The sequence below is a fragment of the Pseudomonas botevensis genome (assembly GCF_019145475.1).
Taxonomy (GTDB): Bacteria; Pseudomonadota; Gammaproteobacteria; order Pseudomonadales; family Pseudomonadaceae; genus Aquipseudomonas; species Aquipseudomonas botevensis.
In genome coordinates this window covers 54,464-168,507 of the sequence record NZ_JAHTKI010000001.1, presented here as the reverse complement: position 1 = coordinate 168,507, position 114,044 = coordinate 54,464, and the positions used below count along the sequence as shown (strand labels likewise).

Genomic DNA, 114,044 nt, shown 5'->3' with positions numbered 1-114,044 from the left:
CGCCGCGCGCGCCGTGGCGTTGATTTCATGGGCACTGGCGCTGGCCTGATCCTGAACAAGGCTCGCCTGAAGTTGTGCCTGATTATTCGCTTCGGCGGCGGCACCGCGCTCGCGGGAAATCAATGCCTGCGCGCCGATCTGCGCCGCTTGAACGCTGTGATAGGCATTCGCCGCGCCGGCCGGCGGATGAATCGCTTCGACCACGGTGGCAAGGATTTCCACGCCGCTGTCGAGCTTTTGCAGATCGCCTTGCACCGCGCGACCGATTTCTTCGGCCAGCCCTTCCCTGTCTTCGCCGAGCAAACCGTCGAGGGTCCGCGAGGCGAAGTCGTGTACGAGAATGCGGCTGGCGGTGCTGCGAATCAGCGTCGGCACATCGGCGCTGTTGTAAGTGGCGGCGAGCGCCGCTTGATCGCTGAGGCCGATGCGGTAGACAAAGCGCACGTCCATGTTGACGATCTGCAAGCCCTGCTGATCGCCACGGCGGCTGGCGATGACCTGGGATTTATCGTTGACGTGACTGGCGTCCCACAAGCGGTTGGCGGTCAGCGGCGCCGGGCCTTCCGCCGGGTCCGGCTGCGGCGGCGCGGGATTTTCTCCAATGCTGGTCGCCAGCTCGTGCACCACACCGTTTTCGACGCTCAGCACCCGCCCCAGCGGCCAGGGCAGACCGGCATGCAGACCCGGACCGAACACCTGCACCGGTTTGCCGAAACGCTCGTAGATGCCACGGCTTTGTAGGGGTATTTCATGGATGCCGGTGAGCAACCAGCCCACCGCCGCAACCAGCGCCAGCACCGGCCAGAACGCGCGGCGCATGTAACTGAAGGCCCAGATCTGGCGCAGATCGATGCCGAAACGGTTGTGTAATTCGTGCTGCAACGCAAGCAGCGGCTGGGGCGGCCAGCGCAGCAGGTCGGCGACAAAACTGCGGGCCAGCAACGTCGGTTCGAGCTGTTCGCGGCGCGGGCTGAACAGCGACAGCAAGGCACGCAGCAGCAACTCGACAGCGACCAGCCCCGGCAAAAGACCGATCAGCACCGCCAGGCGCACAGGCCAGACCGCATTTTCACTGGCAAACAACAGACACAATGCGCCCAGCACCAGCGTGATGATCGTCACCCGCGTCAGTTGTGCCAATGCGCCGGCTTCGGGCCATTGCGCCGGGTTTTCCTGGGCCAGTTGCCGCTCCAGCACCAGCAAACCGAACGCCAGCAGCAGCGCCACGGCCGCACCGACGGTGGCGGACAAACCGGTAGCCGCCGACGGCAAGGTGAGGTTCCACGTCTGCTCGATGCCGAGCAACACCAACAGCGCCCAACCACCCAGCCACAATGTAGCGGCGCCGATCTGCGCAAGCAGATGCAGGCTGCGCTGGCTCAAGCGATCGAGCAGGCGTTCGTACCAACCGTCCGGGGCAGGCTGATCGTCCGGCGCGGCAGCGACCGTCAACGGCGGATGGATCACCCGCTCCCGCCAGCGCGTCACCCACCCCGCCGATTGCAGCCCGGCCGCGAGTACCAGCAACGCCGCGCTCTGGTTGACCAGCAACGCCGGCCACAAGGATTGGGCCGCAAACAGGCCAACGAAGAACGCCAGCACCCAACCGACTGCCGCCAGCCCGCCAAGGCCAATCGCCAACCGGCGCAAGCGCCGCCCCTGCGCCGCCGCTTGCTGAAAGCGCGGCAATCCGGTCACTTGCGTGCCATCAACCTCCAGATCGACTTGCATATCCCCCCGAACTCACACTTGGCTCACTGCACATATCGTTACGATATAACGAAAGCTGTGAAATATTTGTACTCATTTTCCCAACCTGAACGCCATGCAACCTGTCGCTTGCCTGAAGCCTTGACCGAAATCGCTGGAAACGCTCATATTACGCTCATAATTTTTACTCCGAACTACTGTTATCGATCCGCATCCTTCAGTCAGGAGCAAGAGCATGAGCAACTATGACGTGGTGATTCTGGGCGGTGGCCCGGGCGGTTATAACGCGGCGATCCGCGCCGGTCAGCTGGGCCTCAAGGCCGCTTGCGTGGAAGGTCGCGCAACCCTCGGCGGCACCTGCCTGAACGTTGGCTGCATGCCGTCCAAGGCCTTGCTGCATGCCTCGGAGCTGTACGAAGCGGCCACGGGTACAGAGTTCGCCAACCTCGGTATCGAGGTCCAGCCGACCCTCAACCTCGCGCAAATGATGAAACAGAAAGACGAAAGCGTGGCGGGACTGACCAAGGGCATCGAATTTCTGTTTCGCAAGAACAAGGTCGACTGGATCAAGGGCTGGGGCCACATCGACGGCCCGGGCAAGGTCAGTGTGACCGGCGATCAGGGCAGCCGGATCGAGCTGACGGCCAAGGACATTGTCATCGCCACCGGCTCCGAGCCCACCCCCCTGCCCGGCGTGGACATCGACAACCAACGCATCCTCGACTCCACCGGCGCCCTGTCGCTGAACGAGGTGCCCCGGCATCTGGTGGTGATCGGCGCCGGGGTCATCGGCCTCGAACTCGGTTCGGTCTGGCGGCGCCTGGGAGCACAGGTCACGGTGGTCGAATACCTCGACCGCATCTGCCCAGGCGTCGATGGCGAGGCCGGCAAAACCCTGCAACGCTCTCTGAGCAAACAAGGCATCGCCTTCAAATTGAGTTCGAAAGTCACCAGCGCCACCTCGACCGCCAGCGGCGTGCAACTGAGCGTCGAACCTGCCGCCGGTGGCGCCGCCGAGCGGCTGGAAGCCGATTACGTGCTGGTGGCGATCGGTCGCCGGCCTTACACAAAGGGCCTGGGGCTGGAGAATGTCGGCCTGAGCACCGACAAACGCGGCATGCTCGCCAACAAACAGCATCGCACCGAAGCGCCCGGCGTGTGGGTCATCGGCGATGTCACGTCCGGGCCGATGCTCGCGCACAAGGCGGAAGACGAAGCCATGGCCTGCATCGAGCAGATCGTCGGCAAGGCCGGGGAAGTCAATTACGAGCTGATCCCCAACGTGATCTACACCCGACCGGAACTGGCCAGCGTCGGCAAGACCGAAGAGCAGCTCAAGGCCGAAGGCCGGGCCTACAAGGTCGGCAAATTCCCGTTCACCGCCAACAGCCGGGCGAAGATCAACCACGAGACCGAAGGTTTTGCCAAAGTCATCGCCGACGAACGCACCGATGAAGTCCTCGGCGTGCATCTGGTCGGGCCGAGCGTCAGTGAAATGATCGGCGAGTTCTGCGTGGCCATGGAGTTCAGCGCCTCGGCCGAGGACATCGCCCTCACCTGCCACCCGCACCCGACGCGCTCCGAGGCATTGCGCCAGGCAGCAATGAACGTGGAGGGGATGGCGACGCAGATGTAAGGCTTTGCGCGTCAGTGACCGGCCGATCCCCTTCGCGGGCTTGCCCGCGAAGGGGAACAACCCGGTCTACTGCGGAAGATGCCCCAACGGCAACGCCCCCGGCGTCTTCACCGTATGGATCGCGAAGTTGCTGCGGATATCGCTCACCCCCGGCAACTTCAGCAGGCAACCGGTGAGAAAACGGTCATAGGCACGCAGGTCCGGCACCACCACTTGCAGCAGGAAATCCGACTCGCCGGACACCAGAAACGCCGAAAGCACCTCGGGCAACGCCGTCACCGCCCGGTGAAACGCCTCGGCCTGCTCGTCGTTATGGCGTTCGACCTTCACCCCGACAAACACCGTCAGCCCCAATCCCACCTCGTCGCGATCGAGGTTCGCCTGATAACCGCGAATCACCCCCGCCTCTTCGAGCATCCGCACCCGGCGCAGACAAGGCGAAGCGGACAGACCGATCTCGTCCGCCAGTTGCACATTGCTCAGGCGCCCGTCCCGTTGCAGCGCGGCGAGAATCTTGCGATCGAAGGCGTCGAGTTTCATGATTGGCAGATCCTGATGGTTTCACGGCAAAAAGAAAGCAGGTTATGCCAATCCTGAATGACTTTGAAGCGAACTACGCAAGCACCTGCCCTGCCCCCCGGCCATAGACTGATGTCACCGAATCGACAACGAAAGGGGTGGCAACGTGGCAAGTCTCTGGCTGTTTTTCCTGGCATTGGCGGTGGTCTATCTGTTGCCCGGACCCGACATGATCCTGTTGTTACAGACCGGCGCCCGCCAAGGGCGCGGCGCAGCGCTCGCCACGGCAGTGGGTTTGGCAGTCGCACGGGGTTGTCATGTGGCTTTGGCGGCGTTGGGGCTGGCGGCTCTGTTCAAGGCGGCACCGTGGACATTCGACGTGGTGCGCCTGGCCGGGGCGGCTTATCTGTTGTGGATCGGCATTCAATGTCTGCGCAGCACCTTGTTGCCGGACCTGCGCGCCAGCAGCGTGCCCGACGCCCGTGCACAGTGGCGCGAGGCGATCCGCCGGGGCCTGCTGACCAACCTGCTCAACCCCAAGGCGTTGTTGTTCTGCTCGGTGCTGCTGCCGCAGTTCATCGTCGCCGACGGCGCGCCGGTGCTGAGCCAGTTCGCCGTGCTGGGCGTGATCCTGGTGGGCGTCGGTCTGCTGTTCGACAGTGCCTATGCCCTGACGGGCGCCGCGCTGGGCCGCTGGCTGCAACACAGTCCAACGGCCCAGCGAGTCCAGCAATGGTTGTTCGGCAGCCTGTTGATCGGTTTTGCGGTGCGCCTGACGTTTATCCAGCAGGCTTAGCTTTTGCGGGCCTTGCGCTGGCGGCGGATCATCAGCAACGCAGCGGCGACGAACACCACAAGCGCCCCGATCTGCACCGGCCATTTGTACGGCCGCAATGCCGAACGCACGGAATCGGTCACCTGCGTGACGTAGCGCTTGTCGGCATTCTCGAAGTCTGGATACGGGCACTGGTGACCGAAGTCCACGGCCCACGGCACGTACGGGCCTTCATTCACATAGCGCTGATACAGCGCACTCTGCTCCTCCAGGCTGCTGTTCCAGCCCGCCGCCGAGCACAACACGGCGGCAAACGCCTGGCTGGTGTGCGGCAGATTGTCGGCGGCACGACCGGCCAGCGCCGTGGCGACGAACCGGTAGTGATAGCGCTGATCCGGCTGCGCCTCACTGGCTTTCTGGCGCTGCACCTCAGCCTCGGCCACCAGCGGCCCGACCTTCAGCTCAGTGTTTTCCAGGCTGTAGTTGCCGCCGAACGTGGCGTAATCCGGGGCCATCTCGTAACCGAGGATGTCCATGCCCCACTCCCGCGCCGTCCACGCCGCGTTGTACAACGCACTGGCGCGCCGGGTCGGCCACCAGGCGGCGTCGGCCTTCATTCGTTGTTCGCCGTAGAGTCGGGCCTTGTGCTTCAAATCGTCGCTGTCGAAATAGCCGACCGCCTGTTCATAGTGCCCTTCACGCAACAATCGACGCCCAAGCAGATTGCGCAGGCTCGCGGCCACCGGCAGCGGCACGTAGTTGTCGCGATCCTGCTGGCTCAGCGCAGCCGGCGCCGGCACGTTGGTATCGACGTATTGCTTGAGCTCCTCGACCGTCAGCACCCGCTCGGCCACCGTCGCCGCGTCGTACCAATAAATGCGTTGGCTGCGATACAACTGATCGAAAGCCTGCACGTACTCGCCACGTTGCAGCGCCAGAATCGCGCTCTCACCCTCGACCCGGCACTTGGGCTGCAACGTCTCATAATTCCAGTCCGGCGTACGCCGCTCACCCCAGGACTCGCCCTGCGGGAAGGCCTGTGCCGCTTTGGCATAGGCCGCAGCGGCAGCGTTCTTATCACCATCGCGCACCGCCAGTTTGGCCCGCAGCCACCAGGCCAGGCCGCTGTCGCCAGCGTGTTCGAGGAACGCCTTGGCGCTGGCGTAGTCGCCCTGTTGGTAATTCATCGCGGCCAGACGATCGGCGTTGTCGAGGCTGCCGCGGGTGCTGTCCTGCAACAGCTTGATCAGTTTTTTCTCGTTCGGCGGCTCGTCGCCAAAAGACCAGCCAAGTCGACTGATAAGGGATGCCGTGACCAATTGCTGCACCGCTGTGCCGCGCAGCAACTTCACCAACTGATCTTCAGGCTGCTCGGCGAGGTCGTTCATCAGCAACTTCAGCGAGGTGTAGCCGACATTCGAACCGTGCAGATTTTGCGTCGCGTAGAGTTCGATGGCGCTGTTCCAGTCGCCCGCCTTGCGCAGCACTCGCGCCTCTTCACCAAGGCTGGCAACGCCCAGCTCCAGTGGATCACTGAAACCGTCGATGCTCAGTTGCCGCGCCTGGCGAAACGCATCGCGGGCGTCTTCCAGTCGGGTGAGTGCATCGCCCGCCTCTTCGGTCATGGCAAACAATGCACGGCCCAGCGAGTACGCGGCCCAGGTGCTGCGCAGCGGACGCTGGTCCGCCGGCAGCGCCAGCACCTGGCGGAAATAGTCGGCGGCCAGTTGATGATCGCCAGCACCGAACGCCACGGCGCCCGCCACATACAGGCGCAGCTCCGGCGCCAGGCTCGCGCCTTGCAACTCGACCTGACGGGCATCGGTCAGGCTGCGCAATTGCTTGACCTGCGCCTGCTGTTCCGCGCTCAGCCCCACCTGCTCGGCCTTGTCCCGCGCTGCGTTGGGCTCACTCGAATCGGCGGAATAATCATCCGGGTTGTAGGTGACCGCCGTGACATTCTTCAGCCCGGCAATGGTTTTGCCGAGGCGATTGATCTCGAAGTTGAAGTTGCCCTCAGGCATCTCCGCCAACGATTGCCCGCGATCGTCGAGCAGGCGCATCGGGAAGTCCGGGCCGCAGGCCAACGCCGAACCCAGCGGCAGGCTGAGGCTCAGGCAGAGCAGGTGGCGGGGCCAGTTACGGGTCAACATGCGAACCTCCTTGATCAATATTTGCGCAACGCGCCCAACCGATGGCGCGCTGCCCGCCCGCCGGCAATCGACCGTCGCGCAGGCGGGTGAAGGTAAGCAGATCCGGACTTTGTTGCAACGAATAACCGGCGAGCGCGTCGGCACCGTCACAGCTTCGCGCCTTGAGCGTCACGCGCGCCGGCCAGGGTTGATCGAGGTTGCCGGGATTTTCCAGGCGAATGTCGTGCAAACCCTCGTGCTCGCTGAACGCCACGGTCAACGGGCCGCTCAGCGCATCGCCGCGCGCCACCGCGCGTAATGTGGTCAGGCTCCAGGCCCGGCGGTCGTTGGCCAGCGGCAAGCGGAACCAGATCAGCCCGGCCAGGTGCGCTGGGCGATCGTCGCGCAGCTCTTGGGCGAGGCGGCTCAGTTGCTGCGGATCGGCCAACAGTTCCCGTCGCTGCCCGCCGCGCTCCAGCGTGACTTCACTTTCCACCAGCGGCGCCCCGCCCGCGTCGGGCAACAGCGCCACACCGTAGGCCGGCAGCGCCAGGTAGAACGGTTTTTCGCTGATCCGGCCCCAGGCCTTGGCCCAGCGTTGCGCCTGCTGCGGATCGAACAAACCACGACGCGGATCGCTGACCGCATGCACCTGCAACACGCTGCTGTCGACCGTCGCCAGCAACGCCGGCAGTTGCGGGCTGTCGAGCCATGCCGGGAGCGCGGTGATGCTCAGCGGCAACGTCGCCGGCAAGGCCGAGCGCAAATGCGTGAGGAATGCGGCGTAATCCGGCAGACGCGCGTTGCCGGCATCGTGGTCGATCTCGACCCCGGCCAGCGTCAGGCCCCGTCCTTGCCAGTCGGCGATCAACTGAAGGATCTGCCCGCTGACCTGATCCTGATCCTGATCCAGCGTCTTGAGCTGACCGTCGAGGCGTATCACCGCAATCAGCGGCCGGCCGTCGCTCTTGAGCAATGGCGGATCGATCCGCGCCCGACTCCAGCCTGCCTGCGGAAACGCTTGCAGCGCCAGCACCCGCAGGGTCGAGAAATCGGCGCGGCTGTCCCTGAGCGCCGGCTCATGGGCCGGCGTCCACTGGCGTTGCCAGACGTAGAGTTGTTGATCCAGACGAGGGGCCTCCTGCTGCTCGCAGGCGGACAGCCACAGCAAAGAAGCCAGCAACACCGGCAGACCCACGATAAACCGCATACCTTTCGCGCATCCCTGACAACACAAGGCTGCAAGGGTACACAAAACCCGTGGGAGTGACCTCGCCCACGAAGGCTTGCGGCGGGGCTACGGTTTGCGCGCGATGATCACCTGACTTTTCGCCACGACGCCGTCCAGGGCTTCTTTGATCTGCGCGCCGCGTGGCGAGTCGAGCACGGCTTGCCAGGTGCTGGCCCAGTGATGGAGCAGCGGATGATCGGGATTGCTGAAATCGACCTTGGCTTCCCAGAACAGCAGCATCCACATCGACCAGTAAAAGCCGTACTGGCTATGGCTGATGATCTCCAGGCCGGCCTCGCTGACCATCGCCTTGAACTGCTCTTCACTGATGATGCGAATGTGATTCGGCTTCTCGAAATAGTCCGGGGACGCGATGCCCTTTTGCAGATCTTCGGAGCTCGGGTGCGGCACGCTCAGCAGATACAGCGCCCCCGACTGGCCGACACGCACCAGTTCAGAGAGGAACTGCGCCGGGTCCTCGACGTGCTCGATGACTTCCGTGGACACCACGCGAGTCGCGGTGCCGTCGGCGATCGGCAGTGGATTGCAGTCGGTGACATGGCATTCGACGCTGCGCGCCGGGGTATCGGCCAGGCGCTGGCGGGTGGCCTCGACCTTGGCTTCGTCGATGTCGGCGATGATGATCCGCGCCCCGCGATTGCCGCAGAACTGCACGTTGCCGCCATCGCCGCAGCCGACATCGATCAGGATGTCATCCGCCGTCACCGGGAAGCCTGTGAACAGCTCACCGGTTTCCTTGTTGAACCAGCCGCTGAGCGTCGCGTCGTACAGGCCGAGCATGTACGGATCTACCTTGTCGGCGACCGGCGCGGCAGGTTGCTCGGGGACTGGCGCAGGCGTCGCCGCCGTGAGTTTCTTCAAAAGGCTCAGCATGAGGTGGCTCCAGAGGATGGGACGGCGGTACGCGACGTTCCGAGGCGTTTGACCAAGGCAGCGCCACGGTTGCGCATCGGCATTTCGATCAGGCGGTAATTGAGTTCGCTGAGCAGCACGATCAACCCGCCCGCGATCAGCAGGGTGACGACCGGATGTCCGGCGGGACTGGGCAGACCGGCAGTCTGCAAACGAAAGATCAGTTCACGCACCAGTTGATAGGCCGGGATATGAATCAGGTAGATGCCGTAGGAGCGGCTGCCGATCCACGCCATCAGCCGCTGCACGGCACCGGCCGGCAACAGGTAATCGCGGTTGTAGGAGGCGATCCACACCAGCATCGCGCCAAGCACGGCGATGGCGCCAATGCGGTAACTGCTGAAGGTGAACCGGTCAGTCGCCATGAAGCTCAACAGCAGACCGATGCCGATCAGTGCGGACAACCCGGCCCACGGGCGACGCAGAAAGGTCGGCTCCCAGCGCTTGTAAGATGGCTGGGCGCTCCACATCGCCAGCAGGATGCCAAGGGCCAGCGCGTCGGTGCGAACCACCATCAGGAGCGGCGTGCGCAGGGTGAACAGCTGCACCGCAACGAGCGCCAGCAGCGCCCACACCAGATGCTTGCGGCACACCAGAATCAGCAACGGGAACAGCAGGTAGAACTGCTCCTCCAGCGACAGACTCCAGTACACGAAACTGCTGCCGTACTCGTAATGGAAGAAGCTGTCGGCAAAGCGGAAATTGGCGTACTGCAACACACCCGCCAGGGTCGCCTGGATATTCGCCGACAGCGTACCGAACGCCCCGGAACGGTTGAGAAACACACACGCCAGCAGCATCAGCGCCAGCCACAACCACGCCGACGGCAACAGCCGGAACACCCGCCGCAGCCAGAAATTGCGCGTCTGCTCCCAGTATTCCCGGCGCGTGCTGCAGCCGTGCAATGCCGGGATCAGGCTGCGGGCGATCACGAATCCCGAGATCGCAAAAAACAGATCGACGCCCCACCATGGCTGCGCCCAGGCATGGATGTTTTCCAGCAGCGGCACCGGATCGGTGAACAGACTGCCCTGCAAGTGATGAAACAGAACCCCGAGTACCGCGATTGCGCGCAGCACCTCGATGTCCATGATCCGTTTGCCGCTCATGAGGCGTTCCCTGCATCGAGAGGCTTGCGGGCAATGATCACCTGGCTCTTGGGCATGAAGCGGTCGAGCACCTGCTTGATTGCCAGACCGTCAGGGTGCGCGAGCAGGTCTTGCCAGGTGCGCGCCCAACTCTCCATCAGCGGCGGATACGGCGGCTGGATCCGGTCGCGCACCGCGCCTTCCAGATCACGCCCGGCGGCACGTTCGCTGGCCCAGAAAAAGATCATGCCCATCACCCAGAAAAAGCCCGTGGCCTGACGATGCTCGATCACCAGACCGGCCTCCTCGACCAGCGCGGCAAAACGCTCCGGGGTAAAAATCTGCACATGATTGGGCGACCGGTAGTAGCTGGCCGGCGCGATGCCCTGCTGCAAATGCTCGCCCACCGGGGCCGGGACGCTCAGCAGGTATTGCGCGCCGGGACGACCCATGCGCACCAGCTCGGCCATGAACGGCTCAGGCTCGTCGATGTGTTCGAGGACCTCCATGCACACCACTTTGCTGGCGCAGCCATCGGCCAGCGGCAACGGCAGGCTGTTGCTGACCAGGCCCAGATTCGCCCGTCGCGATTGCGCCTCGACCTGGCGGGCGAGGTCACGCACCTTGTCGTGTTCGCTGTCGGTAAAGATCACCGCTGCACCCTGGCGCACCGCGAACAGCGTCGCCACGCCTTCGCCGCAGCCGACATCGAGAACGGTATCGTCGACACCGATGGCAAAGCCCTTGAGCATCTCGCCGGTGTCACCACTGAACCAGCCATCGAGGACGGCATCGCACAGGCCGACATCCCGAGGCGAAACCCTCGGCACGTCCGGCGCCGGAGTGGCAACCGCCGGCGCTGGCGCGGCGGGCAGAAAACGTCGGATCAATGCGCGGATCATGGGCCGGGGGCTTCCTCGGCCAACATCGCGCGGTGCTCGAACAGTTGCGCAAGAAAGCTCTGCAAGCGCTGCTCGGCCACGGCCTGACTGCAAAACCCTTGCAGGCTCAGGACCGCTTGCGCCGACATTTGCGCGTAACGCAGCGGCTGGCGGGTCGCGACCTCATAACTGGCGCGATAGGCCTCGCACAACGACGCCCAATTGGTCACGTAACGCAGGGTGCGGAACGCCTTGCGCGGATCGTGGGGCCAGGCGGTGAGTTCATCGGTGGACTCGATCACGAACGCATTCCCGGCGTCGAGGTAATCGATCATCGCCGTGGTGCGCGGCGCCACCGCTGGTTTGCCACAGGACATGAACTCCATCAGCGGCAGGCACTGGCCTTCGCCGTAGGACGTGTTCACCACATAACGAGTGGCCTGCACCAGACGTTCGTAGTCCGCGTCCGCAAGATAGCCGTAAATCAGCACGATGCGGCAGCGATAAGGCTGGTTTTTGTACAAATGATGAAGAATGTCGCCGAGCGCTTCTTCGGCATCGTGATGGGTCAGCTTGAGCACCAGGGTCGCGTCTTCGACCTCGCGGAAACTCACGCAGAACGCGCTGAGCATGTCCTCCCAGTTCTTGCGCCCGTCACCGGGATTGAACACCGAGGTGTAGACCACGCCGTCCAGCAGCAAGGTCTGCTCGCTGACCGGAGCGGTGAAATCGATGCCCTGTCCACGGCGCAGATGCTTCGGGCCGAAGGCGTCGAGATTGAGTTGGCGACTGTCGGCCACCAGCCCCTTGATCTTCAGCATCAACGGTTCCGTCGGCGCGGGTTGGCCCTGCAACTGCGCGCCGCGCGCGGCAAAGCGATCCCACACCGGCGCCGGCACCGCGACGATCGGGTAATCGGCGCCCATGGCTTCGCGCACCGCGTTGACCGTGTAGCTGGAGTGGGTGATCGCCGCTCCGCAGGCCCGCAACACCGTGCGCCAGTCATTGCGCGGCTCGCCGTCGAACGGCTCGTCGGGAATGGTGCTGAACTCCCAGGCGAACACCGGCAGCGTCGGGCAGGCCAAGTGGATCGGCGTGCGATGGGGCGGCGAAAACGACAGGAACACGCAGGGTTCGCCACGGGCCAGACAATCCAGGTACAGCGCATCGACCTCACGCGCCGGGTCGGTGACTTCGATCACTCGCCCGAGACGTTCGAGCACCGGCCGGTATTCCTTGAGCACGAAGTAATAGCTGTACTCCGAGCGGCCCAGGTTCTGCGCGATGGTGTGCTGGTTGGTTTCCGAATGAATGATGATCAGCATGAGGCGTTATCCGTCACAGGCGTGGCATCGGTGGCCCGAGGTGTCAGCGCGAAGAAATCCGCCATGCGCTGCTGCACCGGGGCGAACGCGCAGTAGGCGTGCATGCGCTCGACGGCGGCGGCGGACATGCGCCGGTAGTCCTGCGGCTGCGTCCTGGCCATCCGGTAACTGTTTTCGTAGGCGCTCTTGAGCGAGCCCCAGTCCGGTCGGTAGCGCAGGGTCCGATAGATGATGCGGGTGTCCTGGGGCCAGATCGTCAGCTCTTCGCTGGCCTTGACGACGAAAGCCACCGAGTCGTCGATGTAGTCTTCCATGGCCGTGTGATCCGGAGCGATCACCGGTTTGCCGCTGGACATGAACTCCATCAGCGGCAGGCACAGGCCTTCGCAACGCGAGGCATTGACGTAAAAACTCGCGGCCTCGTAGAGCCGGGCATATTGCGCGTCGTCCAGGTAACCGTGCATCACCAGCACCCGGCAGGCGAACGGCGACAACTGCGCGAGCAGGGTCATCAGCTCGCTGTAATAGGACGCCAGATCGCTTTGGGTGATCTTCAACACCAGGGTCGCGTCCGGCGTTTCGCGAAACGCCCAGCAGAACGCGGTGATCAATTGATGCCAGTTCTTGCGGCCGTCTTTCGGGTTGAACACAGTGACGTAAACCACGCCATCGACGCTGGTTTCAACCACACCGGAGGTGTCCGGCAGTTCCAGCGGTGGCGGCTCGGCCACGGGCACCGCATGCGGCGCGGCGATGCTCGGCAGGCGGCGTTCGAGCCAGGCGTGGGCCTTGTCCGAGAACAGATCGCGCAGCCCTTCCCAGTACCAGTGGTGCAGGAACATGACCCGTGGCTCGCCGTCCTGACCGGCCGCGTTCCGGCGCCACAAATGCAGGTAATGACGAGCGATGACCAAGCGTCGCTTGAGGGTCAGTGGCGGTGGCCGCAGCGCTTCGATTTCCGCCAGTTGCTCGGCGGTCAGCGGCTTGGGCAGCAGGTCATCGGCACAAAGATTCAGCGTGCGGCTGTCGAAAATGCAGCCCTTGATCGCCAGGGTCGCGCCGGGATTGATCGGCGCACTGTCATGCTGCTCGCGGATGGCCGCGAAGTTTTCCCACAGCGGCGTCGGCAGCACCAGCACCGGAAAGTCTTCACCCATGGCCCGGCGAATCGCTCGCGCGGTATGGCTCGACAGCGTAATCACCCGCCCTTGGCGAGCGAGCATCTGCGTCCAGTCCTGGCGCGGGTCGTTGTCCCAGGTTTCGTCGGGGATCGAATCGAACTCCCAGGCGACCACGCAGAGGGTCGGGCACTCAAGACCGGTCGGGGTATTCTGCGGCGGGGTGAACGACAGGAACACACTGGCTTCACCGCCAGCGAGCAGTTGCCGATAGAGCGGATCGACCTCGTCGACAGAGGTCACCACATGCACCCGCCCGAGGCTTTCGAGCACCGGGCGATAGGCCTTGAGCACGAAGTAGTAACTGTATTCGGGACGCCCGAGACTCTGGCTGATGGAGCTGTCGTTGACGTCCGAGTAGAGAATGAAATTCATGGCATTCCACGGCGAGACCGCCATCCCGGCAATCTCACGTCATGACGGCGGGCGTCGGATCGGATCGGCAGCGCCGCTTCTCGTCCTGCGTCCTCACGCACGTCTTCGTTCTTGTTTTAGTGGTCGGTTTCACCCTGTCGCGCGGTCATCCGGACAAGCCTGAGAGGATCGCGACGAGGGGCATTCTAAACACATCCATCGCGGATTCGTGAACCGCCCGGCGAGAATAAATCAGGCTAGGATGACGAGAACTGACCGGTCACGATTTGCCCGGTTGAAATTGCCGCGCAATTGGCACAGATTGGCAACCAAATAACTACAAACGATGACTTCGCCTGTTCCGACGCCGGTTCTGCCACCGGTCTGACAGACATACCCATAGAGCCTGTGGGAAATGGCGCAAGTTCAAGACCAAGGGGCCGCTGTTTGAAAAAGCGTCTGTTCATCACGGGTCTTACCGGATTCGTGGGACAACATATCCAGTCGCGTCTGGTATCAGCCGACTCGTCGTGGGAGCTGCTGCCTGCCGCTGCGCCCTATGACCTGACAAACCCGGACAGCCTGGGCGAACTGTGGCCGCAATTGCCGGACGCAGTGATTCATCTGGCCGGCCAGACGTTCGTTCCCGAAGCCTTTCGCGATCCCGCGCGCACCCTCGACATCAATCTGCTCGGCACCCTCAACCTGTTGCAGGCCCTCAAGGCCCGTGGCTTCAAGGGCACGTTCCTGTACGTCAGCTCCGGCGACGTCTACGGCCAGGTCGCCGAGGCCGCCCTGCCAATCACCGAACAACAACCGCCATGCCCGCGCAATCCTTATGCGGTGAGCAAACTGTCGGCGGAATTCCTCAGCCTGCAATGGGGCTTGAGCGAAGGCTGGCCGGTGCTGGTGGCGCGTCCGTTCAATCACATCGGCCCCGGACAGAAAGACAGCTTCGTCATCGCCAGTGCCGCACGGCAGATCATGCGCATCCGCCAGGGCCTGCAAGCGCCGCAACTGGAGGTCGGCGACATCGATGTCACGAGGGACTTCCTCGATGTCGACGACGTCATTTCGGCGTACTTCGCGCTGCTGGAAAAAGGTACGCCGGGTCAGGTCTACAACGTCTGCTCCGGGCAGGAACAGAGTATTCGCAGCCTGATCGCGCAAATGGGCGACCTGGCTGAAATCGACATGCAACTGGTTCAGGATCCGGCGCGGCTGCGGCGCGCCGATCAGCGTCGCGTTTGCGGCAGCCACCAACGGCTGACCCGGACCACAGGATGGACGCCTGAAATCTCTATACAACAATCCCTGCGGGCGATCCTGTCCGACTGGGAGAAGCGAGTACGACAAGAATGACAAAAAGTGCATTGATCACAGGGATTACCGGCCAGGACGGCGCTTATCTGGCCAGACTGCTGCTGGACAAGGGCTACAAGGTTCATGGACTGGTGGCACGGCGCAGCAGCGACTCACGCTGGCGCCTGCGCGAGATGGGCGTCGAAGCCGATATCGTTTACCTCGACGGCGACATGGCCGATGCCTGCTCGGTGCAGCGTGCCGTCATCCAGTCGGCCCCGGACGAGGTCTACAACCTCGCGGCGCAAAGTTTTGTCGCGGCGTCATGGAATCAACCGGTGACCACCGGCATCGTCGATGGCCTGGGCGTGACCCACCTGCTCGAAGCGATCCGCCAGTTCAGCCCGCACACGCGTTTCTATCAGGCGTCGACCAGCGAAATGTTCGGCCTGATCCAGGCCGAGCAGCAGGACGAGAACACCCCGTTCTACCCGCGCAGCCCTTACGGCGTGGCGAAACTGTACGGCCACTGGATCACCGTCAACTACCGCGAAAGTTTCAACCTGCACGCCAGCAGCGGCATCCTGTTCAACCATGAGTCCCCGCTGCGCGGCATCGAGTTCGTCACCCGCAAGGTCACCGACGCCGCCGCCCGCATCAAGCAGGGCAAACAGCAGGAACTGGCCCTGGGCAACATCGACGCCAAGCGTGACTGGGGTTTTGCCGGCGACTACGTCGAAGCGATGTGGCTGATGCTGCAACAGGACAAGCCCGATGATTTCGTGGTCGCCACCGGCGTCACCACCACCGTGCGCGAGATGTGCCGCATCGCGTTCGATCACGTCGGCCTGAACTACCGCGACTACGTGAAGATCGACCCGGCCTTCTTCCGCCCGGCGGAAGTCGAAGTGCTGCTCGGCAATCCGGCCAAGGCTCAGCGCGTGCTGGGCTGGAAGCCGAAAACCGACCTGGATACCTTGATCCGCATGATGATGGATGCGGACATGAAACGCGTTGCCAAGGAGTAGGCCATGCTGATCCCCGTGATTCTCTCCGGCGGTGCCGGGACCCGTTTGTGGCCGGTGTCGCGCGAAGGCCACCCCAAACCGTTCATGACCCTGCCCGACGGCCAGTCGCTGCTGGGCAAGACGTATCGGCGCGCGGCCGGGCTGCTGGACGGCTGGGGCGATATCGTCACGGTGACCAATCGCGAATACTACTTCCAGAGCAAGGATCACTATCAGGCCGCGCGGGTGTCCCGCCATCGCGGGCACTTCCTGCTGGAGCCGAGCGGACGCAACACCGCCCCGGCCATTGCGGCGGCGGCCCTGGCGCTGCAAGCCCTGCACGGCGATGAAGCGATCATGGTGGTGATGCCCGCCGACCATTTGATCGTCAACGAAGACGCGCTCAAAAGCGCGGTCGAACACGCGGTGAATCTGGCGAAGGACGGTTACCTGGTGACCTTCGGCGTCGTGCCGAGCGCTCCGGAAACCGGCTTCGGCTACATCGAGACCGGCGCGCCGCTGGACGCCAGAGGCGCCGCGAAAGTGCAGCGCTTCGTGGAAAAGCCCGACCTGCAGACCGCCACCCATTACCTGGAAAGCGGCAATTTCCTGTGGAACTCGGGCATGTTCTGCTTCTCCATCGCGACGCTGCTCGGCGAACTGCAACTGCACGCCCCGGAATTGCTGGAACAGACCCGCGCCTGCATGGCCGCCAGCGAACCGCTGGAAACCACCGGCTACCTGCAACAGGAACTCTCGCCGGCGCTGTTCGCCGAAATCACCGACATTTCCATCGACTACGCCTTGATGGAGCGCTCGGACAAAGTCGTCGTGGTGCCCGCCGGTTTCGACTGGAGTGACATCGGTTCATGGGGCGCAGTCGCGGCGCTGGTGCCGGCCGACGCCGACCATAACCGCGCCAGCGGTGAAGCGATCTTCATCGACAGCAAGAACAACTTCGTCCAGAGCGAAGGCCGGCTGGTGGCGGCGGTGGGTGTGGAAGACCTGATCGTGATCGACACCGCCGATGCCGTGCTCGTGGCCCACGCCGACCGTGCGCAGGACGTGCGGCGGGTGGCCAAGCAGCTCAAGGACAAATCTCACGAAGCCTATCGCCTGCATCGCACGGTCAGCCGTCCGTGGGGCACCTACACCGTGCTCGAGGAAGGCCCGCGCTTCAAGATCAAGCGCATCGTGGTCAAGCCCGGTGGCAAGCTGTCCCTGCAAATGCACCATCACCGCAACGAACACTGGGTGGTGGTCGAAGGCATGGCCAAGGTCACCAACAATGGCACCGGCACGACGCTGGTGGCGAAGAACGAATCGACGTTCATTGCCGCCGGGCACAAGCATCGCCTGGAAAACCCCGGCGTGATCGATCTGGTGATCATCGAGGTGCAAAGCGGCGAATACCTGGGAGAGGACGATATCGTCCGCTTCGAAGATCAATACGGCAGGACGGTTTGAATGCTGCTTTCCCTGTACCGCTCGCTGCGCAGCTACCGTGGCTTCATCCTCGGTAGCGTCAAGCGAGAGTTTCAAGCGCGGTATCGCAATTCGCTGTTCGGCGCGCTGTGGACGGTACTCAATCCGCTGTCGATGATCGTCGTGTACACGGTGATCTTTTCCCACATCATGCGTGCCCGTTTACCCGGAGTGGACGACGGCATGGCCTACAGCGTCTACCTGTGCGCGGGCCTGCTGACCTGGGGCCTGTTCTCGGAAATCACCCTGCGCAGCCAGAACATGTTTCTGGAAAACGCCAACCTGCTGAAGAAAATCAGCTTCCCGCGTATCTGCCTGCCGGTGATCGTGCTGCTCAATGCCGGGATCAACTTCGCGATCATCATCGGCCTGTTTCTCGGCTTTCTGCTGATTACCGGGCGCTGGCCGGGCATGGCGTTGCTGGCGATGCTGCCGCTGCTGGCGTTGCAGGTGCTGTTCTGTGCGGGACTGGGAATGATCCTCGGTGTGCTCAATGTGTTTTTCCGCGATGTCGGGCAGTTTTTCGCCATCTGCCTGCAATTCTGGTTCTGGCTGACGCCGATCGTTTACCCGTTGAGCATCCTGCCCGAGTGGGTGCAGCGCCTGCTGCAACTCAATCCGCTGACCAACCTGATCGGCAGCTACCAGAACCTGTTTCTCTACGGCCAGTGGCCGGTGTGGAATTCGCTGTTGCCGACCCTGGTGATCGGCGTGCTGTTCTGCGTGATCGGCCTGCGCGTGTTCCGTCGACGGGTCGGCGAAATGGTGGATGAACTCTGATGGGCCACATACGTGTCACTGACCTGGGCAAGGCCTACAAGCAATACCCCACCCGCTGGAGTCGCCTGGCCGAATGGCTGATTCCGTTTTCACCGATGCGCCATCGCCAGCATTGGGTCTTGCAGGACGTGAACTTCGAAATCGCCCCGGGTGAAGCGGTGGGCATCGTCGGCGTCAACGGCGCCGGCAAGAGCACCCTGCTGAAGATGATCACCGGCACCACCCAGCCGACCTGCGGGCGGATTCAACTGGAAGGCCGGGTCGCCGCGCTGCTGGAGCTGGGCATGGGCTTTCACCCGGATTTCACCGGCCGGCAGAACGCAGTGATGGCCGGGCAACTGCTGGGCATGCAGGTCGAAGAGATCGAAGCGCTGATGCCTGACATCGAACGTTTCGCGGAAATCGGCGAGGCCATCGATCATCCGGTGCGTACCTACTCCAGCGGCATGCAGATGCGCCTGGCGTTCAGCGTCGCCACCGCGCGCCGCCCGGACATCCTGATCGTCGACGAAGCCCTGTCGGTGGGCGACGCCTACTTCCAGCACAAGAGCTTCGATCGCATCCGCAGCTTCCGCAAGGCCGGCACCACCCTGCTGATCGTTTCCCATGATCGCTCGGCAATTCAGTCGATCTGCGATTCGGCGATCCTCCTTGAGGGTGGCCGCATGGCCATGCACGACAAGCCCGAAGCGGTCATGGATTACTACAACGCCCTGCTCGCCGAACGCGAAGGCCAGACCGTACGCCAGGAAACCCTCGCCGGCGGCCAGGTGCAAACCGTATCCGGCACCGGCGAGGCGGGCATTCTCAGTGTGCGTCTGCTGGATGAACGCGAGCGCTCCATCGAGGCGGCCGAGGTCGGTCAGCCAGTGGTGCTGGAAGTGCAGGTCGAAATCCGCCAGGACATCGAACGGCTGGTGCTCGGTTTCATGATCAAGGACCGCCTCGGCCAGGCCATGTACGGCATCAACACGCACCGGCAGAACCAGGCCCTGGAAGACCTGCATGCAGGCGAACGCATCACGTACCGTTTCGCGTTCATCATGGGGCTGGGCAAGGGCAATTACTCCGTGGCGCTGAGCCTGTCGCGGCTGGACTCGCACCTGGACCGCAACTTCGAATGGCGCGATTACGGGCTGGTGTTCCACATCATCAACAACCGCCAGGAAGATTTCGTCGGGTACTCGTGGCTGGGGGCAAAAACATCGATCACCCGTCACGCGGAAAACCTCGTGGAGCGCGCGCCATGACCCGCCTCCTGGTCGAATGCACCCACGTGTTCAAGCACCCGAAGGTCAACTCGGGGATCCAGCGCGTGGTGCGCAACGTCATCAACCAATTGCCGCCGAGCGCCGAAGGGGTCGAATGCCTGCCGGTGGTCCTGCTCAAGGGCACGCTGTACCGCGTGACGCGCCTGGCACCGCTGGATTCGCCGCTGTTCAACGCCGTCGTCACATTCGGCGAGCGCCTGGAACGCCTGGCCCATCGCTTCTGGCAAGGGTATCAGCGCCGCGACAGCCGCCTGAAAAGCAAAACCGCGCGACGTCTGTTGTACGTCGGCTATCGCCTGACGTCCTTCGGCGTATTCGGGGTGCCGCTGCGCCTGATCGAGCGGATCAACCGCCATCAACTGCCCAAGCGCTGCGCACCGCTGCAACACCAGAGCGGCGATCAACTGGTACTGCTGGATTCGTCCTGGCACTCGGACTTTTTCGTGCAGGCCGAACGCCTCAAACGCGACGGCGTAGGCATCGTCGCAGTGATCTACGACCTGATTCCGCTGTCCCACCCGCAGTTTTACGACACACGGCTGGTGCAGGTTTTCAGCGAATGGTTCGACTGGCTCAGCCGCACCGCCGATGGTTTCATGGCGATTTCCGCCACGGTACGCGATCAGTTGCGCGAAGAATTGCAGCGGCGAATCGGCCTGGCGCAGGTCGAGCAACGCTGGTTCGATTACTTCCACCTCGGCTCGGAGCTGGATCTGCACAACGCCGAGGCGGCGGTCGAGCCAGCGCTTGAGCGCCTGTTCGGCACGCCGGAACCGGTGTTCCTGATGGTCAGCACCATCGAGCCGCGCAAGAATCATGCGTACCTGCTGGACGCTTTTGAACGCGCCTGGGCCAACGGCTCCAGGGCACGGCTGTGCATCGCCGGCCGCATCGGCTGGAAGTGCGACGCCCTGCTCGACCGGGTGCGCAACCATCCCGAACTGAACCGCCGCCTGTTCATGTTCAACGACCTCAGCGACACCAGTCTCGAACATGCCTACGCCCACGCCAGTGCGCTGGTGTTTCCGTCGTTCGTCGAAGGTTTCGGCCTGCCGCTGGTGGAAGCCATGCAGCGCGGCCTGCCGGCGATGGGCAGCGACATCGCCGTGTTCCGCGAGATCGGCGGCGAATTCATGGCCTACTTCGATTTGCAGGACCCGCAAAGCCTCGCCGATCTGCTGCACGCCTTCGAACGCAGCGGCCAGTTCCCCGCCGCCCGCGACGTGGCCGACTGGCGCTGGATCGGCTGGCGCGAAGCCAGTGCGCAACTGGCCGAACGAACCGCGCGCAATGTGCTGGAGGCGCCGACGGCGCAAACGAGGCCGCATGCGCATTGCCCTTAACGCACGGATCCTCCAGGCACCGCGCACCGGCATCGGCCAGTATGTCGCCGAACTGGTGACCGCCCTGCGCGCCGAAACCGACATCGACCTGGCGCTGTTCCACGGCTGGGGCTGGAGTTCGGCGTTGCCGGACGCCGCGATGCCCGGTTATTCGCGCCTGACCCCGCTGTTGCGACAGATCCCCGGCGCCTATCAGGCCCGGCGCTGGCTGGAACAGAAACGCTTCGATCAGGGCCGCGCGCAACACATCGATCTGTACCACGAGCCGAGCCTGTGGCCGCTGGCCTTCGACGGCCCGACCGTGATCACCCTGCACGACCTGACGCACCTGCACTTCCCGCAGACCCAGCCAGCGGCGCGACTGCGGGAAATCGAGCGGCGACTGGCTGCCGGCGTACAGCAAGCGCGACTGATTCTTACCGACTCGCAAGCCATCGCTGACGAGGCGCGGGATTATTTCGGACTGCCCGCCGAGCGTTTTGTGGTCGCGCCACTGGGCGTGGCCGAGCGCTTTCATCCACGGCCACCGGAAGCCATCGATGCGGTGCTCAAGGCTCACGCTGTGAGCTTTCGGGAATACTTTCTGTGTGTCGGCACCCTCGAACCGCGCAAGAACCTGAACCTCGCCCTGCGCGCCCACGCCTTGTTGCCGGACGTCGTGCGCCAGCGCTTCCCGCTGCTGATCGTCGGCATGGCGGGCTGGCAACGCGAGCAGTTCAATGATGAGTTGCGTCAGGCGCTGGCTTCCGGCCACGTCTGCCTGCTCGGCTACTTGCCCGATGAACAGGTGGCGCAACTGCTGGCCGGTGCCCGGGCGCTGATTTTTCCGTCGTTGTATGAAGGTTTCGGCCTGCCGGTCCTGGAAGCCATGGCCAGCGGCACGCCGGTCGCACTCACCCGTTCTTCGGCGATGCCGGAGGTGGCGGGCGCCGCCGGCAACTATATTGAAGCTGACGATGCAGACGGCTTGCGCACAGTGATGAGCCGGCTGATCGACGATCAAGCGCATTGGCAGGCATGCCGCGAAGCCGGATTGCAGCAGGCACGGCTTTTTTCCTGGAAGCGTTGCGCACGGGCCACGGCCCAGGCCTACCGCCAGGCCATGGGAGGTTGAATGCGAGTTCTACATTTCTTCAAGACGTACCTGCCTGACTCGGTCGGCGGCATCGAACAAGTGATCTTCCAGTTGTGCGAAAGCGGCGCCCGACACGGTATCGACGGCCAGGTGCTGACCCTCAGCGCCAATCCGGAACCGGCGGTGGTGCAACTCGGGCAGCACCAAGTGCATCGGGCCAAACTGGATATCCAGTTCGCCTCCACCGGTTTTTCCTGGAGCGTGTTCAAACAGTTTCGCGAAATGGCCGCCGAGGCCGATGTGGTCAACTACCACTTTCCTTGGCCGTTCATGGATCTGGTTCACTTCGCCAGCGCGACCGACAAACCCAGCGTGGTGACCTACCACTCGGACATCATTCGCCAGAAGCATTTACTCAAACTCTATCGGCCGCTGATGAACCGCTTTCTTGCCAGCGCCGACCGGATCGTCGCGGCGTCCCCCAACTACCTGCACACCAGCGATGTGCTGCAGCAGTTCCAGGACAAGACTCGGGTCATCCCTTACGGTCTGAACAAGGCAGGTTATCCACAGCCCGATGCCGAGCGCATGAACCGCTGGCGCCAGCAGCTTGGGGATAAGTTCTTCCTGTTTGTCGGCGTGATGCGTTACTACAAGGGCCTGCACATCCTGCTCGAAGCGCTGAAGGATGTGGATTACCCGGTGGTCATCGTCGGCGCCGGCCCGCTGGAGCAGGAACTGCACGCCCAGGCCGCTACGCTGGGCCTGCGCAATATCCACTTCCTCGGGCGCCTGGGCGACGAAGACAAAGTGGCGCTGCTGCAATTGAGCTACGCCATCGTGTTCCCCTCGCACCTGCGCTCCGAGGCGTTCGGCATCTCGCTGCTCGAAGGCGCGATGTACGGCAAACCGATGATCTCCAGCGAAATCGGCACCGGCACCAGCTACATCAATATCCACAATGAAACGGGGCTGGTGGTGCCGCCAAGTCATCCACAGGCGTTTCGCGAGGCGATGCGTACCTTGTGGGAAAACCCGACTCGGGCTGCGGAAATGGGCGTGAAGGCAGAGGCGCGTTATCGGCAGTTATTCACAGCCGATGAAATGGGCCGCAAGTGGACGGAGCTGTATCAGGATCTGCTGGAGGAGAAGGCGTTGTCCTACGCCTGAGCAAAAATTCAACACAAATCCTGAATGTGGGAGCAGGCCTGCCTGCTCCCACAAGGGTTACGCGTTTTAAAGATCCAGCACCAGCGGCTGCGCACTTTGGGCTGGCACCGCGCAACAAATCAGCACCTGGCCTTCTTCCGGCACCTCTGCGGGCGGCTGTGGATAATTCACGGCGCCGCTGATCAGCCGCGTCTTGCAGGTGCCGCAGGACCCGCCACGACAGCTGAATTCCGGACGCAAGCCACGGCTCTCCGCCAGTTCCAGCAGACTGCCGCCCTGCGGCTGCCAGCGTGCCTCCTTGGCCGAACGCTCGAACACTACCGGCACCGAAGTGGTCGCCGCCGGTGGTTGTTCGATGACGATCGCGTCCGCATCGGCCCGACGCTTGAGGGTCGAAGGACCGAAGGTTTCGGCGTGGATCTGCGCATCACGCACATCCAGTTCCCGCAGGCTGTCGTACAAACCCTGGGTAAAAGCGCCGGGGCCGCAGAGGACGAAATCGACCTGATCGTAATCCTCGACCGCCAGCAGATTTCTCAGCAACGCAGCGTCGATCCGCCCGTGCAGGTCGAAATCCTCGCGCTCCACCAGACCGCTCTCCGGCTGGCTGAGCAAGCGCAGAACCCGCACCGACTCCCCGGCGCCTTCCAGCAACTGGTCCAGCTCCTGGCGAAACGGTTGATCCGCAAGACTGCGTGAACTCTGGATCAACCACGTAGGACGAATCCCACGGGTGCGCAGACCCTGATACACCACCTCCCGGAGCATAGACAGCAACGGCGTGATGCCGACACCGGCGGCCAGCAACACCAACGGCCGGCGCTCCAGCGGTGCAACGGTGAAGTGACCTTTCGGTGCGCGTGCTTCCAGCACATCGCCGACGCGGATCCGCTCATGCAAGTGGCTCGACACCAGCCCCTCGCGCTTGACGCTGATGCGGAAGAAACTGTCCGACGGCGCACTCGACAGACTGTAAGTGCGGATATGCACCTCGCCGTCGAGGGTGAACCGCAACGGCAGATGCTGCCCGGCGAGAAACACCGGCAGACCGGCGCCGTCATCCGGCTCCAGATAGATCGAGCGGATGTTGCGGCTTTCCATTTCGATCTTTGTCACCCGCAGCGGCCGCCATTGATCGCCCAGCGCCTGGGCCTGCAAACGCGCCTCGGCCTGAGCCCAGGTGCCGGTCAACAGGCTGGTGGGCGACATGCCGTCGAAGCGCCAGCGCAGGGCCAGGGCTGCCGGACGCCGCACCAGATGTTCCACCTCGAAGGTCCACAAGCGTTCCGCGCCTTGAAAGGCTTCGATCTGCGGCCCGTCGAGAATGACCTCGGTACGGCCGCTGAGCTGTAACAGATCGCCTGTGGAAAAGTCGATGAACAGCAGGCCGGCCCGAGGGTTGAGCAGGAAGTTGCCAAGGGTGTTGAAGTGCAGGTTGCCGGCAAAATCCGGGATGGTCAGACGATTGCCTTCGACCCGTACGAAACCGGGCTGGCCGCCGCGATGGGAAACGTCCACCGCACGCTGCCCGTCGACATCGACGTAACTGGCGACGAACAGGGTGTCGGCAGTTTCGATCAGCGCGACGGCGGCGGCATCGAGCCCATCGAGGTGCTCGGCGGCCCGGGTCGCCGGGTCCGTCAGCGGCACACGCTGGAACTGGCGCAGTTGAATGTACTGCGGGCAGTTGCCGAAGGATTGATCCACGGTGAGTTCGAAACCGGCCTCGCCCAGGCTGCCGATATGCCCGTTGAGACGATTGCGGCGGCGGGTATGCAACTCGATGCCGAGCAGACCGATCGCCGCCCCCGCCTGCAATTGCGCCGGATCATCGGTGGCGGGCAGGCTGGTGAACTGCAAATGGGTCGGGTCCGGGGACTCGGCAAATCCGGGTTCACCTTCAAGCACGCTGGCCCAGGGTCGACCCTCGCCATCTACCGCGCCGTACAGCATGAACGGCAATTGCTGATAGAACTGGCGGTGCTGATCCGGCATCCAGCTGCGAATCACCTTACGCCCGAATGCCTCCATGCGTTCGGCAACACCTACATGGGCCTGCAATTGCTGCTCGCCGGCGTGCCAGGGTGAACGTTCCATCACGACCTCTCCCCGCGCCACGGGCGCAGTGTGGATGGCCCGCAGAAACCGGGCCGGGAACCTCAGGCGGTCTTCTGCAAACCGACAACCGTGCGCGGCATGCCGACAAAGCCGGGCAAGGCCTCGACGCGGGCCAGCCAGGCGCGCACGTTGGCGTAGTCATCCAGCGACACGTTGCCTTCCGGCGCATGGGCGATGTAGCTGTAGCCCGAGATATCGGCAATGGTCGGCTCGTCTCCGGCCAGGTACGGGGTCTTGCCCAGTTCCAGATCCATCACCTTGAGCAGGTTGTGGGCGCGGGTGATCAATTCATCAGCGTTCAGTTGCGCGCCAAACACGGTAATCAGGCGTGCGGCTGCCGGACCAAAGGCAATCGGCCCTGCCGCAATCGACAACCAGCGCTGCACTCGCGCGGCACCGACCGGATCGCTCGGTAGCCAACGGCCGTTGCCGTATTTTTGCGCGAGATAAACGAGGATCGCGTTGGAGTCGGCCAACACCACGCCGCCGTCATCGATCACCGGCACCTGGCCGAAGCTGTTGATGGCCAGGAATGCCGGCTGCTTGTGCTCCCCCTTCGCCAGATCGACGAAGATGGTTTCGGTCGGCAATTTCAGCAGCGACAGCATCAGTTCCACCCGATGGGCATGGCCGGAACGCGGGAAGTTGTAGAACTTGATCGGTTGCATGGTCGACTCCGCTGGATGAGGGCGCCGTACTGGAGGGATGGCGCCGGTGGAGGCCATCTTCCACCCATCATCAAAACAAAAGAATCACCAGAAAACGCAATCGATTATTTCACCTGACGAAATAACGCCGCGTCTTTCAGCGCCGGATGCTCTCGCAAGGCCTTTACCGCATAGTCGACAAAACTGCGCACCCGTGCCGGGGCTTTGCGCCCACCCTGATACACCACATGGATCGGCAAGGGCGGCAACTCGTATTCGGCGAGGACGATTTCCAGCGCCCCGCAAGCCACCTTGCTGGCGACCTGATAGGACAACACCCGCGTCAGCCCGAGGCCAAGACAGGCTGCGGAAATCGCGGCCTGATTGGCCGTCACCACCAAACGCGGTTCCGGTCGCACGCTCAGCGGCTCCCCCGCTTCAAGGAACGGCCAGTTGCGTACCTGACCAATGGCCGAAGTCGCCACCACCGGTGCCCCGGCCAGATCCTGCGGATGCGTTGGCCGACCGTGAGCAGCAAAAAACCCGGGCGATCCACACACCACCCGCCGCACCTCGCCAACCCGGATCGCGTGCTGATTGCTGTCCGGCAACTCACCGATGCGCACCGCCACATCGACGCCCTCCTCGACCATGCTGACAACACGATCCAGCAACAAGGCGTTGATCGACACCTCCGGATACTCGGCCAGATACCCCGCCATCACCGGCGTGACAAACAACTCGCCGAACAACACCGGCGCCGTCACCGTCAATTGCCCACGGGGCTGGGCGTGACTGCCGGCAGCAGAATCCTCCGCTTCCTGCACCTCGGCGAGAATCCTCCGACAATCCTCAAGGTATCGCAGGCCGGCCTCGCTCAAATGCACGCTGCGGGTGGTGCGAATCAACAGCTGCGTGCCAATCCGCAACTCCAGCCCCGCCACCGCTCGGGTGACACTGGCCGCCGACAAACCCAACCGCCGCGCCGCCGCCGAGAAGCCCTGCTCCTGGGCGACGGCGGCGAAGATTTGCATTTCCTGGAAGCGATCCATGAAGGTCCTCGGGTCAAATACAAAAATCGCAGCCGGAGCTGCGATTTTTGGTTTTGTCAGTTGTGGATAACTTATTCCACCGTCACCGACTTCGCCAGATTACGCGGCTGATCCACGTCGGTGCCCTTGAGCACGGCGACGTAGTACGACAGCAGTTGCAGCGGGATGGTGTAGAGGATCGGCGAAAGGATGTCGTGGATGTGCGGCATCTGCACCACGTGGGTGCCTTCGCCATTGGTCATGCCGGCTTTTTCGTCGGCGAACACGATCAGTTCGCCGCCACGGGCGCGGACTTCCTGCAGGTTGGACTTGAGCTTCTCCAGCAGTTCGTTGTTCGGCGCCACGGTGACCACCGGCATATCGTTATCCACAAGCGCCAGCGGCCCGTGTTTCAGTTCGCCGGCCGGGTAGGCTTCGGCGTGGATGTAGGAGATCTCCTTGAGCTTCAAGGCCCCTTCCATCGCCACCGGGAATTGCGCGCCACGTCCAAGGAACAGGGTGTGGTTCTTTTCGGCGAACAGCTCGGCGATTTTTTCCACGGTGCTGTCCATCGCCAGGGCTTCGCCCAGCCGGGTTGGCAGACGACGCAGTTCTTCCACCAGGGTGGCTTCGACGCCTTCGCCCAGGGTGCCGCGCACCTGGCCCAGGGACAAGGTCAGCAGCAACAGACCGACCAGTTGCGTGGTGAACGCCTTGGTCGAAGCAACACCGATTTCGCGGCCGGCCTGGGTCAGCAGCGTCAGGTCGGATTCGCGCACCAGCGAGCTGATACCAACGTTGCAGATCGCCAGGCTACCGAGAAAACCCAACTCCTTGGCGTTGCGCAGCGCGGCCAGGGTGTCGGCGGTTTCGCCGGACTGGGAAATGCTGACGAACAGGGTGTCCGGCTGCACCACGACCTTGCGGTAGCGGAACTCACTGGCGACTTCGACCTGGCACGGGATGCCGGCCAGTTCTTCGAGCCAGTAACGGGCGACCATGCCGGCGTGATAACTGGTGCCGCAAGCGACGATCTGCACGTTGCGCACCTTGGCGAACAGCTCGGCCGCTTGTGGACCGAACGCTTGCACCAGCACTTGATTCTGGCTGAGGCGACCTTCCAGGGTGCGCTGCACCACGGTTGGCTGCTCGTGGATTTCCTTGAGCATGTAATGACGGAACTCACCCTTGTCAGCCGCTTCGGCGCCATCGCTGTACTGCACGATCTGGCGCTCGACCGCCTGGCCGCTCACATCCCAGATCTGCACGTTGTCACGGCGGATTTCAGCGATATCGCCTTCTTCCAGGTACATGAAACGGTCAGTCACCTGACGCAGGGCCAACTGGTCGGAAGCAAGGAAGTTTTCGCCCAGACCCAGGCCGATAACCAGTGGGCTGCCGCTGCGGGCGGCGACCAGACGATCCGGCTGCTGCGCGTTGATGACCGCCAGACCATAAGCACCGTGCAGCTCCTTGACGGTCGCCTTGAGAGCGATGGTCAGGTCAGGCTGAGCCTTGAGTTTCTCGGTCAGCAGATGGGCGATGACTTCGGTGTCAGTGTCGGAGGTGAACACATAACCCTTGGCTTTGAGCCGCTCGCGCAGGACTTCATGGTTCTCGATGATGCCGTTGTGCACCACGGCGATATCGCCGGAGAAATGCGGGTGCGCGTTGCGCTCGTTCGGCGCGCCATGAGTCGCCCAGCGGGTATGGGCGATGCCGAGACGGCCGACCAGCGGCTGTGCAGCCAGGGCCGCTTCCAGCTCGCTGACCTTACCCACGCGGCGCATGCGCTCCAGGGTTTTGTCATTGGTGTACACCGCAACACCGGCACTGTCGTAGCCCCGGTATTCAAGGCGCTTGAGGCCTTCGACCAGGATGGCGGTGATATTACGTTCAGCAACTGCGCCGACAATTCCACACATGCTTATTTCTCCTGACTGACAGCCGCGCAAATCACGGTGATACCGCGGGCCTGAATCTGATCCCGTGCCTCATGGGGCAGGCGATCATCGGTAATGAGGGTATGGACGCTGCTCCATGGCAGCTCCAGGTTTGGAATCTTGCGGCCGATCTTGTCGGCCTCGACCATCACGATTACTTCCCGCGCCACTTCGGCCATCACCCGGCTCAGGCCGAGCAACTCGTTGAACGTGGTGGTTCCGCGCACCAGATCGATGCCATCAGCCCCGATAAACAACTGATCGAAGTCGTAAGAGCGTAGTACCTGCTCGGCCACCTGGCCCTGGAAGGACTCCGAATGCGGGTCCCAGGTGCCGCCGGTCATCAACAGCACCGGCTCGTGCTCGAGTTCGCTCAAGGCGTTGGCGACATGCAGGGAGTTGGTCATCACCACCAGACCCGGCTGCTGGCCAAGTTCGGGAATCATCGCGGCGGTGGTGCTGCCGCTGTCGATGATGATGCGCGCGTGTTCGCGGATGCGATTCACGGCGGCACGGGCAATCGCCTGCTTGTATTTGGAAACGCTCTGGCTGGTTTCCGCCACCAGCTCCTGAGGCATGGTGATCGCCCCGCCGTAGCGACGCAGCAACAAGCCATGGCTTTCCAGCGCGGCCAGATCCTTGCGAATCGTAACTTCCGAGGTTTCGAAACGCTTGGCGAGTTCGTCGACACTGACTTCGCCCTGCTCGTTGAGCAAGGCGAGGATGTTGTGACGGCGCTGAGGTGTATTGCGTTTCGACATGACTGATTAAGTTTCGATTCGAAAGATAACGGAAGCAATCAAAACCTATCAGCTGCCAATCGTCAAGCCGGCGCCCATAAAAAAGATCGCAGCCTGAAACAATGCCTACCGGGAAAGAGGTAGGTATTGCCGCAGTGCTGCGATCTCTCTGATCTTGAAGCGCTGTGGATAACTCAGTTCTTCTTGATCTTCTCCGGGCGTTTCCAGCCTTCGATGTTCCGCTGCCGCGCCCGACCGACCGCCAGTTGTGAGCTATCCACATTCTGGGTGATGGTCGAACCGGCGGCGGTGGTCGCACCCGAAGAGATATCCACAGGCGCCACCAGCGAGTTGTTCGAGCCGATGAACACATCCTCGCCCAACACGGTTTTCCACTTGTTGGCGCCATCGTAGTTGCAGGTGATGGTGCCGGCACCAATGTTGGTGCGCGCGCCGATTTCGGCGTCACCCAGATAGGTCAGGTGTCCGGCCTTGGCGCCCTCGCCCATGTGGGCGTTTTTCAGTTCGACGAAGTTACCCACATGGGCGCGAGCCTCCAGCACCGTGCCCGGACGCAGACGGGCAAACGGACCGGCGTCGCTGTACTCGCCCAGCACCGCGCCTTCGATGTGGCTGTTGGCCTTGACCACCGCGCCTTTGCGTAGCGTGCTGTCCTTGATCACGCAGTTCGGACCGATCTCCACGTCGTCTTCAATGACCACCTTGCCTTCGAGGATGACATTGATGTCGATCAGCACATCGCGACCGACGGTCACGTCGCCACGTACATCGAAACGCGCCGGATCGCGCAGGGTGACGCCTTGGGCCATCAAGCGCCGACCGGCACGCAATTGATAATGACGCTCCAGTTCGGACAGTTGCTTGCGGTCGTTGGCGCCCTGCACTTCCATGGGATCGTGGGGCTGTTCGGTGGCCACCACCAGGCCATCGCTGACCGCCATTTCGATCACGTCGGTCAGGTAGTACTCGCCTTGGGCGTTGTTGTTCGACAGGCGGCTCATCCAGTCAGCCAGGCGCTTGGCCGGCACCGCGAGAATGCCGGTGTTGCCTTCAGTGATCGCGCGCTGCGCTTCGCTGGCGTCCTTGTGTTCGACGATAGCGGCGACCTTGCCCGCCGCGTCGCGAACGATGCGGCCATAGCCGGTCGGATCATCCAGCTCGACAGTCAGTAGGCCGATCTGCTCGGGGCCGACATGCGCAAGCAGACGTTGCAGGGTTTCGACTTCGATCAGCGGCACGTCGCCGTAAAGGATCAGCACGGTATCGGCGCTGATGAAGGGCACGGCCTGCGCCGTGGCGTGGCCGGTGCCCAGTTGCTTGTCCTGCAGGACGAAATTCAGATCGTCAGCCGCCAGACGCTCGCGCACCACATCGGCGCCATGGCCGATCACCACATGAATGCGTTGTGGATCAAGTTGCCGGGCACTGTGGATAACATGGCCAAGCATGGAGTTGCCAGCGATCGGGTGCAGGACCTTCGGCAGTGCCGAACGCATGCGGGTGCCTTGACCGGCCGCGAGGATAACGATTTCGAGAGACATGACTGGCTACCAATCCTGGGTGGTCAGCAACTGCGACCGGGGGTTTGAAAATCGGAAAAGAAAAAAGGGTAGCCGAGGCTACCCTTTTTTATCAATCACACAACAAGTGGCTGACGGATCAACCGCCAAACTTCTTGCGGATCTGCTGGACGGTGCGCAGCTGGGCTGCGGCCTCGGCCAGACGTGCGGATGCAGCTCCGTAATCGAAATCTGCACCTTTGTCATGCAGCGCTCGCTCGGCAGCCTTGACGGCTTCCTGAGCAGAGGCTTCATCCAGGTCGGCAGCACGTTGCACGGTGTCGGCGAGAACCTTGACCATGTTCGGCTGAACCTCGAGGAAACCACCAGAGATGTAGAACACCTCGGCTTCGCCACCTTGCTTGATCAGGCGGATCGGACCCGGCTTGAGATTGGTGATCAGCGGCGCGTGACCCAGAGCGATACCAAGATCACCCAGTGCACCGTGCGCAATCACCATCTCGACCAGGCCGGAAAAGATTTCCCCTTCCGCGCTGACGATGTCGCAATGGACTGTCATAGCCATCTGATTGCCTCAACCTAAATTAGCGCCCGTTTCCGGGCGCCTGGATTACAGTTTCTTGGCTTTCTCGATCGCTTCTTCGATGCCGCCAACCATGTAGAACGCTTGTTCTGGCAGGTGGTCGTAGTCACCGTTGAGGATGCCTTTGAAGCCAGCAATGGTGTCTTTCAGGGAAACGTATTTACCCGAAGCACCGGTGAAGACTTCAGCCACGAAGAACGGCTGCGACAAGAAGCGCTGGATCTTACGAGCACGGTTTACCAACTGCTTGTCGGCTTCCGACAGCTCGTCCATACCCAGGATCGCGATGATGTCCTTCAGCTCTTTGTAACGCTGCAGCACGTACTGAACACCGCGAGCGGTTTCGTAGTGATCGTTGCCGATCACGTTCGGGTCCAGCTGACGCGAAGTCGAGTCCAGTGGGTCTACCGCCGGGTAGATACCCAGGGAAGCGATGTCACGGGACAGAACGACGGTGGCGTCCAGGTGAGCAAACGTGGTCGCTGGCGACGGGTCAGTCAAGTCGTCCGCTGGTACGTATACGGCCTGGATCGAAGTAATCGAACCTTGCTTGGTCGAAGTGATGCGCTCTTGCAGCACGCCCATCTCTTCAGCCAGGGTCGGCTGATAACCTACTGCCGAAGGCATACGGCCCAGCAGTGCGGATACTTCGGTACCGGCCAGGGTGTAACGATAGATGTTGTCGACGAACAGCAGAACGTCGTTACCTTCGTCACGGAACTTCTCGGCCATGGTCAGGCCGGTCAGGGCTACGCGCAGACGGTTTCCCGGCGGCTCGTTCATCTGACCGTAAACCAGTGCCACTTTGTCCAGAACGTTGGAGTCCTTCATCTCGTGGTAGAAGTCGTTACCCTCACGAGTACGCTCACCCACACCGGCGAACACGGAATAACCGCTGTGCTCGATGGCGATGTTACGGATCAGTTCCATCATGTTTACGGTTTTGCCTACACCGGCACCACCGAACAGACCAACCTTACCACCCTTGGCGAACGGGCAAACCAGGTCGATAACCTTGATGCCGGTTTCCAGCAGGTCGTTGCCGCCTGCCTGCTCTGCGAACGACGGCGCAGCGCGGTGGATACCCCAACGCTCTTCGGTGTCGATCGGGCCAGCTTCGTCGATCGGGTTGCCCAGTACGTCCATGATCCGGCCCAGGGTCGCTTTACCGACCGGTACGGAGATGGCTGCGCCAGTGTTGTTGACGTCCAGACCGCGCTTCAGACCCTCGGTGGAGCCCATCGCAATGGTACGAACCACGCCGTCGCCCAGCTGCTGCTGAACTTCCAGAGTGGTTTCGGCGCCTTGAACCTTCAAGGCGTCGTAGATGCTCGGTACGCTGTCGCGTGGGAATTCCACGTCGATAACGGCGCCGATGATTTGAACGATACGTCCGCTACTCATAGCTGGATCCTCTGAATATTTGAACCGTTAAACCGCGGCAGCGCCGCCGACGATTTCCGAGATCTCTTGGGTGATCGCAGCCTGACGCGCCTTGTTGTAGACCAGCTGCAATTCGCTGATCAAATCACCGGCGTTGTCGGTAGCGTTCTTCATCGCGATCATCCGCGCAGCTTGTTCAGCCGCGTTGTTCTCGACCACCGCCTGGTACACCTGCGACTCCACGTAGCGGACCATCAAGCCGTCAAGCAGCTCTTTGGCGTCCGGTTCGTACAGATAATCCCAGTGGTGCTTGAGTTCCTGATCCGGGGTTGCCACCAGTGGAATCAACTGCTCCACGGTTGGCGTTTGCGTCATGGTGTTGATGAACTTGTTGGACACCACGGACAGGCGATCGATACGGCCGTCCAGATAAGCATCCAGCATCACCTTGACGCTGCCGATCAGGTCATTGATCGACGGCTCTTCACCCAGGTGGCTGATAGCTGCAACGACGTTACCGCCGAAGTTGCGGAAGAAAGCCGCACCCTTGCTACCAACGACACACAGGTCGATCTCGACACCGTTTTCGCGGTTTACCGCCATGTCCTTGACCAGAGCCTTGAACAGGTTGGTGTTCAAGCCACCACACAGACCACGGTCACTGCTCACCACGACATAACCAGCGCGTTTTACTTCACGCTCGATCATGAACGGGTGGCGATATTCCGGGTTGGCGTTGGCCAGATGACCAATAACCTGGCGGATGCGCTCCGCATAAGGACGGCTAGCAGCCATGCGCATTTGTGCCTTGCGCATTTTGCTGACCGCCACTTTTTCCATGGCGCTGGTAATTTTTTGCGTGCTTTTGATGCTCGCAATCTTACTGCGAATCTCTTTTGCGCCTGCCATGTAACACCTATCAGGTTAGCAAGCGGGAGCCTTGCGGCCCCCGCTGCGGCTTACCAGGTTTGGGTGGCCTTGAACTTCTCGATACCGGCTTTGAGGCCAGCGTCGATTTCGTCATTGAAATCACCCTTCACGTTGATCTTCGCCATCAAATCGGCGTGATCGCGGTTGAAGTAAGCAATCAGCGCTTGCTCGAAGCTGCCGACTTTGGCGTTTTCAACGTCAGTCAGGAACCCACGCTCAGCGGCATACAGCGACAGCGACATGTCGGCGATCGACATTGGCGCGTATTGCTTCTGCTTCATCAGCTCGGTAACGCGCTGACCATGCTCAAGTTGCTTGCGGGTCGCTTCGTCCAGGTCAGAAGCGAACTGGGCGAATGCCGCCAGTTCACGGTACTGAGCCAGAGCGGTACGGATACCACCGGACAGCTTCTTGATGATCTTGGTCTGAGCGGCACCACCCACACGGGATACCGAAACACCGGCGTTCACTGCAGGGCGGATGCCCGAGTTGAACATGGCCGATTCCAGGAAGATCTGACCGTCGGTGATGGAAATCACGTTGGTCGGAACGAACGCGGAAACGTCGCCAGCCTGGGTTTCGATGATCGGCAGTGCGGTCAGGGAACCGGTTTTGCCGGTCACTGCGCCGTTGGTGAACTTCTCTACGTACTCTTCCGAAACGCGGGATGCGCGCTCCAGCAGACGGGAGTGGAGATAGAACACGTCGCCTGGGTAAGCTTCACGGCCTGGTGGACGGCGCAGCAGCAGGGAAATCTGGCGGTAAGCCACTGCTTGCTTGGACAGATCGTCATAAACGATCAGCGCGTCTTCACCGCGGTCGCGGAAGTATTCGCCCATGGTGCAACCGGAGTACGGTGCCAGGTATTGCAGCGCAGGAGATTCCGAAGCGCTGGCAGCCACGATGATCGTGTTGGCCAGGGCGCCGTTTTCTTCCAGCTTGCGAACCACGTTGGCGATGGTCGATTGTTTCTGACCGATTGCAACGTAGACGCAGAAAATGCCGCTGTCTTTCTGGTTGATGATCGCGTCGATCGCCAGAGCGGTTTTACCGATCTGACGGTCACCGATGATCAGCTCACGCTGGCCACGGCCGACAGGGATCATGGCATCGACAGCCTTGTAGCCAGTCTGTACAGGCTGGTCTACCGACTTACGCCAGATCACGCCTGGAGCAACTTTCTCGACCGCGTCGGTCTCGGTGTTGTTCAGCGGACCTTTGCCGTCAACTGGGTTACCCAGTGCGTCGACTACGCGACCCAGCAGTTCCTTACCAACCGGAACCTGCAGGATGCGGCCAGTGCACTTGGCGCTCATGCCTTCAGCCAGACTGGTGTATGCGCCCAGTACAACGGCACCTACGGAGTCTTGCTCCAGGTTGAGAGCCATACCGTAGACGCCGCCCGGAAACTCGATCATCTCGCCGTACATGACGTCGGCCAGACCGTGAATCCGCACGATGCCGTCAGATACGCTGACGACAGTGCCTTCGTTACGGGCTTGGGAGGTCACATCGAGCTTGTCGATGCGGCCCTTGATAATTTCACTTATTTCGGAAGGATTGAGTTGCTGCATTGCTCTGCTGCCCCTTCAAACTCAAGATTTCAATGCTTCGGCAAGTTTCGCGATTTTGCCGCGAATCGAGCCATCGATAACCAGGTCGCCGGCGCGGATGACAACACCCCCAATGAGGGATGCATCTTCCTCGACTTGCAGGCGCACTTCCCGGTTGAGTCGTGCACTGAGAACCTTGGCGAGTTTGTCTTGCTGTTCTTGGTTCAATGCGAAAGCACTGGTTACTTCCACGTCTACCGACTTCTCTTGCTCGGCCTTGTACAGGTCGAAAAGAGCGGCGATCTCCGGCAGAAGCGGGAGACGGTCGTTTTCGGCAACGACGTGAATGAAATTCTGTGCCTTGGCATCGAACTTGTCGCCGCACACGTCGATGAACGTGGCGGCCTTTTCTGCGCTCGTCAGTCGCGGGGCCTTGAGCACGCGCTGCATGGTGTCGTCTTGCGACACCGCTGCTGCCAGGCCGAGCATGGCTGACCAATTGGCCAGTTGCTGGTGGGCCTGAGCGTGCTCGAAGGCCGCCTTAGCGTAAGGTCGGGCCAACGTGGTCAGTTCTGCCATGATCGCCCTCGCTTAGATTTCAGCAGCCAGTTGGTTAACCAGCTCTGCGTGCGCGTTTTGATCGATTGCTTTGCCCAGGATCTTCGAAGCACCGCCAACGGCCAGGCTACCCACTTGGGCGCGCAGCGCGTCTTTGACGCTGTTCAGTTCCTGTTCGATCTCGGCCTGAGCCTGAGCCTTCACACGGTCAGCTTCGACGCGAGCCTGTTCACGGGCTTCGTCGACAATCTGGGTACCGCGTTTCTTGGCTTGCTCGATGATTTCAGCTGCCTGAGCCTTCGCTTCGCGCAGTTGCTGACCCGCTTTCTCTTGGGCCAACTCCAGGTCGCGAGCTGCACGGCTGGCAGCGTCCAGACCATCAGCGATCTTCTTTTGACGTTCGTGCAGAGCAGTGATGACCGGAGGCCATACATACTTCATGCAGAACAGTACAAAAATCAGGAACGCAACGGACTGGCCAATCAGGGTCGCATTAATGTTCACGCCAACACCTCGCAGTTACGTTGTCCATCACACCAAATTACTCGGGGAAACCGAGTAATCAGCCAGCGATTTGACCAACGAACGGGTTCGCAAAGGTGAAGAACAGAGCGATACCAACACCGATCATGGTTACGGCGTCGAGCAGACCGGCAACGATGAACATTTTAACTTGCAGCATTGGAACCATTTCTGGCTGACGCGCTGCGCCTTCCAGGAACTTGCCGCCCAGCAGGCCGAAACCAATTGCGGTACCCAGTGCGCCCAGGCCGATCAACAGTGCAACAGCGATAGCGGTTAGACCAACTACAGTTTCCATCTTTCCTCCCGACTTTTACGTCGTATGGTTTAGGTTTTTTTAATTTAAAGCGGTAAAACAAATCGTTTCAGAGGCCCCGTCAGGAGCCCCCTCCCGTTTGACCGGGAGGGACATCAGACTAGTCGAAACTGGCCTTAATGGTTTTCTTCGTGCGCCATCGACAGATAAACGATGGTCAGCATCATGAAGATGAACGCCTGCAGAGTGATGATCAGGATGTGGAACACAGCCCACGCCCACTGCAGAACAACGCCCAGGCCGCTCAGCCAGAGCAGGCCGCTGCCGAACATCACAGCGATCAGAATGAACACCAGCTCGCCGGCATACATGTTGCCGAACAGACGCAGAGCCAGGGAGATCGGCTTGGCGATCAGGGTCACGAATTCCAGCAGGAAGTTCACCGGGATCAGCAGGGCCTGAACGAAGATGTTCTTGCTGCCGAACGGGTGCAGGGTCAGTTCGCCGATGAAGCCGCCGATGCCCTTGACCTTGATGCTGTAGAAGATGATCAGTGCGAAAACCGAGAACGCCATGCCCAGGGTCGCGTTCGGGTCGGTGGTCGACACGGCACGGAACGGGATGTGGTGGTCGCCGGAGATCAGGATGGCCAGCTGAGGAATCCAGTCGACCGGAACCAGGTCGACGGCGTTCATCAGGAACACCCAGACGAAGATGGTCAGTGCCAGCGGTGCGATCACCGGGCTACGGCCATGGAAGCTGTCTTTCACGCTGCCGTCGACGAATTCGACCAGGACTTCAACGAAGTTCTGCAGTGCGCCTGGCTGACCGGAAGTCGCCTTTTTTGCCGCCATGCGGAAAAGAAGTACGAAGATCAGACCCAGTGCGACCGACCAGCCGAGGGTATCGACGTGGAAAGCCCAAAAGCCCATTTCCTTGGCTTCTGCTGCGGAGTGGGCAAAGCCCCAGCCGCCGTTGGGTAGCTGACCGAAGGTCAGGTTCTGCAAGTGGTGCTGGATATAGCCCGAAGCGGTTGTTTCTGCCATGGTTGCCTCAAACGCCCTAAGGTCTCGAAAGTCTTGTTCTCATTAGCAGGGGAGCGAACCAGCTGACCGACTGAGTCAGCACGAACGCGCCGAATACTGCGATCGGCGCCAGTGGCTTCACACCTGCAAACACCAGTGCAAACAGCACTGCCGTCAAAATCAGTTTGCCTGCCTCGCCGGCATAGAAAGACCGGACGATGGACTGGGCTGCTCGGGCGCCGGAAAACCGAAATGCCTTGTGAGCGAAATAAACATTGGGCAGCAAGGCTATCAGGCCTCCGCAAAGTCCCGAGTATCCGGCAACGACTCCGCGCCATTGCCAAAGCGCCAAAGCGGCAATCAGCAGAATGACAAACTGAGCCATCAACACCGGAAAAACCGCCAGGCGATGGAACGGCAGGCGGTTTGGCTTGCGGGTTTCCATCACGTTTGCTCTCCAATGGTCGGCTGCCAGAATTCAATAACTTGGCATAATTTGTGCCGACAAAATGCGCGCAGAGTATAGGGGCGGTTCTGCCCCTATTCAACTGTCAGGTAGTGATTTCCGACTGCGCGCTACATGAGGAAATGTTTCAGCGGATGTGTGCGAGCACACCTTGAAGCTCATCGAGGGAGTTGTAACCGATCACCAACTGGCCTTTGCCCTTCTTGCCATGGCGAATCTGCACCGCAGAGCCTAGGCGCTCGGCCAGACGCTGTTCGAGACGGGCGATATCCGGGTCGGGTTTGGCAGGCTCGACCGGCTCCGGTTTGCCACTCAACCACTGACGAACCAGTGCCTCGGTTTGGCGCACGGTCAGGCCGCGTGCGACAACATGTCGCGCCCCCTCGACCTGCTGATTGTCCGGCAGACCGAGCAAAGCACGGGCATGACCCATTTCCAGGTCACCGTGGGACAGCATGGTCTTGATGACTTCCGGCAGGGCAATAAGCCGTAACAGGTTAGCCACCGTCACCCGGGACTTACCCACAGCCTCGGCCACCTGTTGCTGGGTCAGCTGGAATTCCTGCTGCAGGCGCTGCAGGGCAATCGCCTCTTCGATCGGATTCAGGTCTTCACGCTGGATGTTCTCGATCAGCGCAATGGCGATCGCGGTTTCATCCGGAACGTCGCGCACCATCGCCGGAATGGTTTCCTGCCCGGCCTGTTGGCTCGCGCGCCAGCGACGCTCACCGGCGATGATTTCAAAGCGACCGCTGCCGATCGGGCGAACCACGATCGGCTGCATCACGCCCTGTGCCTTGATCGACTGCGCCAGCTCTTCCAGCGCCTGGGGATCCATGTCCCGGCGTGGTTGATATTTGCCACGCTGGAGCAGATCCAGCGGCAAGTGCTGCAGCTCGCGGTGATCGGCCTGGGCGGCTTGTTCTTCCAGCGCGCTGACGGTCGGACCACTCAGCAATGCGTCCAGTCCACGTCCGAGACCTCGTTTCTTGACGGCCATGGGAATTCCTTAAGTTGGCTGGGCAGCGGCGATGCGTGAATTTTTGCGTTGACGGCGAACCATCTCGCCCGCCAGCGCCAGGTAGGCCAGCGCGCCACGCGATTGCTTGTCGTAGGCCAGCGCCGGCATGCCGTAGCTCGGTGCTTCGGCGAGCCTTACGTTACGCGGGATCACCGTGTCGTAGAGCTGGTCGCCGAAATGCTCCTTGAGCTGCGTGGAAACGTCGTTCATCAGGCTCAGGCGCGGGTCGTACATGGTACGCAGCAGGCCTTCGACCTTCAGGTTCGGGTTGAGCAGTTCGGAAATGCGCTTGATGTTATCCACAAGGTCGCTCAGACCTTCGAGCGCAAAGTATTCGCACTGCATGGGGATAATCACCCCGTCAGCGGCGACCAGTGCGTTCAACGTGAGCATCGACAGCGACGGCGGGCAGTCGATCAGGATGTAATCGTAGTTTTCGCGGATCGGCGCCAGCGCACTGCGCAGGCGGCTCTCCTTCATCTGCATTTCCAGCAGAACCACTTCGGCCGCGGTCAGGTCGCGGTTGGCCGGCAGCAGTTGATAACCGCCGTGCTCAGAGAAGTGCATGGCCTGGGCCAGATCGCATTCACCGATCAGCAGGTCGTAGACCGAGTTTTCCAGGCCATGTTTATCCACACCGCTACCCATGGTGGCGTTGCCCTGTGGATCGAGATCGATCAACAGCACCCGGCGCTTGGTCGCGACCAGGGATGCTGCGAGGTTGATGCAGGTGGTGGTCTTGCCCACACCACCCTTCTGGTTCGCTATCGCGAATACCTTAGCCATTCTTGCTTGTGTTCCCAATCATGCCGTGCGGCGCAGTATCAGCAGATGGCGTTGGCCTTGGCAACCGGGTACGGCCAGGGCGTGTTCGCTATCGAGTTTGAAGTCTGCCGGCAATGCTACCAGCTCATCGGCCGGATGAACGCCCTTCATTGCCAGCCAGCGTGTATCGGCGTCGCCGAGGTGGCGAGTCCAGTTAGTGAAGTTCTCCATGCTGCTGAACGCCCGGGAGATGATCCCGTTGAACGGCTGGGCAGGCTGGAACTCTTCGACACGACTGTGGATAACTTGCAGGTTATCCAGTTTGAGCTCGAGTTTGACCTGGGTGAGGAAGCGGGTTTTCTTGCCGTTGCTGTCCAGGCACGTCACTGCCGAGTCGGGAAACAGGATCGCCAAGGGGATTCCCGGCATGCCGCCGCCGCTGCCGACATCCAGCCAGCGGCCGTTTTCGATGAACGACATCACGCTGAGGCTATCGAGCAAGTGACGCGAAACCATTTCGTCCGGATCGCGCACGGCGGTCAGGTTGTAGGCCTGGTTCCATTTGATCAACAGGGCCAGATAACCCAGCAGTTTTTCATGCTGGATTTCCGTGAGATTGACACCGAGCGCGCGGGCTCCTGTGGATAACTCTTCGGCGTGTTGCGAAGTGACCTTAGAACTCAAGCGCTTTGCTCCAACTGACGGCCCGCGCCGCGTTTTTTCAAATGAATCATCAACAGCGAAATCGCTGCCGGGGTCACGCCCGGGATCCGCGAAGCCTGCCCGAGTGTCTCTGGACGCGTCGCGCCAAGCTTGCTCTGGATCTCCTTGGAGAGCCCGGAAATGCTGGTGTAATCGATATCCACAGGCAGTTTCGTGTCTTCACTGGCACGCAGACGAGCGATTTCGTCCTGTTGACGGTCGATGTAACCGGCGTATTTGGTCTTGATCTCGACCTGTTCGGCGACCTGTGGATCTTCGGCGCCCTGCCCGGTCACTTCGACCAGACCAGCGTAGTCGATTTCCGGACGGCTCAAGAGATTGAGCAGGTTGTATTCGTGGGTCAGCGGCGTGCCGAATTTTTCTGCGATGGCATCGCCCTGCGGCGTGCCCGGACGTACCCAGGTGCTTTTCAGACGCTGTTCTTCGAGCGCGATGTTTTCGCGTTTCTCGCAGAACGCCGCCCAACGCGCGTCATCGACCAGACCCAGTTCGCGGCCTTTTTCGGTCAGACGCAGATCGGCGTTGTCTTCGCGCAGGATCAGACGATATTCGGCGCGGGACGTGAACATCCGGTACGGCTCTTGGGTGCCGAGGGTGATCAGGTCGTCGACCAATACCCCGATGTACGCTTCATCACGACGCGGGCACCAGGCTTCTTTGCCCTTCGCACGCAACGCGGCGTTGGCGCCAGCCAGCAAACCCTGGGCGCCGGCCTCTTCGTAACCGGTGGTGCCGTTGATCTGACCGGCAAAGAACAGGCCGCCGATGACTTTGGTTTCCAGGCTGTACTTCAGGTCGCGTGGATCGAAGTAGTCGTACTCGATCGCGTAACCCGGACGCACGATGTGCGCGTTTTCCATGCCGCGAATCGATTGCACGATCTGCAATTGCACGTCGAACGGCAAGCTTGTGGATATCCCGTTCGGATACAGCTCATGGGTGGTCAGGCCTTCCGGCTCGATGAACACCTGATGGCTTTCCTTGTCGGCAAAGCGGTGAATCTTGTCTTCGATCGACGGGCAGTAACGCGGGCCAATGCCTTCGATCTCGCCGGCAGCGGAATACATCGGCGAACGGTCGAGGTTCGCGGCAATGATTTCGTGGGTACGGGCGTTGGTGTGGGTAATCCAGCAACTGACCTGCCGTGGATGCTGTTCCTTGTTGCCCATGAACGACATCACCGGGATCGGCGTATCGCCCGGCTGCTCGGTCATCACCGAGAAATCCACAGAGCGGCCATCGATACGCGGCGGAGTGCCGGTTTTCAAACGGCCAACCCGCAGCGGCAGTTCACGCAGACGGCGCGCCAGGGCAATCGACGGTGGATCACCGGCGCGACCGCCGGAGAAATTCTGCAAACCGATGTGGATAAGTCCGCCGAGAAACGTGCCGGTGGTCAATACCACGGAATCGGCGAAGAAACGCAGACCCATTTGGGTGACGACACCGCGTACTTGTTCCTGCTCGACGATCAGGTCATCGGCGGCTTGTTGAAATATCCACAGGTTCGGCTGGTTTTCGAGGATTTCGCGGACAGCGGCCTTGTAGAGAATACGGTCGGCCTGCGCACGGGTCGCCCGTACCGCCGGGCCTTTGCGGCTGTTCAATACGCGGAACTGGATGCCGCCCTTGTCGGTGGCCATGGCCATCGCGCCGCCGAGGGCATCGATTTCCTTGACCAGATGGCTCTTGCCGATGCCACCGATAGCCGGGTTGCAACTCATGGCACCGAGGGTTTCCACGTTATGCGTCAGCAACAGGGTTTTTGCCCCCATACGTGCTGAGGCCAGTGCTGCCTCGGTACCGGCATGACCGCCGCCGATGACGATCACTTCAAAACGGGAAGGGAAATCCACCACGCACCTCGTGCCTGCTTAAGTAGGTATTCAGGAAAAATTCGATCTCAGGTTTTCGAACCTGGTCGGCAAGTATAGGGACTTCGCCTTTCCTAAAGAACCCTCTGCACAAAATTTAACCAGCTGTGGAGAACTCGCGGTTAAAAAAATAAAAAAGAGAGAAATTTATAAAGTCCTTGTTTTTATGTTTATTCTTAGCGCACCACCATTCTGTGGATAGATCTATACAGCCCTTTATTTTCAATGTGTACAGAGTTTTAAAACCCTGTGGCCATGTACGAATGAGGCCCTTGGATAACCGCTTTAAGCCTGTGGATGAATGAGCTGGTTATCCACAGAGGCGGTTATATTCAGTTTTGAAGCCCAGTTATCAACTGCCCTCAGCGGCACTTATTCACAGGGCTTAATCCACAGAAAATCGACGAATGAACGAATTTCAGGCACGACAAACCCGCTGCTGACTTCCCGGCAAAGAGCGGTGATGTGGAAAAAACGACGATCGAAGGATTTGTGAGGGCTATTGTGAGAGGACGTAACAGAGGCTAATAATAGCCATTATCATTAACTCTCACGTCCTGCCCATGTCCCTACCCGCCCATACCGCAGCGATCGAGCAAATCTACGAGCAGCACCATTCGTGGCTACATGGCTGGCTCAAGGGCAAATTGAATGACGCCTGCGATGCCGCCGATGTGGCACATGACACCTTTGTGCGAATCCTCGCAGCGCGCAATGCCGCGCAAATCCGGGAACCACGGGATTACCTGGCAACCGTGGCACGTGGGCTGGTCATTGACCGTTATCGAAGACGTGCGATCGAAGCTGCTTACCTGCAAACCCTGGCCGCGCGCCCGGAAGCCACCGAGATCAGCGAAGAAGACAAGGCGTTGATCATCGAAACCCTGGTTGCTGTGGACAAAGCGCTGGCGGGACTGGGGGCAAGAACCCAGCGGATTTTCATGCTGTCGCAGATCGATGGCCTGACTTATCAACAGATCGCCGTGCAATTGCAGGTTTCGTTGACCACTGTGAAGAAACACATGATCCGCGCACTGACCGAATGCGCGCTGATAATGGCGCAGCCCTGATGACGATCGCCCCGAATCGCAAGGCTTTCGAGGCAGCGGCGAGCTGGTTCGTTCAGTTCCAGGTGGAACCGCCGACGCTCACCGAACAACGGGCCTGGCAGCTGTGGATAGATAGCGATCCTGCGCACCTGGCCGCGTGGAATCAGATGGAACAATTGCAGCGCCATCTCGGCACGCTACCGCCGGAGCTGAAACGCCGCGCCTTGAATGCGGGGCAACAACGGCGTCAGGTACTGAAATTGATGCTGCTGTTGGCCGGAACCGGGTTCGTCGGATGGAACGTTCAGCAACACACTTCATTGGGCAACGCCTGGGCCGACTATAAAACCCGGGTCGGGCAACGTCGTTCCCTTTCGCTGGCCGACGGCAGCCAGATTCAACTCAATACTGACACCGCCATTGACGTGTCTTTCAACAGCGCACAACGCCTGATCCGTTTGCGTGCCGGCGAAATCCTGATCCAGACCGGAAAGCTCGGCGATCAACGACCGTTTTTCGTTGAAACCCGTGATGGTCGTATTCAGGCCCTCGGTACTCGGTTTTCCATACGGCAGTTGTCGGACTCCACGAGAGTTGGGGTGCTGGAAGATCGGGTCAGCGTTCAACCCACGGACTCATCCAGCGGTGCACAAATACTGAAGGCCGGTGAAGGTGCGGATTTCGACAGCCGCCATATCGGCGTGATCCACCCCTTCAAGTCTTCCGAAGTGGCATGGACCAACGGCCAGTTGATCGTACTGGACGCTCGTTTGGGTGATGTGGTCCGGGAATTGGGTCGTTATCGCAACGGGATATTGCAGTGTGACGAACGGGCTCGGGACTTGCGGGTTTCCGGCACGTTTCGCCTGGACTCCACCGACGCAGTACTGGCCAACCTGCAGGCTTCACTGCCGATCCACGTCCGCTATTTCACTCGTTACTGGGTCTCGATCAGCCATAACGGCTGATCCCTTCACGACGAGGGGAAAAATAAACTTGAAGCAGGGTTATCTTTTTTCGCCCTGACCCGGCCCTACAGGTAATCGCGATAAACGCGGCTCTTCGCCACCTCCAGGGCTTATCCACACATGCGTCTTCCCACGTTCCGCCAGCGCTTTTCCCACCACTGCATCGCCTACAGCTTACTGATGACCGGAACCGTTTCCGGCCTGGTCATCAGCCATAGCGCTTATGCCGCGACCGCCACCCAGCGTTACGCCATTGCCGCCGGCCCGCTGGACAATGCCTTGAGCCAGTTCGCGGCGGCCGCCAATGTGATTCTGTCGTTCTCGCCCCAGCAGACCGGCAGCTTGCGCAGCCCAGGCTTGAGCGGCGACTTCACCGTGGAGCAGGGCTTTGCCCGGTTGCTCCAAGGCTCGGGTTTGCAAGCTACCCCACAGGCACCAGGCAGTTACATTTTGCAGTCGCAGCCCAACGGCGACTCACTGGAACTGGCACCGACCAACATCAACGGCCGGCAAGCCGATGGGATGACACTCGATTACTCCGCTGACGTTGGTTACAAGGCGCAGAACAGCCGGATCGGTACGAAAACCAGCACACCGCTGTCGGAAACGCCGCGTTCGGTATCGGTTGTCACCGCCCAGCGCATGAAAGATCAGAAATCTCAGACACTCACCGAGGTACTCGGCTACGTCCCGGGGATCTTCGCTCCGCCTTTCGCCGCCGGCGACAGTCTGGCGGGCGACCTGTTCTTCATTCGCGGCTTCAACGCCACCGACTATGGCTACGGGCTGCTGCGCGACGGACTACGGGTGCAAGGCAATCGGTATGACACCAGCACCGAGCCTTACGGCCTGGAGCGTGTCGAGATTTTCCGTGGCCCGTCCTCGCTGCTTTACGGTGAGAACGCCCCTGGAGGCTTGGTCAATCTGGTGAGCAAACGTCCGACGGCCTCTCCCCAGGGGGAAGTGCAACTGGGTTATGGCTCGAACAATCGGCGGCAGATTGGCGTCGATGTCTCCGGACCGCTGACCGACAGTGGCAACATTCTCGGCCGGGTGGTGATGCTGGGTCGCAAGTCGGATACCCAGACCGACCATGTGCCGGATGATCGTCTTTATATCGCCCCGTCCCTGACCCTGAATTTCGACGACTTCAACACCTTGACCCTGTTGGCCAACTACCAGAAGGACCACACCAACATGGAACTCGGCCTACCGGCGGCCGGGACTTTGCTGACCAACCCCAATGGCAAGTTGTCCAAAGGCACCATGCTGGGTGACCCGGACTGGAACACTTTCGAACGGGAAACCTGGAGCACTGGCTACGAGTTCAGCCATTCGTTCAACGATGACTGGCAGTTCCGCCAGAACTCTCGCTACATGCAGTCGCGCATCACCCGCCATGAAACCTGGCCAGGCAATCTGAACAACGCCGGGTTCGGCACGCGGTTGAACATGACGGCGTATGACCGCTTCAACAAATCCATGGTGTATTCGCTGGATAACCAACTGGAAGGCAAATTCCAGGCGGGTGGTCTGGAGAACACCGTGTTGTTCGGCGCCAGCTACGACCGCACATCGTTCAATCAGGACTGGAATGCCGGTCTGGTCGGGCCGATCGATATCTACAACCCGGTTTATCTGCGCGACCCGACAACACCGATCGCCGTGCAAAACACTCTGCTCGAGCAGCAGATGAAAGGGGTTTATGCACAGATCCAGAGCAAGTACGACCATTGGCTGTTCCTGCTGGGCGGCCGTCAGGACTGGGTCGACAGCGATTTCCGCGACAAGGTGGCGAAGGGCAGCAACATCAGCTCCGAGGACAGGAAATTCACTTATCAGGGCGGCGTGATGTACCAGTTCGACAACGGCATGACGCCGTATGTCAGCTATTCCACCTCGTTTGTGCCAGTACAACAGATCTCCAATGCCGGCACGCCACTGGACCCGATCACCAGCAGTCAGTACGAAGTTGGCTTGAAATATGAGCCGATCGGCTGGGATACAGCGTTCACGGCCTCGGTTTATGACCTGCGCAAGAAAGACGACACCTATTTCGACTCCACGACATCGACCTATCGCCAGGTCGGTGAAAGCCGATCCAAAGGCGTGGAACTGGAGCTCAACAGCAATTTGACACAGAACCTGAACGTGACGGCGGCGTACACCTACACCGATGCGCGGATTACCAAGGATGCCGCGACCTCACTGGTCAAAGGCCATCAAATGACCGGTGTACCGCGTAATCAGGCATCGGTCTGGGCGAAGTACCGTTTCCTCGATGGCGATCTGAAGGGGCTGTATGTCGGCGGTGGCGTGCGCTACTTCGACAGTGCCTTCGCCTACACCGCGCCAACCCTCTACGGAAAACTCGATGCCGGCGACGTGACGCTGGTGGATGCAGCCATCGGCTATCAGATCGACAAGAACTGGAGCGTGGATCTGAACGCGAAAAACCTGTTCGACAAGGAATATGTGTCGGGATGCAACGACGCAGGACGCTGCTACTGGGGCGAAGACCGCACCGTGCTCGGTACAGTGTCCTACAACTGGTAAGCGAAAAAAGGGCTGTGGATAAATTACCCACAGCCCTTTTTCTTATTTGCCTATACAGAAACTGGAAAAAATCCGTCCCAGCAAATCATCGGAGCTGAATGCGCCGGTGATTTCCCCCAGGGAATGCTGGGCCTGGCGCAAATCTTCGGCCAGCAACTCGCCGGCTCCGGCCAGTGTCAGTTGCGAGCGACCGTGTTCCAGAGCGGCGCTGGCATGGCGCAACGCTTCCAGGTGCCGGCGACGTGCACTGAAACTGCTTTCCGAGGTTTGCTCGTAACCCATGCACGCCTTCAGGTGATCGCGCAGCAGGTCCAGGCCTTCGCCGGCAGACTTGGCGCTCAGGCTGATCGTCACGTGGCCATCGTCACTGACTTCCAGGGCAATGGCTTCTGCGGTGAGGTCGGCCTTGTTGCGAATCAGCGTGACTTTCGCCGGATCCGGCCGGGTTTCGAGGAATTCCGGCCACAGGGCAAACGGATCTGCGGCTTCCGGTGCGGTGGCGTCGACCACCAGCAATACGCGATCCGCTTCCCCGATCGCTTTCAACGCGCGCTCGACGCCGATCTTTTCCACATGATCATCGGTGTCGCGCAGGCCGGCGGTATCCAAAACATGCAGCGGCATGCCATCAATGTGGATATGTTCGCGCAGAATGTCCCGGGTGGTGCCGGCGATTTCAGTGACAATCGCCGCCTCGCGACCAGCCAGTGCATTGAGCAGGCTGGACTTGCCGGCATTCGGACGACCGGCAATCACCACGGTCATGCCATCGCGCAGCAATGCCCCCTGCCCGGCTTCGCGCAGGACTGTGGATAATTCGTCACGAACCTTGTCGAGCATGCTCAGCACATGGCCATCGGCGAGGAAGTCGATTTCCTCTTCCGGAAAATCGATGGCCGCTTCGACGTATATCCGCAAGCCGATCAGCTGTTCGGTGAGGTTATGCACACGCTGGGAAAACGCGCCTTGTAACGAACGCAGGGCATTGCGCGCGGCTTGTGCAGAACTCGCTTCGATCAGGTCGGCAATCGCCTCGGCCTGAGCCAGGTCGAGTTTGTCGTTGAGAAACGCGCGCTCGCTGAATTCACCCGGCCGGGCCAGACGGCAACCCAGTTCCAGGCAACGCTTGAGTAATATGTCCAGAACGATAGGGCCGCCGTGGCCTTGCAGTTCCAGTACGTCTTCACCGGTGAATGAATTCGGTCCCGGGAAGTACAACGCCAGGCCCTCATCCAGTACTTGCTGGTCGTCGCTGAAGAACGGGCCGTAGTGGGCGAACCGGGGTTTCAGCTCGCGGCCGCTGATAGCCTTGGCCGCAGCGCTGGCCAGCGGCCCGGAAATTCGAACGATGCCCACGCCACCACGCCCCTGGGCGGTGGCGACGGCTGCGATGGTTTCACGAGGTGCGCTCATAAACCGGTATCCAGACAAAAATGGCAGATAGCAAAACGCCCCACTAGGGGGCGTTTTGAGTGGTTATCCACAGAGTAAGTTACGCCTCGGCTTTTTTCGTCGCCGCTTCGATCTTACGCGTGATGTACCACTGTTGGGCAATCGACAGGCAGTTGTTCACAACCCAGTACAGCACCAGACCGGCCGGGAACCACAGGAAGAAGAAGGTGAAGATGATCGGCATCATTTTCATCACCTTGGCCTGCATCGGATCCGGAGGCGTCGGGTTCAGACGCTGCTGGATGAACATGGTCGCGCCCATGATGATCGGCAGGATGAAGAACGGATCCTTGATCGACAGGTCGGTGATCCACAGCATGAATGGCGCCTGGCGCATTTCCACGCTTTCCAGCAGAACCCAGTACAGCGAAAGGAAAACCGGCATCTGCACCAGGATCGGCAAGCAGCCACCCAGCGGATTGATCTTCTCTTTCTTGTACAGCTCCATCATGGCTTGCGACATTTTCTGCCGGTCATCGCCATGTTGCTCTTTCAGTGCAGCCAGTTTCGGGGCCACGGCGCGCATGCGGGCCATGGATTTGTAGCTGGCGGCCGACAGCGGGAAGAAGATCCCTTTGATCAGCATGGTCAGGAAGATGATCGACCAGCCCCAGTTGCCGACGATGCTGTGGATATGTTGCAGCAGCCAGAAAATCGGCTGGGCAATGAACCACAGAATGCCGTAGTCGACGGTCAGTTCCAGACCTGGGGACAACTCTTTCAGCACAGCCTGGCTTTTCGGACCGGCATACAGCACGGCGCTGGTTTCGACTTTTGCACCAGGTGCAGCGGTCAAGGCCGGGCCGGTGTAACCGATGATGTAGTTGCCTTTGCTGTCTTTACGCGTCTGGACGATGTTGTTTTCGCCTTTCGGCGCAACCCATGCAGTCACGAAGTAGTGTTGCAGCCACGCCACCCAGCCACCGGTGACGGTTTCCTTGAGCTGAGCCTTGTCCATGTCCTTCATGGACACTTTCTTGTACGGCTCGGAACTTGTCCACAGGGCGGCGCCCAGGTAAGTCGCGGTGCCGGTCGCCGTGGTCGACGAAGGATCTGCGCTGGCGTCGCGTTTCAACTGCGCAAACATCGAACCGGACCAAGGCTGAGCGCTCTGGTTATCGATCAGATAGGTCACAGTCACGTCATACAGGCCACGTTTCAGAGTGAAACGCTTGATGTAGTTGACGCCGTCCTTGCTGAACTTCAGGTCGACGACCAGTTGGTCCTGACCGTCAGCCAGTTGATAAGTCTTCTTCTCCGAGGCGTAGATCGGGCGACCGGCCGGGCTTGCGTCCGGGCCATTGGGGCCGATCAGACCGCTTTGAGCCAGATAAACACGTTCGTTGCCGTTATCGAACAGCTGGAACGGAACGTCCGGACGATCCTGACGACGTGGATACAGCGGCAAGGTCAGTTGAGCAACATCGCCACCCTGTGGATCGATCGCCAGATCGAGCACGTCGGTTTTGATCTGGATCAGATCCTTGCTGACAGCGACCGGCGTTTCGGCGGGTGCGCTGGTATCGCTTGCGGCGCGCGGAATATCGTCGCTGGCGGAAGCGCTGGTGCCAGTGGCGGTGTCCGGCAAACCGGATGTAGTCGTACTGGAAGCAACATTCTGAGTCGGCAGGGCAGCCTGGCCATAATCCTGGTTCCATTTAAGAACCATGACATAAGCCACGATTGCCAGGGCGACGATCAGGATCGTGCGTTTGATATCCATGATTACTCGGCCATCGAAGAAGAACGGGAGGTAGGGATAGGTGGAACCGGGTCATAACCACCGGGATTCCACGGATGACAGCGACCTAAACGACGAAAGGTCAGCCAGCCACCGCGCAGAAGGCCATGAGTTTCGATGGCTTCTAACGCGTAGCAAGAACAACTGGGGTAGAAACGACAGTGATCGGCCATCAGGGGACTAATGGCGTAGCGATAAAACTGGATCGGAACGAGTGCCAGTTTACGCATCTGGACTGTCTACCCCTACAGTTTCGGTTTTGACTGCCGGTGCCGGCTTGTTGCGCGCCAGACGTTTCCAGAGTTTGCCGAAATGCTGAATCAATTCGGGGTTTTCTACATCACCCAAACCTTTGCGCGCGACGATAACGATGTCCCAGCCGACCAGTGAATCCTGGTTCAGGCGAAACGATTCGCGCATCAGACGTTTGAGGCGATTGCGCTCGACGGAGAGCTTTACGCTCTTTTTCCCGATAACCAGCCCTAGCCGGGGGTGATCGAGATCGTTGTTGCGCGCAAGGAGCAGGAGATTTTTCCCCGGAACCTTGCCGGTAGGGGAGTCAAAGACTGCCTTGAAGTGCCGGGGAGTAAGCAGACGCTTTTCCCGACTGAAGTCCTGACTCACCTCCAGTGCCGGATTATCAAACTGCCAGACGTGCGCGGCCTTTGGCGCGACGACGCGACAGTACGGCACGACCGTTCTTGGTAGCCATGCGAGCACGGAAACCGTGGGTACGAGCGCGTTTGATAGTGCTTGGTTGGAAAGTACGTTTCATGTCGTGTTACCTGGTTCGTCCACAACGGGCCGGAATGGCCCCCGTTTTAAGAGACCGGGGATTCTAGAGAAAGCAAGTCCATAGGTCAATTTCCAACCAGCGTTTCCCTCTAAATAGATATCCGCGTCTTCTGAGCACCAGGCCCTGTTCGCCAGACATAAAAAATAAAGAAGGGAATTATTTAAAGCTTTTCTGTAAAGCTTGTAAAAGCTAGTCCCGCCACCTTCTGTGGATAACTCAATCGAGGCCTTGTCTGCCGTGATGTACAGAGAATGACAACTACGCGGGAAAACCGTGTTCAGCCTGTGCTCCGGGAGCGGATAACCTGTGCGTGGAAAGGTCTGTTATCCACAGGCAGGTTATCCACCGAGTTTCGCCCCCAGTTGTCCAGTGTCCTCAGTGGCGGTTATCCACAGAGCTTATGCACATACCGTTGGTCGCCTTTTTGCCATTTAACGTATTGATAAATCATGGTCGCCGGGCAACCTGCATGTGGATAAGTGGGCGGCTCGCCGCTACAATGGCCGCTTGTTTTTGCCTCACCGGCTTTCAACTTAGGGGATTTCCGTGTCAGTGGAACTTTGGCAGCAGTGCGTGGAGCTTTTGCGCGAAGAGCTGCCTGCCCAACAATTCAACACCTGGATCCGTCCACTACAGGTCGAAGCCGAAGGCGACGAGTTGCGTGTCTACGCACCGAACCGTTTTGTTCTGGACTGGGTCAACGAGAAGTACCTCGGGCGTGTCCTTGAACTGCTGGATGAGCATGGCAACGGCCTGGCGCCGGCGCTTTCCTTATTAATAGGCAGCAAGCGCAGTTCGGCTCCCCGTGCCGCACCGAATGCGCCGCTGGCCGCTGCCGCCGTGGCACAGGCTCAGCAGGCCGCTGTTGCGCCGGTCACTGCTGCGCCAGTGGCACCTGCCGCCCCGGTCGCCAAGCGCGCCACGCAGAAAGCCGAAGAAGTCAGTGAAGAGCCGTCCCGCGACAGTTTCGACCCGATGGCTGGCGCCGCCTCGCAACAGGCTCCGGTTCGCGCCGAACAGCGCACCGTGCAGGTCGAAGGTGCGCTCAAGCACACCAGTTACCTGAACCGCACCTTCACCTTTGAAAACTTCGTCGAGGGTAAATCCAACCAGCTCGCCCGCGCGGCGGCCTGGCAAGTGGCGGACAACCCCAAGCACGGCTACAACCCGCTGTTCCTTTATGGCGGCGTCGGTCTCGGTAAGACCCACTTGATGCATGCGGTGGGCAACCACCTGTTAAAGAAGAATCCGAATGCCAAGGTCGTGTACCTGCATTCCGAGCGTTTCGTGGCCGACATGGTCAAGGCGCTGCAACTGAACGCGATCAACGAGTTCAAGCGTTTCTACCGTTCGGTGGATGCCTTGCTGATCGACGACATTCAGTTCTTCGCCCGCAAGGAACGTTCCCAGGAAGAGTTTTTCCACACCTTCAACGCCCTGCTTGAAGGTGGCCAGCAGGTCATTCTCACCAGTGACCGCTACCCGAAGGAAATCGAAGGCCTGGAAGAGCGCCTCAAATCCCGCTTCGGCTGGGGCCTGACGGTTGCCGTCGAGCCGCCGGAACTGGAAACCCGCGTTGCGATTCTGATGAAGAAGGCCGACCAGGCCAAAGTCGAGTTGCCTCACGACGCAGCGTTCTTCATCGCCCAGCGCATTCGCTCCAACGTCCGTGAGCTGGAAGGCGCGCTGAAACGCGTGATCGCCCACTCGCACTTCATGGGCCGCGACATCACCATCGAGTTGATTCGCGAATCCCTGAAGGACCTGTTGGCGTTGCAGGACAAACTGGTCTCTGTGGATAACATTCAGCGCACCGTCGCCGAGTACTACAAGATCAAGATATCCGACCTGCTGTCCAAGCGCCGTTCGCGCTCGGTGGCTCGTCCGCGTCAGGTGGCCATGGCCTTGTCCAAGGAACTGACCAACCACAGCCTGCCGGAAATCGGCGATGTGTTTGGCGGTCGCGACCACACGACGGTGTTGCACGCCTGCCGCAAGATCAACGAACTTAAGGAATCCGACGCGGACATCCGCGAGGACTACAAGAACCTGCTGCGTACACTGACCACTTGATGAACACCAGCGCAGCTTATTAAGGCAAGGGACTAGACCATGCATTTCACCATTCAACGCGAAGCCCTGTTGAAACCCCTGCAACTGGTCGCAGGTGTCGTCGAGCGCCGACAGACCTTGCCGGTGCTGTCCAACGTGCTGCTGGTTGTCGATGGCCAGCAACTGTCGCTGACCGGTACTGATCTGGAAGTCGAGCTGGTCGGTCGCGTGCAACTCGAAGAGCCGGCGCAAACCGGTTCCATCACCGTGCCGGCGCGCAAGCTGATGGACATCTGCAAGAGCCTGCCGAACGACGCCCTGATCGACATCAAGGTCGACGAGCAGAAGCTGGTGGTGAAGGCCGGCCGTAGCCGCTTCACCCTGTCGACCCTGCCGGCCAACGATTTCCCGACCGTCGAAGAAGGCCCGGGATCGTTGACCACCAGCCTGGAGCAAAGCAAGCTGCGTCGTCTGATCGAGCGCACCAGCTTCGCCATGGCTCAGCAGGACGTGCGCTACTACCTCAACGGCATGTTGCTGGAAGTGGCGACCGGTGTGATCCGCGCTGTTGCCACTGACGGTCACCGTCTGGCGATGTGCTCGATGCAGGCCGACATCGGTCAGCAGGAGCGCCATCAGGTGATCGTGCCACGCAAGGGTATCCTCGAACTGGCGCGTCTGCTCACCGAGCCGGATGGCAACGTCAGCATCGTGCTGGGCCAGCACCATATCCGTGCGACCACTGGCGAATTCACCTTCACCTCGAAACTGGTGGATGGCAAGTTCCCGGACTACGAGCGCGTACTGCCGAAGGGCGGCGACAAGCTGGTATTGGGCGATCGTCAGGCGCTGCGCGAAGCGTTCAGCCGCACGGCGATCCTGTCCAACGAGAAGTACCGCGGTATCCGCCTGCAACTGGCCAGTGGTCAGCTGAAAATCCAGGCCAACAACCCGGAGCAGGAGGAAGCGGAAGAAGAAGTGGGCGTCGAGTACAACGGCAGCTCCCTGGAAATCGGCTTCAACGTCAGCTATCTGCTCGATGTGCTGGGCGTGATGACCACCGAGCAGGTTCGCCTGATCCTGTCCGACTCCAACAGCAGTGCGCTGGTGCAAGAGTCCGACAATGACGATTCGGCTTACGTTGTCATGCCGATGCGTCTGTAATCAGCAGAAACTAGATGTCGTTAAGTCGCGTCTCGGTCACCGCGGTGCGCAATCTGCACCCGGTGACCTTCTCCCCTTCTCCCCGCATCAACATTCTTTACGGCGCCAACGGCAGCGGCAAAACCAGTGTTCTGGAGGCCATCCACCTGCTGGGGCTTGCCCGTTCGTTTCGCAGTACAAGACTGTTGCCGGTCATCCAGTACGAGCAACTCGCCTGTACGGTATTCGGCCAGGTCGAACTCGCTGAAGGTGGCCACAGTGCATTGGGCATTTCGCGTGACCGTCAGGGTGAGTTCCAGATTCGCATCGACGGGCAGAACGCGCGTAGCGCTGCGCAACTGGCGGAGATCCTGCCGCTGCAACTGATCAACCCGGACAGCTTCCGCTTGCTGGAGGGGGCGCCGAAGATTCGCCGGCAGTTTCTCGACTGGGGCGTGTTCCACGTCGAACCGCGTTTCATGGCCACCTGGCAGCGTTTGCAGAAGGCCTTGCGCCAGAGAAACTCCTGGCTGCGACATGGTACACTTGACGCCGTTTCGCAAGCGGTTTGGGACAGGGAACTGTGCCAGGCCAGCGCTGAAATCGATGAATACCGCCGCGCTTACATCAAAGCCTTGAAACCAGTCTTTGAACAAACCTTGAGCGAACTGGTTGAGCTCGAAGGTTTGACGCTCAGCTATTACCGAGGCTGGGACAAGGACCGGGAATTGAGTGCCGTACTTGCTGGATCCCTGCAGCGGGATCAGCAGATGGGTCATACCCAGGCCGGACCGCAACGCGCTGATTTGCGTCTTCGATTGGGCGCACACAACGCCGCGGACATCTTGTCCCGGGGTCAGCAGAAGTTGGTGGTGTGTGCCTTGCGGATTGCCCAGGGGCATCTGGTGAGCCAGGCCCGACGCGGCCAGTGTATTTATCTGGTGGATGACTTGCCGTCCGAGCTGGACGAGAGCCACCGTCGCGCGCTGTGCCGCTTGCTGGAAGACTTACGCTGCCAGGTCTTTATCACCTGTGTAGATCACGAATTATTGAGGGAAGGCTGGCAGACGGAAACGCCAGTCGCTCTGTTCCACGTGGAACAGGGCCGTATCACCCAGACCCACGACCATCGGGAGTGAAGGCATTGAGCGAAGAAAATACGTACGACTCATCGAGCATTAAAGTGCTGAAAGGCCTGGATGCCGTGCGCAAACGTCCCGGTATGTACATTGGTGACACCGACGATGGCAGCGGTCTGCACCACATGGTGTTCGAGGTGGTCGACAACTCGATCGACGAAGCCCTCGCCGGCCACTGCGACGACATCAGCATCATCATTCACCCGGATGAATCCATCACCGTTCGTGACAACGGTCGTGGCATCCCGGTGGATGTGCATAAAGAGGAAGGCGTTTCCGCCGCCGAGGTCATCATGACCGTCCTCCACGCTGGCGGTAAATTCGACGACAACTCCTACAAGGTATCCGGCGGTCTGCACGGTGTAGGTGTTTCGGTTGTGAACGCCCTGTCCGAAGAGCTGGTCCTGACCGTTCGCCGCAGCGGCAAGATCTGGGAACAGACCTACGTCCACGGCGTACCTCAGGCACCGATGGCGATCGTTGGCGACAGCGAAACCACCGGTACTCAGATTCACTTCAAGGCTTCCAAGGAAACCTTCAAGAACATTCACTTCAGCTGGGACATCCTGGCCAAGCGTATCCGTGAACTGTCCTTCCTCAACTCCGGCGTCGGCATCGTCCTCAAGGACGAGCGCAGCGGCAAGGAAGAGCTGTTCAAGTACGAAGGTGGCCTGCGTGCGTTCGTTGAATACCTGAACACCAACAAGACTGCGGTCAACCAGGTGTTCCACTTCAACATCCAGCGTGAAGACGGCATTGGCGTGGAAATCGCCCTGCAGTGGAACGACAGCTTCAACGAGAACCTGTTGTGCTTCACCAACAACATCCCGCAGCGCGACGGCGGTACGCACCTGGTCGGCTTCCGCTCCGCGCTGACGCGTAACCTGAACAACTACATCGAGCAGGAAGGTCTGGCGAAGAAGCACAAGGTCGCCACCACCGGTGACGATGCCCGTGAAGGCCTGACCGCGATCATCTCGGTGAAGGTGCCGGATCCGAAGTTCAGCTCCCAGACCAAAGACAAGCTGGTTTCTTCCGAAGTGAAGACCGCTGTCGAACAGGAAATGGGCAAGTACTTCTCCGACTTCCTGCTGGAAAACCCGAACGAAGCCAAACTGGTCGTCGGCAAGATGATCGACGCGGCCCGTGCCCGTGAAGCGGCGCGCAAGGCCCGTGAGATGACCCGCCGCAAAGGCGCGCTGGACATCGCCGGCCTGCCGGGCAAACTGGCCGACTGCCAGGAAAAAGATCCTGCGCTGTCCGAACTGTACCTGGTGGAAGGTGACTCCGCGGGCGGCTCTGCCAAGCAGGGGCGCAACCGCAAGACCCAGGCCATCCTGCCGCTCAAGGGCAAGATCCTGAACGTCGAGAAGGCGCGTTTCGACAAGATGATCTCTTCCCAGGAAGTGGGCACCTTGATCACCGCCCTGGGCTGCGGCATCGGTCGCGAAGAGTACAACATCGACAAACTGCGCTATCACAACATCATCATCATGACCGATGCTGACGTCGACGGTTCGCACATCCGTACCCTGCTGCTGACGTTCTTCTTCCGCCAGCTGCCTGAGCTGATCGAGCGCGGCTACATCTACATCGCCCAGCCGCCGCTGTACAAGGTCAAGAAAGGCAAGCAAGAGCAATACATCAAAGACGACGACGCCATGGAAGAGTACATGACGCAGTCGGCCCTGGAAGACGCGAGCCTGCACCTGAACGAAGACGCCCCGGGCATTTCCGGCGCAGCGCTGGAGCGTCTGGTGAACGACTTCCGTATGGTGATGAAGACCCTCAAGCGTCTGTCGCGCCTGTACCCGCAGGAACTGACCGAGCACTTCATCTACCTGCCTGCCGTGAGTCTGGAAAAGCTCGGCAATCACGCCGAGATGCAAGACTGGCTGGCCCAGTACGAAGCACGTCTGCGGACCATCGAGAAGTCCGGCCTGGTCTACAAGGCCAGCCTGCGTGAAGATCGTGAACGTGGCGTGTGGCTGCCGGAAGTCGAACTGACCTCCCACGGCCTGTCGAGCTACGTCACCTTCAACCGCGACTTCTTCGGCAGCAACGACTACAAGACCGTCGTTTCCCTGGGCGCTGAACTGAGCACCCTGCTCGGCGAAGGTGCATACATCCAGCGTGGCGAGCGCAAGAAAGTGGTCACCGAGTTCAAGGAAGCCCTGGAATGGCTGATGGCTGAAAGCACCAAGCGCCACACCATCCAGCGATACAAAGGTCTGGGCGAAATGAACCCGGATCAGCTGTGGGAAACCACCATGGACCCGACCGTGCGCCGCATGCTGAAAGTGACCATCGAAGACGCCATCGCCGCGGACCAGATCTTCAACACCCTGATGGGTGATGCGGTCGAACCTCGTCGTGACTTCATCGAAAGCAACGCACTGGCGGTTTCCAACCTGGATTTCTGATCCAGCTCGGCGCCAACAAAAAAGGCCAACGCATCCGCGTTGGCCTTTTTTTTCATTCGTTCGAGCCCCCCACGCTCTCCAACCGATACCCATACCCATAAATCGTCAACAACTGCCAACCCCGATCCGCCGTCAGCCCGAGTTTGTTGCGCAATCGGTAGATATGCGTATCCAGCGGCCTCGATGACGCCATCTCTTCATGGGGCCAGAATCGTTCATACAGATATTCCCGTGACAACGGCCGGCCAAGGTTGCTGAACAGGCAACGAGCGAGGCGGTATTCGCGTTCGGTCATGACGATCGGTTTGCCCTCGCGCGTGGCCGTCAATTCGGCATCGTTGAAGGTCAGGTCGTTGAAACTTTGTACTTCGCCTACCGATGTACGTTGCACGCTGTGCCGGCGCAGGACGGCGGCGACCCTGGCCTTGAGTTCGTTGGGACGGAACGGCTTGCTGACGTAATCGTCGGCGCCGGCATTCAGGGCCTGGACGATATCGTTCTCGCCATCGCGGCTGGTGAGCATGATGGCGGCCGGTGGCGCCTCCATGTGTTCGCGGGTCCAGCGTAGCAAGGCCAGGCCGGTGAGGTCGGGCAGCTGCCAGTCGAGGATCAGCAGGTCGAAGGTTTCCCGGCGCAGTTGCCGCAGCAGGTCTTCACCGCGTTCGAAGCTGTGCAGCGACCAGGGTTGTTCCCCGGCTTCGGCCATCTGCTGGAGGGTCTGCTCGACCCGGCGCAGTTCGGCGGGTTCATCGTCCAGTATCGCAACGCGCATACGCGGTGATTCCTTGTTGCCTGGGCAATTGACGGCCGACAATCGCGGCTTGGTCAACGCGGTAAAAGTAAGCGGCCCACCATTGGTCGAGCTCCGCTATGATTCTTTGGGTCCAGTCCTCAGACCTTTGACCCATGAAACGATTCAACCCACCCTGCCCCGCGTGCCATGAATAACCGTCGCCATGAAAGCCGTGTGCCTAGCCAGGTCCAGCGCCTGTTTCGCCGTCTGGTGCGCGAGTGGGTGTGGATAAGTCTAGTGCTGTTGCCGCTGACTGCGCTGTTGTCTTATCGCGCGCAAATCAACTTGCATGATTCCTCGCCGGGCTGGAGTGCGGCAATTTCGGTGGTGCTGGTGTTCTGCGTGCTGGGGCTGCTGCTCTGGCGACCGCGCCTGGCGATCTGGATCACACTGGGCGCCATGGCTTGCGTGTTGCTGACCAGTGCGGGCATGGCAGAGATCCGGCGCTGGTGGTCACCGACCCCGGCTGCCTTGGGAATCTTGTTCGGTTATCTGATCTGGAACTGGCGACGCCTGAGTGGCGTACTCACCTATTTTGGCTGGGAGCTGTCGCGGCTGGACAGCGAGCCGAAGGTTTTCCCCGAGCGGCGTCGAACGCAATTCACCGGTGCCGACCGCTTGCAGGGTCAGATCATGGCCCTCGAACAGGCGATGAGCCGCACCCGCGATACCCGACGCTTCATTGCCGATGGTCTGGAATACCTGCCAGTCGCGACCCTGATCAGTGATCCACAAGGACGAATCCTGTTGGGTAACCGCAAGGCCCGGGAGCTGTTTGGTCAGGCGCTGGTGGGGGACGATGTGCTCGACCAATTGGCGCGTCTCGGTTACCCGGAATTATCCACAGAACCGCGCCCACCGTTGTCGGCGCTGCCGCTGCTGGAGTTTCGTGATTACAAGGAACGCAGCCTGCGCCTGGAGCGCGCCGCCTTATTGCCGGTGGACGGTGACACGCCGATTGGCTGGCTGCTGAGCCTCACCGACCTGAGCGCCGAACGCGCCGCCGAGGAACAACGCGGGGTTCTGCTGCGCTTTCTTTCCCACGATCTGCGCGCGCCCCATTCGGCAATCCTCGCCCTGCTCGATGTGCATCGTCATCAGGCCGGGGTGGATTCACCCTTGTTCGAACAGATTGAACGCCAGGTGCGCCGGGCGCTGGATCTCACCGATGGCTTCGTGTTGCTGGCGCGAGCCGAATCGGCGGCCTATCAGTTCCAGCCGAGCCTGTTTGCGATGCTGGTGCTGGACGTACTGGATCAAGCGCTGCCCATCGCCCAGCAGAAGCAGATCGAGTTGCTGCATGACATGGACGAGCAATCCCAGGAGCGACTGGTTTCTGCCGACCAGGGCTTGCTGACCCGTGCCTTGTTCAACCTGTTGGAAAACGCCATCAAGTACAGCGACCCCGGATCTACCGTCGCGCTGCGGATCAGTTGTCACGGTGACTGGCTGCGTTGTGAACTTACCGATCAAGGCAAAGGCATTGCCCCGCAGGAGTTACCCGAGTTGTTCCGCCAGTACCGGCGGTTTTCGTCAGCGCAAGGCATCGATGGCGTGGGCTTGGGGCTGTCGATGGTCAAAGCCGTGGTGGACCATCACGGCGGACGGATCGAATGCGAGAGCGTGGTCGATCATGGCACCACGTTCCGCCTCGATCTGCCGCTGATCCTTGAGTGAAGCAGACATAAAAAAACCGGCTATATCAGCCGGTTTCCTTACATCCGAAAAAAACTTATGCACCTTTTACGGTGTTTTATCAGCTTCAGAAATATATAGATAAATCAGTAAGTTAATTAACATTTTCGGAATTTATAAAGAAAACCGTACACAGGTTATCCACAAAATTCAGACAGCTACCTGATCGTTTGCAGTCGGTGCCTGTGGCGCAGGCGGTAGCGAACCCATTTCCCTTTGCGTCTGTTCGTTCCAGGCTTGGACCCGGTCGTTCAGGTCGGCGATGGCGCGCGGGCCGTAACCCTCGGCGTACATCGGCGCACCGATGACCACGGTGATCACGCCGGGCTTTTTACCCCAGCCGATTTTTGGCCAGAATTTGCCGGCATTGTGTGCAATCGGCAGCACTGGAAGCGCGGCATTCACCGCCAACGCGCTGCCACTGCGGGAAAACTTGCCGACAGTGCCGTAAGGAACGCGTGTGCCTTCCGGGAAGATCAGCACCCAAACGTTGTCCTTGAGCAGTTCATCACCTTTGGACGCCACTTGTTTGAGCGCGGCTTTCGGGTTGTCTCGATCAATCGCGATCGGCCGCAGCATGGCCATCGCCCAGCCGAAGAACGGCACGTACAGCAATTCGCGTTTGAGCACCTGGCTCAAAGGCGAGAAATAAGCGGAGAGAAAGAACGTCTCCCAGGTGCTCTGGTGGTTCGACTGAATCACGCAGGGCCGATCCGGCACGTTTTCCGCGCCTTTGATCTCGTAGTGGATGCCCAGAAACACCTTGCTCAACCACAAGGCGCAGCGGCACCAGTACACGTTGATAAAGCGATAGCGCGCCTTGAACGGCAGAAAGGGCGCGATAAAAAAGCTCAGGCTGCACCACAGCAGGGAGGTGGTGCCCAGCAGCAGGTAAAAGAGGAAGATTCTGATGGCCTGCAGTATCGACATGGCGACGGTTACCGTTACGGGCAATGCCCGACTGTTCAAGCGCACTCCCGATCAATCCCTGGTCAGGAACTTCAGAAGCACTCTAGTTGTGGATAAGTTCTGCGGCAATCGCCGCCAGATCGTCAAAAATCAGGGTGCCAACCGGAAGGGTTTTGCCCAGCGTCTTTTCGCCTTTCCCGGTCTTTACCAAAACGGGCTGTGAATCGACGGCTTTGGCAGCCTCCAGGTCACCAAGGCTGTCGCCGACGAACCAGACATTCGTCAGTGCGACATCGTAATGCTGCGCAATGGTTTTCAGCATGCCGGGTTTCGGCTTGCGGCAATCGCAACCCTCGTCCGGCCCATGCGGGCAGTACACGATCAGCCCGACTTCACCGCCCTGCTCCGCCACCAGTTCACGCAGGCGCGCGTGCATGGCGTCGAGGGTGGCGAGGTCGTAATAGCCGCGAGCAATGCCCGACTGGTTGGTGGCGACCGCCACCGTCCAGCCGGCCTTGCTCAACTGCGCAATCGCTGCGATCGAGCCGGGCAGCGGAATCCACTCCTCCACCGACTTGATGTAAGCGTCGGAGTCGTAATTGATCACTCCGTCCCGATCGAGAATCAGCAGTTTCAACAGCAATCCCTCAACCCAGCAGCGAAATGTCGGCAACGCCGAGGAACAGACCACGCAGACGCGCCAGCAGCGCGTAACGGTTGGCCCGCACGTTGGCGTCATCGGCATTGACCATCACCGCATCGAAGAACGCATCCACCGGCTCACGCAGAGCCGCCAGGCGTGCCAGCGATTCGTTGTACTGACGCGCCGCCGCCATCGGCTGCACAGCCTGATCGGCCTGCTGGATCGCCGAGTACAGCGAGAACTCGTTGGCGTTGTCGAAGTACTTGGCCTGGACTTCGGTCGGCACCGAACCTTCGATCTTGCTCAGCAGGTTCGACACACGCTTGTTCACCGCCGCCAGCGCTGCCGCTTCCGGCAGTTGACGGAAGGCCTGCACCGCTTGCACGCGCTGGTCGAAGTCCAGTGCCGAGCCCGGCTTCAGGGCACGTACCGACAGGTAAGTGGCAACATCCACACCTTCGTCTTCATAACGCGCACGCAGACGGTCGAAGATGAACTCCAGCACGGTGTCGTTCAGGCCGGCAGCCTTGACCTTGGCACCGAACGCATTCACGGCGAAGGCCACGGCGTCGTTCAGATCCAGGTCCAGTTGCTTCTCGATCAGGATGCGCAGCACGCCCAGCGCGGCACGGCGCAGGGCATACGGGTCCTTGCTGCCGGTGGGCAGCATGCCGATGCCGAAGATGCCGACCAGCGTGTCGAGCTTGTCGGCGATGGCTACGGCCGCACCGGTCAGGGTGGCTGGCAGTTCAGCGCCGGCACCGCGCGGCATGTACTGCTCGTTCAGGGCCAGGGCGACGTCTTGCGGCTCGCCGTCATTGAGGGCGTAGTAGTAACCGGCGACACCTTGCATCTCCGGGAACTCGCCGACCATTTCGGTCGCCAAGTCGCACTTCGACAACAGGCCGGCACGGGCCGCCCACGAAGCGTTGCCACCGATGCGCGCAGCGATGTAAGCCGCGAGTTTGGAAACGCGCTCGGCCTTGTCGTAGACGCTGCCGAGTTTTTCCTGGAACACCACGTTCTGCAGGCGCAGGTTGAAGTCTTCGAGCTTCTGCTTCTTGTCCTGCTTGAAGAAGAACTCGGCGTCGGTCAGACGTGGGCGAACCACTTTCTCGTTACCGGCGATGATCTGCTGCGGATCCTTGCTTTCGATGTTGGCCACGGTGATGAAACGCGGCAGCAGCTTGCCGTCGGCATCCAGCAGACAGAAATACTTCTGGTTGTCCTGCATGGTGGTGATCAGCGCTTCCTGCGGCACGTCGAGGAAGCGTTCCTCGAACGAGCACACCAGCGGCACTGGCCATTCGACCAGGGCCGTCACTTCATCCAGCAGCGCCGGCGGCACGATCGCGGTGCCTTCCTGACGGGTTGCCAGTTCTTCGGTGCGCTTGCTGATGATTTCGCGACGCTCGTTGGCGTCGGCCAGCACGTAGGCGGCACGCAGGTCGGCCAGGTAGCTGGACGGCGAACCGATGCGCACGCTTTCCGGGTGGTGGAAGCGGTGGCCACGGGAGTCACGGCCGGCCTTCTGGGCGAGGATGGTGCAGTCGATGACCTGGTCACCGAGCAGCATGACCAGCCACTGGGTCGGACGCACGAACTCTTCCTTGCGTGCACCCCAACGCATGCGTTTCGGGATCGGCAGGTCGTTCAGCGAATCTTCGACGATGGTCGGCAGCAGGCTGGCGGTCGGCTTGCCGGCGATGTTCTGGCTGTAGCGCAGTTTCGGACCGCTCTGGTCGATTTCGCTCAGCTCGACGCCGCATTTCTTGGCGAAGCCCAGGGCGGCCTGGGTCGGATTGCCTTCGGCATCGAACGCCGCCTGACGTGGCGGGCCGTCGAGGTTGATGCTGCGGTCCGGCTGCTGGGTGGCCAGCGCGGTGATCAGCACGGCCAGACGACGCGGCGCGGCGTAGACGGTTTTGCTCTCGTAGTTCAGGCCGGCGGCCTGCAGACCCTTGTCGATACCGGCCAGGAACGCTTCGGCCAGGGTATTCAGGGCTTTGGGTGGCAGTTCTTCGGTGCCCAGTTCAACCAGAAAATCTTGAGCACTCATTGTGCAGCCTCCAGCTTGGCCAGTACTTCGTCACGCAGATCCGGGGTCGCCATCGGGAAGCCCAGCTTGGCGCGGGCCAGCAGGTAGGCTTGGGCGACGGAGCGCGCCAGGGTGCGTACACGCAGAATGTATTGCTGACGCGCGGTCACCGAGATCGCCCGGCGCGCATCCAGCAGGTTGAAGGTGTGCGAAGCCTTCAACACCATTTCGTAGCTCGGCAACGGCAGCGGCTCATCGAGTTCGATCAGGCGCTTGGCTTCGCTTTCATAGAAATCGAACAGTTCGAACAGCTTGTCGACGTTGGCGTGTTCGAAGTTGTAAGTGGACTGCTCCACTTCGTTCTGGTGGAACACGTCGCCGTAGGTCACCTTGCCGAACGGACCGTCGGCCCAGACCAGGTCGTAGACCGAATCCACACCTTGCAGGTACATCGCCAGACGCTCGAGACCGTAGGTGATCTCGCCGGTCACCGGGTAGCACTCGATGCCGCCGGCCTGCTGGAAGTAAGTGAACTGGGTCACTTCCATGCCGTTGAGCCAGACTTCCCAGCCCAGACCCCAGGCGCCGAGGGTCGGCGATTCCCAGTTGTCTTCGACGAAACGGATGTCGTGTACCAGCGGGTCGAGGCCCACATGCTTGAGGGAGCCCAGGTAGAGTTCCTGGAAGTTGTCCGGGTTCGGCTTCAGGACTACCTGGAACTGGTAGTAGTGCTGCAGACGGTTCGGGTTTTCGCCGTAACGGCCGTCAGTCGGACGGCGGCTTGGCTGCACATAAGCGGCGTTCCAGGTTTCCGGGCCGATGGCGCGCAGGAAGGTCGCGGTGTGGAAAGTGCCGGCGCCTACTTCCATATCGTAGGGCTGAAGTACCACACAACCTTGCTCGGCCCAGTACTGCTGGAGCGCGAGGATCAAGTCTTGGAAGGTACGCACGGCTGGCGTAGGCTGGCTCACGAAATTCACCTGTTTCTTGGGCTGCGATTTAAAGAGCGGGAGTATACCCGATTCAGTCGCACCTCCACCCCCTGGAGCCTTATGCCACGCTGCTTTTGGTGTACCGAAGATCCGCTGTACATGGCTTATCACGATCAGGAGTGGGGCACGCCGCTACGCGATGCGCAGGGTTTGTTCGAGTTGCTTTTGCTCGAAGGGTTCCAGGCCGGGCTTTCCTGGATCACCGTGCTGCGCAAGCGCGAGCGTTATCGCGAGGTTCTGTTCGGCTTTGACGTACAGCGCGTGGCGCAGATGAGCGACGCGGAAATCGAGGAATTGATGCTCGATCCGGGGATCATCCGCAATCGTCTCAAACTCAAGGCCGCCCGGCGCAATGCCCAGGCCTGGCTGGCGCTGGAGGATCCGGTGGCGTTTCTCTGGTCGTTTGTGGATAACCGGCCGGTGATCAACCATTTCAAGGATCGCAGCGAAGTCCCTGCCATCACCCCGCAAGCGGTGGCAATGAGCAAAGGCCTGAAAAAGGCCGGTTTCACCTTTGTCGGCCCGACCATTTGCTACGCGCTGATGCAGGCCTCGGGCATGGTCATGGATCACACCCGCGATTGCGACCGCTACGCGCAGCTGGTCAACGCCGGTTAGAATGGCCGCCTCGCGCACAGCACAAGATCAGGAGTGACCTGTGGAAAAGTTTAAAGGCGCCTTGCTGGTAGGCGCTCTGCGGCTGTTTGCCCTGCTGCCATGGCGGGCGGTGCAGGCCGTGGGTTCGGCGATCGGCTGGATCATGTGGAAAACCCCCAACCGCTCCCGCGACGTGGTGCGGATCAATCTGGCGAAATGTTTTCCACAGATGAATCCGGCCGAGCGTGAGCGTCTGGTCGGGCAGAGCCTGAAAGACATCGGCAAGTCCCTGACCGAAAGCGCCTGCGCCTGGATCTGGCCGGCCCAGCGTTCGATCGATCTGGTGCGCGAAGTCGAAGGCCTCGACATTCTCAAGGACGCGCTGGCCTCGGGCAAAGGTGTGGTCGGCATCACCAGCCACCTGGGCAACTGGGAAGTGCTCAACCACTTCTATTGCAGCCAGTGCAAACCGATCATTTTCTACCGCCCGCCGAAGCTCAAGGCGGTGGACGAATTGCTGCGCAAACAGCGCGTGCAACTGGGCAACAAAGTCGCCGCGTCGACCAAGGAAGGCATCCTCAGCGTCATCAAGGAAGTGCGCAAGGGTGGTGCGGTGGGCATTCCCGCCGACCCGGAACCGGCCGAATCCGCCGGGATCTTCGTGCCGTTCTTCGCCACCCAGGCCCTGACCAGCAAATTCGTGCCGAACATGCTCGCCGGCGGCAAAGCCGTTGGCGTGTTCCTGCATGCCCTGCGCCTGCCGGACGGCTCCGGTTACAAGGTGATCCTCGAAGCGGCGCCGGAAGCCATGTACAGCACCGACACCGAGACGTCCTGCGCGGCGATGAGCCAGGTGGTCGAGCGCTATGTGGCGGCCTATCCAAGCCAGTACATGTGGAGCATGAAGCGCTTCAAGAAGCGTCCGCCGGGAGAGGCGCGCTGGTATTGAGTGGGTGATGTGATTGGCATGATCTGTGGATAACCTCACTATCGAGGTTATCCACAACCGTTCATTCAAGGGCGCAGCAGATGTCCGAACAACGCAAATCGTTTCGTATCAAGATCACCCACGACAGCTTCGGCGAATGCCTGGGGCAGACGCGCAATCTGTCCACCACCGGGGTCTACGTCCAGCACCCGCGCCTGGCCTCGCTGCCCAAGGGGGCGGTGGTCTACGGTCAGGTCCAGGACTTGCCCACAGGCGCGCCGCGAGTGCGGATGGAGGTGGTGATGGTCGACGCCGACGGCATCGGCCTGCGGTATCTATAACAGGCGGATCACTGCGCCTGACGATCCAGCTTCTTCAGAAACACGGTCATTTCCTTCTCGGCCTGCTTGTCGCCATGGGCGCGGGCGGCTTCCAGGCCCTGCTCCCAGGCCTGTCGCGCGGCGGCCTTCGCGCCCAGCGCCAGCTGTGCCTTGCCCAACAGTTTCCACGCCGCCGAATACTTCGGATCGAAGTCCACGCAACGCAGGAAGTGCTCGACAGCCTTGGCATTTTCCCCAAGATCCAGATAACCCTTGCCCAGGCCGAAGCGCAGCAAGGCGTTATCCACACCCTTGGCGAGCATTTTTTCCAGGGATTCGAGCATTTTTGTACCTTCTTCGGGTTTGATCAGGGTGGGGATCAGAAGAAGCTCAGGCCCACATGGAACAGCTTCTCCACATCGCGAATATGCTTTTTATCCACAAGGAACAGAATCACATGGTCGCCCGCCTCGATCACCGTGTCGTCGTGGGCGATGATCACTTCTTCGTCGCGGATGATCGCACCGATGGTGGTTCCGGGCGGCAGGGCGATGTTTTCGATGGCCTTGCCGATCACCTTGCTTGATTTCGAATCACCGTGGGCCACCGCTTCGATGGCCTCCGCCGCGCCCCGGCGCAACGAATGCACGCTGACGATATCGCCCCGGCGCACGTGGGCCAGCAAGGTGCCGATGGTCGCCAGCTGCGGGCTGACAGCAATGTCGATATCGCCGCCCTGAACCAGATCGACGTAGGCCGGGTTGTTGATGATCGTCATGACTTTCTTCGCGCCCAGGCGCTTGGCCAGCAGCGACGACATGATGTTGGCCTCGTCGTCGTTGGTCAGGGCGAGGAAGATGTCGGCGTCGGCGATGTTTTCTTCCAGCAGCAGGTCGCGATCCGATGCGCTGCCCTGCAACACCACGGTGCTGTCGAGGGTGTCGGAGAGATAACGGCAACGCGCCGGGTTCATCTCGATGATCTTCACCTGGTAGCGGCTTTCGATGGCTTCGGCCAGACGCTCACCGATCTGCCCGCCACCAGCAATGACGATGCGTTTGTAGGTTTCGTCGAGACGGCGCATTTCACTCATCACCGCGCGAATGTTCGCACGGGCGGCGATGAAGAAGACTTCGTCGTCGGCCTCGATCACCGTGTTGCCCTGCGGCAGGATCGGCCGGTCACGGCGGAAAATCGCTGCGACCCGGGTTTCCACATTCGGCATGTGCTCGCGCAGCTGACGCAGTTGCTGCCCCACCAGCGGCCCGCCGTAGTACGCGCGCACCGCCACCAGTTGCGCCTGGCCTTCGGCGAAGTCGATCACCTGCAAGGCGCCGGGGTGCTGGATCAGGCGCTTGATGTAGTTGGTGACCACTTGCTCCGGGCTGATCAGCACATCCACCGGAATTGCTTCGTTGTGGAACAGCTGCTCTTCGCGGGTCAGGTACGACGCTTCGCGCACCCGGGCGATTTTGGTCGGGGTATGGAACAGCGTGTGGGCGACCTGGCAGGCGACCATGTTGGTTTCGTCGCTGTTGGTCACCGCCACCAGCATGTCGGCGTCGTCCGCGCCGGCCTGGCGCAGCACCGTCGGCAGCGAGCCACGGCCCTGCACGGTACGGATATCGAGACGGTCACCCAGGTCACGCAGACGGTCGCCATCGGTGTCGACCACCGTGATGTCGTTGGCTTCACTGGCCAGGTGTTCGGCCAATGAACCACCGACCTGCCCCGCACCGAGGATGATGATTTTCATCCGTTCACTCCGTTGAATTCCGTTTAGCCGCGCGCGGCAGCGATCTTGATCAGCTTGGCGTAGTAGAACCCGTCATGCCCGCCCTGCCGGGCCAGCAATTGGCGACCATGGGGCTGCTTGATCCCGGCGGCGGTGGCCAGGTCCAGTTCGCGGGCGCCGGGCGTACGCTCGAGGAACGCGGCGATGACTTCGGTGTTCTCGGTCGGCAGCGTCGAGCAGGTGGCGTAGAGCAGGATGCCGCCCACTTCGAGGGTTTTCCACATGGCGTCGAGCAGTTCGCCTTGCAGTTGCGCGAGGGCGACGATGTCGTCGGCCTGGCGGGTCAGCTTGATGTCCGGATGGCGCCGGATCACTCCGGTGGCCGAGCACGGCGCGTCGAGCAGGATGCGCTGGAACGGCTTGCCGTCCCACCAGGTGGCTGTGTCGCGACCGTCGGCAGCGATCAGTTCGGCATCCAGGCCCAGCCGTTCGAGGTTTTCTTTGACCCGCACCAGACGCTTGGCTTCAAGATCCACCGCCACCACGCCGGCCAGCGCCGGTTCGGCTTCGAGGATGTGGCAGGTCTTGCCGCCGGGGGCGCAGCAGGCGTCGAGCACGCGCTGGCCCGGGGCGAGATCGAGCAGGTCGGCGGCCAGTTGCGCGGCCTCGTCCTGCACGCTGATCCAGCCCTCGGCGAAGCCCGGCAGGCTGCGCACGTCGGTCGCCGCCTCAAGGACGATACCGTCGCGGCTGAACGTGCAGGGCTGCGCGGCGATGCCGGCGTCATTCAGCAGCGCGAGGTAGGCATCGCGACTGTGATGGCGGCGGTTGACTCGCAGGATCATCGGCGGATGCGCGTTGTTGGCCGCGCAGATCGCTTCCCATTGTTCGGGCCAGAAGGCTTTCAGGGATTTTTGCAGCCAGCGCGGGTGGGCGGTGCGCACCACCGGATCGCGCTCCAGCTCGGCGAAGATCGTTTCACTTTCACGCTGGGCATTGCGCAGCACCGCGTTCAGCAGACCTTTGGCCCAGGGCTTTTTCAGCTTGTCGGCGCAACCGACGGTCTCGCCGATGGCGGCGTGGGCCGGCACCCGGGTGTAGAGCAATTGATAGAGACCGACCAACAGCAGCGCCTCGACATCGGCGTCGGCAGCCTTGAACGGCTTCTGCAACAGCTTTTCCGCCAGCGCCGACAACCGTGGCTGCCAGCGGGCGGTGCCGAACGCCAGATCCTGGGTGAAGCCGCGATCGCGGTCCTCGACCTTTTCCAGTTGTGTCGGCAGGGAGCTGTTGAGCGAGGCTTTTCCGCTCAGGACAGCGGCAAGTGCCTTGGCGGCGGCCAGACGCGGGTTCATTGGCTGTCCGCCGTTTCGCCGAGCAGCGTGCCGATGGCGAATTTCTCACGGCGGCTGTTGAACAGGTCGCTGAAGTTCAACGCTTTGCCGCCGGGCAATTGCAGACGGGTCAGGCACAGCGCCTGCTCGCCGCAGGCGACAATCAGGCCGTCCTTGCTGGCGCCGAGGATTTGCCCCGGTGTGCCCTGGCCTTCGGCGAGTGTCGCCGCCAGCACCTTCAGGGCTTCGCCGTTGAGCGTGCTATGGGTGATCGGCCACGGATTGAAGGCTCGAACCAGACGCTCCAGCTCGATGGCCGGGCGGTTCCAGTCGATGCGCGCTTCGTCCTTGTTCAGTTTGTGTGCGTAGGTGGCGAGGTCGTCGTTCTGCACTTCGCCGTCCAGCGTCCCGGCGGCCAGACCGGCAATCGCCTGGACCACCGCCGGTGGACCCATTTCGGCGAGGCGGTCGTGGAGGCTGCCGCCCGTGTCTTCGGTGCTGATCGGGGTGACGACTTTGAGCAGCATCGGGCCGGTGTCCAGGCCGGCTTCCATGCGCATCACGGTCACGCCGCTTTCCGCGTCGCCCGCTTCCACGGCGCGCTGGATCGGCGCCGCACCGCGCCAGCGCGGCAGCAACGAGGCGTGGCTGTTGATGCAACCCAGGCGCGGGATGTCCAGCACCACTTGCGGCAGGATCAGGCCGTAGGCGACCACCACCATCAAATCCGGCTTGAGTGCGGCCAGTTCGGCCTGAGCATCGGCGTTGCGCAGGGTCGGCGGCTGCAACACCGGGATATTGTTCTCCAGCGCCAGTTGCTTGACCGGGCTCGGCATCAGTTTCTGCCCGCGACCGGCCGGACGATCCGGTTGGGTGTAGACCGCGACGATCTCGTAAGGGCTGCTCAGCAGGGCCTTGAGGTGTTCGGCGGCGAATTCCGGGGTGCCGGCAAAGACAATGCGCAGTGGCTCGGTCATGGAGGGCTCTCTATTGCAAAGCTTCTTGAAAAGAAAAAGGCTTGCCGCAGCAAGCCTTTGAAGGAGGGCATCAAGCGTTCTGGCGGTGGATCTTTTCCAGCTTCTTCTTGATGCGGTCGCGTTTGAGCGTAGACAGGTAGTCGACGAACAGTTTGCCGTTGAGGTGGTCGCATTCGTGCTGGATGCACACGGCGAGCAGGCCTTCGGCGATCAGTTCGTAAGGCTGGCCATCGCGGTCCAGCGCCTTGATCTTGACCTTTTGCGGGCGGTCGACGTTTTCGTAGAAACCCGGCACCGACAGGCAGCCTTCCTGGTACTGGTCCATCTCCTCGGTCAGCGATTCGAACTCGGGGTTGATGAACACCCGGGGTTCGCTGCGGTCTTCGGAAAGGTCCATCACGACGATACGTTTGTGCACGTTGACCTGGGTCGCGGCGAGGCCGATGCCCGGCGCTTCATACATTGTTTCAAACATGTCATCGACCAATTGACGCACTTCGTCGTCCACTACGGCCACTGGCTTGGCGATAGTGCGCAGACGCGGGTCCGGAAATTCGAGGATGTTCAAAATGGCCATAAGCTTGATTGCTGCACGTGTGAAGTAAAGTCGGGCGATGGCCTGGCAGGTCCGAAGATGCAGGCTACCGTTGTGAAACGAAGCTCTTCTGCTTTCAGAGTAGCCAGGGAGCGAGCCACGGGGGCTCTGGCGTTTCACGCGAACGCACATGATAAAGGGATTCACCGCATGAGGAAATCACTACTCGCCCTGCTGTTCCTGGCCTCGGCCGGCGCCGCGCACGGGCAAGTGCAACTCAAGGAAGGTTTTCCACAGCAGTACACGGTGGTTTCGGGGGACACCCTCTGGGACATTTCCGGCAAATACCTGCGCGAACCCTGGCAGTGGCCACAGCTGTGGCGGGCCAATCCGCAGATCGAAAACCCCAACCTGATCTACCCCGGCGACACCCTGACGCTGAGTTACGTCAACGGTCAGCCGCAGTTGACCGTCAATCGCGGCGCATCACGGGGCACCATCAAACTGTCGCCACGGATTCGCACCAGCCCGGTGGCCGAGGCGATTCCGAGCATTCCGCTCAAATCGATCAACAGTTTTCTGCTGAGCAACCGCATCGTCGACAAGGTCGAGGACTTCGACAAGGCGCCGTACATCGTCGCCGGGGATGCCGAACGGGTGCTCAGCGGCACCGGCGACCGGATTTTCGCCCGAGGTCATTTCGATCCGAACCAGCCGGTCTACGGCATCTTCCGCCAGGGCAAGGTCTACACCGATCCGCAGAGCAAGGAGTTTCTGGGGATCAACGCCGATGACATCGGGGGCGGCGAGATCGTTGCCACCGAAGGTGACGTCGCCACCCTCGCCCTGCAACGCACCACTCAGGAAGTGCGCCTTGGCGATCGGTTGTTCAGTGGCGAGGAGCGTTCGATCAACTCGACCTTCATGCCCAGCGCACCGGGCAGCGACATCAACGGCCTGATCATCGATGTGCCGCGCGGCGTCACCCAGATCGGCGCGATGGATGTGGTCACCCTGAACAAGGGCAAGCGCGACGGCCTGGCCGAAGGCAACGTGCTGGTGGTGATGAAAACCGGGGAAACCGTGCGTGACCGGATCACCGGCCAGCCGTTGAAAATTCCCGATGAGCGCGCCGGGTTGCTGATGGTGTTCCGCACCTACGACAAACTCAGTTACGGGCTCGTCCTCAACGCATCGCGCTCGTTGGCGGTGCTGGACAAGGTGCGAAATCCTTAGCTGGCTTCACAAGTTACCAACAGAGTTATCCACAGCTTGTTCCGAAAGGTTCGGGGCTTATAACGATCAAGGATGATCCATGATGATGTCTGTCTGTACGCCGGTTTCCCCGGCGGAACTGGAGGCGCGTCTGCGCCTGCACCGCTTGCCCGAAATCGGTCCCAGGCGCTTTGCCAAACTCCTCGAAGCCTTCGGTTCGGCGTCCAAGGCCATCAGCGCTCCGGCCAGTGCCTGGCGTGCGCTGGGTCTGCCGGCGGCGTGCGCCGATGCCCGACGCTGCCCCGAGGTGCGCGATGGCGCCAGCCACGCATTACGCTGGCTAGAGCGGTCGGATCAACATTTGCTGATGTGGGATCAGGCGGATTACCCGGCGTTGCTGGCGCAGATTCCCGACCCACCGCCGCTGCTGTTCGTGGCCGGCGATCCGCACATTCTCGAAAAACCTCAACTGGCGATGGTCGGCAGTCGTCGCGCCTCACGCCCCGGCATGGACACCGCCGCCGCGTTTTCCCGCAGCCTGGCCGGGGCCGGTTTTGTCATCACCAGTGGCCTGGCACTGGGCATTGACGCCGCCGCGCATCAAGCCGCGGTGGATGTCGGCGGGCAGACCGTGGGCGTGCTCGGCACCGGTCTGGAAAATTTTTATCCACAGCGCAATCGGCGGCTGGCGGACGCGATGATTGCCTCCGGCAGTGCGGTGCTTTCGGAGTTCCCGCTGGACGCCGGGCCGACGGCGAGCAACTTCCCCCGGCGCAACCGGATCATCAGCGGCTTGGCCCTCGGCGTGCTGGTGGTCGAGGCGAGTGTCGCCAGCGGCTCGCTGATAACCGCACGGCTGGCGGCGGAACAGGGGCGCGAGGTCTATGCGATTCCCGGTTCGATCCATCACCCCGGCGCGCGCGGCTGCCATCAGTTGATCCGTGACGGCGCGGTGCTGGTGGAAACCATCGAACACATCCTCGAAGCCTTGCGTGGCTGGCAGCATCTGCCGTTATCCACAGACGCCCCCATGGTCGATCACCCGTTGCTGCAGCTGTTGCACGCGGCGCCGCACACCAGCGAGGCCTTGGTCGACAGCAGCGGCTGGAGCTTGCCCAACGTGCTCGCATCGCTGACTGAACTGGAAATGGACGGCCGCGCGGTGTGCGAAAACGGCCGCTGGTTGGCCAGGACGCGCTAGGTTTTACAAGGAAGATCGGTAAACTGCGCGAAACCTGTCTGCGGAGATTTTTTTCATGGTCAACAGTTGGCGTGTGCAACAAGCCGCACGAGAGATTCGCGCCGGGGCGGTGATTGCCTATCCAACCGAAGCCGTCTGGGGCCTGGGGTGCGATCCGTGGAACGAGGAAGCGGTGGATCGCCTGCTGGCGATCAAGAACCGTTCGGTGGACAAGGGGCTGATCCTGGTCGCCGACAACATTCGCCAGTTCGATTTCCTGTTCGAAGATTTCCCGCAGGACTGGATCGACCGCATGGCCAGCACCTGGCCGGGGCCGAACACCTGGCTGGTGCCGCATCAGAATCTGCTGCCGGAATGGGTCACCGGTGTGCATGACACCGTGGCGCTGCGGGTGTCGGACCATCCGCAGGTGCGGGATCTGTGCTCGCTGGTCGGGCCGCTGATCTCGACGTCGGCCAATCCCCAGGGGCGCCCGGCGGCGAAGTCGCGGTTGCGGGTCGAGCAGTATTTCCGTGGGCAGGTCGATCTGGTGCTGGGCGGAATGCTCGGCGGACGCAAGAACCCGAGCCTGATTCGCGATCTGGCGACGGGCAATGTGGTGCGTCCGGCTTAAGACTACGTTGCCTGATTCGCGAGCAAGCCCGCTCCCGCAAGGATCTTCTGAGAGGCCTTATGGGAGCGGGCTTGTTCGTGAAGGGGCTGGTCAAGGCAACAGAATGGTCGAACCCGTCGTGCGCCGTGCCGACAACTCGGTCTGAGCCTTCGCCGCTTCAGCCAGTGAATAGCGATGGCTGATGTCGACCTTGAGCTTGCCGCTGCTGATCATCCCGAACAGCTCATCGGCCATGCGTTGCAGGTTCTCGGCGTTGTTGGCGTAGGTCGCCAGGGTTGGCCGGGTCACGTACAGCGAACCTTTCGCCGCCAGAATCCCCAGGTTGACCCCGTCCACCGCACCCGACGCATTGCCGAAACTCACCAACAGCCCACGCGGAGCTACGCTGTCCAGGGACGTCAGCCAGGTGTCCTTGCCGACGCCGTCGTAGACCACCGGGACTTTCTTCCCGTCAGTCAATTCCAGCACCCGTTGCGCGACGTTTTCGTGGCTGTAGTCGATGGTTTCCCAGGCGCCGTTGGCCTTGGCGAGATCGGCTTTTTCTTTCGAGCTGACGGTGCCGATCAGCTTCACGCCCAGGGCCTTGGCCCATTGGCAGGCCAGAGAGCCGACGCCGCCGGCCGCTGCGTGGAACAGAATGGTTTCGCCGCCCTTGAGTTCATAGGTCTGGCGCAGCAGGTACTGTACGGTCAGGCCCTTGAGCATCACACCGGCGGCGGTTTCGAAACTGATGCCTTCAGGTAGAAGCACCAGATTGGCCTCGGGCAACACATGCACATCGCTGTAGGCGCCCAGCGGGCCGCTGCCGTATGCCACGCGATCACCGACCTTGAACCGCGTGACCTCGCTGCCCACCGCTTCGACGATGCCCGCACCTTCAGCACCCAGGCCCGATGGCAGGGCCGGCGGCGCGTAGAGCCCGCTGCGGTAATAAGTGTCGATGAAGTTCAGGCCGATGGCCTTGTTGCTCACGCGAACCTGCTGCGGGCCGGGCTCGGCGGGCTGGTAATCAACGTACTCGAGCACTTCGGGGCCGCCGTGGGCGCGGAACTGGATACGCTTTGCCATCTGCCTACTCCTTGGGTCAATCGAACGAAGTTGAAATGCGAAGCCCCCTATCGAACTCCCATGCTTGATCTTCGTCAACTGCGGCGCGCCGGCCCACGATGGTATGCTACGCGCCCATTTGCGCCGCCCCCCGCTCCCGGGGCGCCGCGCAGTTATGCCCTGATTCAAGGTGAAGCCATGACGACCCGCACCGACGCCGTAAAGGCCTATCTGCTCGACCTGCAAGACCGCATCTGCGCCGCGCTGGAAACCGAAGACGGCGGCGCGCGTTTCGTTGAAGACGCCTGGACCCGCCCGGCCGGCGGTGGCGGTCGGACCCGGGTGATCGATAACGGCGCGGTGATCGAAAAGGGCGGCGTCAACTTTTCCCACGTCTATGGCAGCGGTCTGCCACCGTCCGCCAGCGCCCACCGTCCGGAACTGGCCGGACGCGGCTTCGAAGCCCTCGGCGTGTCGCTGGTGATTCATCCGCACAATCCGCATGTGCCGACTTCCCACGCCAACGTGCGCTTTTTCATCGCCGAGAAGGAAGGTGAAGAGGCGGTCTGGTGGTTCGGCGGCGGCTTCGACCTGACGCCGTACTATGGCAACGAAGAGGACTGCATCCACTGGCACCGTGTCGCCGAGCAGGCCTGCGCGCCGTTCGGGCCGGACGTCTATCCGCGCTACAAGGCCTGGTGCGACACCTATTTCCACATCAAGCATCGCAACGAACCGCGCGGTATCGGTGGCCTGTTCTTCGATGACCTGAACGAGTGGGACTTCGACACCAGTTTCGCCTTCATGCGCGCCATTGGCGATGCCTACGTTGACGCTTACCTGCCGATCATGCAGCGTCGCAAGAACGATCCGTTCACCGCCCAACAGCGTGAATTCCAGGAGTTCCGCCGCGGCCGTTACGTCGAGTTCAATCTGGTTTACGACCGTGGCACGCTGTTCGGCCTGCAATCGGGCGGGCGCACCGAATCGATTCTGATGTCGCTGCCGCCGCAAGTGCGCTGGGCCTACGACTGGAAGGCTACGCCTGGCAGCGAAGAAGCGCGGCTGACCGAGTATTTCCTGCAGGATCGCGACTGGCTGGCCCAGGCCTGAACGAGGAGTTGTGATGGATCGTTACGTCGTTTTCGGTAACCCGATCGGCCACAGCAAGTCGCCGATGATTCACAAGCTGTTCGCCGAGCAGACCGGGCAGCGCCTCGAGTACAGCACGCTGCTGGCGCCGCTCGACGACTTTTCCGGCAGCGCCGAGGCGTTTTTCCGCGAGGGGCGCGGCGCCAACGTGACAGTGCCGTTCAAGGAAGACGCCTATCGTCTGGCCAACAGCCTCACGGCGCGGGCGCAGCGGGCCGGCGCGGTGAACACCTTGAGCAAACTCGCCGACGGCACGCTGCGGGGAGATAACACCGATGGCGCCGGACTGGTGCGCGACCTGACGGTCAACGCCGGGTTCAGCCTGACCGGCAAACGCATCCTGCTGCTGGGCGCCGGTGGCGCGGTGCGTGGGGCGCTGGAGCCGCTGCTGGCGGAGCAACCGGCGTCGGTGATCATCGCCAATCGCACCGTCGACAAGGCTGAATTGCTGGCTGAGCTGTTCTGCGACCTGGGGCCGGTGTCGGCCAGTGGTTACGACTGGCTGCAAGAACCGGTGGACGTGATCATCAACGCCACCTCCGCCAGCCTGACTGGCGACGTACCGCCGATTGCGCCGAGCCTGATCGAGCCGGGCAAGACCCTGTGCTACGACATGATGTACGGCAAGGAGCCGACCGCGTTCTGTCGCTGGGCCTCCGAGCATGGCGCCGGGGTGGTGATGGACGGCCTGGGGATGCTGGCCGAGCAGGCGGCGGAGGCGTTTTTCCTGTGGCGCGGGGTGCGCCCGGATACCGCGCCGGTGTTGGCCGAATTACGCCGCCAACTGGCCCTCTAAAAGCTTCGTGGACAAGCCCGCTCCCACAGGTGCAGTGATGCTCTGGTGGGAGGCGGGCTTGCCCGCGAATGGCCGCGACACTGTTTTCGGATCACTCCTCAAACCGGATCGGACATTTTTCCGGCCCTTCCAGCTTCCTCAGCTCCTCGACCACCTGCGGTCGCGCCTGGCGCAAGGTCAGGCTGCGATCCTGGCGTAGCAGGCGCCGCGCTTCCTGGTGAAGCATTTCCACCCCGGAATAGTCGATGAAGTTGATCTGCTGCGCCTCGATCACCACCCGCGCGCCGTGCATGCGTTGCAGGCGTACTTGCAGGTAGTGGCTGGCGCCGAAAAAGATCGAGCCGCCGACGCGCAGCACATCGTCGTCGCCATCGCGCCAATGCTGCACCCGAGGTTGCGAGGTGCGCTTGAGGTAGAAAAACAGCGACGCCAGCACCCCGGCGTAGATCGCCGTCTGCAATTCCAGCAGCAGGGTGGCGACGCAGGTCAGGCTCATCACCACGAACTCCGCGCGGCTGACCCGCAGTAAGGCGCGAATGCCGCGATGGTCGACCAGCCCCCAGGCGATCAGCAGAATGCTGCCGGCCATGGCCGGGATCGGAATGTGGGCGATCAGCCCGGCGCCGAAAATCGCGAACAGCGCCACCCACAACGCCGAAAACACCCCGGCCAACGGCGAACAGGCGCCGGCCTCGTAGCTCAGCCCGGAACGGGTGAACGAGCCGGCGGACAGGGAGCCGGAGAAAAACGCTCCGACAATGTTCGACAAGCCCTGGGCGCGGACTTCCTGATTAGCGTCGAGCAATTGCTGCGAACGTGCGGCGATCGAGCGGGCAATCGACAGGCTGGTGACCAGCCCGAGCATGCCCACCGCCACAGCGCTGGGCAGCAGCCGCAGGATTAGATCCAGATCCAGCGGCAACCCGCTGAACGGCGGCAGCCGCCCGACGAAGGCGCTGACCAGATGCACGTGGCCGAACATCGCCGGCCACAGCCACACCACCAGACTGCCGAGCACCAGCGTCATCAACAGCGTTGGCCAGCGCGGCAGCAACTGTTTGAGCAGTACGCCCACCACCACCGTCGCGGCGCCGAGGGCCAGGGAGGGTTTATCCACAGCCCCCAGATGACGGAGCAGATCCATCGCACTGCCCAGCGCCGTGGCTTTCGAGGGGAGATCCAGCCCCAGCAGGTTTGGTAACTGGCCGATGGCAATCACCACCGCCGCGCCGAGGGTGAACCCCAGCACCACCGAATGCGAGACGAAATTCACCAGCGCGCCGAAGCGCAACATGCCGAGCAGCCACTGGAAAATCCCGGCGAGAAAGGTCAGCAGCAGGATCAGGGTGATGTAGTCCTGTGACGCGGGCATGGCCAGTGGACTGACGCTGGCGAACAGCACAATCGAAATCGCCGCCGTCGGCCCGCAGATCAGATGCCACGACGAGCCCCACAGGCAGGCGATCAGTACAGGAATGATCGCCGCGTAGAGGCCGTACTCGGGGGGGAGACCGGCGATCAGGGCGTAGGCAATCGACTGGGGGAGCGCAAGAATCGCACCGCTGAGACCAACCACCAGATCGCGCCCGACGCTGGCGCGGGTCTGCCGGGGCAGCCAGTTCAGGAACGGGAAAAGTGAGCGGCGGCTGGGGAGGGCCATGGATCCTCGCGGTATGGGGTTTGTGAAAGAGTATCAGGGTGTCAGTGGGAAAAGCCCTCTCCCAAAGGGAGAGGCGACTGACCAGGGTGTCCGGTCGAACTCAATTTTGATGATTCCCCGTTCGGCTCCCTTTCCCCTCGCCCCCTTGGGGGAGAGGGTTGGGGTGAGGGGGCCAATCTAAAGTCGAACCCAGACAGTGATCTCCCCCGCGATCAAAGCCTGGCCTTCACCGCCGCCAACGCATCCTTGCCATCCACGGTCTTCACCCCGTCCAGCCATTTATCCAGCACCGCCGGATTCGCCTTGATCCACGCCTTCACCGCCTCGGCATTGCTGACCTTCTTGTTCACCACCTCGGCCATGATGCTGTTCTCCATGTCCTGGGTGAACGACAGGTTGGTCAGCAACTTGCCGACGTTCGGACACGCCTGGGCGTAACCCTTGCGCGTCAGGGTGTAGACGCTGCCGGTGTCGCCGAAATACTTCTCGCCGCCCTTCAGGTAACGCATTTTCAGCTGCACGTTCATCGGGTGCGGTGTCCAGCCGAGGAAGGTGACGAACTTCTGCTTCTTCACCGCCCGCGAGACTTCGGCAAGCATCGCCTGTTCGCTGGACTCGATCAGCTTCCACTGCCCCATGTCGAAGTCGTTCTTCTTGATGATTTCCTGCAACGAGATGTTTGCCGGCGCGCCGGAGCCGATGCCGTAGATCTTCTTGTCGAACTTGTCGGCAAACTTGTTCAGGTCGGCAAAGTCATGCACGCCCGCGTCCCACACGTAGTCCGGCACGGCCAGGGTGAACTCGGTGCCGTCGAGGTTCTTTGCCAGTTGGGTGACGTCGCCGGTGGCCACGAATTTGTCGTAGAAGCCCTGCTGCGCCGGCATCCAGTTGCCGAGGAAGACATCGACCTGACCATCCTTCAAGCCGCCAAAGGTGATCGGCACCGCGAGGGTGTCGACCTTGGCCTTGTAGCCCATGCCGTCCAGCAGAAACCCGGTGATGGCGTTGGTTGCGGCGATGTCGCTCCAGCCCGGATCGGCCATTTTCACCGTCTCGCACGAATCGGCGAAGGCCGAGACGCTGCCCAGCGCCAGCAGGCTGGCCGTCAGTACTGTGGATAACTTACGCATGGACTTCCCCTTAACATTATTGGTTTTGGCAGGGTTGTGGATAACGTGCTTTGCGCTCCAGGTCATCGAGGTCGATGTGGTTGCGCATGTACTGCTGACTGGCGTCCACCAGCGGCTGGTGATCCCAGCTCTTCAGCTTGCCGATGGTCAGCGCCTCGGCGACGAACCGCCGACGCCGCTGGCTTTCCAGGACATCGCGGTGAATGGCCGGAATGTCCCATTTGGCCCGTGCTTCGGCGAGAAAATCGTCGAACAGCTGACGATGTTGCGGCGATTGGCTGAGTTCTTCGAGCTCGCGCGGGTCGTTGTCTACGTCGAAGAGTAGGCAAGGGTCGCTTTCGCTGTAGATAAATTTGTAGGCACCGCGCCGAATCATCATCAACGGGCTGATGGTGCCTTCGGCCATGTACTCGCCGAACACTTCATCGTGCCCGCCCTGCCCTTGCAGGTGCGGCATCAGCGAACGGCCATCGAGTGGCAGGTTGGCTTCGAGCGTGCCGCCGGCCAGCTCGACGAAGGTCGGCAGCAGATCGGCGGTGGACACGGCAGCGCTGACCCGACGTGCGCCGAACTGGCCCGGCGCGCTGACCAGCAGCGGGACCCGCGCGGCCATTTCGTACCAGTGCATTTTGTACCAGAGCCCGCGCTCGCCGAGCATGTCGCCATGGTCGCCGGAGAAGACGATGATGGTGTCCTCGATCAGCCCGGTGTCTTCAAGGGTTTGCAGGAGTTTGCCGACGTTGGCGTCGATATAGCTGCAAGCACCGAAATAGGCCCGGCGCGCGTCGCGAATCTTGTCCACAGGCAGCGGCTTGTCCCACAGGTCGTAGACCTTGAGCAGACGCTGGGAGTGCGGGTCGAGGGAATGCTGATCCGGGGTTGTCGGTAGCGGGATATCGGCGTCGTCGTACAAATCCCAGAAAGCCTTGGGAATCGTGTACGGATCGTGTGGGTGGGTCATCGACACGGTCAGGCAGAACGGCTGGTCGCCGTCCTCGCGAATGTGGTCGAACAGGTATTGCTGGGCCTTGAACACCACCTCTTCGTCGAAGTCGAGCTGATTGGTGCGCACGCACGGCCCGGCCTGCAACACCGAGGACATGTTGTGATACCAGCTCGGGCGTACGTCCGGTTCGTCCCAGTTCACCGCCCAGCCATAGTCGGCGGGGTAGATGTCGCTGGTCAGGCGTTCTTCGTAGCCGTGCAGTTGATCCGGGCCGCAGAAGTGCATCTTGCCCGACAGCGCGGTGCGGTAGCCCAGACGCCGCAGGTAGTGGGCGTAGGTCGGAATGTCGGCGGGGAAGTCGGCGGCGTTGTCGTAAGCGCCGATCTTGCTCGGCAACTGTCCGCTGACCAGGGTGAAACGCGACGGCGCACACAGCGGGCTGTTGCAATAGGCGGCGTCGAATACCACGCCTTGGGCGGCGAGGCGGCTGAGATTCGGCAGTTTGATTGGCGAAGGGCCGTAGAACGGCAACATTGGCGCGGCCATCTGATCGGCCATGATGAAAAGAATATTCTTGCGCTTCATGTGATCGCGGCATTCCATAGTGAATATTTATGCGACATTGCTGCGATCGAGCATGGATTCCACGCCCTATCCGGTAAAGCCCGCGCCGGACAATGACTAGGATAAGCACAGCTTATGTATGAAGCTCTTGGTGATTTGTCGCTGGATCTGCTGCGTGCCTTCGAGGCGGCGGCCCGGCATCGCAGCTTCACCGCTGCGGCGGTGGAGCTTGGCACCACGCAGCCGGCGATCAGCCAGCAGATCAAACGCCTGGAGGAACAGCTCGGTGCGAGGCTGTTCGACCGGATTTACCGGGGCATCGAACTGACCGAGGTCGGCTCGCTGCTGTTTGAACAAGTTACCCTCGGTTTGCAGAATATCGACGCAGGATTGAGTGCAATCAGCGCACAACAGCAGCATGAAGTGTTGCAGGTCGCCACCGACTTTGCCTTCGCGGCCTACTGGCTGATGCCACGGTTACCGCGCTTTCACGCGGCCAATCCGCAGGTCGATGTGAGCCTGGTCACCAGCGAGCGCAATCACAATATGCTGCGCACCGACATCGACGTGGCGATTCTGTTTGGCGACGGGCGCTTCAAACAGGGCGAAAGTCATTGGCTGTTCAGCGAGGAAGTGTTCCCGGTATGCAGCCCGCTACTGCTCAAGGAGCGCACCCTGCCCTTGCCGGCCCAGGCGTTGCTGGAGTTTCCGCTGTTGCACTTGCGCGGGGAAAACAGCAGCAACTGGTTCGACTGGAGCGGCGTGTTCCGCGAGTTGGGCATCACCACGCCGCCCGCGCCGGGGCAACTGCGTTTTGACAACTACACCTTGCTGATTCAAGCGGCGATTGGTGGCCAGGGGGTAGCCATCGGCTGGCGGCATCTTGTGGATAACTTGCTGACCCAGGGTTTGCTGTGCCGACCCATTGCCGAAACCACTCTGTCGCGCCTCGGGTATTACGTGGTGCTGCCGCAGCGCAAGCGCCGGGGAGCGTTGATCCAGCGGTTCGTCGACTGGCTGATGGCGGAGCAGGCCAGCAGCGCGGAATCCCTCGCGGGGCTGCCGTTGCCGTCGATTGCGGTGTGAGGCGTTTTCAAGGTCCGCCAGCCGCGACAAAGTTCACATGCTCACCCACATGCAGATTCAGCCGCAGCTCATCAGCGATCCCCACCGCCACGCGGTTGAGCCGCTCCAGCGGTTCCGTCAGCCCTGGCTCCAGCGTCCCGCCGACCTGACTGAAATGCTCGATGGTCAGGCCCGCCACCCCGCGCGGCGCATTCACCAGGGTCCATTGTAGCGGGCTGGTTTGCAGGGCTTCGCGGACTTCCTCGGCGGCGTGGCGTTGCAGACGATCATCCAGGTCCGGCTCGTCGAGTACGGCGAAATCCCCGACCACAAACAATCGCGACACCCCTGCCGCTTGCAGGCCATCGATCAGCGCATCGACCGCCAGCACCTGCTCGACCGGGCCGAGCACCACGGTTTTTTCCACATGGTCGCTGCTGAACGGCAAGCCCGGCGCATCGAGCAGGCAGATCACCGCCGAGCTGCCGGCCACACTCTGGTTGACCCGCTCGGCATCGAACAGATCGCCGCTCTTGGTACGCAGGCCCGGACGCGGCGCGAGCGCCGTCAAATCGTCGAGAATCGCGATGACTTCGTGCTGGCGCCGCAGCAGCTCAGCCATCAACGCACTGCCCAGGCTGCTCATGGCACCATAGAGCACCACCTTCACCACCGGGGTTTCGGCATTTTTCATGGCTGATTTCCCTTTTGTTATCCCTTGTATGGCGTGTGACACGCGGGCAACGGCGAGGGTTCGAACCGATTCAGCGAGGCTGCGATGCAGACGATCAAGGGCTATCACGCCCACGTTTATTACGATGCGAGCACCATCGATCAGGCGCGGGCGCTGTGCGAGCAAGCCGCGCAGTTGTTTCCATTGCGGATGGGCCGGGTTCACGAGCGCCCGGTCGGCCCGCACCCGGACTGGAGTTGCCAACTGGCCTTCGGCCCGGAGTTGCTTGGCGATGTGCTGCCGTGGCTGGCACTCAATCGCGCGGGGCTGGTGGTGTTTCTGCATCCCGACACCGGCGATGACCTGCTCGACCACACCGAACATGCCATCTGGATGGGCGCAATCCGGCCACTGGATCTGTCAATTTTCTGAGCAGGCTGTGGCAAACCTACAGGGTTTCTTCCGGTTCGCCCGGCAAATGCTCGTCCAGGTGCAGCCACGGTAGCTGGCTGTCAGTCCAGATATGCCGCTCGGCCGGCGCCTGTTCCGGGTGATCGAGGGTGGCGATGGTCAGATCGATGCTCTCGGGGCTGAGCAGCGTCACCAGCGCCAGTTGCGCGCCGCAGTTCGAGCAGAAGAACCGCGCGCAACTGCTCGATGAGTCATAGCGCGACGGCGTGCCGGCCAGCCATTGGAAATTCGCCGCCGGCACGGTGATCCAGGTCGTGACGATCCCGCCGCTGACCCGCCGACAGATCGAGCAATGGCAATGGGCGATGTCTTGCAACGCCCCGCTGAACTGATAGCGGATGTGTCCGCAATGGCAGCCGCCGCTGTGTATCTGGCTCATGTTCCGTCCCTCCCCGCCCGTGTTCATTGACTCTAGTCGCATCCGACGACCGGTTTGCCATTCGTTCGAAGCTTTCACCAACGAAAGCTGGCTGAAAGCTTGCCCGATTAGGATCGCCCCCACTGCCGGCAACAGACCGGTTGGCCAACGTGTGTGATTCATCGCTCATCCGGCCCAATTAACAACAACAATGGTGATTCTGATGTCCTCTGCAACCCGCCTCTTCGCTGTCACTCCGCCCGTACGTCTCGTGCTTCCCGTTCTGCGCTGATCCCGTCCGATCCGCTCATTCCCTAGCCGCGCTACGCCTGGAGTATTCCCATGCTGACTTTCCTTGGCTTCGCCATGGTCATCACGTTCATGTTCCTGATCATGACCAAGCGCCTGTCCGCGCTGATCGCCCTGATCATCATCCCGATCCTGTTTGCCCTGTTCGGCGGTTTTGCGCCGAAGATCGGCCCGATGATGCTCGAAGGCATCACCAAGCTGGCGCCGACCGGCGTGATGCTGATGTTCGCGATTCTCTATTTCGCCCTGATGATCGACTCCGGCCTGTTCGACCCGGCCGTGCGCAAGATCCTCAAACTGGTCAAGGGCGACCCGTTGAAAGTTTCGGTCGGCACCGCCGTACTGGCGCTCGTCGTTTCCCTCGATGGTGACGGCGCGACCACTTACATGATCTGCGTGGCCGCCATGCTGCCGCTGTACAGCCGCATCGGCATGAGCCCGCGCATCATGGCCGGTCTGATCATCCTCGCCGGTGGCGTGATGAACATGACCCCATGGGGTGGCCCGACCGCCCGTGCCGCCAGTGCGCTGCATGTCGATCCGTCGGACATCTTCGTGCCGATGATCCCGGCCATGGCTGCTGGTGTGGTGGCGATCCTGATCATCGCCTACTTCTATGGCAAGCGTGAGCGTGCGCGTCTGGGTGAGCTGCATCTGATCGGCGACGAGATCGATCACAGCGAAATCAGCGTGTCGCAGTTCCCCGATGCCCGCCGTCCGAAGCTGATCTGGTTCAACGGCCTGCTGACCCTGGCGCTGATGTGCACCCTGATCGCCGGCCTGCTGCCGCTGCCGGTGCTGTTCATGGTGGCGTTCAGTATTGCCATGATCGTCAACTATCCTTGCCTGCAACAGCAGAAGGATCGGGTGGCAGCGCATGCCGGCAGCGTGCTGTCGGTGGTCAGTCTGATTTTCGCGGCGGGTATCTTCACCGGTATCCTGTCGGGCACCGGCATGGTCGATGCCATGTCGAAAAGCCTGCTGGCAGTGATTCCGGATTTCCTCGGCCCGTACCTGGCGGTGATCACGGCGCTGGTGAGCATGCCGTTCACCTTCTTCATGTCGAACGACGCGTTTTACTACGGCGTGTTGCCAGTGCTCTCCGAAGCGGCCAGCCATTACGGCATCACGGCGGTGGAAATGGCGCGTGCCTCGATCGTCGGTCAGCCCGTCCACCTGCTGAGTCCACTGGTGCCGTCGACTTACCTGCTGGTTGCACTGGCGGGGATCGAGTTCGGCGACCACCAGCGTTTCACCCTGAAGTGGGCAGTGCTGGTCTGCCTGTGCATACTGGTTGCAGCTTTGCTGTTGGGGACTTTCCCGCTGTTCAGCACGCTGTAACTGTAACGACATCAAACGACCGCGCCGCCAGCTGATTGCTGGCGTCGTGGTTTGACAAACGCTCAAAGGAATACACATGGAATGGCTGACCAACCCTGAGATCTGGGTTGCCTTCTTCACGCTGACCGCCCTGGAAATCGTCCTGGGTATCGATAACATCATCATGATTTCGATCCTGGTCAGCCGCATGCCCAAACACATGCAGGCGCGCACCCGGATCTTCGGTCTTGGCCTGGCCATGATCACGCGGATTCTGTTGCTGCTGTCGATCACCTGGGTCATGCGCCTGACCGCCGACCTGTTCGAAGTGTTCGGCCAAGGCATTTCCGGACGTGACCTGATCCTGTTCTTCGGTGGCCTGTTCCTGTTGTGGAAAAGCTCCCAGGAGATGTACCACGCGCTGGAAGGCGAAGACGAAAGCGACGACGCGCCTTCGGGCAAGGGCGGCAATTTCCTCTACACCATCATTCAGATCGCAATCATCGACATCGTGTTCTCGCTGGACTCGGTGATCACCGCTGTCGGCATGGTTTCCCACGTTCCGGTGATGGTTGCAGCGATTGTCGTGGCGGTGCTGGTGATGATGCTGGCGTCCGGCAAGATCAGCGAATTCATCGACAAGCACCCGTCGCTGAAAATGCTCGCCCTGTCGTTCCTGCTGGTGGTCGGTACTGTGCTGATCGCTGAGTCGTTCGATGTGCATGTGCCGAAGGGTTACGTTTACTTCGCCATGGGCTTCTCGCTGGCTGTCGAGGCGATCAACATCAAGATGCGCGGGGCGATTGCTCGCAAGAGGAAGGAGAAGCAGGATCCGGTGAAGCTGCGCAAGGATATTCCGGGGCAGTAACGCTCAAGATCCTGAGCAATACCCTGTAGGAGCGAGCGTGCTCGCGAAGACGGCGTGACAGTCGACAATAATGTTGGCGGGTTACACCGCTTTCGCGAGCAGGCTCGCTCCTACAGTTGTTTATGGCGGGGCCTTTCTCGGGCTTTGTGACACATTTGTTTCAATCCCCACTTTAGCTGTGCAATGCTGGCGCCCAGACCGTTAGCCGACTACAGCTTAAGAAACAGAACGTAGAAATAGCGCGGTATCGTCAATTTGCCTCTCTGGGGCGCTGCTTACACAGGGGGTCTGCATGTTAACCCTGCTCAATTTGCTGTCTGCCGTCGCCCTGCTGATCTGGGGTACGCACATTGTCCGGACCGGCATCCTGCGGGTGTACGGCACCAATCTGCGGCATGTGATCGGTCAGAACATGTCCAGACGCTGGCTGGCCTTCATTGCCGGTATTCTGGTCACCGCGATGGTGCAGAGCAGCAACGCCACGGCCATGCTGGTGACGTCTTTCGTCGGTCAGGGCCTGATGGCGTTGACCCCGGCGCTGGCGACGATGCTCGGTGCCGATGTCGGTACGGCGCTGATGGCGCGGGTGCTGACGTTCGATCTGTCGTGGCTGTCGCCGCTGCTGATTTTCGTCGGGGTGATTTTCTTTCTGTCGCGCAAACAGACGCGGCTCGGGCAGATGGGGCGGGTCGCCATCGGCTTGGGGCTGATCATTCTGGCGCTGCAATTGATCGTCGAGGCCGCCGGGCCGATCACTCATGCCAAGGGCGTGAAGGTGATTTTTGCTTCGCTGACCGGCGACATCCTGCTCGACGCCCTCGTCGGTGCGCTGTTCGCGATGATTTCCTACTCCAGCCTGGCCGCCGTGCTGCTCACCGCGACCCTGGCCGGGGCCAATGTGATCAGCCTGCCGGTGGCGATCGGTCTGGTGATCGGCGCCAACATCGGCAGCGGCGTGCTGGCGTTCATGAGCACCAGCATGCAGAACGCCGCCGGGCGACAGGTGGCACTGGGCAGCCTGTTGTACAAGCTGATCGGGCTGTTGCTGATGATCCCGGTGCTCGATCCGTTCGTACACTGGCTCGACAGTCTGGATTTCAGTCCGCAGGAAATGGTCATCGGCTTCCACCTGCTCTACAACACCACCCGCTGCCTGATTCTGTTGCCGAGTGTCGGGCCGATGGCGCGGTTATGCGCATGGCTGCTGCCGGAACGTCCGGAGGTCAACGGCACCGCCAAACCGCGCCATCTCGATCCGACCGCGCTGGCCACGCCGAGTCTGGCGCTGGCCAACGCGGCCCGGGAAACCCTGCGCATGGGCGATCTGATCGACAACATGCTCGACGCCACCCGCGATGTGCTGCACGGCAAGCAGACGGCGGTGACCCAGGAAATGCGCCGCCTGACCGATGATGTCGAGGCGTTGTACAGCGCGATCAAGCTGTACCTGGCGCAGATGCCCCGGGAGGATCTCGGCGATCAGGACAGTCGTCGCTGGGCGGAGATCATCGAACTGGCGATCAACCTCAAACTCGCCAGCGATCTGATCGAACGCATGCTGCGCAAAATCCAGCAGCAGAAAACCTCGCAACGCCGTTCGTTTTCCGAGGACGGGTTGGAGGAGCTGGCCGGGTTGCAGGGGCAGTTGATCGCCAACCTGCGGCTGGGGCTGTCGGTGTTTCTCAGTGGCGACAAGGAAAGCGCCCGTCAGTTGCTGCGCGAGAAGCGCCGCTTTCGCGCCCAGGAACGGCGTTTGGCCCACGCCCATGTCAGCCGTCTGCAACGCAAGATCGTGCAAAGTATTGAAACCAGTTCGCTGCACCTGGAGCTGATTGCCGACATGAAACGCCTGAATTCACTGTTCTGCGGCAGCGCCTATGTGGTACTGGAAACCTCCGATACCGGAGCGCTGGCGGCGGACGATTTGACGGATATCACGCATTCGCCTTGAACGTCTGGCACTGCGGTCAGTCAGTAACACAGAGTTCATCCTCGGGGCCGTTTTCGCGGGCAAGCCCGCTCCCACAGGTTTACCAACGGGAGCGGGCTTGCCCGCGAAGGCGGTCTGACTGACGACACGGATCTCCAAATCAGCCGTATGGAAGCCTGTTATGCGTTGCCTGCTGTTCGCTTGTCTGTTGCTCGGTTCTCTGCCCTCCTTCGCCCTGGATCGTTTTCAGGTCGAAGGCTATGCCCTGCCCAATGGCCTGCAACTGTTGCTCAAGCCCGGCACCGAGCGTGGACATGTGGCGATCCGGCTGGTGGTCGGCGTAGGTCTCGATGACTTCGATTGCGATGAGAAAGAGCTGCCGCACCTGCTCGAGCACCTGCTGTTCAGCGGCATCGATGCCACCGGCGAAGGCGGTCTGGAGGAACGCATGCAGGCGCTGGGCGGCGACTGGAACGCCTTCACCAGCAACGCCGACACCACGTTCGTCATCGAAGCCCCGGCGAAAAACCAGCGCAAGGTCCTCGATCTGTTGCTCGATCTGCTGACCCAGACCCGCATCGACGACAACGCGATCAACGCCGCCAAGCGCGTGGTCGAGCGCGAGGACGGCGGACATTACACGCGTCTGCAACGCTTCCTCGACCGCCAGGACCTGGGCCACAGCGCGAGCAATCAACTGGCGGTCGAGCTGGGACTGAAATGCCCGCAGCGGGCTGAGGTCGACAAACTGACCCAGCAACAACTGGAGAAGGTGCGCAAGGCCTGGTATGCGCCGAACAACATGACCCTGATCGTCGTCGGTGAGCTCGACAAACTGCTGCCGGCCTATCTGGAACGCACCTGGGGCGCGCTCCAGGCCGTTGACCCCAGCGAACACCGGCCGTTGCCGGACATCCGCACCAGCGCCGCCCATGAACGCACACTGATGCGCGGCTTCATTGGCGACAGCGCCAAGCTGCACTGGCTGGTGCCTGAGCCGGTGCTGGACGATCAGTACGACGAAACCTTCGATCTGCTCAAGGAGTACCTGGAATGGGCGCTCTATCGCCAATTGCGCCTGGAACACGGCTTGTCCTACGGGCCATGGGCCGAGCGCGAGGTGTTCGGTGGCGTCGGTTTCATGAGCCTGAACGCCGATCTGGATCGCAATGACATCGACGAAGCCAGACAGGTGCTCGAAGACCTGAAGGCTGAACTGCTGAAAAACGGCCTCGATCCCGAAACCTTCGCCCGGCTCAAGCAAGCCGCCATCGCCCATCAGGCCTGGGCCGTGCAGGGCAACAGCGCGATGGCCGACTACTACTGGAGCGCGCTGGGCGACTACGAAGACGGCCGCTTCGCCGACCCCGCCCGGGAGCTGCAAGGGGTGACGCTGGACGCGGCGAACAAGGCCATGCGCGAACTGTTGCTGCAACCGGGCTATCTGCGGATCGAGAAGCCGCTGCTCAGTGATGATCAGGTGGTATGGCTGGTGGTCGGTGGCCTGGGAATTGTGCTGCTGACGTTGCTCGGCTGGCGTCTGCACCGCCGCAAATCTTCGGCCAGGCACTGAATCCAACAGGGCTTCAGTGTGTTTTTTACTGACCGCGAACCTCGCCACAAGCGCTCGCGGACGTTACCCTGTCGGGGTTTTTTCCTATGACGTCGTGAACCGCCCAAATGTCCAGACTGACCCTTCTGATCCAGCGCATTCTCGAACTGATGAAGCGCTATCCCGGGGTCATTGCGCTTGGTGGTTTCATCTCCGGGGTCGGCAGTTTCATCCTGGTCGACCGGCAGCAGGGGCTGGCGAGCTGGATCACCACGATCATGCTGTTGAGCTGGATCTGGCTGATGCTGGAAAACAGCCTGACCCAACTGTTCACACGGGTCTTCAAACGGGAAATTCCCCAGCCGCTGTTGCGCTACGCGACGCAGATGATTCACCAGGAAAGCCTGTTTTTCGTCCTGCCGTTCTTCTTCATCACCACCACCTGGAACAGCGGCCAGTTGTTGTTCACCGGGCTGCTCGGCGTCGCGGCGCTGATTTCGATTGTCGACCCGCTCTACTACAAGTGGCTGGCGCCGCGCCGCTGGGCGTTTCTCGCGCTGCACACCCTGACCCTGTTCGCCGCCCTGCTCACCGCGTTGCCGGTGATCATGCACCTGACCACTTCGCAGAGCTTCAAGTGGGCATTGGGAATTTCCGTGGTGCTGTCGTTCCCGAGCCTGGCGTCGATCTTCCCGATCCGCACCGTGCGCAATGCGCTGGCGATTCTCGGCATCACCGTCGGTATCGGCGGCGTGGGCTGGGTGCTGCGTTCCTGGGTGCCACCGGCAACGCTGTGGATGACCGACGTGGCGATCAGCACCCAGGTGCAGGATCGCACCCCCGGCGCCAGCCTCGAAGAGGTCAGTGCCGAGCAGATCCGCAACGGCGGTCTCTACGCCTACACCGCGATCAATGCGCCGCGCGGGCTGGATGAGCGGATCTATCATGTCTGGCAGTTCAACGGCAAAGAGGTCGACCGCATCGCCCTCGATATCCATGGCGGGCGCAAGGAAGGCTACCGGGCGTGGACGCACAAGCAGAATTTCCCCGGCAATCCGGTGGGCAAATGGCAGGTGCGGGTCCTGACCGAAGACGACCAGTTGATCGGCGTGCTGCGCTTCAACGTCACGGACAGCACACCGACCAAAGAAAAGTAACCGGGTTCGTGCTATTACGTAGCTTCGCGTAAACAGCCGAACAAGCACGGAGCTTATGACCAGCCGCTCGATGACCGGTAATGCCCAACTGGACACGTCGCTCAGCCCTGCCCGCCTGCGGGTCACGGGGGACTGGACGCTTGCTCATTACGCCGACCTCAAGCTCCTGAGCGAAAAGCTCCACGGCCAGTACGACGCCAACACCCCTATCGACCTCAATGGCCTCGGCGCCCTCGACACCGCCGGCGCCTCGCTGCTGGTGGAACTGCTCGGTTCCGAGCGTCTGGGCATGTCCGCCGAACACCCCGATTGCACCTTGTCCGCCGCCGACCGCGCGCTGCTGCAAACCGTGTACCGCTCGCTCACCGATTTCTGCGTACCGATCAAGGAGCCGGAAATCAGCGTCAGCGTGCAACTGCTGACCCGCATCGGTCGCGCCGTCGACACGGTCTGGCAAGACACCCTGCAACTGCTCGGCTTCGTCGGGCTGATCCTCGAAACCCTGGCCCGAGGCCTGTTCCGGCCCAAGCGCTGGCGGATCACACCGATGATCGCGCACATCGAACAGACCGGTCTCGACGCCGCGCCGATCGTTGCCCTGCTGACTTTCCTCGTCGGCGCCGTGGTGGCGTTTCTTGGTGCTACGGTGCTCGCCAGTTTCGGCGCGAGCATCTTTACCGTCGACCTCGTGGGTTTCGCCTTCCTGCGGGAGTTCGGTGTGTTGCTCACCGCGATCCTGATGGCCGGGCGCACCGCCAGTGCGTTCACCGCGCAGATCGGCTCGATGAAGGCCAACGAAGAGATCGACGCGATCCGCACCCTCGGCCTCGATCCGATGGAGCTGCTGGTGGTGCCGCGTGTGCTGGCGTTGCTGGTGGCGTTGCCGATGCTGACCTTTCTGGCGATGGTCTGCGGAATCGTTGGCGGTGGCGTGGTCTGCGCGGTGTCGCTGGGGATTTCCCCGGCGATGTTCCTCTCCCTGCTGCAAACCGACATCGGTATTCAGCATTTTCTCGTGGGGCTGGTGAAGGCGCCGATCTTTGCGTTTCTGATTGCGGCGATTGGCTGCCTGGAAGGCTTCAAGGTCAGCGGCAGCGCCGAATCGGTGGGTGCCCACACCACGTCGAGCGTGGTGCAGTCGATTTTCGTGGTGATCGTGTTCGATGCGGTGGCCGCGTTGTTCTTCATGGAGATGGGCTGGTGAGTCGTCTACCCCGCGCGCCGTCCGAGGCGGTGATCGAAGTTCGTGGCCTGTGCAACCGCTTCGGGCGCCAGAGCGTGCACGAGAACCTCGACATGGATCTGTACAAGGGTGAAATCCTTGCCGTGGTCGGCGGTTCCGGCAGCGGCAAATCGGTGCTGCTGCGCAGCATCGTCGGTCTGCGTCAGCCCAGCGAGGGCGTGGTCAAAGTGTTCGGCAAGAACCTGCCGAGCCTGCCCGAACACGAACGCTCACTGATCGAGCGGCGTTTCGGAGTGCTGTTCCAGAAAGGCGCGTTGTTCTCTTCGCTGACCGTCACCGAGAACGTCGCCCTGCCCCTGATCGAACATGCCGGCCTGAGCCGCAACGACGCCGAGCATCTGGCGGCGGTGAAACTGGCGCTGGCCGGGCTGCCGCTGTCGGCGGCGGACAAATACCCGGCGTCCCTCTCTGGCGGCATGATCAAGCGCGCGGCGCTGGCCCGGGCGTTGGCGCTGGACCCGGACATCCTGTTTCTCGATGAACCCACCGCCGGCCTCGATCCGATCGGCGCGGCGGCGTTCGATCAATTGATCCTGACCCTGCGCGATGCGCTGGGCCTGAGCGTGTTTCTGGTGACCCACGACCTCGACACGCTCTACACCATCACCGACCGGGTGGCGGTGCTGGCGCAGAAGAAAGTGCTGGTGGCCGGGCCGATCGACGTGGTCTCGGAAACCGACGACGCATGGATTCACGAATACTTCCACGGCCCTCGCGGCCGCTCGGCGCTGGACGCCGCCAAATTGCTCAACGAGGTCTGACATGGAAACCCGAGCCCATCATGTGTTGATCGGCCTGTTCACCGTGATAGTGGTGGCCGGCGCCCTGCTCTTCGGTCTGTGGCTGGCCAAGTCCAGCGTCGACACCGAGTTCAAGGATTACGAAGTGGTGTTCAACGAGGCGGTCAGCGGTCTGTCCAAGGGCAGTCCGGTGCAGTACAGCGGGATCAAGGTCGGCGACGTGGTCAGCCTGCGTCTCGACCCGCAGGACCCGCGTCGGGTGCTGGCGCGGATTCGCCTGGGCGGCGACACACCGATCAAGGAAGACACCGAGGCGAAACTGGCGCTGACCGGGATCACCGGCACCTCGATCATCCAGCTCAGTGGCGGTACGCCGCAGAGTCCGAAGCTCAAGGGGCACGACGGCAATCTGCCGACGCTGATCGCTGCGCCCTCGCCCATCGCCCGCCTGCTCACCGACAGCAGCGACCTGATGAGCAGCATCAACGTGCTGTTGCACAACGCCAACCAGATGTTTTCGGCGGACAACGTCGAGCGCATCAGCAATACCCTCGCTCACCTCGAACAGACCACCGGTGCGATCAACGATCAGCGCGGCGATCTGCGTCAGGCCATGCAGCAACTGACGAGCGTCGGCAAACAGGCCGGCAGCATGCTCGAACAGACCTCGGCGCTGATGCGCAACGCCAACGGCCTGCTCAACGATCAAGGCAAGCAGGCCCTCGGCAGCGCCAGCCAAGCGATGAAATCCCTGGAACAAAGCAGCGCCACCATTAATGAGCTGCTGAGCAAGAACCAGACGTCCCTCGACAGCGGCATGCAAGGTCTCAACGGCCTGGCCCCGGCCGTGCGCGAACTGCGCGAAACCCTGAACTCGCTGCGGGCCATTTCCCAACGCCTTGAGGCCAACCCCAGCGGCTACCTGCTGGGCCGTGACAAGAACAAGGAATTCACGCCATGAAGCTGCCCCGTCTCGCCCTTCTGACCCTGATCGGCACGGTACTCGGCGCGTGCTCGATCCTGCCCGAGTCGGTGCCGTCGGATGTCTACCGTTTGCCGGCGGCCCAGGTTCCTGCGTCGGCCGGTTCTGCGACGCAACACTGGTCGCTGCGGCTGAACAAATTGCAGGCCAGCGAAGCGTTGAACCGACCGAGCATCGCGGTGATCCCGCAAGGTGATGTGATCAGCAGTTACAAGGCGTCGCGCTGGAGCGATCCGGCGCCGGTGCTGGTGCGCAATCGACTGCTGGACGGCTTTCAGCGTGACGGCCGGGTGACGCTGCTGAGCACCGATGACAGCAACTTCCAGGCGGATCTGGAGCTGGGCGGCAGCTTGCAGGCGTTCCAGACCGAATATCAGGGCAGTCAGGCCAGCGTCGTGGTGCGTCTCGATGTGTTGTTGGTGCGCGGCTATGACCAGCGAATCCTCGCCAGCCGCCGCTTCGAAGAGCGTCAGCCGCTGAGCGACGTCAAGGTGCCAGCGGTGGTCGCCGGGTTCGGTCAGGCCAGTGACCGGCTGACCGCGAAGGTCGTGGCGTGGGCGGTCGAGCAAGGGCAGAAAGTCGCCCCGCCGCCCCGCTCTTAAGCCTTACATCGAACCCGAATGTGGGAGCGGGCAAGCCCACTCCCACAGATGTCCCACCGAGGTTTTGTTCAGCCGAAGAACCAGTAGCAGACGCCGATGGCGCCCAGCACGCCGGCCAGTTCTGCGAGCAACGCGCAACCCACCGCATGCCGCGCGCGCTGGATCCCCACCGCGCCGAAGTACACCGCCAGCACGTAGAACGTGGTCTCGGTGCTGCCCTGGATCGTCGCCGCGACCAGCGCCGGGAAGCTGTCCACGCCCGAGGTCTTCATGGTCTCGATCAGCATCGCTCGGGCGGCACTGCCGGAGAACGGCTTGACCATCGCGGTCGGCAGCGCGTCGACGAAGCGCGTGTCCCAACCGGCCCACTCGACCAGATGACGGATGCCGTCGAGGCCGAAGTCCAGCGCCCCGGAAGCGCGCAGCACGCCGATCGCGCAGAGCATCGCCACCAGATACGGCAGCAGGTTCTTGGCGACGTCGAAGCCTTCTTTGGCGCCCTCGACGAATGCCTCGTAGACCTTCACCTTGCGTAACGCGCCGATGATCAGGAACAGCATGATCAGACCGAACAGCGTCAGGTTGCCGAGGATCGACGACAGGCTCGCCAGCGCCGTTGCCGACAGGGTCGCCAGCAGCGCCATGAAGCCGCCGAGAATCAATGCGCCGGGCACCAGGTAGGCCAGCACCACCGGGTCCCAGATGCGCAGGCGCTGCATGAACGCCACCGACAGGAAGCCAACGATGGTCGAGCAACTGGTTGCCAGCAGGATCGGCAGGAACACCAGGGTCGGATCCGGCGCGCCTTGCTGGGCGCGGTACATGAAAATCGTCACCGGCAGCAGGGTCAGCGACGACGCGTTGAGCACCAGGAACAGGATTTGCGCGTTGCTGGCGATGGTGGCACTGGGGTTGAGTTCCTGCAGCGCTTTCATGGCCTTGAGGCCGATGGGCGTGGCGGCGTTATCGAGGCCGAGGCCGTTGGCGGCGAAGTTCAGGGTGATCAGGCCGAGCGCCGGGTGACCGGGCGGCACTTCCGGCATCAGTCGCAGAAACAGCGGTCCGAGCACTTTCGCCAGCCATTCGACGATGCCGGCCTTCTCGGCAATGCGCAGGAAGCCCAGCCACAGGGTCAGCGTGCCGAACAGCAGCACCATGACCTCGACCGACAGCTTGGCCATGGCAAAAATGCTTTCCACCATCGCCGCGAAAATCCCGGCGTTGCCGCCGACCAGCCACTGCGCCAGCGCCGATACGGCTGCCACGATGAAGAAGCCAAGCCACAGGCCATTAAGCATCAGTCAAATCCCCCGGAAGATGCGGCGAATGATAGCGGGGCTGCCAGAAACGACAAACCCCGGATTGCTCCGGGGTTTGTGTGTGAGGCCTGTCGCGACCTTGTGGGAGCAGGCTTGCCCGCTCCGACAGGTTCGGATCAGTTGCGGGAGGTTTCACCTGCCGGCAGCTTTTCCTTGCTGCGCCAGTGCGGCAGGGAGTTCCAGTAGCGCTGGCCCTTGGCGTCGTCGTACATGCCTTCCCAACGTGCGATGACCAGCACGGCGAGGGCGTTGCCGATCACGTTCAGGGCGGTACGTGCCATGTCCATGATGCGATCGACACCGGCGATGAATGCCAGGCCTTCCAGCGGGATACCGACGCTGCCCAGGGTCGCCAGCAGCACCACGAAGGACACGCCCGGTACGCCGGCGATGCCTTTGGAGGTGACCATCAGGGTCAGGACCAGCAGCAGTTGCTGGCTGATCGACAGGTCGATGCCGTACAGCTGAGCGATGAAGATGGCCGCGATGCTCTGGTACAGGGTCGAACCGTCGAGGTTGAACGAGTAGCCGGTCGGCACCACGAAGCTGCAAATGGCTTTCGGTGCGCCGTAGGCTTCCATCTTCTCGATCACGCGCGGCAGCACGGTTTCGGACGAAGCGGTGGAGTAGGCCAGCACCAGCTCATCCTTGAAGATGCGCATCAGCTTGATCACCGAGAAGCCGAAGAGGCGGGCGATGAGGCCCAGCACTACAAAGGCGAAGAAGGCAATGGCGACGTAAACCAGGATCACCAGTTTGGCCAGCGGCAGCAGCGAAGCGAAGCCGAAGTTGGCGACGGTCACCGCGATCAGTGCGAATACGCCGATCGGGGCGTAGTTCATGATCATGTGGGTGACTTTGAACATGCTTTCCGAAACGCCCTGGAACATCTTCACCAGCGGCTCGCGCAGGTCCGATTGCAGGCTCGACAGACCGAGGCCGAACAGCACGGAGAAGAAGATGATCGGCAGCATCTCGCCACGGGCCATGGCCGCGAAGATGTTCGATGGAATCAGGTTGAGGATGGTCTCGATGAACGCGTGTTCATGCTGTACTTCGGCAGCGGTGGCCTGGTACTTGGAGATGTCCACGGTGCCCAGGGTGCTCATGTCGATGCCGGCACCCGGATGGAACAGGTTGGCCAGCAACAGACCGACGATGATGGCGATGGTGGTGACGATTTCGAAGTAGATGATGGTCTTCAGGCCAATGCGCCCGAGTTTCTTGGCGTCGCCCACACCGGCGATGCCGACGATCAGGGACGAGATGACGATCGGGATCACGATCATCTTGATCAGACGGATAAAGATATCGCCTGCCGGTTGCAGGACGTTGCTGATCCACCACGCCTTCTCGGCACTGAAGTGGTTGAGCAACGCACCGATTGCAATCCCCAATACCAGACCGATGAGGATCTGCCAGGCGAGGCTAAGCTTTGCCTTCTTCATTATCTTTACCCTTACTTGCGTTTGACTCAGGCACATGCAGGAACTGGAACGCTCTTGGCGGAAAAGTCTGTGCATCTGCCTCCGTATAAGGTGCCCCCGAAGCGCGTATTTGCGCTCTCCGGCAGGCGAAAAAAGGCGCAACTATTCCGATGCGGGGTTGCGACGTCTAATGCCGTAAACGCCTACCCTATGCCGAATCGGCATGAGATTTTTCAAATGAAACTGGCGTCCCAACCGGTTCGAATACGACATTTCGGCAGGCATAAGTGCCGTGAACCGGCCATTCCAGCGTAGTCCGGATGTTTTTTGATCAGCAGAATTGCGTCGGAAATTTCGGAAAAAGCCCACGTTCAGAGACAAAAAGTCCGAGCCATTAATTCGCTGCTTTCTCGATATACGGTCGGCTGGAAATACGGCGAAACGGTTTCGCGGGGAGTGTGCTGGAGAAAAGAGACGAGCAGAGCGCTCTAGATCAACGTTTTGTCGCGACAAAGCCCTTCGCAAGCCCGCCAGGGCGAGTGACGCCGGCGAACTTGCGTCGCAGCTTTTACCCTGACCCGGCCCTCGACGCAGGCACTCCCTGTACCCGTAGGTCACTCCGACCCTGAAACAGTCAGAACGTCCCGGCCCCTTGGTCATGCGCCAGCCTTCCTCGGGTGGGCGCAATGGAAGGCAGCTTCACTGCCCTCATGTTCGAAACTTCAGTACCAGTTCGGATCTTTCTTCAATGTTTCCATCAACAGATCCTGCATGCCCTGATCGGGTTTGCCGAGGAAGCGGTAGGTGGCATGTCGCGTGGGCGACTTGTCGGCCGGCAGTCCCTCGGGCACATCGACCAGCATGGCGTAGGCATGCTTCTTGTCGAAACTGAAAGCGACGATCAGGCGGTGGTTGAGGCACTTGTCCTGCGATTCGCAGAGTGGCCCGACCAGATACTTGTCGCCATCTTCAGTCACTGCATTCATTTGCTGGTCTGGCGTTCCGGAGAGGTTCATCACCCATTCCGGCAGGCGTTCTTCCTTTTTCACCACGCCTTCCCAGGTTTCCCTGTATTGCGCGTCAGAGCTTAGCAACTCATTGACTCGCGCCTGGCCATCATTGGCCGCTATCGCCATGGCACTACCGCCCAGAAGCAGGGCGGCTGCCAGTGTCTTTAAAGCACTCATGGTCAACCTCGGCCGCGACGGCCAAAGAAGAACGATGCGATGAACATCACCAGGAACACGACAAACAGAATCTTGGCGATACCCGTGGCGGTGCCCGCGATACCACCGAAGCCCAGTACGGCGGCGATGATGGCAATGATCAGGAATGTGATTGCCCAGCTCAACATGGTGATTCTCCTTGCTTCTATTTAGGGGTATTGCATTTCCCGGCGCGTGGACGCCCGAAACTGACTGGAAAAATGCTTAGAAAACCCAGCGCTCCTGCCGTGGCATCTCACCCAGCGGTTGTGGCTGGTCGACGTCCAGCATGCGCATCGAGGTGGTCTCGGTCTGACTGCTGCTGACGGCACTGAAGTGCGTCTGTGTCTTGTGCTGGATCGAGATCAGCGGCTCGGGCTGCTGGCTCTGCTCCCAGCGCAGGTACTGCTGGCAGGCAATCAACGTGATCAACAGGGCAAGCACGCCAAACAGGCCTTGCTGAATGTGCAGTGGCGAGATGCTCAGTTGGGCGGCACGTTGGCGAGTCATCCTGGTTTCCTCACTCTTGTTCGATGGGGGCAGTTGCAAATCTGCCCGGGCTGTCAGGGATATTGCAGCCTGCATGCCAGCTTTTTATTTTAAAAATATCCAATAAAATCAATAAGTTATAGATGATGTGAAAATCGTTCGCGACGCATCCTGCACGATGTGTCCGCCGTGGTCGTGCGTAATGCACGATTATTTCGTAGGAGATTTCATTCTTATGGAATTGAGAGCAGGGCGCGGATGTCAGAAAAGAACGCAGGCAATCGCCCGCCAATCGAGATTTGTTTAAAAAATCAACAAAATCAGTGGATTAGCCGTTAAGGCAGGAGAGAGCTACCCTCCTATGGCTGGCATCGTTCAGAATCAACCATGCAACTTGCCCGATTTTTCCGGGACTAACCCAAGACATTCACTTATGGAGCGTAGGAAAAATGGAATCAGCCACTGAGCACCAAGGCCGCATTCTGCTGGTGGACGATGAATCCGCCATCCTGCGAACCTTTCGTTACTGTCTTGAAGACGAAGGCTATACCGTTGCCACCGCCAACAGCGCGGCCCAGGCCGATGCGCTGTTGCAGCGCCAGGTGTTCGATCTGTGTTTCCTCGATCTGCGTCTGGGCGAGGACAACGGCCTCGACGTATTGGCGCAGATGCGCATCCAGGCACCGTGGATGCGCGTGGTGATCGTCACCGCCCACTCGGCGGTCGATACGGCGGTGGATGCGATCCAGGCGGGTGCCGCCGACTATCTGGTCAAGCCATGCAGCCCTGACCAATTGCGTCTGGCCACTGCCAAGCAACTGGAAGTGCGCCAGTTGTCGGCGCGACTCGAAGCCCTCGAAGGCGAGATCCGCAAGCCGAAGGATGGTCTGGATTCCCACAGCCCTGCGATGAAAGTCGTACTGGAAACCGCGCGCCAGGTTGCCGGCACCGATGCCAACATCCTGATCCTCGGCGAGTCCGGCACCGGTAAAGGTGAGCTGGCCCGGGCGATTCATGGCTGGAGCAAGCGCGAGAAGAAATCCTGCGTCACCATCAACTGCCCGTCGCTGACCGCCGAACTGATGGAAAGCGAGCTGTTCGGCCACAGTCGCGGTGCGTTCACCGGCGCCAGCGAAAGCACATTGGGGCGGGTCAATCAGGCGGATGGCGGCACGCTGTTTCTTGATGAGATCGGCGATTTTCCACTGACGTTGCAACCCAAGTTGCTGCGGTTCATTCAGGACAAGGAATACGAGCGGGTAGGGGACCCGGTCACCCGCCGCGCCGATGTGCGCATTCTCGCCGCGACCAACCTCAACCTTGAAGACATGGTGCGTGACGGACGTTTCCGGGAAGACTTGCTGTATCGCCTCAACGTCATCACCTTGCACCTGCCGCCCCTGCGCGAGCGCGCCGAAGACATCCTGACCCTGGCCGACCGCTTCCTCGCGCGTTTCGTCAAAGAGTACGCGCGCCCGGCCCGGGGCTTCAGTGACGAAGCGCGTGAAGCGCTGCTCGGCTATCGCTGGCCGGGCAACATTCGCGAACTGCGCAACGTGATCGAGCGGGCGAGCATCATCTGCCCGCAGGAGCGCGTGGAAATCAGCCACCTCGGCATGGCCGAGCAGCCAGCCAACAATGCCCCACGGGTCGGCGCGGCGCTGAGCCTCGACGAACTGGAAAAAGCCCACATCGGCGCCGTGCTTGCCACTGCCGGCACCCTGGACCAGGCTGCCAAGACATTAGGAATCGACGCTTCGACCCTGTATCGCAAGCGCAAGCAGTACAACCTGTGAGCGCCCGCCGATGAAACTGGCGATGAAGTTGCGGACCCGCTTGTTCCTGAGCATTTCCGCGCTGATCACCGTGGCCTTGCTCGGGCTGCTGCTCGGGCTGGTCAGCGTGATGCAGATGGCCGGCAGCCAGGAAGCGCTGGTGCGCAACAACTTCGTCACCCTCGATCTTGGCCTCAAGCTGCGGCAGACCCTCGGCGATCAACTGATCATGATGCTCGCCGAGAAGCCTGATCCGGCGGCCTTCGAAGCCTCGAAACAGCATTACTTCGAGTTGCTCGACGAAGGCATCGCCCAGGAGCAGCCGGATGACGGCCGCCAGTACGGGTTCAACCAGGCCAAGGCGGATTACCTGAGTTTTCTCCAGGCCTTCGAACAATCCCGCGACCCAGCGAGCGCTTTGAGTGGCGACGGTGAGCTTCGCGAGCGTTTCAACACCTTGCGCAATGGCCTCATCGCCGAGCACAAGCACGCTTTGGATAACATCAATTCGGTACAGCATGCGGCCCGTGACCGGGCACTGTTGATCGCCGGCCTGCTCGGACTCGTCGGCCTCGCAGTGCTGATTATCGGCTTCATCACCGCCCATGGCATCGCCCGGCGTTTCGGTGCGCCGATCGAGGCGCTGGCGAAAGCGGCGGACAACATCGGCCAGGGCAATTTCGAAGTGACCTTGCCGATCTCCTCGGCCATGGAAGTCAATCTGCTCTCCCGGCGCTTCGGCCTGATGGCCGAGGCTTTGCGCGAGCATCAGGCAACCAATGTCGACGAGTTGCTGGCCGGCCAGCAGCGCTTGCAAGCGGTGCTCGACAGCATCGACGACGGGTTGCTGATGATCGATCGCGAGGGGCATCTGGAGCACTTGAACCCGGTGGCCCAGCGGCAACTGGGTTGGGAAAGCGACCACTCCAACGAGGGATTGGGCACCGCATTGCAGCGCCCGGAACTGGATGCGCAACTGCAACTGGTGTTGCGCGGCGGCACGCTGGAGCGGGCCCCGGAAGACCTCAGCATCGAGGTCGATGGCGAATCGCGCCTGCTGACCTACAGCCTGACGCCGGTCAGCCACACCCAGGGGCATATCCTCGGCGCGGTGATGGTGCTGCACGACGTCACCGAACAGCGCGCCTTCGAGCGGGTGCGCAGCGAGTTCGTGTTGCGTGCTTCCCACGAGCTGCGCACACCGGTTACCGGCATGCACATGGCGTTCGGCCTGTTCCGCGAGCGGGCGAAGTTCCCCCAGGAGTCCCGCGAAGCCGACCTGCTCGATACCGTGAACGAGGAAATGAAGCGTCTGATGCAGTTGATCAACGACCTGCTGAACTTCTCGCGCTACCAGAGCGGCTTGCAGAAGCTGACCCTGGCGCCGTGTTCCATCGAGGATCTGCTGGAGCAGGCGAGCCTGCGCTTTACCGACGCCGCCGAGCAGAAAGGCGTGACGTTGAATGTGGAAGTGCAGGGGCCTTTGCCTCGCTTGCAGGCCGATCAGGTGCAACTGGACCGGGTGCTGGACAACCTGATCGACAACGCCCTGCGCCACACCGCCCGCGACGGGCTGATCCGCTTGCAGGCGCGTCGGCATGGCGAGCGGGTCATCATTAGTGTCGAGGACAATGGCGAAGGCATCGCTTACGGTCAGCAGGGGCGGATTTTCGAGCCGTTTGTCCAGGTCGGGCGCAAGAAAGGTGGAGCGGGCCTCGGGCTGGCGCTGTGCAAGGAAATCGTGCAGTTGCACGGCGGGCGGATGGGGGTTTATTCCCGGCCGGGGCAGGGCACGCAGTTCTACATGGCCCTGGCGGTCTAGGCCTCGTCGTCGAGGCGCCGACCGGCGAGCCGGCGGCCGCGAGTGATCAGCTCGATGAATTGCACCGCGCTCAGGGCATGGGCGAACAACCAGCCCTGACCGAACTTCACCCCTTCGCTGCTGAGCAATGCAGCCTGCGCTTCATATTCGATGCCTTCGGCGATCACTTTCAGATCCAGTGCCTGCGCCATATGAATGATGTGCGGGGCGACACCGCTGCTGGCGGCGTCATGGCCGAGTGCGTCGATGAACGCCTTGTCGATCTTCAGGCAATCCACCGGCAGGGTTTGCAGGTAGGCGAGGCTGCAATAGCCGGTGCCGAAATCGTCGATCAGCACCTGATGGCCCACATCGCGTAGCGCTTGCAGGTTTTCCCGCGCCACCACCACGTCGATCAGGCCGCGTTCGGTCACCTCGAAGGCAATCTGCCGCGCGGCGACCCGATGCAGGGACAGCAGCCGCGCCATGACCTGGCCGATACGCGGCACCATGACGTCGCACGCCGCGAGGTTGACCGAAATGTACAACTGCGGATTCGCCCGCAGCAGCTGACCGAGTTGCTCCAGCAAGCGTTGCAGGACGAAGTCAGTCATCTGGCGGATCTGCCCGGTGTTTTCTGCCATCGGGATGAACAGATCCGGGCTGGTCAGTGTGCCGTCCGGTCGTCGCCAGCGCAGCAGGGCTTCGGCACCGACGCAATTGCGGCTGTCGAGATCGAAGATCGGTTGATACAGCACCTGCAACTCGCCACGGCGGATCGCGCCGTTCAGCTCGGCATCCAGCGACTGACGCTGGCGTACCAGCCAGAACACCATGACCCCGACCAGCGCGCCCATCATCAGGCACAGCGGCACCATCCACCACCAGAGCTCGGGGATACGCATGCCGGTGCGCGGGGAGATCAGCACCAGTTGGTATTCCGGGTTGTCGGTGGGCATGCGGTAGATCAAGTGATCCTGAGTGACTTGCAGGGCATCCGGGGTTTTCGGTGGCCAGGGGTCGGTGGGCGGCCAGGTTTGCGGCACGCCGAGCACCGGGATCGCCCGGGTGCCGCGATCCAGCACCACCAGCAGGCTGCTGCCGGGTGACAGGTCGACCATGTCGGTCAGATGGCCGCGAGAGGTGGCGACGCGAAAGTTGCCGCGCCCCAGCATCAGCGCGGCGCGGTTTTCATCGGGTTCGGTGGTCGTGTTCAGCCAGTAGCTGTAGGTCGGGCCTTTGATGTCCGCCGGGCGGCTTACCGAAAGGCCTTCCTGGCGCGGCCGATTGGAGCAGGTGCGCTGCGCGTCCATGTAGGCCGCTTCATAAACGAAGCGATAGTTGAAGGTCACCAGTTGCAGGGTGGCGATCATCTCGTCATCGCAACTGCGCAGGGGTTGGGCTTCGAGGTCGTCGAGGCTTTCGCGCAACTGCCCGAACAATTGCTCCAGGCGGGCCAGGAAGCGCGCGCCCTGGGCGTTCATCTCCTGGCTTTCGCTTTGCTCGACCTGGCGCATGGCCACGAACAGCCCGCCGGTAATCAGCAGGCTCGCGCTGAGGACAGCCGCCAGCATCGCCAAAAACCACGGGCGATAAAACCAGCTACGCAGTGCCTCTCGGGTAGCAACCATCATGGATATCCGAAGAATTACCAATGAGTTATAGCTGCTGATTGGACTTTCGCCCTGACCGTCGGGCGGGCGTCATTATTTTGTCTGATTGAGTACCAGCAGCAACGCTGCCGTTTGCGCATCCGGCGTGCCGTCGAAACGGGTCGGGCGATAGTGCATCTGGAATGCCGCGATGACATGCCGCGTTGCCACGTCCAGCTCACCGGTCTGCGGAGTGGCGTAGCCAAGACGCGCCAATTGCGTCTGGAACCAGCTGATGCTCGGCAGTTCGGCGTTGAACAGCGCCTGTTGACGCGCCACCGCTTGTTCGTCGGGCCACAGGCCGAGGCCTTCGGCGGCCAGGCGTTTCCACGGGAACAGCGGGCCTGGATCGAGTTTGCGCAACGGCGCGATGTCGCTGTGGCCGATGATGTAGCGCGGGTTGATGCGCTGGCGCTGGCTGATGTCCTTGAGCAGGACGATCAACGACTGCACCTGGGCTTCGCTGTAGGGATACCAGAGGCGCCCGGTCGGGGTGTCCTTGAACCCGGGGTTGACGATTTCAATACCGATCGAGCTGGAGTTCAGCCAGGTGCGACCCTGCCACTCGCTTTCCCCGGCGTGCCAGGCACGCTGGTTTTCATCCAGCAGTTTGTAGATGGTCGCGTTCTTGTCGTCGCCGATCAGGTAATGGCTGCTGACTTCGCCGTGGGTCAGCAATTGCAGCGAGCGCGCGAGCGACGCGGAGGTGTAATGCACGATCACGAACTGGACGCGACTGTCGTGATTGGCCGAAGGGTGGCTGGTGTCGAAGCGCGGACCACTGGCACATCCGGCCAGGAGCAGCAGCGACGCAATGAGAGCAAGAAATTTCATGGCAGAGAACAATACACGCAAGACGATAATGCAACAGTGTAACGTAATGCCTTGCGTACCGACGGCCAAAGGGCTGATTTAAATGAAACGGAACAATTGCCTCAGCCCAGCTCCACCCGGTTGCGCCCGCCGTTTTTGGCCCGGTACAGCGCCTGATCGGCTCTTTTGAGCACCAGATCGCTGTGTTCTCCCGGTTTGAAGGCCGCCAGGCCCATGGAAATGGTGATCGTCACCCGTTCCCCCTTGAAGTGGAAAGGGCAGGCCTCGATTGAGGCTCGCAGGGTTTCCAGCAGCCGGGCACCCACCGCCGGCGGGGTCGCCGGTAGCAGCAGGACAAATTCCTCACCCCCGAACCGGGCGATGAAATCCGTGCCACGCAGGCGTTTGCGCAGCACCGTGGCGATGATCTTCAACACCTTGTCGCCGGCCAGGTGACCGTAGTTGTCGTTGATCCGCTTGAAGTGATCGAGGTCGAGCATCGCCAGGCTCAGGGTGTTGCCGTGCTGTTGCCACTGGGCGATTTCATGTTCGAGCCGTTCGCTCCAGGCCGCCCGGTTGGGCAGGCCGGTGAGCGGGTCGACTAACGCTTTCTGTCGCTGCTCTTCCAGATGCTCGCGGTAGCCGAGGGCTTCCTGCTCCATATGCGCCACGCGCTCGGCCAGGCCTTTCAGACGCGCAGCCACTTCCTGCTCGCGGGCGTCGCGCTGTTTCTGGTGCTGGTCCATGGTGCCGAGCAGGCCTTCGAGATGGTTTTCCAGGACCTGCTTGAGGTCATCGAGGTCGGCGGCTTCCTGAACGCTGCTCTGCAATCCGTCGACCTGCTCACGGATCTGCGTATCCATTTCCCGCGCGGCGGAGCTGTTGTCGGCGTGGCCTTCGCTGGCGGCTTGCAGGTTGCTCTGGAACGCTTCGAGGCGTTCGTTGAGTTGTTGCAGGTAGGCTTCGAATTCGTGCTGGCCGCTGTCAGTGATGGCGAGCATCAACGTGGCAAGATCGTCGAGGATCGGCAGCAGTTCGTACCAGTTCAGACCGTTTTGCAAACGGTCGCGCATGGCCTCGGCCTGCGGGCGGTGACGCTCCGGCAGCGTCAGGTCGTCGAGCAGACCGATCAGGGTGTCTTCGATGTGTTTGGCGACCGAGCTGTAGGACGGCTCCGGCGAATCCGGCAGGGCGTAGAGAATGTCGTGCTCGGGTTGCACCGGATCGGTGGACGCCGAGGCCTGGATGACGGGCGCGGGCAGGTCGGCAGTGAGCGGTGGTGCCGGATCGTCACCGGGATGGATCAGCTCGTCGGGGTTGATCGCGACAGGCGCAACGGGCACCGGCGGTGTGATGACCGGCGGCTGCGGTTCGTGGGCTTGCGGTTCGACGGTCGGGCTGACGGATTCGATGGCGACCACGGGCGGCTCGAAAGCCACCACTTCCAGCTCCACTTCGGGTGTTGAAACCGTTGCCATTGCGGCGACTGGCGTCTCCGGGGCTGGAGCGATGACGACTGGCTCGGCAACGGCGGTAGGCGCCAATGGTGCGTGTACCGGTTCAGAAGCGGATTCGGAGGGCGGCTGTTGTGGCTGGGCGACTGGGGCGGCGGCGGGGGCCGGGGCCGGTTGAACAGGTGTCTCTTCGCTGTCACGACTGCCGAACAGGCGTTGCAGCAATCCCGGCCGTCCCGGTTCCGTGGGTGTCTCCAGCTGATGCAGCGCCTTGCCCTGCAATCCGCTGAGTTCGCTGAGCAGCAGAGGCATCTCCCGCGCCTGGCTGACACGCCCATCCAATTGCTTGGCGAACTTCTTCAGCGGCTGAGCCACGTCCCGGGGCAGTGGCAGCGCTTGCAGTTGGGTAACCAGCGCATTCAGAGCGGTGCTGACTTGATTGAGGCGGGTTTCGCGGCGCTGCTCGGAGTCCAGCACGGCCTTTTCCAGACGCGGCAACAGGGCGGCAAGGCCGGCGTCCATGTCGTCCGTGCGGATCACGTCGCGCATTTCTTTCATGTATTGGTCGACCACCCGGTCGGTGCCTTCCGCCGCCAGGGTGCTGCGCACCAGGCCTCGGCGCAGAAGGTCGAGCCGGGCGTCCCATCGGCGCTCGAGCTTTTCCTGTTTTTCGATGCTTTGGAGGTATTTCTCTTTCCAGCGCTGGGCTTCTTCGCTCATTCAGGGGTTCCGCGAGGGGCAGGACTCAACGCGGGCAATGCATCGGCCGTGAGCGAACCCGGCAGACGAATCTCTACCGCGACCGGCAGGTGATCGGAAATCGGTTGGGCCAGCACTTCGACCTTTTCCAGGGTCAGGGTCGGGCTGAGCAGAATATGGTCCAGGCAGCGCTGTGGGCGCCAGCTGGGGAATGTCGCTTCAAGTTGCGGGGCCAGCAGGCCGAGGTCGCGCAGTGGCGAGTGTTGCAGCAGGTCGCTGGCGTGGGTGTTCATGTCGCCCATCAGTACCTGATGCTTGTAGCCGCCGATCAGCTCGCGAATGTAGCCAAGCTGCATGCTGCGGGTCCGGGCGCCGAGCGCCAGGTGCATCATCACCACCACCAGCGCTTCCGGACCTTCGCCGAAGCGCAGCAGGATCGCCCCGCGTCCTTTCGGCCCCGGTAACGGGTGATCCTCGATCGCCCACGGGCGCAGGCGGCTGAGCACGCCATTGCTGTGCTGGGCCAGCCGGCCGAGATTGCGATTGAGTTGTTGATACCAGTAGGGGAAGGCGCCGAGGTGGGCCAGGTGTTCGACCTGATTGACGTAGCCTGAACGGAGGCTGCCGCCATCGACTTCCTGCAGGGCGACCAGATCGAAGTCGCCGAGCAGATTGCCGATCTTTTGCAGATTGCCTGAGCGCCCGGTGTGCGGCAGCAAGTGCTGCCAGCTGCGGGTCAGGTAATGCCGATAGCGCTCGGTGCTGATGCCGACCTGGATATTGAAACTGAGCAAACGCAGACGGCTGTCTGCGGGCAGGCCCGTGGACTCCAGGTGATGCTCGTTGACCTGCGGATCATGCAGGCCAACGAGACGTTCGACTCCCCAGCGGCGCATGGCGGTTGCCGCGCTTAGTTGGCGGCTGCCTTGTTGGCCGCTCGCTCTTTGGCGACCAGTTGGTCGGCCAGCTGCAGCGCTTGCTCGGCACCACCGGCGGAGCCGATGTCGAAGCGGTATTTGCCGTTGACGATCATGGTTGGAACGCCGGAGATTTCATACTTCTTCGCCAGCTCGCGAGCCTTGACGATCTGGCCCTTGATGGCGAACGAGTCGAAAGTCGCCAGGAACTTGTCCTTGTCCACGCCCTGAGTGGCGAGGAAGTCGGCCATGTCGTTCTTGTCGGTCAGCTTCTTGTGTTCTTTCTGGATCGCGTTGAATACCGCTGCGTGGACGTTGTGCTCGACACCCATGGCTTCCAGGGTCAGGAACATCTGGCCGTGGGCGTCCCACGGGCCGCCGAACATGGCAGGGATGCGCACGAAGTTGACGTCGGACGGCAGTTTTTCGACCCAGGGATTGATCACCGGCTCAAAGGCGTAGCAGTGCGGGCAGCCATACCAGAACAGCTCTACCACTTCGATCTTGCCAGGCACGGCAACCGGCACCGGGTTGCTCAGCTCGACGTAAGGTGCGGCAGGGGCTTCGGCGGCCTGGGCGGTCACGCCGAACAGGCTGGCAGCGACGAGAGCGGCGCTGATGATCAGATTACGCATGCTTTACTCCTGGACAATTTGGGTCGCCTCGCGCGACCTGTTTTCAGACAGATCCTGGCGGGCGTGAGTTCTGTAGTGTAACGGCAGCGGCCACAAAAAAGGGCGGCCAAAGCCACCCTTTTTATACTTGTCGCGACGGATTAATCGAGCGTTAACGTTGCAGGAGTTGTCCGTGCCGCGCAACGTCCGTTCGCCGGCCGCGAGGCAGGTCTCAGTGCAGACCCTGAATGTAGCTGGCAACCGCCGCGATGTCCTCATCGCTCAGTTTGCGGGCGATGGTGCGCATGGTCATCGCATCGCCGTCGTTGCTGCGACCGGCCGCAGGATCTTCCTTGCGGAAGTCGGTCAGTTGCTTGGCGATGTATTGAGCGTGTTGGCCACCCAGGTGCGGGAAGCCGGCGGCTGCGTTGCCGGCGCCGTTTGGCGAGTGGCAACCGGTGCAGGCTGGCAGGCCTTTGTCCAGGTTGCCGCCACGGAACAGGGCCTCGCCGCGCGCGACGAGCTTCGGATCGGCGGCGCCGACGCTGCCTTTCTGGCTGGCGAAGTAGGCGGCGATGTCGGAAAGATCCTGATCGCTCAGGTTGGTCAGCAGGCCGGTCATTTCCAGCACGGTGCGCTTGCCCGACTTGATGTCGTGCAGTTGCTTGGTCAGGTAGCGTTCACCCTGTCCCGCCAGTTTTGGAAAGTTTGGCGCCATGCTATTGCCATCCGGGCCATGGCAGGCACCGCATACGGCAGCTTTCGCCTGGCCTGCGGCTGCATCACCTGCAGCATGGGCGAAGCCTGAGATTCCCACGGTCAACAGCAGACTCACGATCAGTTTGTTCATCAGCTAATCCAACTACGGCTAAGGGTTAAGAGTTATGGACCGGGCTTACTCGCTCATCCAGAGGATGATGCTTCGGTAATCCTCGGCACTGCAGTCCATGCACAAACCACGCGGCGGCATCGCCTTGAAACCCTGGGTCACGTGTTGCACCAGCGTCTCCATACCTTTCGCCAACCTCGGCGTCCAAGCTTCCTGATCGCCCTTTTGGGGCGCCATGGGGAGTTGGCCGGAATGACAGGCACCACAAACACGGTTGTACACGGCTTCCGGATCTTGTGTAGCCTGCGCACTGTAAAGTGGCATCAAGACTCCGGCAGCCAGCAGCCATTTCGTCATAAAACGACCTTTTCAGGGTTGAGAGCGTTCTGCGTTCTAATGCGCAATCAAGGTCTGTCGCTCTCGTGAACTTCATCCTTCGCTGGGACAAAGCACACACAAAATCTGCGGCATTATATACTGGCGTCACTGAAACGGAAGCGACACCGCGTTCCGCGCCCATTCCCGGCGCCGCCCACATCGGAAATCCCATGCAGCTCAAAAATCCCATCCTCGGCCTGTGCCAACAGTCCACGTTCATGCTCAGTGCCGCCAAAGTCGATCAGTGCCCCGACGACGAAGGTTTTGAAGTGGCTTTCGCCGGCCGTTCCAACGCCGGTAAATCCAGCGCGCTGAACACCCTGACTCACGCCAGCCTGGCGCGTACCTCGAAAACCCCGGGTCGCACGCAACTCCTGAATTTCTTCAAGCTAGACGATGAACGCCGTCTGGTCGACCTGCCGGGCTACGGTTATGCAAAAGTACCGATTCCGCTCAAGCAGCACTGGCAGCGCCACCTGGAGGCTTACCTGGGCGGCCGCGAGAGTTTGAAGGGTTTGATTCTGATGATGGACATCCGCCATCCGATGACCGACTTCGACCTGCTGATGCTCGACTGGACCGTTGCGGCCGGCATGCCGATGCATATTCTGCTGACCAAGGCCGACAAGCTGACCTACGGCGCGGCCAAGAACACCCTGCTCAAAGTGCAGTCGGAAATCCGCAAGGGTTGGGGTGACCAGGTGACGATCCAGCTGTTCTCGGCGCCGAAGCGCATGGGGCTGGAAGAGGCCTACACTGTGTTGGCGGGCTGGATGGAGCTGGCGGACAAGGGCGCCGAAGCGGCTGAGTAAGGCAATTTCGAGGCAAAAAAAGCCCCGGACTTCATATGGGGAGGGAGAAGTTCCGGGGTCTAAGTTCCGAACCGCTAGGGCGGGGTTCAGATATCTGCCAACACTTAACACAACATAGGAGCATCGAAGGGCTTCACCAGCCATTCAGTAACTCTGAGTGGTGCTCTGCAAGATTAGTTCAGATTTTTTTCAAAAAGCTTTGGAATAAGCCCAAGAGCGATCCGGACTAAGCCCTTTCCGGTGCCCATGCCGCGACACCATGTCGCGGCAAAAGCCCGTTCCAGAGGCCTCAGTGAGCCTCATCCCAATTGTTGCCGACCCCGACTTCCACCAGCAGCGGCACGTCCAGTTTTGCCGCCTCGCTCATGTGCAGGCGAATTTCCTGGCTGACCTGCTCGACCAGATCCTCACGAACCTCCAGCACCAGTTCGTCGTGTACCTGCAGAATGACCTTGGCATCCAGCCCGGATGTGCTCAGCCAGTTATCCACAGCCACCATGGCCTTCTTGATGATGTCTGCCGCAGTGCCCTGCATCGGCGCGTTGATTGCGGTGCGTTCGGCGGCGGCGCGTTCCTGCGGCTTGTTGGAGTTGATCTCCGGCAGGTATAGGCGGCGACCGAAGATGGTTTCGACGAAACCCTGATCCGCTGCCTGGGCGCGGGTGCGGTCCATGTACTCGCGAACGCCGGGGTAACGGGCGAAATAGGTGTCGATGTAGGCCTTGGCGGTCTTGGAGTCGACGCCGATGTCCTTGCCGAGCTTCTGCGCGCCCATGCCGTAGATCAGGCCGAAGTTGATCGCCTTGGCGCTGCGGCGCTGGTCGGAGGTCACTTCGTTCAGTTCGACCTTGAACACTTCGGCGGCGGTGGCGGTGTGTACATCCAGATTGTTGCGGAAGGCATTCATCAGGCCTTCGTCGCGGGACAGGTGGGCCATGATCCGCAGCTCGATCTGCGAATAGTCCGCCGCCAACAGTTTGTAACCCGCCGGGGCGACGAATGCCTGACGGATGCGCCGGCCTTCGGCGGTGCGCACCGGAATGTTCTGCAGGTTCGGATCGCTGGAGGACAGGCGTCCGGTGGAGGCCACCGCCTGGTGATACGAGGTGTGGATGCGTCCGGTGCGCGGGTTGATCTGCTCCGGCAGGCGATCGGTGTAGGTGCTTTTCAGCTTGCTCATCGAACGGTGCTCCATCAGCACTTTCGGCAAGCGGTGATCGTCTTCGGCCAGTTTCGCCAGCACTTCCTCGGCGGTGGATGGCTGGCCCTTGGCGGTCTTCTTCAGCACCGGCAGACCGAGTTTTTCGTAGAGGATCACGCCCAACTGCTTGGGCGAGCCGAGGTTGAATTCTTCGCCGGCGATCTCGAACGCTTCGCGCTCCAGGGCAACCATCTTTTCCCCCAGCTCGATGCTTTGCACGCCGAGCAGCGCGGCATCGACGAACGCCCCCTGGCGCTCGATGCGCGCCAGGACCGGCACCAGCGGAATCTCGATATCGGTCAGTACGCTGGCAAGGCTCGGGATGGCGCTGAGCTTGTCGAACAGCGTGTGATGCAGACGCAGGGTGATGTCGGCATCTTCGGCGGCATACGGCCCGGCCTGTTCGAGGGCGATCTGGTCGAAGGTCAGCTGCTTGGCGCCTTTGCCGGCGATGTCCTGGAAGCTCACGGTGGTGTGATCCAGGTACTTCTGCGCCAGGCTGTCCATGTCGTGGCGGGTGGCGGTGGAGTTGAGCACGTAGGACTCGAGCATCGTGTCGAAGGCGATTCCGCGCACGGTAATGCCGTCGTTCTGATCACCACCGATGGCGCAGTTGGCGAGGATGTTCATGTCGAACTTGGCGTGCTGGCCGACCTTGAGTTTGCTCGGGTCTTCCAGAATCGGCTTGAGCGCGCGCAGCACAGTGTCACGATCCAGTTGCTCGGGCACGCCGATGTAGGAGTGGGTCAGCGGGATGTATGCCGCTTCGTTGGCGTTCACCGCGAACGACAGGCCCACCAGTTGCGCCTGCTGCGCGTCGATGCCAGTGGTTTCGGTGTCGAAGGCGAACAGCCGGGCTTGCTTGAGTTTTTCCAGCCAGGCCTCGAAACGCGCCTGATCGAGGATGGTTTCGTATTGGGCCTCGGTGCTGGCCGCCGGTGTTTCGGCTTCAGCTTCTGTTGCACTGAACAGATCAGCGCCCGGCTGCGGCTCGGCGGCGCTGAGTTCCAGGCGCTTGGCATCCCGATCGAGGTCGTTCAGCCAGCTTTTGAATTCGAGCAGGCTGTAGAGCTCGTAGAGTTTGGCCGGGTCTTCCGCGCCCATCTGCAGATCGTCGAGACCGATGTCCAGCGGCACGTCGACCTTGATGGTCGCCAGTTGATAGGAGAGGAACGCCATCTCCTTGTGTTCTTCGAGCTTGGCCGGCAAGGTCTTGGCACCGCGAATCGGCAGGGTCGGAACGATATCGAGCTGCGCGTAGAGCTCGGTCAGGCCGCCGTTGACGCCGACCAGCAGGCCGGAAGCGGTCTTCGGGCCGATGCCGGGAACGCCCGGGATGTTGTCGGAAGAATCGCCCATCAGGGCCAGATAATCGA

Annotated in this window: 102 protein-coding genes (2 of these 102 running past the window's edge); 40 read left to right on the top strand and 62 right to left on the bottom strand. The window is 61.4% G+C overall.

Features of this window, described 5'->3' with window-relative positions; all coding sequences use genetic code 11:
* On the bottom strand, positions 1-1,731 hold the 5' portion of the coding sequence (gene hflK, locus KVQ74_RS00805) for a protease modulator HflK (protein ID WP_217829117.1). The gene continues 231 nt to the left of window position 1, outside the view; only the first 1,731 of its 1,962 coding nucleotides appear in the window; the start codon lies at positions 1,729-1,731; its stop codon lies off the left edge, out of view.
* 214 nt (positions 1,732-1,945) lie between these two features.
* Here hflK and lpdA point away from each other — a divergent pair, with 214 nt between their 5' ends.
* Positions 1,946-3,346, top strand: coding sequence for a dihydrolipoyl dehydrogenase (lpdA, locus tag KVQ74_RS00800; protein ID WP_217829115.1), 1,401 nt, complete (start codon positions 1,946-1,948; stop codon positions 3,344-3,346).
* A 66-nt stretch (positions 3,347-3,412) separates the two neighbouring features.
* On the opposite strand, the gene KVQ74_RS00795 is transcribed toward lpdA, so the two are convergent.
* On the bottom strand, positions 3,413-3,886 hold the full coding sequence (locus KVQ74_RS00795) for an Lrp/AsnC family transcriptional regulator (RefSeq protein WP_217829114.1): 474 nt from the start codon (positions 3,884-3,886) through the stop codon (positions 3,413-3,415).
* Between the two features lie 145 nt (positions 3,887-4,031).
* On the opposite strand from KVQ74_RS00795, the gene KVQ74_RS00790 reads away from it, so the two are divergent.
* Positions 4,032-4,661 (top strand): LysE family translocator, encoded by a 630-nt coding sequence (locus tag KVQ74_RS00790; protein ID WP_217829110.1) that lies wholly within the window; start codon positions 4,032-4,034, stop codon positions 4,659-4,661.
* Here the strand turns inward: KVQ74_RS00790 and KVQ74_RS00785 are convergent.
* The 7 genes from KVQ74_RS00785 to KVQ74_RS00755 all read right to left on the bottom strand — a co-directional run bounded on the left by KVQ74_RS00785 (position 4,658) and on the right by KVQ74_RS00755 (position 13,783).
* Complete coding sequence (locus KVQ74_RS00785) at positions 4,658-6,793, bottom strand: hypothetical protein (protein WP_217829108.1); 2,136 nt, start codon at positions 6,791-6,793, stop codon at positions 4,658-4,660. The genes KVQ74_RS00790 and KVQ74_RS00785 overlap by 4 nt on opposite strands.
* Positions 6,780-7,982 (bottom strand): DUF3142 domain-containing protein, encoded by a 1,203-nt coding sequence (locus tag KVQ74_RS00780; RefSeq protein ID WP_217829107.1) that lies wholly within the window; start codon positions 7,980-7,982, stop codon positions 6,780-6,782. The genes KVQ74_RS00785 and KVQ74_RS00780 overlap by 14 nt, the downstream gene beginning before the upstream one ends.
* Positions 7,983-8,069: 87 nt before the next feature.
* A complete protein-coding gene (locus KVQ74_RS00775) occupies positions 8,070-8,897 on the bottom strand; it encodes a class I SAM-dependent methyltransferase (RefSeq protein ID WP_217829106.1) in 828 nt (275 codons plus the stop codon).
* Complete coding sequence (locus KVQ74_RS00770; RefSeq protein ID WP_217829105.1) at positions 8,891-10,045, bottom strand: acyltransferase family protein; 1,155 nt, start codon at positions 10,043-10,045, stop codon at positions 8,891-8,893. Before KVQ74_RS00770 ends, KVQ74_RS00775 begins: the two co-directional genes overlap by 7 nt.
* The gene (locus KVQ74_RS00765) at positions 10,042-10,926 is read right to left on the bottom strand and encodes a class I SAM-dependent methyltransferase (protein WP_217829103.1); all 885 of its coding nucleotides are present in this window, start codon (positions 10,924-10,926) and stop codon (positions 10,042-10,044) included. The genes KVQ74_RS00770 and KVQ74_RS00765 overlap by 4 nt, the downstream gene beginning before the upstream one ends.
* Complete coding sequence (locus KVQ74_RS00760) at positions 10,923-12,230, bottom strand: glycosyltransferase (protein WP_217829102.1); 1,308 nt, start codon at positions 12,228-12,230, stop codon at positions 10,923-10,925. The genes KVQ74_RS00765 and KVQ74_RS00760 overlap by 4 nt, the downstream gene beginning before the upstream one ends.
* The gene (locus tag KVQ74_RS00755; protein WP_225929797.1) at positions 12,224-13,783 is read right to left on the bottom strand and encodes a glycosyltransferase family 4 protein; all 1,560 of its coding nucleotides are present in this window, start codon (positions 13,781-13,783) and stop codon (positions 12,224-12,226) included. Before KVQ74_RS00755 ends, KVQ74_RS00760 begins: the two co-directional genes overlap by 7 nt.
* Positions 13,784-14,209: 426 nt before the next feature.
* Between KVQ74_RS00755 and KVQ74_RS00750 the strand changes: the two genes are divergently transcribed.
* Genes KVQ74_RS00750 through KVQ74_RS00715 form a run of 8 tightly spaced genes read left to right on the top strand, consistent with a single transcriptional unit; the run spans position 14,210 to position 23,195 of the window.
* Positions 14,210-15,124 (top strand): GDP-mannose 4,6-dehydratase, encoded by a 915-nt coding sequence (locus tag KVQ74_RS00750; RefSeq protein WP_217829100.1) that lies wholly within the window; start codon positions 14,210-14,212, stop codon positions 15,122-15,124.
* Positions 15,121-16,092 carry a GDP-mannose 4,6-dehydratase gene (gene gmd, locus KVQ74_RS00745; RefSeq protein WP_217829099.1) on the top strand — a complete coding sequence of 324 codons (972 nt, stop codon included), beginning with the start codon at positions 15,121-15,123 and terminating at the stop codon, positions 16,090-16,092. Before KVQ74_RS00750 ends, gmd begins: the two co-directional genes overlap by 4 nt.
* 3 nt (positions 16,093-16,095) lie before the next feature.
* Positions 16,096-17,538 (top strand): mannose-1-phosphate guanylyltransferase/mannose-6-phosphate isomerase, encoded by a 1,443-nt coding sequence (locus tag KVQ74_RS00740; protein ID WP_217829098.1) that lies wholly within the window; start codon positions 16,096-16,098, stop codon positions 17,536-17,538.
* Positions 17,539-18,336, top strand: coding sequence for an ABC transporter permease (locus tag KVQ74_RS00735; RefSeq protein ID WP_217829097.1), 798 nt, complete (start codon positions 17,539-17,541; stop codon positions 18,334-18,336).
* Positions 18,336-19,586: an ABC transporter ATP-binding protein gene (locus tag KVQ74_RS00730; protein WP_217829096.1), complete on the top strand. Its 1,251-nt coding sequence runs from the start codon at positions 18,336-18,338 to the stop codon at positions 19,584-19,586. The genes KVQ74_RS00735 and KVQ74_RS00730 overlap by 1 nt, the downstream gene beginning before the upstream one ends.
* Positions 19,583-20,950 carry a glycosyltransferase family 4 protein gene (locus KVQ74_RS00725; RefSeq protein WP_217829094.1) on the top strand — a complete coding sequence of 456 codons (1,368 nt, stop codon included), beginning with the start codon at positions 19,583-19,585 and terminating at the stop codon, positions 20,948-20,950. The genes KVQ74_RS00730 and KVQ74_RS00725 overlap by 4 nt, the downstream gene beginning before the upstream one ends.
* Positions 20,934-22,064, top strand: a complete 1,131-nt coding sequence (locus KVQ74_RS00720; RefSeq protein ID WP_217829093.1) for a glycosyltransferase family 4 protein — start codon at positions 20,934-20,936, stop codon at positions 22,062-22,064. Before KVQ74_RS00725 ends, KVQ74_RS00720 begins: the two co-directional genes overlap by 17 nt.
* Positions 22,065-23,195, top strand: a complete 1,131-nt coding sequence (locus tag KVQ74_RS00715) for a glycosyltransferase family 4 protein (protein WP_217829091.1) — start codon at positions 22,065-22,067, stop codon at positions 23,193-23,195.
* A gap of 66 nt (positions 23,196-23,261) precedes the next feature.
* Here KVQ74_RS00715 and KVQ74_RS00710 read toward each other — a convergent pair whose 3' ends face one another.
* The 19 genes from KVQ74_RS00710 to mnmG form a co-directional block, all read right to left on the bottom strand.
* Positions 23,262-25,292, bottom strand: a complete 2,031-nt coding sequence (locus KVQ74_RS00710; protein WP_217829090.1) for a 2Fe-2S iron-sulfur cluster-binding protein — start codon at positions 25,290-25,292, stop codon at positions 23,262-23,264.
* Positions 25,293-25,354: 62 nt separating this feature from the next.
* Complete coding sequence (locus tag KVQ74_RS00705; protein WP_217829089.1) at positions 25,355-25,981, bottom strand: glutathione S-transferase family protein; 627 nt, start codon at positions 25,979-25,981, stop codon at positions 25,355-25,357.
* A 104-nt stretch (positions 25,982-26,085) separates the two neighbouring features.
* The gene (locus KVQ74_RS00700; protein WP_217829087.1) at positions 26,086-27,012 is read right to left on the bottom strand and encodes a LysR family transcriptional regulator; all 927 of its coding nucleotides are present in this window, start codon (positions 27,010-27,012) and stop codon (positions 26,086-26,088) included.
* 71 nt (positions 27,013-27,083) lie between these two features.
* Positions 27,084-28,916, bottom strand: coding sequence for a glutamine--fructose-6-phosphate transaminase (isomerizing) (glmS, locus tag KVQ74_RS00695; protein WP_217829085.1), 1,833 nt, complete (start codon positions 28,914-28,916; stop codon positions 27,084-27,086).
* A gap of 2 nt (positions 28,917-28,918) precedes the next feature.
* Positions 28,919-29,695: a DeoR/GlpR family DNA-binding transcription regulator gene (locus tag KVQ74_RS00690; RefSeq protein ID WP_217829084.1), complete on the bottom strand. Its 777-nt coding sequence runs from the start codon at positions 29,693-29,695 to the stop codon at positions 28,919-28,921.
* A 173-nt stretch (positions 29,696-29,868) separates the two neighbouring features.
* Complete coding sequence (gene glmU / locus KVQ74_RS00685; RefSeq protein WP_217829082.1) at positions 29,869-31,236, bottom strand: bifunctional UDP-N-acetylglucosamine diphosphorylase/glucosamine-1-phosphate N-acetyltransferase GlmU; 1,368 nt, start codon at positions 31,234-31,236, stop codon at positions 29,869-29,871.
* A gap of 118 nt (positions 31,237-31,354) precedes the next feature.
* On the bottom strand, positions 31,355-31,780 hold the full coding sequence (locus tag KVQ74_RS00680; RefSeq protein ID WP_217829081.1) for a F0F1 ATP synthase subunit epsilon: 426 nt from the start codon (positions 31,778-31,780) through the stop codon (positions 31,355-31,357).
* Between the two features lie 45 nt (positions 31,781-31,825).
* Positions 31,826-33,202 (bottom strand): F0F1 ATP synthase subunit beta, encoded by a 1,377-nt coding sequence (gene atpD, locus KVQ74_RS00675; RefSeq protein ID WP_217829080.1) that lies wholly within the window; start codon positions 33,200-33,202, stop codon positions 31,826-31,828.
* A 27-nt stretch (positions 33,203-33,229) separates the two neighbouring features.
* Positions 33,230-34,090: a F0F1 ATP synthase subunit gamma gene (gene atpG, locus KVQ74_RS00670; protein WP_217829079.1), complete on the bottom strand. Its 861-nt coding sequence runs from the start codon at positions 34,088-34,090 to the stop codon at positions 33,230-33,232.
* Between the two features lie 50 nt (positions 34,091-34,140).
* A complete protein-coding gene (atpA, locus tag KVQ74_RS00665) occupies positions 34,141-35,685 on the bottom strand; it encodes a F0F1 ATP synthase subunit alpha (protein WP_217829078.1) in 1,545 nt (514 codons plus the stop codon).
* Positions 35,686-35,706: 21 nt separating this feature from the next.
* Positions 35,707-36,243 carry a F0F1 ATP synthase subunit delta gene (locus tag KVQ74_RS00660; RefSeq protein WP_217829076.1) on the bottom strand — a complete coding sequence of 179 codons (537 nt, stop codon included), beginning with the start codon at positions 36,241-36,243 and terminating at the stop codon, positions 35,707-35,709.
* Positions 36,244-36,255: 12 nt separating this feature from the next.
* On the bottom strand, positions 36,256-36,726 hold the full coding sequence (locus KVQ74_RS00655; RefSeq protein ID WP_217829074.1) for a F0F1 ATP synthase subunit B: 471 nt from the start codon (positions 36,724-36,726) through the stop codon (positions 36,256-36,258).
* Between the two features lie 58 nt (positions 36,727-36,784).
* Positions 36,785-37,042: a F0F1 ATP synthase subunit C gene (atpE, locus tag KVQ74_RS00650; RefSeq protein ID WP_003097235.1), complete on the bottom strand. Its 258-nt coding sequence runs from the start codon at positions 37,040-37,042 to the stop codon at positions 36,785-36,787.
* A gap of 134 nt (positions 37,043-37,176) precedes the next feature.
* On the bottom strand, positions 37,177-38,046 hold the full coding sequence (gene atpB / locus KVQ74_RS00645) for a F0F1 ATP synthase subunit A (RefSeq protein WP_217829073.1): 870 nt from the start codon (positions 38,044-38,046) through the stop codon (positions 37,177-37,179).
* Positions 38,047-38,062: 16 nt separating this feature from the next.
* A complete protein-coding gene (locus KVQ74_RS00640) occupies positions 38,063-38,470 on the bottom strand; it encodes a F0F1 ATP synthase subunit I (protein ID WP_217829072.1) in 408 nt (135 codons plus the stop codon).
* Positions 38,471-38,618: 148 nt separating this feature from the next.
* A complete protein-coding gene (locus tag KVQ74_RS00635) occupies positions 38,619-39,491 on the bottom strand; it encodes a ParB/RepB/Spo0J family partition protein (RefSeq protein WP_217829070.1) in 873 nt (290 codons plus the stop codon).
* A gap of 9 nt (positions 39,492-39,500) precedes the next feature.
* Positions 39,501-40,298, bottom strand: coding sequence for a ParA family protein (locus KVQ74_RS00630; protein ID WP_217829069.1), 798 nt, complete (start codon positions 40,296-40,298; stop codon positions 39,501-39,503).
* An 18-nt stretch (positions 40,299-40,316) separates the two neighbouring features.
* Positions 40,317-40,961 (bottom strand): 16S rRNA (guanine(527)-N(7))-methyltransferase RsmG, encoded by a 645-nt coding sequence (gene rsmG, locus KVQ74_RS00625; protein WP_217829068.1) that lies wholly within the window; start codon positions 40,959-40,961, stop codon positions 40,317-40,319.
* Positions 40,958-42,856 carry a tRNA uridine-5-carboxymethylaminomethyl(34) synthesis enzyme MnmG gene (gene mnmG, locus KVQ74_RS00620; protein ID WP_217829067.1) on the bottom strand — a complete coding sequence of 633 codons (1,899 nt, stop codon included), beginning with the start codon at positions 42,854-42,856 and terminating at the stop codon, positions 40,958-40,960. The genes rsmG and mnmG overlap by 4 nt, the downstream gene beginning before the upstream one ends.
* A 581-nt stretch (positions 42,857-43,437) precedes the next feature.
* On the opposite strand from mnmG, the gene KVQ74_RS00615 reads away from it, so the two are divergent.
* The 3 genes from KVQ74_RS00615 (at position 43,438) to KVQ74_RS00605 (ending at position 47,447) form a co-directional block, all read left to right on the top strand.
* A complete protein-coding gene (locus KVQ74_RS00615) occupies positions 43,438-43,944 on the top strand; it encodes a sigma-70 family RNA polymerase sigma factor (protein ID WP_217829066.1) in 507 nt (168 codons plus the stop codon).
* Positions 43,944-44,891: a FecR domain-containing protein gene (locus KVQ74_RS00610; protein WP_217829065.1), complete on the top strand. Its 948-nt coding sequence runs from the start codon at positions 43,944-43,946 to the stop codon at positions 44,889-44,891. Before KVQ74_RS00615 ends, KVQ74_RS00610 begins: the two co-directional genes overlap by 1 nt.
* Positions 44,892-45,011: 120 nt before the next feature.
* Complete coding sequence (locus KVQ74_RS00605; RefSeq protein WP_217829064.1) at positions 45,012-47,447, top strand: TonB-dependent siderophore receptor; 2,436 nt, start codon at positions 45,012-45,014, stop codon at positions 47,445-47,447.
* A gap of 42 nt (positions 47,448-47,489) precedes the next feature.
* Here KVQ74_RS00605 and mnmE read toward each other — a convergent pair whose 3' ends face one another.
* From mnmE to rpmH, 5 genes are all read right to left on the bottom strand, one after another.
* Positions 47,490-48,860 (bottom strand): tRNA uridine-5-carboxymethylaminomethyl(34) synthesis GTPase MnmE, encoded by a 1,371-nt coding sequence (mnmE, locus tag KVQ74_RS00600; RefSeq protein ID WP_217829063.1) that lies wholly within the window; start codon positions 48,858-48,860, stop codon positions 47,490-47,492.
* A 79-nt stretch (positions 48,861-48,939) separates the two neighbouring features.
* A complete protein-coding gene (gene yidC / locus KVQ74_RS00595) occupies positions 48,940-50,622 on the bottom strand; it encodes a membrane protein insertase YidC (protein ID WP_217829061.1) in 1,683 nt (560 codons plus the stop codon).
* A gap of 2 nt (positions 50,623-50,624) precedes the next feature.
* A complete protein-coding gene (gene yidD / locus KVQ74_RS00590; protein ID WP_217829060.1) occupies positions 50,625-50,870 on the bottom strand; it encodes a membrane protein insertion efficiency factor YidD in 246 nt (81 codons plus the stop codon).
* The gene (rnpA, locus tag KVQ74_RS00585) at positions 50,863-51,264 is read right to left on the bottom strand and encodes a ribonuclease P protein component (protein ID WP_217829059.1); all 402 of its coding nucleotides are present in this window, start codon (positions 51,262-51,264) and stop codon (positions 50,863-50,865) included. Before rnpA ends, yidD begins: the two co-directional genes overlap by 8 nt.
* A 16-nt stretch (positions 51,265-51,280) precedes the next feature.
* Complete coding sequence (gene rpmH, locus KVQ74_RS00580; RefSeq protein ID WP_003213577.1) at positions 51,281-51,415, bottom strand: 50S ribosomal protein L34; 135 nt, start codon at positions 51,413-51,415, stop codon at positions 51,281-51,283.
* A gap of 567 nt (positions 51,416-51,982) precedes the next feature.
* Here rpmH and dnaA point away from each other — a divergent pair.
* From dnaA to gyrB, 4 genes are read left to right on the top strand one after another with little or no spacing between them, the layout of a single operon-like run.
* On the top strand, positions 51,983-53,509 hold the full coding sequence (gene dnaA / locus KVQ74_RS00575; RefSeq protein ID WP_217829056.1) for a chromosomal replication initiator protein DnaA: 1,527 nt from the start codon (positions 51,983-51,985) through the stop codon (positions 53,507-53,509).
* 39 nt (positions 53,510-53,548) lie between these two features.
* The gene (gene dnaN / locus KVQ74_RS00570; RefSeq protein WP_217829054.1) at positions 53,549-54,652 is read left to right on the top strand and encodes a DNA polymerase III subunit beta; all 1,104 of its coding nucleotides are present in this window, start codon (positions 53,549-53,551) and stop codon (positions 54,650-54,652) included.
* Between the two features lie 14 nt (positions 54,653-54,666).
* Positions 54,667-55,770 carry a DNA replication/repair protein RecF gene (gene recF / locus KVQ74_RS00565; RefSeq protein ID WP_007911886.1) on the top strand — a complete coding sequence of 368 codons (1,104 nt, stop codon included), beginning with the start codon at positions 54,667-54,669 and terminating at the stop codon, positions 55,768-55,770.
* Positions 55,771-55,775: 5 nt separating this feature from the next.
* A complete protein-coding gene (gene gyrB / locus KVQ74_RS00560; protein ID WP_217829053.1) occupies positions 55,776-58,193 on the top strand; it encodes a DNA topoisomerase (ATP-hydrolyzing) subunit B in 2,418 nt (805 codons plus the stop codon).
* 52 nt (positions 58,194-58,245) lie between these two features.
* On the opposite strand, the gene KVQ74_RS00555 is transcribed toward gyrB, so the two are convergent.
* Positions 58,246-58,965: a response regulator transcription factor gene (locus tag KVQ74_RS00555; RefSeq protein ID WP_217829052.1), complete on the bottom strand. Its 720-nt coding sequence runs from the start codon at positions 58,963-58,965 to the stop codon at positions 58,246-58,248.
* A 168-nt stretch (positions 58,966-59,133) separates the two neighbouring features.
* Here KVQ74_RS00555 and KVQ74_RS00550 point away from each other — a divergent pair, with 168 nt between their 5' ends.
* On the top strand, positions 59,134-60,663 hold the full coding sequence (locus tag KVQ74_RS00550) for a sensor histidine kinase (protein WP_217829051.1): 1,530 nt from the start codon (positions 59,134-59,136) through the stop codon (positions 60,661-60,663).
* A 168-nt stretch (positions 60,664-60,831) separates the two neighbouring features.
* On the opposite strand, the gene KVQ74_RS00545 is transcribed toward KVQ74_RS00550, so the two are convergent.
* From KVQ74_RS00545 to glyQ, 4 genes are all read right to left on the bottom strand, one after another.
* Positions 60,832-61,611, bottom strand: coding sequence for a lysophospholipid acyltransferase family protein (locus KVQ74_RS00545; RefSeq protein ID WP_217829050.1), 780 nt, complete (start codon positions 61,609-61,611; stop codon positions 60,832-60,834).
* Positions 61,612-61,693: 82 nt separating this feature from the next.
* Positions 61,694-62,233, bottom strand: a complete 540-nt coding sequence (gene gmhB, locus KVQ74_RS00540; protein WP_217829049.1) for a D-glycero-beta-D-manno-heptose 1,7-bisphosphate 7-phosphatase — start codon at positions 62,231-62,233, stop codon at positions 61,694-61,696.
* Between the two features lie 4 nt (positions 62,234-62,237).
* Positions 62,238-64,292, bottom strand: a complete 2,055-nt coding sequence (glyS, locus tag KVQ74_RS00535) for a glycine--tRNA ligase subunit beta (protein ID WP_217829048.1) — start codon at positions 64,290-64,292, stop codon at positions 62,238-62,240.
* Positions 64,289-65,242, bottom strand: coding sequence for a glycine--tRNA ligase subunit alpha (gene glyQ, locus KVQ74_RS00530; RefSeq protein WP_217829047.1), 954 nt, complete (start codon positions 65,240-65,242; stop codon positions 64,289-64,291). The genes glyS and glyQ overlap by 4 nt, the downstream gene beginning before the upstream one ends.
* 81 nt (positions 65,243-65,323) lie before the next feature.
* Between glyQ and tag the strand changes: the two genes are divergently transcribed.
* The 3 genes from tag (at position 65,324) to KVQ74_RS00515 (ending at position 67,129) form a co-directional block, all read left to right on the top strand.
* Complete coding sequence (gene tag, locus KVQ74_RS00525) at positions 65,324-65,881, top strand: DNA-3-methyladenine glycosylase I (protein WP_217829046.1); 558 nt, start codon at positions 65,324-65,326, stop codon at positions 65,879-65,881.
* Between the two features lie 40 nt (positions 65,882-65,921).
* Positions 65,922-66,809 (top strand): lysophospholipid acyltransferase, encoded by an 888-nt coding sequence (locus tag KVQ74_RS00520; RefSeq protein WP_217829045.1) that lies wholly within the window; start codon positions 65,922-65,924, stop codon positions 66,807-66,809.
* Positions 66,810-66,889: 80 nt separating this feature from the next.
* Complete coding sequence (locus KVQ74_RS00515; RefSeq protein WP_217829044.1) at positions 66,890-67,129, top strand: PilZ domain-containing protein; 240 nt, start codon at positions 66,890-66,892, stop codon at positions 67,127-67,129.
* An 8-nt stretch (positions 67,130-67,137) separates the two neighbouring features.
* On the opposite strand, the gene KVQ74_RS00510 is transcribed toward KVQ74_RS00515, so the two are convergent.
* The 5 genes from KVQ74_RS00510 to def all read right to left on the bottom strand — a co-directional run bounded on the left by KVQ74_RS00510 (position 67,138) and on the right by def (position 71,731).
* Positions 67,138-67,452, bottom strand: a complete 315-nt coding sequence (locus KVQ74_RS00510; protein WP_217829043.1) for a tetratricopeptide repeat protein — start codon at positions 67,450-67,452, stop codon at positions 67,138-67,140.
* A 35-nt stretch (positions 67,453-67,487) separates the two neighbouring features.
* Positions 67,488-68,864, bottom strand: a complete 1,377-nt coding sequence (gene trkA / locus KVQ74_RS00505) for a Trk system potassium transporter TrkA (protein WP_217829042.1) — start codon at positions 68,862-68,864, stop codon at positions 67,488-67,490.
* Positions 68,865-68,887: 23 nt separating this feature from the next.
* A complete protein-coding gene (gene rsmB / locus KVQ74_RS00500; protein WP_217829041.1) occupies positions 68,888-70,198 on the bottom strand; it encodes a 16S rRNA (cytosine(967)-C(5))-methyltransferase RsmB in 1,311 nt (436 codons plus the stop codon).
* Positions 70,195-71,154, bottom strand: coding sequence for a methionyl-tRNA formyltransferase (gene fmt / locus KVQ74_RS00495; RefSeq protein ID WP_217829040.1), 960 nt, complete (start codon positions 71,152-71,154; stop codon positions 70,195-70,197). The genes rsmB and fmt overlap by 4 nt, the downstream gene beginning before the upstream one ends.
* Before the next feature lie 70 nt (positions 71,155-71,224).
* A complete protein-coding gene (gene def, locus KVQ74_RS00490; protein ID WP_217829039.1) occupies positions 71,225-71,731 on the bottom strand; it encodes a peptide deformylase in 507 nt (168 codons plus the stop codon).
* Between the two features lie 168 nt (positions 71,732-71,899).
* Between def and KVQ74_RS00485 the strand changes: the two genes are divergently transcribed.
* The 3 genes from KVQ74_RS00485 (at position 71,900) to KVQ74_RS00475 (ending at position 74,718) form a co-directional block, all read left to right on the top strand.
* The gene (locus tag KVQ74_RS00485; protein ID WP_217829038.1) at positions 71,900-72,925 is read left to right on the top strand and encodes a LysM peptidoglycan-binding domain-containing protein; all 1,026 of its coding nucleotides are present in this window, start codon (positions 71,900-71,902) and stop codon (positions 72,923-72,925) included.
* A gap of 79 nt (positions 72,926-73,004) precedes the next feature.
* Positions 73,005-74,105 carry a DNA-processing protein DprA gene (dprA, locus tag KVQ74_RS00480; protein WP_217829037.1) on the top strand — a complete coding sequence of 367 codons (1,101 nt, stop codon included), beginning with the start codon at positions 73,005-73,007 and terminating at the stop codon, positions 74,103-74,105.
* Positions 74,106-74,160: 55 nt separating this feature from the next.
* The gene (locus KVQ74_RS00475) at positions 74,161-74,718 is read left to right on the top strand and encodes an L-threonylcarbamoyladenylate synthase (protein WP_217829036.1); all 558 of its coding nucleotides are present in this window, start codon (positions 74,161-74,163) and stop codon (positions 74,716-74,718) included.
* A gap of 90 nt (positions 74,719-74,808) precedes the next feature.
* Here the strand turns inward: KVQ74_RS00475 and KVQ74_RS00470 are convergent, their stop codons facing one another.
* Positions 74,809-75,786 carry a quinone oxidoreductase family protein gene (locus KVQ74_RS00470; protein ID WP_217829034.1) on the bottom strand — a complete coding sequence of 326 codons (978 nt, stop codon included), beginning with the start codon at positions 75,784-75,786 and terminating at the stop codon, positions 74,809-74,811.
* A gap of 177 nt (positions 75,787-75,963) precedes the next feature.
* Between KVQ74_RS00470 and hemF the strand changes: the two genes are divergently transcribed.
* Positions 75,964-76,878: an oxygen-dependent coproporphyrinogen oxidase gene (gene hemF, locus KVQ74_RS00465; RefSeq protein ID WP_217829033.1), complete on the top strand. Its 915-nt coding sequence runs from the start codon at positions 75,964-75,966 to the stop codon at positions 76,876-76,878.
* 13 nt (positions 76,879-76,891) lie between these two features.
* A complete protein-coding gene (aroE, locus tag KVQ74_RS00460; protein ID WP_217829032.1) occupies positions 76,892-77,713 on the top strand; it encodes a shikimate dehydrogenase in 822 nt (273 codons plus the stop codon).
* Between the two features lie 91 nt (positions 77,714-77,804).
* On the opposite strand, the gene KVQ74_RS00455 is transcribed toward aroE, so the two are convergent.
* The 3 genes from KVQ74_RS00455 to betC all read right to left on the bottom strand — a co-directional run bounded on the left by KVQ74_RS00455 (position 77,805) and on the right by betC (position 82,034).
* The gene (locus KVQ74_RS00455; RefSeq protein WP_217829031.1) at positions 77,805-79,373 is read right to left on the bottom strand and encodes a SulP family inorganic anion transporter; all 1,569 of its coding nucleotides are present in this window, start codon (positions 79,371-79,373) and stop codon (positions 77,805-77,807) included.
* 212 nt (positions 79,374-79,585) lie between these two features.
* The gene (choX, locus tag KVQ74_RS00450) at positions 79,586-80,503 is read right to left on the bottom strand and encodes a choline ABC transporter substrate-binding protein (protein WP_217829030.1); all 918 of its coding nucleotides are present in this window, start codon (positions 80,501-80,503) and stop codon (positions 79,586-79,588) included.
* A gap of 16 nt (positions 80,504-80,519) precedes the next feature.
* On the bottom strand, positions 80,520-82,034 hold the full coding sequence (gene betC, locus KVQ74_RS00445) for a choline-sulfatase (protein ID WP_217829029.1): 1,515 nt from the start codon (positions 82,032-82,034) through the stop codon (positions 80,520-80,522).
* Between the two features lie 114 nt (positions 82,035-82,148).
* Here betC and KVQ74_RS00440 point away from each other — a divergent pair, with 114 nt between their 5' ends.
* Entirely contained in the window at positions 82,149-83,099 is a 951-nt protein-coding gene (locus KVQ74_RS00440) for a choline sulfate utilization transcriptional regulator (RefSeq protein ID WP_217829028.1), read from the top strand.
* Positions 83,100-83,106: 7 nt separating this feature from the next.
* On the opposite strand, the gene KVQ74_RS00435 is transcribed toward KVQ74_RS00440, so the two are convergent.
* Entirely contained in the window at positions 83,107-83,772 is a 666-nt protein-coding gene (locus KVQ74_RS00435; protein WP_217829027.1) for an NAD(P)-dependent oxidoreductase, read from the bottom strand.
* Positions 83,773-83,856: 84 nt separating this feature from the next.
* Between KVQ74_RS00435 and KVQ74_RS00430 the strand changes: the two genes are divergently transcribed.
* Positions 83,857-84,183 carry a DOPA 4,5-dioxygenase family protein gene (locus KVQ74_RS00430; RefSeq protein WP_217829025.1) on the top strand — a complete coding sequence of 109 codons (327 nt, stop codon included), beginning with the start codon at positions 83,857-83,859 and terminating at the stop codon, positions 84,181-84,183.
* 16 nt (positions 84,184-84,199) lie between these two features.
* Here the strand turns inward: KVQ74_RS00430 and KVQ74_RS00425 are convergent, their stop codons facing one another.
* Entirely contained in the window at positions 84,200-84,601 is a 402-nt protein-coding gene (locus KVQ74_RS00425; protein ID WP_217829024.1) for a GFA family protein, read from the bottom strand.
* Between the two features lie 321 nt (positions 84,602-84,922).
* Here KVQ74_RS00425 and KVQ74_RS00420 point away from each other — a divergent pair, with 321 nt between their 5' ends.
* From KVQ74_RS00420 to KVQ74_RS00380, 9 genes are all read left to right on the top strand, one after another.
* Positions 84,923-86,230, top strand: a complete 1,308-nt coding sequence (locus tag KVQ74_RS00420; RefSeq protein WP_096822403.1) for a CitMHS family transporter — start codon at positions 84,923-84,925, stop codon at positions 86,228-86,230.
* A 76-nt stretch (positions 86,231-86,306) separates the two neighbouring features.
* On the top strand, positions 86,307-87,077 hold the full coding sequence (locus tag KVQ74_RS00415) for a TerC family protein (RefSeq protein ID WP_217829023.1): 771 nt from the start codon (positions 86,307-86,309) through the stop codon (positions 87,075-87,077).
* 292 nt (positions 87,078-87,369) lie between these two features.
* The gene (locus KVQ74_RS00410) at positions 87,370-89,028 is read left to right on the top strand and encodes a Na/Pi cotransporter family protein (RefSeq protein ID WP_217829022.1); all 1,659 of its coding nucleotides are present in this window, start codon (positions 87,370-87,372) and stop codon (positions 89,026-89,028) included.
* 160 nt (positions 89,029-89,188) lie between these two features.
* Positions 89,189-90,580, top strand: a complete 1,392-nt coding sequence (locus KVQ74_RS00405; protein ID WP_217829021.1) for a M16 family metallopeptidase — start codon at positions 89,189-89,191, stop codon at positions 90,578-90,580.
* A gap of 107 nt (positions 90,581-90,687) precedes the next feature.
* The gene (locus tag KVQ74_RS00400) at positions 90,688-91,716 is read left to right on the top strand and encodes a DUF5924 family protein (protein WP_217829020.1); all 1,029 of its coding nucleotides are present in this window, start codon (positions 90,688-90,690) and stop codon (positions 91,714-91,716) included.
* Positions 91,717-91,771: 55 nt separating this feature from the next.
* Complete coding sequence (locus KVQ74_RS00395; protein ID WP_217829019.1) at positions 91,772-92,920, top strand: ABC transporter permease; 1,149 nt, start codon at positions 91,772-91,774, stop codon at positions 92,918-92,920.
* Positions 92,917-93,720: an ABC transporter ATP-binding protein gene (locus KVQ74_RS00390; protein ID WP_217829018.1), complete on the top strand. Its 804-nt coding sequence runs from the start codon at positions 92,917-92,919 to the stop codon at positions 93,718-93,720. The genes KVQ74_RS00395 and KVQ74_RS00390 overlap by 4 nt, the downstream gene beginning before the upstream one ends.
* A gap of 1 nt (position 93,721) precedes the next feature.
* Positions 93,722-94,660: an MlaD family protein gene (locus tag KVQ74_RS00385; RefSeq protein WP_217829017.1), complete on the top strand. Its 939-nt coding sequence runs from the start codon at positions 93,722-93,724 to the stop codon at positions 94,658-94,660.
* Entirely contained in the window at positions 94,657-95,283 is a 627-nt protein-coding gene (locus tag KVQ74_RS00380) for an ABC-type transport auxiliary lipoprotein family protein (protein WP_217829016.1), read from the top strand. The genes KVQ74_RS00385 and KVQ74_RS00380 overlap by 4 nt, the downstream gene beginning before the upstream one ends.
* Before the next feature lie 68 nt (positions 95,284-95,351).
* Here KVQ74_RS00380 and KVQ74_RS00375 read toward each other — a convergent pair whose 3' ends face one another.
* From KVQ74_RS00375 to KVQ74_RS00355, 5 genes are all read right to left on the bottom strand, one after another.
* A complete protein-coding gene (locus KVQ74_RS00375; protein ID WP_217829015.1) occupies positions 95,352-96,581 on the bottom strand; it encodes a nucleoside recognition domain-containing protein in 1,230 nt (409 codons plus the stop codon).
* A 137-nt stretch (positions 96,582-96,718) separates the two neighbouring features.
* A complete protein-coding gene (gene gltP / locus KVQ74_RS00370) occupies positions 96,719-98,050 on the bottom strand; it encodes a glutamate/aspartate:proton symporter GltP (RefSeq protein ID WP_217829014.1) in 1,332 nt (443 codons plus the stop codon).
* A gap of 701 nt (positions 98,051-98,751) precedes the next feature.
* Complete coding sequence (locus tag KVQ74_RS00365) at positions 98,752-99,216, bottom strand: inhibitor of vertebrate lysozyme family protein (protein ID WP_217829013.1); 465 nt, start codon at positions 99,214-99,216, stop codon at positions 98,752-98,754.
* A 2-nt stretch (positions 99,217-99,218) separates the two neighbouring features.
* Positions 99,219-99,383, bottom strand: a complete 165-nt coding sequence (locus KVQ74_RS00360; protein WP_003177151.1) for a DUF1328 domain-containing protein — start codon at positions 99,381-99,383, stop codon at positions 99,219-99,221.
* A gap of 76 nt (positions 99,384-99,459) precedes the next feature.
* A complete protein-coding gene (locus KVQ74_RS00355) occupies positions 99,460-99,744 on the bottom strand; it encodes a hypothetical protein (protein WP_217829012.1) in 285 nt (94 codons plus the stop codon).
* Between the two features lie 428 nt (positions 99,745-100,172).
* Between KVQ74_RS00355 and algB the strand changes: the two genes are divergently transcribed.
* Both algB and KVQ74_RS00345 read left to right on the top strand, forming a co-directional pair.
* Positions 100,173-101,519, top strand: a complete 1,347-nt coding sequence (gene algB, locus KVQ74_RS00350) for a sigma-54-dependent response regulator transcription factor AlgB (protein WP_217829011.1) — start codon at positions 100,173-100,175, stop codon at positions 101,517-101,519.
* Between the two features lie 10 nt (positions 101,520-101,529).
* Positions 101,530-103,320 carry a KinB sensor domain-containing domain gene (locus tag KVQ74_RS00345; protein WP_217829010.1) on the top strand — a complete coding sequence of 597 codons (1,791 nt, stop codon included), beginning with the start codon at positions 101,530-101,532 and terminating at the stop codon, positions 103,318-103,320.
* On the opposite strand, the gene KVQ74_RS00340 is transcribed toward KVQ74_RS00345, so the two are convergent.
* The 7 genes from KVQ74_RS00340 to KVQ74_RS00310 form a co-directional block, all read right to left on the bottom strand.
* On the bottom strand, positions 103,317-104,933 hold the full coding sequence (locus KVQ74_RS00340) for an EAL domain-containing protein (protein WP_217829009.1): 1,617 nt from the start codon (positions 104,931-104,933) through the stop codon (positions 103,317-103,319). The two genes, KVQ74_RS00345 and KVQ74_RS00340, sit on opposite strands and share 4 nt — an antisense overlap.
* A gap of 72 nt (positions 104,934-105,005) precedes the next feature.
* Positions 105,006-105,785: an N-acetylmuramoyl-L-alanine amidase gene (locus KVQ74_RS00335; protein WP_217829008.1), complete on the bottom strand. Its 780-nt coding sequence runs from the start codon at positions 105,783-105,785 to the stop codon at positions 105,006-105,008.
* Between the two features lie 101 nt (positions 105,786-105,886).
* Positions 105,887-107,938 carry a GGDEF domain-containing protein gene (locus tag KVQ74_RS00330; protein WP_217829007.1) on the bottom strand — a complete coding sequence of 684 codons (2,052 nt, stop codon included), beginning with the start codon at positions 107,936-107,938 and terminating at the stop codon, positions 105,887-105,889.
* Positions 107,935-108,813: an endonuclease/exonuclease/phosphatase family protein gene (locus tag KVQ74_RS00325; RefSeq protein ID WP_217829006.1), complete on the bottom strand. Its 879-nt coding sequence runs from the start codon at positions 108,811-108,813 to the stop codon at positions 107,935-107,937. The genes KVQ74_RS00330 and KVQ74_RS00325 overlap by 4 nt, the downstream gene beginning before the upstream one ends.
* 14 nt (positions 108,814-108,827) lie before the next feature.
* On the bottom strand, positions 108,828-109,469 hold the full coding sequence (locus KVQ74_RS00320) for a thiol:disulfide interchange protein DsbA/DsbL (protein WP_217829005.1): 642 nt from the start codon (positions 109,467-109,469) through the stop codon (positions 108,828-108,830).
* Between the two features lie 211 nt (positions 109,470-109,680).
* Positions 109,681-110,298, bottom strand: a complete 618-nt coding sequence (locus tag KVQ74_RS00315; RefSeq protein ID WP_217829004.1) for a c-type cytochrome — start codon at positions 110,296-110,298, stop codon at positions 109,681-109,683.
* Between the two features lie 45 nt (positions 110,299-110,343).
* Complete coding sequence (locus KVQ74_RS00310) at positions 110,344-110,634, bottom strand: c-type cytochrome (RefSeq protein ID WP_217829003.1); 291 nt, start codon at positions 110,632-110,634, stop codon at positions 110,344-110,346.
* A 191-nt stretch (positions 110,635-110,825) separates the two neighbouring features.
* Here KVQ74_RS00310 and yihA point away from each other — a divergent pair, with 191 nt between their 5' ends.
* Positions 110,826-111,467 (top strand): ribosome biogenesis GTP-binding protein YihA/YsxC, encoded by a 642-nt coding sequence (gene yihA / locus KVQ74_RS00305; protein ID WP_217829002.1) that lies wholly within the window; start codon positions 110,826-110,828, stop codon positions 111,465-111,467.
* A gap of 289 nt (positions 111,468-111,756) precedes the next feature.
* Here yihA and polA read toward each other — a convergent pair whose 3' ends face one another.
* Positions 111,757-114,044, bottom strand: the 3' portion of a protein-coding gene (gene polA / locus KVQ74_RS00300) for a DNA polymerase I (RefSeq protein WP_217829001.1). It continues 520 nt past the right edge of the window; the window shows 2,288 of its 2,808 coding nt (coding positions 521-2,808); its start codon lies beyond the right edge, outside the window; its stop codon occupies positions 111,757-111,759.

Excerpts from the sequence above, each read along its gene's own strand:
- lpdA (WP_217829115.1), top strand. The coding sequence starts at position 1,946 with ATGAGCAACTATGACGTGGTGATTCTGGGCGGTGGCCCGGGCGGTTAT.
- KVQ74_RS00795 (WP_217829114.1), bottom strand. The coding sequence starts at position 3,886 with ATGAAACTCGACGCCTTCGATCGCAAGATTCTCGCCGCGCTGCAACGG.
- KVQ74_RS00785 (WP_217829108.1), bottom strand. The coding sequence starts at position 6,793 with ATGTTGACCCGTAACTGGCCCCGCCACCTGCTCTGCCTGAGCCTCAGC.
- KVQ74_RS00780 (WP_217829107.1), bottom strand. The coding sequence starts at position 7,982 with ATGCGGTTTATCGTGGGTCTGCCGGTGTTGCTGGCTTCTTTGCTGTGG.
- KVQ74_RS00775 (WP_217829106.1), bottom strand. The coding sequence starts at position 8,897 with ATGCTGAGCCTTTTGAAGAAACTCACGGCGGCGACGCCTGCGCCAGTC.
- KVQ74_RS00770 (WP_217829105.1), bottom strand. The coding sequence starts at position 10,045 with ATGAGCGGCAAACGGATCATGGACATCGAGGTGCTGCGCGCAATCGCG.
- KVQ74_RS00765 (WP_217829103.1), bottom strand. The coding sequence starts at position 10,926 with ATGATCCGCGCATTGATCCGACGTTTTCTGCCCGCCGCGCCAGCGCCG.
- KVQ74_RS00760 (WP_217829102.1), bottom strand. The coding sequence starts at position 12,230 with ATGCTGATCATCATTCATTCGGAAACCAACCAGCACACCATCGCGCAG.
- KVQ74_RS00755 (WP_225929797.1), bottom strand. The coding sequence starts at position 13,783 with ATGAATTTCATTCTCTACTCGGACGTCAACGACAGCTCCATCAGCCAG.
- gmd (WP_217829099.1), top strand. The coding sequence starts at position 15,121 with ATGACAAAAAGTGCATTGATCACAGGGATTACCGGCCAGGACGGCGCT.
- KVQ74_RS00740 (WP_217829098.1), top strand. The coding sequence starts at position 16,096 with ATGCTGATCCCCGTGATTCTCTCCGGCGGTGCCGGGACCCGTTTGTGG.
- KVQ74_RS00735 (WP_217829097.1), top strand. The coding sequence starts at position 17,539 with ATGCTGCTTTCCCTGTACCGCTCGCTGCGCAGCTACCGTGGCTTCATC.
- KVQ74_RS00730 (WP_217829096.1), top strand. The coding sequence starts at position 18,336 with ATGGGCCACATACGTGTCACTGACCTGGGCAAGGCCTACAAGCAATAC.
- KVQ74_RS00725 (WP_217829094.1), top strand. The coding sequence starts at position 19,583 with ATGACCCGCCTCCTGGTCGAATGCACCCACGTGTTCAAGCACCCGAAG.
- KVQ74_RS00720 (WP_217829093.1), top strand. The coding sequence starts at position 20,934 with ATGCGCATTGCCCTTAACGCACGGATCCTCCAGGCACCGCGCACCGGC.
- KVQ74_RS00715 (WP_217829091.1), top strand. The coding sequence starts at position 22,065 with ATGCGAGTTCTACATTTCTTCAAGACGTACCTGCCTGACTCGGTCGGC.
- KVQ74_RS00710 (WP_217829090.1), bottom strand. The coding sequence starts at position 25,292 with ATGGAACGTTCACCCTGGCACGCCGGCGAGCAGCAATTGCAGGCCCAT.
- KVQ74_RS00705 (WP_217829089.1), bottom strand. The coding sequence starts at position 25,981 with ATGCAACCGATCAAGTTCTACAACTTCCCGCGTTCCGGCCATGCCCAT.
- KVQ74_RS00700 (WP_217829087.1), bottom strand. The coding sequence starts at position 27,012 with ATGGATCGCTTCCAGGAAATGCAAATCTTCGCCGCCGTCGCCCAGGAG.
- glmS (WP_217829085.1), bottom strand. The coding sequence starts at position 28,916 with ATGTGTGGAATTGTCGGCGCAGTTGCTGAACGTAATATCACCGCCATC.
- KVQ74_RS00690 (WP_217829084.1), bottom strand. The coding sequence starts at position 29,695 with ATGTCGAAACGCAATACACCTCAGCGCCGTCACAACATCCTCGCCTTG.
- glmU (WP_217829082.1), bottom strand. The coding sequence starts at position 31,236 with ATGTCTCTCGAAATCGTTATCCTCGCGGCCGGTCAAGGCACCCGCATG.
- KVQ74_RS00680 (WP_217829081.1), bottom strand. The coding sequence starts at position 31,780 with ATGGCTATGACAGTCCATTGCGACATCGTCAGCGCGGAAGGGGAAATC.
- atpD (WP_217829080.1), bottom strand. The coding sequence starts at position 33,202 with ATGAGTAGCGGACGTATCGTTCAAATCATCGGCGCCGTTATCGACGTG.
- atpG (WP_217829079.1), bottom strand. The coding sequence starts at position 34,090 with ATGGCAGGCGCAAAAGAGATTCGCAGTAAGATTGCGAGCATCAAAAGC.
- atpA (WP_217829078.1), bottom strand. The coding sequence starts at position 35,685 with ATGCAGCAACTCAATCCTTCCGAAATAAGTGAAATTATCAAGGGCCGC.
- KVQ74_RS00660 (WP_217829076.1), bottom strand. The coding sequence starts at position 36,243 with ATGGCAGAACTGACCACGTTGGCCCGACCTTACGCTAAGGCGGCCTTC.
- atpE (WP_003097235.1), bottom strand. The coding sequence starts at position 37,042 with ATGGAAACTGTAGTTGGTCTAACCGCTATCGCTGTTGCACTGTTGATC.
- atpB (WP_217829073.1), bottom strand. The coding sequence starts at position 38,046 with ATGGCAGAAACAACCGCTTCGGGCTATATCCAGCACCACTTGCAGAAC.
- KVQ74_RS00640 (WP_217829072.1), bottom strand. The coding sequence starts at position 38,470 with ATGGAAACCCGCAAGCCAAACCGCCTGCCGTTCCATCGCCTGGCGGTT.
- KVQ74_RS00635 (WP_217829070.1), bottom strand. The coding sequence starts at position 39,491 with ATGGCCGTCAAGAAACGAGGTCTCGGACGTGGACTGGACGCATTGCTG.
- KVQ74_RS00630 (WP_217829069.1), bottom strand. The coding sequence starts at position 40,298 with ATGGCTAAGGTATTCGCGATAGCGAACCAGAAGGGTGGTGTGGGCAAG.
- KVQ74_RS00615 (WP_217829066.1), top strand. The coding sequence starts at position 43,438 with ATGTCCCTACCCGCCCATACCGCAGCGATCGAGCAAATCTACGAGCAG.
- KVQ74_RS00610 (WP_217829065.1), top strand. The coding sequence starts at position 43,944 with ATGACGATCGCCCCGAATCGCAAGGCTTTCGAGGCAGCGGCGAGCTGG.
- KVQ74_RS00605 (WP_217829064.1), top strand. The coding sequence starts at position 45,012 with ATGCGTCTTCCCACGTTCCGCCAGCGCTTTTCCCACCACTGCATCGCC.
- mnmE (WP_217829063.1), bottom strand. The coding sequence starts at position 48,860 with ATGAGCGCACCTCGTGAAACCATCGCAGCCGTCGCCACCGCCCAGGGG.
- yidC (WP_217829061.1), bottom strand. The coding sequence starts at position 50,622 with ATGGATATCAAACGCACGATCCTGATCGTCGCCCTGGCAATCGTGGCT.
- yidD (WP_217829060.1), bottom strand. The coding sequence starts at position 50,870 with ATGCGTAAACTGGCACTCGTTCCGATCCAGTTTTATCGCTACGCCATT.
- rpmH (WP_003213577.1), bottom strand. The coding sequence starts at position 51,415 with ATGAAACGTACTTTCCAACCAAGCACTATCAAACGCGCTCGTACCCAC.
- dnaN (WP_217829054.1), top strand. The coding sequence starts at position 53,549 with ATGCATTTCACCATTCAACGCGAAGCCCTGTTGAAACCCCTGCAACTG.
- recF (WP_007911886.1), top strand. The coding sequence starts at position 54,667 with ATGTCGTTAAGTCGCGTCTCGGTCACCGCGGTGCGCAATCTGCACCCG.
- KVQ74_RS00555 (WP_217829052.1), bottom strand. The coding sequence starts at position 58,965 with ATGCGCGTTGCGATACTGGACGATGAACCCGCCGAACTGCGCCGGGTC.
- KVQ74_RS00550 (WP_217829051.1), top strand. The coding sequence starts at position 59,134 with ATGAATAACCGTCGCCATGAAAGCCGTGTGCCTAGCCAGGTCCAGCGC.
- KVQ74_RS00545 (WP_217829050.1), bottom strand. The coding sequence starts at position 61,611 with ATGTCGATACTGCAGGCCATCAGAATCTTCCTCTTTTACCTGCTGCTG.
- glyS (WP_217829048.1), bottom strand. The coding sequence starts at position 64,292 with ATGAGTGCTCAAGATTTTCTGGTTGAACTGGGCACCGAAGAACTGCCA.
- tag (WP_217829046.1), top strand. The coding sequence starts at position 65,324 with ATGCCACGCTGCTTTTGGTGTACCGAAGATCCGCTGTACATGGCTTAT.
- KVQ74_RS00515 (WP_217829044.1), top strand. The coding sequence starts at position 66,890 with ATGTCCGAACAACGCAAATCGTTTCGTATCAAGATCACCCACGACAGC.
- KVQ74_RS00510 (WP_217829043.1), bottom strand. The coding sequence starts at position 67,452 with ATGCTCGAATCCCTGGAAAAAATGCTCGCCAAGGGTGTGGATAACGCC.
- trkA (WP_217829042.1), bottom strand. The coding sequence starts at position 68,864 with ATGAAAATCATCATCCTCGGTGCGGGGCAGGTCGGTGGTTCATTGGCC.
- rsmB (WP_217829041.1), bottom strand. The coding sequence starts at position 70,198 with ATGAACCCGCGTCTGGCCGCCGCCAAGGCACTTGCCGCTGTCCTGAGC.
- fmt (WP_217829040.1), bottom strand. The coding sequence starts at position 71,154 with ATGACCGAGCCACTGCGCATTGTCTTTGCCGGCACCCCGGAATTCGCC.
- def (WP_217829039.1), bottom strand. The coding sequence starts at position 71,731 with ATGGCCATTTTGAACATCCTCGAATTTCCGGACCCGCGTCTGCGCACT.
- KVQ74_RS00485 (WP_217829038.1), top strand. The coding sequence starts at position 71,900 with ATGAGGAAATCACTACTCGCCCTGCTGTTCCTGGCCTCGGCCGGCGCC.
- dprA (WP_217829037.1), top strand. The coding sequence starts at position 73,005 with ATGATGATGTCTGTCTGTACGCCGGTTTCCCCGGCGGAACTGGAGGCG.
- KVQ74_RS00475 (WP_217829036.1), top strand. The coding sequence starts at position 74,161 with ATGGTCAACAGTTGGCGTGTGCAACAAGCCGCACGAGAGATTCGCGCC.
- KVQ74_RS00470 (WP_217829034.1), bottom strand. The coding sequence starts at position 75,786 with ATGGCAAAGCGTATCCAGTTCCGCGCCCACGGCGGCCCCGAAGTGCTC.
- hemF (WP_217829033.1), top strand. The coding sequence starts at position 75,964 with ATGACGACCCGCACCGACGCCGTAAAGGCCTATCTGCTCGACCTGCAA.
- aroE (WP_217829032.1), top strand. The coding sequence starts at position 76,892 with ATGGATCGTTACGTCGTTTTCGGTAACCCGATCGGCCACAGCAAGTCG.
- KVQ74_RS00455 (WP_217829031.1), bottom strand. The coding sequence starts at position 79,373 with ATGGCCCTCCCCAGCCGCCGCTCACTTTTCCCGTTCCTGAACTGGCTG.
- choX (WP_217829030.1), bottom strand. The coding sequence starts at position 80,503 with ATGCGTAAGTTATCCACAGTACTGACGGCCAGCCTGCTGGCGCTGGGC.
- betC (WP_217829029.1), bottom strand. The coding sequence starts at position 82,034 with ATGAAGCGCAAGAATATTCTTTTCATCATGGCCGATCAGATGGCCGCG.
- KVQ74_RS00440 (WP_217829028.1), top strand. The coding sequence starts at position 82,149 with ATGTATGAAGCTCTTGGTGATTTGTCGCTGGATCTGCTGCGTGCCTTC.
- KVQ74_RS00435 (WP_217829027.1), bottom strand. The coding sequence starts at position 83,772 with ATGAAAAATGCCGAAACCCCGGTGGTGAAGGTGGTGCTCTATGGTGCC.
- KVQ74_RS00430 (WP_217829025.1), top strand. The coding sequence starts at position 83,857 with ATGCAGACGATCAAGGGCTATCACGCCCACGTTTATTACGATGCGAGC.
- KVQ74_RS00425 (WP_217829024.1), bottom strand. The coding sequence starts at position 84,601 with ATGAGCCAGATACACAGCGGCGGCTGCCATTGCGGACACATCCGCTAT.
- KVQ74_RS00420 (WP_096822403.1), top strand. The coding sequence starts at position 84,923 with ATGCTGACTTTCCTTGGCTTCGCCATGGTCATCACGTTCATGTTCCTG.
- KVQ74_RS00415 (WP_217829023.1), top strand. The coding sequence starts at position 86,307 with ATGGAATGGCTGACCAACCCTGAGATCTGGGTTGCCTTCTTCACGCTG.
- KVQ74_RS00410 (WP_217829022.1), top strand. The coding sequence starts at position 87,370 with ATGTTAACCCTGCTCAATTTGCTGTCTGCCGTCGCCCTGCTGATCTGG.
- KVQ74_RS00405 (WP_217829021.1), top strand. The coding sequence starts at position 89,189 with ATGCGTTGCCTGCTGTTCGCTTGTCTGTTGCTCGGTTCTCTGCCCTCC.
- KVQ74_RS00400 (WP_217829020.1), top strand. The coding sequence starts at position 90,688 with ATGTCCAGACTGACCCTTCTGATCCAGCGCATTCTCGAACTGATGAAG.
- KVQ74_RS00395 (WP_217829019.1), top strand. The coding sequence starts at position 91,772 with ATGACCAGCCGCTCGATGACCGGTAATGCCCAACTGGACACGTCGCTC.
- KVQ74_RS00385 (WP_217829017.1), top strand. The coding sequence starts at position 93,722 with ATGGAAACCCGAGCCCATCATGTGTTGATCGGCCTGTTCACCGTGATA.
- KVQ74_RS00380 (WP_217829016.1), top strand. The coding sequence starts at position 94,657 with ATGAAGCTGCCCCGTCTCGCCCTTCTGACCCTGATCGGCACGGTACTC.
- KVQ74_RS00375 (WP_217829015.1), bottom strand. The coding sequence starts at position 96,581 with ATGCTTAATGGCCTGTGGCTTGGCTTCTTCATCGTGGCAGCCGTATCG.
- gltP (WP_217829014.1), bottom strand. The coding sequence starts at position 98,050 with ATGAAGAAGGCAAAGCTTAGCCTCGCCTGGCAGATCCTCATCGGTCTG.
- KVQ74_RS00365 (WP_217829013.1), bottom strand. The coding sequence starts at position 99,216 with ATGAGTGCTTTAAAGACACTGGCAGCCGCCCTGCTTCTGGGCGGTAGT.
- KVQ74_RS00360 (WP_003177151.1), bottom strand. The coding sequence starts at position 99,383 with ATGTTGAGCTGGGCAATCACATTCCTGATCATTGCCATCATCGCCGCC.
- KVQ74_RS00355 (WP_217829012.1), bottom strand. The coding sequence starts at position 99,744 with ATGACTCGCCAACGTGCCGCCCAACTGAGCATCTCGCCACTGCACATT.
- algB (WP_217829011.1), top strand. The coding sequence starts at position 100,173 with ATGGAATCAGCCACTGAGCACCAAGGCCGCATTCTGCTGGTGGACGAT.
- KVQ74_RS00345 (WP_217829010.1), top strand. The coding sequence starts at position 101,530 with ATGAAACTGGCGATGAAGTTGCGGACCCGCTTGTTCCTGAGCATTTCC.
- KVQ74_RS00340 (WP_217829009.1), bottom strand. The coding sequence starts at position 104,933 with ATGATGGTTGCTACCCGAGAGGCACTGCGTAGCTGGTTTTATCGCCCG.
- KVQ74_RS00335 (WP_217829008.1), bottom strand. The coding sequence starts at position 105,785 with ATGAAATTTCTTGCTCTCATTGCGTCGCTGCTGCTCCTGGCCGGATGT.
- KVQ74_RS00330 (WP_217829007.1), bottom strand. The coding sequence starts at position 107,938 with ATGAGCGAAGAAGCCCAGCGCTGGAAAGAGAAATACCTCCAAAGCATC.
- KVQ74_RS00325 (WP_217829006.1), bottom strand. The coding sequence starts at position 108,813 with ATGCGCCGCTGGGGAGTCGAACGTCTCGTTGGCCTGCATGATCCGCAG.
- KVQ74_RS00320 (WP_217829005.1), bottom strand. The coding sequence starts at position 109,469 with ATGCGTAATCTGATCATCAGCGCCGCTCTCGTCGCTGCCAGCCTGTTC.
- KVQ74_RS00315 (WP_217829004.1), bottom strand. The coding sequence starts at position 110,298 with ATGAACAAACTGATCGTGAGTCTGCTGTTGACCGTGGGAATCTCAGGC.
- KVQ74_RS00310 (WP_217829003.1), bottom strand. The coding sequence starts at position 110,634 with ATGACGAAATGGCTGCTGGCTGCCGGAGTCTTGATGCCACTTTACAGT.
- yihA (WP_217829002.1), top strand. The coding sequence starts at position 110,826 with ATGCAGCTCAAAAATCCCATCCTCGGCCTGTGCCAACAGTCCACGTTC.